Source organism: Micromonospora sp. C28SCA-DRY-2, assembly GCF_030519475.1.
Classification (GTDB): domain Bacteria; phylum Actinomycetota; class Actinomycetes; order Mycobacteriales; family Micromonosporaceae; genus Micromonospora.
Genome location: NZ_JAUMKD010000004.1, coordinates 259285 through 370167, shown reverse-complemented (window position 1 = coordinate 370167; position 110883 = coordinate 259285). Strand labels below are relative to the sequence as shown.

Annotated in this window: 113 protein-coding genes, 1 tRNA gene and 1 pseudogene (2 of these 115 cut by a window edge); 40 read left to right on the top strand and 75 right to left on the bottom strand. The window is 74.5% G+C overall.

Going from position 1 to position 110883, the window contains the following annotated elements; genetic code table 11:
• The 3 genes from Q3W71_RS19340 to Q3W71_RS19330 all read right to left on the bottom strand — a co-directional run.
• On the bottom strand, positions 1-473 hold the 5' portion of the coding sequence (locus Q3W71_RS19340; RefSeq protein ID WP_302920750.1) for a choice-of-anchor D domain-containing protein. 1948 nt of this gene lie to the left of the window's left edge; only the first 473 of its 2421 coding nucleotides appear in the window; it begins with the start codon at positions 471-473; the stop codon falls past the left edge of the window.
• Positions 474-626: 153 nt separating this feature from the next.
• Positions 627-1526 (bottom strand): ABC transporter permease, encoded by a 900-nt coding sequence (locus tag Q3W71_RS19335; RefSeq protein ID WP_302920749.1) that lies wholly within the window; start codon positions 1524-1526, stop codon positions 627-629.
• Positions 1526-4396 carry an alpha/beta fold hydrolase gene (locus Q3W71_RS19330; protein ID WP_302920748.1) on the bottom strand — a complete coding sequence of 957 codons (2871 nt, stop codon included), beginning with the start codon at positions 4394-4396 and terminating at the stop codon, positions 1526-1528. The genes Q3W71_RS19335 and Q3W71_RS19330 overlap by 1 nt, the downstream gene beginning before the upstream one ends.
• 381 nt (positions 4397-4777) lie before the next feature.
• On the opposite strand from Q3W71_RS19330, the gene Q3W71_RS19325 reads away from it, so the two are divergent.
• The 8 genes from Q3W71_RS19325 to Q3W71_RS19290 all read left to right on the top strand — a co-directional run bounded on the left by Q3W71_RS19325 (position 4778) and on the right by Q3W71_RS19290 (position 15079).
• A complete protein-coding gene (locus tag Q3W71_RS19325; protein WP_302920747.1) occupies positions 4778-5968 on the top strand; it encodes a hypothetical protein in 1191 nt (396 codons plus the stop codon).
• Positions 5955-8834, top strand: a complete 2880-nt coding sequence (locus Q3W71_RS19320) for a nitrate- and nitrite sensing domain-containing protein (RefSeq protein ID WP_302920746.1) — start codon at positions 5955-5957, stop codon at positions 8832-8834. Before Q3W71_RS19325 ends, Q3W71_RS19320 begins: the two co-directional genes overlap by 14 nt.
• Entirely contained in the window at positions 8831-9307 is a 477-nt protein-coding gene (locus Q3W71_RS19315; RefSeq protein WP_302920745.1) for a roadblock/LC7 domain-containing protein, read from the top strand. Before Q3W71_RS19320 ends, Q3W71_RS19315 begins: the two co-directional genes overlap by 4 nt.
• Positions 9304-9786, top strand: coding sequence for a DUF742 domain-containing protein (locus tag Q3W71_RS19310; RefSeq protein ID WP_302920744.1), 483 nt, complete (start codon positions 9304-9306; stop codon positions 9784-9786). The genes Q3W71_RS19315 and Q3W71_RS19310 overlap by 4 nt, the downstream gene beginning before the upstream one ends.
• The gene (locus Q3W71_RS19305) at positions 9764-10513 is read left to right on the top strand and encodes an ATP/GTP-binding protein (protein WP_302920743.1); all 750 of its coding nucleotides are present in this window, start codon (positions 9764-9766) and stop codon (positions 10511-10513) included. The genes Q3W71_RS19310 and Q3W71_RS19305 overlap by 23 nt, the downstream gene beginning before the upstream one ends.
• A gap of 43 nt (positions 10514-10556) precedes the next feature.
• A complete protein-coding gene (locus Q3W71_RS19300; protein WP_302920742.1) occupies positions 10557-11153 on the top strand; it encodes a hypothetical protein in 597 nt (198 codons plus the stop codon).
• Between the two features lie 38 nt (positions 11154-11191).
• Positions 11192-13546 carry an AAA family ATPase gene (locus tag Q3W71_RS19295; RefSeq protein ID WP_302920741.1) on the top strand — a complete coding sequence of 785 codons (2355 nt, stop codon included), beginning with the start codon at positions 11192-11194 and terminating at the stop codon, positions 13544-13546.
• A gap of 141 nt (positions 13547-13687) precedes the next feature.
• Positions 13688-15079 carry an N-acetylmuramoyl-L-alanine amidase gene (locus Q3W71_RS19290; RefSeq protein WP_302920740.1) on the top strand — a complete coding sequence of 464 codons (1392 nt, stop codon included), beginning with the start codon at positions 13688-13690 and terminating at the stop codon, positions 15077-15079.
• Between the two features lie 74 nt (positions 15080-15153).
• On the opposite strand, the gene Q3W71_RS19285 is transcribed toward Q3W71_RS19290, so the two are convergent.
• Positions 15154-15345 carry a DUF397 domain-containing protein gene (locus tag Q3W71_RS19285; protein WP_302920739.1) on the bottom strand — a complete coding sequence of 64 codons (192 nt, stop codon included), beginning with the start codon at positions 15343-15345 and terminating at the stop codon, positions 15154-15156.
• Entirely contained in the window at positions 15336-16103 is a 768-nt protein-coding gene (locus Q3W71_RS19280) for a DUF5753 domain-containing protein (RefSeq protein WP_302920738.1), read from the bottom strand. The genes Q3W71_RS19285 and Q3W71_RS19280 overlap by 10 nt, the downstream gene beginning before the upstream one ends.
• A gap of 198 nt (positions 16104-16301) precedes the next feature.
• Between Q3W71_RS19280 and Q3W71_RS19275 the strand changes: the two genes are divergently transcribed.
• Genes Q3W71_RS19275 through Q3W71_RS19265 form a run of 3 tightly spaced genes read left to right on the top strand, consistent with a single transcriptional unit; the run spans position 16302 to position 16950 of the window.
• Positions 16302-16478 (top strand): hypothetical protein, encoded by a 177-nt coding sequence (locus Q3W71_RS19275; RefSeq protein ID WP_302920737.1) that lies wholly within the window; start codon positions 16302-16304, stop codon positions 16476-16478.
• Positions 16475-16708: a hypothetical protein gene (locus Q3W71_RS19270; RefSeq protein WP_302920736.1), complete on the top strand. Its 234-nt coding sequence runs from the start codon at positions 16475-16477 to the stop codon at positions 16706-16708. Before Q3W71_RS19275 ends, Q3W71_RS19270 begins: the two co-directional genes overlap by 4 nt.
• Entirely contained in the window at positions 16705-16950 is a 246-nt protein-coding gene (locus Q3W71_RS19265; RefSeq protein ID WP_302920735.1) for a flavin reductase, read from the top strand. Before Q3W71_RS19270 ends, Q3W71_RS19265 begins: the two co-directional genes overlap by 4 nt.
• A gap of 34 nt (positions 16951-16984) precedes the next feature.
• On the opposite strand, the gene Q3W71_RS19260 is transcribed toward Q3W71_RS19265, so the two are convergent.
• From Q3W71_RS19260 to Q3W71_RS19210, 11 genes and pseudogenes are all read right to left on the bottom strand, one after another.
• Positions 16985-17383 (bottom strand): gas vesicle protein K, encoded by a 399-nt coding sequence (locus Q3W71_RS19260; protein ID WP_302920733.1) that lies wholly within the window; start codon positions 17381-17383, stop codon positions 16985-16987.
• A complete protein-coding gene (locus tag Q3W71_RS19255; protein WP_302920731.1) occupies positions 17380-17637 on the bottom strand; it encodes a gas vesicle protein in 258 nt (85 codons plus the stop codon). Before Q3W71_RS19255 ends, Q3W71_RS19260 begins: the two co-directional genes overlap by 4 nt.
• Before the next feature lie 40 nt (positions 17638-17677).
• A complete protein-coding gene (locus tag Q3W71_RS19250) occupies positions 17678-18517 on the bottom strand; it encodes a GvpL/GvpF family gas vesicle protein (protein ID WP_302920730.1) in 840 nt (279 codons plus the stop codon).
• Positions 18501-18881: a gas vesicle protein GvpJ gene (gvpJ, locus tag Q3W71_RS19245; RefSeq protein ID WP_302920729.1), complete on the bottom strand. Its 381-nt coding sequence runs from the start codon at positions 18879-18881 to the stop codon at positions 18501-18503. The genes Q3W71_RS19250 and gvpJ (Q3W71_RS19245) overlap by 17 nt, the downstream gene beginning before the upstream one ends.
• A gap of 1 nt (position 18882) precedes the next feature.
• Positions 18883-19251: a gas vesicle protein gene (locus tag Q3W71_RS19240; protein ID WP_302920728.1), complete on the bottom strand. Its 369-nt coding sequence runs from the start codon at positions 19249-19251 to the stop codon at positions 18883-18885.
• Positions 19214-19654 (bottom strand): gas vesicle protein GvpG, encoded by a 441-nt coding sequence (locus Q3W71_RS19235; protein WP_302920727.1) that lies wholly within the window; start codon positions 19652-19654, stop codon positions 19214-19216. The genes Q3W71_RS19240 and Q3W71_RS19235 overlap by 38 nt, the downstream gene beginning before the upstream one ends.
• 3 nt (positions 19655-19657) lie before the next feature.
• Positions 19658-20413, bottom strand: a complete 756-nt coding sequence (locus tag Q3W71_RS19230) for a GvpL/GvpF family gas vesicle protein (protein WP_302920726.1) — start codon at positions 20411-20413, stop codon at positions 19658-19660.
• 208 nt (positions 20414-20621) lie between these two features.
• Positions 20622-20792 (bottom strand): annotated as a pseudogene (gene gvpJ, locus Q3W71_RS31015) (gas vesicle protein GvpJ); the annotation flags it as partial.
• Positions 20793-20830: 38 nt separating this feature from the next.
• Positions 20831-22108, bottom strand: coding sequence for an SRPBCC family protein (locus tag Q3W71_RS19220; RefSeq protein ID WP_302920724.1), 1278 nt, complete (start codon positions 22106-22108; stop codon positions 20831-20833).
• Between the two features lie 2 nt (positions 22109-22110).
• Positions 22111-22572 (bottom strand): hypothetical protein, encoded by a 462-nt coding sequence (locus Q3W71_RS19215; protein ID WP_302920723.1) that lies wholly within the window; start codon positions 22570-22572, stop codon positions 22111-22113.
• A gap of 262 nt (positions 22573-22834) precedes the next feature.
• Positions 22835-23344: a GNAT family N-acetyltransferase gene (locus tag Q3W71_RS19210; protein WP_302920722.1), complete on the bottom strand. Its 510-nt coding sequence runs from the start codon at positions 23342-23344 to the stop codon at positions 22835-22837.
• Positions 23345-23547: 203 nt separating this feature from the next.
• On the opposite strand from Q3W71_RS19210, the gene Q3W71_RS19205 reads away from it, so the two are divergent.
• The 3 genes from Q3W71_RS19205 (at position 23548) to Q3W71_RS19195 (ending at position 26135) form a co-directional block, all read left to right on the top strand.
• Positions 23548-24531 (top strand): methionine ABC transporter ATP-binding protein, encoded by a 984-nt coding sequence (locus tag Q3W71_RS19205; protein WP_302920721.1) that lies wholly within the window; start codon positions 23548-23550, stop codon positions 24529-24531.
• Between the two features lie 53 nt (positions 24532-24584).
• Positions 24585-25184, top strand: a complete 600-nt coding sequence (locus tag Q3W71_RS19200) for a methionine ABC transporter permease (protein ID WP_197700385.1) — start codon at positions 24585-24587, stop codon at positions 25182-25184.
• A gap of 135 nt (positions 25185-25319) precedes the next feature.
• The gene (locus tag Q3W71_RS19195; RefSeq protein ID WP_302920720.1) at positions 25320-26135 is read left to right on the top strand and encodes a MetQ/NlpA family ABC transporter substrate-binding protein; all 816 of its coding nucleotides are present in this window, start codon (positions 25320-25322) and stop codon (positions 26133-26135) included.
• Positions 26136-26199: 64 nt separating this feature from the next.
• Here the strand turns inward: Q3W71_RS19195 and Q3W71_RS19190 are convergent, their stop codons facing one another.
• The 8 genes from Q3W71_RS19190 to Q3W71_RS19155 form a co-directional block, all read right to left on the bottom strand.
• A complete protein-coding gene (locus Q3W71_RS19190) occupies positions 26200-27036 on the bottom strand; it encodes a hypothetical protein (RefSeq protein ID WP_302920719.1) in 837 nt (278 codons plus the stop codon).
• A gap of 31 nt (positions 27037-27067) precedes the next feature.
• Positions 27068-27823 (bottom strand): DUF3618 domain-containing protein, encoded by a 756-nt coding sequence (locus Q3W71_RS19185; protein ID WP_302920718.1) that lies wholly within the window; start codon positions 27821-27823, stop codon positions 27068-27070.
• A 22-nt stretch (positions 27824-27845) separates the two neighbouring features.
• Positions 27846-28241 carry a phage holin family protein gene (locus Q3W71_RS19180; protein WP_302920717.1) on the bottom strand — a complete coding sequence of 132 codons (396 nt, stop codon included), beginning with the start codon at positions 28239-28241 and terminating at the stop codon, positions 27846-27848.
• Positions 28238-28993, bottom strand: coding sequence for a hypothetical protein (locus Q3W71_RS19175; RefSeq protein ID WP_302920716.1), 756 nt, complete (start codon positions 28991-28993; stop codon positions 28238-28240). The genes Q3W71_RS19180 and Q3W71_RS19175 overlap by 4 nt, the downstream gene beginning before the upstream one ends.
• A 298-nt stretch (positions 28994-29291) precedes the next feature.
• Positions 29292-29861 carry a DUF3263 domain-containing protein gene (locus tag Q3W71_RS19170; protein ID WP_302920715.1) on the bottom strand — a complete coding sequence of 190 codons (570 nt, stop codon included), beginning with the start codon at positions 29859-29861 and terminating at the stop codon, positions 29292-29294.
• A gap of 92 nt (positions 29862-29953) precedes the next feature.
• A complete protein-coding gene (locus Q3W71_RS19165) occupies positions 29954-30970 on the bottom strand; it encodes an ABC transporter permease subunit (RefSeq protein ID WP_302920714.1) in 1017 nt (338 codons plus the stop codon).
• Positions 30967-31977 carry an ATP-binding cassette domain-containing protein gene (locus Q3W71_RS19160; RefSeq protein WP_302920713.1) on the bottom strand — a complete coding sequence of 337 codons (1011 nt, stop codon included), beginning with the start codon at positions 31975-31977 and terminating at the stop codon, positions 30967-30969. The genes Q3W71_RS19165 and Q3W71_RS19160 overlap by 4 nt, the downstream gene beginning before the upstream one ends.
• Positions 31978-32099: 122 nt before the next feature.
• Complete coding sequence (locus Q3W71_RS19155; RefSeq protein ID WP_302920712.1) at positions 32100-32885, bottom strand: DeoR/GlpR family DNA-binding transcription regulator; 786 nt, start codon at positions 32883-32885, stop codon at positions 32100-32102.
• Positions 32886-33081: 196 nt separating this feature from the next.
• On the opposite strand from Q3W71_RS19155, the gene Q3W71_RS19150 reads away from it, so the two are divergent.
• The 3 genes from Q3W71_RS19150 to nagA are packed head-to-tail and all read left to right on the top strand — an operon-like array spanning position 33082 to position 36037.
• Complete coding sequence (locus tag Q3W71_RS19150; RefSeq protein ID WP_302920711.1) at positions 33082-34011, top strand: SIS domain-containing protein; 930 nt, start codon at positions 33082-33084, stop codon at positions 34009-34011.
• Complete coding sequence (locus Q3W71_RS19145) at positions 34008-34931, top strand: ROK family protein (RefSeq protein ID WP_302920710.1); 924 nt, start codon at positions 34008-34010, stop codon at positions 34929-34931. The genes Q3W71_RS19150 and Q3W71_RS19145 overlap by 4 nt, the downstream gene beginning before the upstream one ends.
• Entirely contained in the window at positions 34928-36037 is a 1110-nt protein-coding gene (nagA, locus tag Q3W71_RS19140; protein ID WP_302920709.1) for an N-acetylglucosamine-6-phosphate deacetylase, read from the top strand. Before Q3W71_RS19145 ends, nagA begins: the two co-directional genes overlap by 4 nt.
• A gap of 638 nt (positions 36038-36675) precedes the next feature.
• Here the strand turns inward: nagA and Q3W71_RS19135 are convergent.
• Positions 36676-37884: a DUF4032 domain-containing protein gene (locus Q3W71_RS19135; protein ID WP_302920708.1), complete on the bottom strand. Its 1209-nt coding sequence runs from the start codon at positions 37882-37884 to the stop codon at positions 36676-36678.
• Between the two features lie 121 nt (positions 37885-38005).
• Here Q3W71_RS19135 and Q3W71_RS19130 point away from each other — a divergent pair, with 121 nt between their 5' ends.
• Together Q3W71_RS19130 and Q3W71_RS19125 are read left to right on the top strand one after the other, a co-directional pair.
• Positions 38006-38743, top strand: a complete 738-nt coding sequence (locus tag Q3W71_RS19130; protein WP_302921017.1) for a phosphatase PAP2 family protein — start codon at positions 38006-38008, stop codon at positions 38741-38743.
• A 10-nt stretch (positions 38744-38753) separates the two neighbouring features.
• Positions 38754-39983, top strand: a complete 1230-nt coding sequence (locus Q3W71_RS19125) for an APC family permease (RefSeq protein ID WP_302920707.1) — start codon at positions 38754-38756, stop codon at positions 39981-39983.
• Between the two features lie 38 nt (positions 39984-40021).
• Here Q3W71_RS19125 and Q3W71_RS19120 read toward each other — a convergent pair whose 3' ends face one another.
• Positions 40022-42010 (bottom strand): TrkA family potassium uptake protein, encoded by a 1989-nt coding sequence (locus Q3W71_RS19120; protein WP_302920706.1) that lies wholly within the window; start codon positions 42008-42010, stop codon positions 40022-40024.
• Positions 42011-42101: 91 nt separating this feature from the next.
• Here Q3W71_RS19120 and Q3W71_RS19115 point away from each other — a divergent pair, with 91 nt between their 5' ends.
• The 3 genes from Q3W71_RS19115 to Q3W71_RS19105 all read left to right on the top strand — a co-directional run bounded on the left by Q3W71_RS19115 (position 42102) and on the right by Q3W71_RS19105 (position 44919).
• Positions 42102-42593, top strand: a complete 492-nt coding sequence (locus tag Q3W71_RS19115) for an MSMEG_6728 family protein (RefSeq protein ID WP_302920705.1) — start codon at positions 42102-42104, stop codon at positions 42591-42593.
• A gap of 39 nt (positions 42594-42632) precedes the next feature.
• Positions 42633-44162, top strand: coding sequence for an FAD-dependent oxidoreductase (locus Q3W71_RS19110; protein ID WP_302920704.1), 1530 nt, complete (start codon positions 42633-42635; stop codon positions 44160-44162).
• Positions 44163-44475: 313 nt separating this feature from the next.
• Entirely contained in the window at positions 44476-44919 is a 444-nt protein-coding gene (locus Q3W71_RS19105) for an HNH endonuclease (protein ID WP_302920703.1), read from the top strand.
• 89 nt (positions 44920-45008) lie between these two features.
• Here the strand turns inward: Q3W71_RS19105 and Q3W71_RS19100 are convergent, their stop codons facing one another.
• From Q3W71_RS19100 to Q3W71_RS19090, 3 genes are all read right to left on the bottom strand, one after another.
• Complete coding sequence (locus Q3W71_RS19100) at positions 45009-46562, bottom strand: serine/threonine-protein kinase (RefSeq protein WP_302920702.1); 1554 nt, start codon at positions 46560-46562, stop codon at positions 45009-45011.
• 145 nt (positions 46563-46707) lie between these two features.
• A complete protein-coding gene (locus tag Q3W71_RS19095) occupies positions 46708-47475 on the bottom strand; it encodes an enoyl-CoA hydratase/isomerase family protein (protein ID WP_302920701.1) in 768 nt (255 codons plus the stop codon).
• 115 nt (positions 47476-47590) lie between these two features.
• Positions 47591-49987, bottom strand: a complete 2397-nt coding sequence (locus Q3W71_RS19090) for a M4 family metallopeptidase (protein WP_302920700.1) — start codon at positions 49985-49987, stop codon at positions 47591-47593.
• A 174-nt stretch (positions 49988-50161) separates the two neighbouring features.
• On the opposite strand from Q3W71_RS19090, the gene Q3W71_RS19085 reads away from it, so the two are divergent.
• The gene (locus Q3W71_RS19085) at positions 50162-50707 is read left to right on the top strand and encodes a protealysin inhibitor emfourin (RefSeq protein ID WP_302920699.1); all 546 of its coding nucleotides are present in this window, start codon (positions 50162-50164) and stop codon (positions 50705-50707) included.
• 60 nt (positions 50708-50767) lie between these two features.
• On the opposite strand, the gene Q3W71_RS19080 is transcribed toward Q3W71_RS19085, so the two are convergent.
• The 6 genes from Q3W71_RS19080 to Q3W71_RS19055 all read right to left on the bottom strand — a co-directional run bounded on the left by Q3W71_RS19080 (position 50768) and on the right by Q3W71_RS19055 (position 53599).
• Positions 50768-51397 carry a histidine phosphatase family protein gene (locus Q3W71_RS19080; protein ID WP_302920698.1) on the bottom strand — a complete coding sequence of 210 codons (630 nt, stop codon included), beginning with the start codon at positions 51395-51397 and terminating at the stop codon, positions 50768-50770.
• Between the two features lie 66 nt (positions 51398-51463).
• The gene (locus tag Q3W71_RS19075; RefSeq protein WP_302920697.1) at positions 51464-52129 is read right to left on the bottom strand and encodes a DUF998 domain-containing protein; all 666 of its coding nucleotides are present in this window, start codon (positions 52127-52129) and stop codon (positions 51464-51466) included.
• A 3-nt stretch (positions 52130-52132) separates the two neighbouring features.
• Complete coding sequence (locus Q3W71_RS19070) at positions 52133-52552, bottom strand: VOC family protein (protein ID WP_302920696.1); 420 nt, start codon at positions 52550-52552, stop codon at positions 52133-52135.
• A 35-nt stretch (positions 52553-52587) separates the two neighbouring features.
• Positions 52588-52989, bottom strand: a complete 402-nt coding sequence (locus Q3W71_RS19065; protein ID WP_302920695.1) for a helix-turn-helix domain-containing protein — start codon at positions 52987-52989, stop codon at positions 52588-52590.
• 107 nt (positions 52990-53096) lie between these two features.
• Entirely contained in the window at positions 53097-53318 is a 222-nt protein-coding gene (locus tag Q3W71_RS19060) for a GNAT family N-acetyltransferase (protein ID WP_302920694.1), read from the bottom strand.
• Positions 53319-53522: 204 nt separating this feature from the next.
• A tRNA-Thr gene (locus Q3W71_RS19055) sits at positions 53523-53599 on the bottom strand.
• A 344-nt stretch (positions 53600-53943) separates the two neighbouring features.
• Between Q3W71_RS19055 and Q3W71_RS19050 the strand changes: the two genes are divergently transcribed.
• A complete protein-coding gene (locus Q3W71_RS19050; protein ID WP_302920693.1) occupies positions 53944-55035 on the top strand; it encodes an ABC transporter ATP-binding protein in 1092 nt (363 codons plus the stop codon).
• Between the two features lie 61 nt (positions 55036-55096).
• Here the strand turns inward: Q3W71_RS19050 and rlmB are convergent, their stop codons facing one another.
• Both rlmB and cysS read right to left on the bottom strand, forming a co-directional pair.
• A complete protein-coding gene (rlmB, locus tag Q3W71_RS19045) occupies positions 55097-56215 on the bottom strand; it encodes a 23S rRNA (guanosine(2251)-2'-O)-methyltransferase RlmB (RefSeq protein WP_302920692.1) in 1119 nt (372 codons plus the stop codon).
• A complete protein-coding gene (gene cysS / locus Q3W71_RS19040) occupies positions 56215-57630 on the bottom strand; it encodes a cysteine--tRNA ligase (protein WP_302920691.1) in 1416 nt (471 codons plus the stop codon). Before cysS ends, rlmB begins: the two co-directional genes overlap by 1 nt.
• A 178-nt stretch (positions 57631-57808) precedes the next feature.
• Here cysS and Q3W71_RS19035 point away from each other — a divergent pair, with 178 nt between their 5' ends.
• On the top strand, positions 57809-58462 hold the full coding sequence (locus Q3W71_RS19035) for an IclR family transcriptional regulator (protein ID WP_302921016.1): 654 nt from the start codon (positions 57809-57811) through the stop codon (positions 58460-58462).
• Between the two features lie 679 nt (positions 58463-59141).
• Here the strand turns inward: Q3W71_RS19035 and Q3W71_RS19030 are convergent.
• Together Q3W71_RS19030 and Q3W71_RS19025 are read right to left on the bottom strand one after the other, a co-directional pair.
• Complete coding sequence (locus Q3W71_RS19030) at positions 59142-59861, bottom strand: HAD family hydrolase (protein ID WP_302920690.1); 720 nt, start codon at positions 59859-59861, stop codon at positions 59142-59144.
• A 70-nt stretch (positions 59862-59931) separates the two neighbouring features.
• Positions 59932-60906 carry a DMT family transporter gene (locus Q3W71_RS19025; protein ID WP_302920689.1) on the bottom strand — a complete coding sequence of 325 codons (975 nt, stop codon included), beginning with the start codon at positions 60904-60906 and terminating at the stop codon, positions 59932-59934.
• Positions 60907-60991: 85 nt separating this feature from the next.
• On the opposite strand from Q3W71_RS19025, the gene Q3W71_RS19020 reads away from it, so the two are divergent.
• A complete protein-coding gene (locus Q3W71_RS19020) occupies positions 60992-61540 on the top strand; it encodes a CGNR zinc finger domain-containing protein (protein ID WP_302920688.1) in 549 nt (182 codons plus the stop codon).
• A gap of 40 nt (positions 61541-61580) precedes the next feature.
• On the opposite strand, the gene Q3W71_RS19015 is transcribed toward Q3W71_RS19020, so the two are convergent.
• The 6 genes from Q3W71_RS19015 to Q3W71_RS18990 form a co-directional block, all read right to left on the bottom strand.
• On the bottom strand, positions 61581-62990 hold the full coding sequence (locus Q3W71_RS19015; RefSeq protein WP_302921015.1) for a class II fumarate hydratase: 1410 nt from the start codon (positions 62988-62990) through the stop codon (positions 61581-61583).
• 8 nt (positions 62991-62998) lie between these two features.
• Positions 62999-63670, bottom strand: coding sequence for an Abi family protein (locus tag Q3W71_RS19010; protein WP_302920687.1), 672 nt, complete (start codon positions 63668-63670; stop codon positions 62999-63001).
• 98 nt (positions 63671-63768) lie between these two features.
• Complete coding sequence (locus tag Q3W71_RS19005; RefSeq protein ID WP_302920686.1) at positions 63769-64176, bottom strand: hypothetical protein; 408 nt, start codon at positions 64174-64176, stop codon at positions 63769-63771.
• A gap of 98 nt (positions 64177-64274) precedes the next feature.
• Positions 64275-65945, bottom strand: a complete 1671-nt coding sequence (locus tag Q3W71_RS19000) for a fumarate hydratase (RefSeq protein WP_302920685.1) — start codon at positions 65943-65945, stop codon at positions 64275-64277.
• A gap of 67 nt (positions 65946-66012) precedes the next feature.
• Positions 66013-67452, bottom strand: a complete 1440-nt coding sequence (locus tag Q3W71_RS18995; protein WP_302920684.1) for a PQQ-binding-like beta-propeller repeat protein — start codon at positions 67450-67452, stop codon at positions 66013-66015.
• Between the two features lie 77 nt (positions 67453-67529).
• Positions 67530-68018 (bottom strand): Lrp/AsnC family transcriptional regulator, encoded by a 489-nt coding sequence (locus Q3W71_RS18990; protein WP_302920683.1) that lies wholly within the window; start codon positions 68016-68018, stop codon positions 67530-67532.
• A 143-nt stretch (positions 68019-68161) separates the two neighbouring features.
• Between Q3W71_RS18990 and hppD the strand changes: the two genes are divergently transcribed.
• The 4 genes from hppD (at position 68162) to hisC (ending at position 72277) form a co-directional block, all read left to right on the top strand.
• The gene (gene hppD / locus Q3W71_RS18985; RefSeq protein WP_302920682.1) at positions 68162-69367 is read left to right on the top strand and encodes a 4-hydroxyphenylpyruvate dioxygenase; all 1206 of its coding nucleotides are present in this window, start codon (positions 68162-68164) and stop codon (positions 69365-69367) included.
• An 11-nt stretch (positions 69368-69378) separates the two neighbouring features.
• Positions 69379-70086: an RDD family protein gene (locus Q3W71_RS18980; RefSeq protein ID WP_302920681.1), complete on the top strand. Its 708-nt coding sequence runs from the start codon at positions 69379-69381 to the stop codon at positions 70084-70086.
• Between the two features lie 173 nt (positions 70087-70259).
• Positions 70260-71177, top strand: a complete 918-nt coding sequence (locus tag Q3W71_RS18975; protein WP_302920680.1) for an RDD family protein — start codon at positions 70260-70262, stop codon at positions 71175-71177.
• Positions 71174-72277, top strand: a complete 1104-nt coding sequence (gene hisC / locus Q3W71_RS18970) for a histidinol-phosphate transaminase (RefSeq protein ID WP_302920679.1) — start codon at positions 71174-71176, stop codon at positions 72275-72277. The genes Q3W71_RS18975 and hisC overlap by 4 nt, the downstream gene beginning before the upstream one ends.
• A 50-nt stretch (positions 72278-72327) precedes the next feature.
• On the opposite strand, the gene Q3W71_RS18965 is transcribed toward hisC, so the two are convergent.
• The 8 genes from Q3W71_RS18965 to Q3W71_RS18930 all read right to left on the bottom strand — a co-directional run bounded on the left by Q3W71_RS18965 (position 72328) and on the right by Q3W71_RS18930 (position 79134).
• Positions 72328-73371, bottom strand: coding sequence for a hypothetical protein (locus tag Q3W71_RS18965; RefSeq protein ID WP_302920678.1), 1044 nt, complete (start codon positions 73369-73371; stop codon positions 72328-72330).
• A gap of 25 nt (positions 73372-73396) precedes the next feature.
• Entirely contained in the window at positions 73397-73939 is a 543-nt protein-coding gene (locus Q3W71_RS18960; RefSeq protein ID WP_302920677.1) for a hypothetical protein, read from the bottom strand.
• 58 nt (positions 73940-73997) lie between these two features.
• Complete coding sequence (locus tag Q3W71_RS18955; RefSeq protein ID WP_302920676.1) at positions 73998-74534, bottom strand: hypothetical protein; 537 nt, start codon at positions 74532-74534, stop codon at positions 73998-74000.
• A gap of 58 nt (positions 74535-74592) precedes the next feature.
• Entirely contained in the window at positions 74593-75846 is a 1254-nt protein-coding gene (locus tag Q3W71_RS18950) for a PQQ-binding-like beta-propeller repeat protein (RefSeq protein WP_302920675.1), read from the bottom strand.
• Positions 75847-75943: 97 nt separating this feature from the next.
• Positions 75944-76429, bottom strand: a complete 486-nt coding sequence (locus tag Q3W71_RS18945) for an SRPBCC family protein (protein ID WP_302920674.1) — start codon at positions 76427-76429, stop codon at positions 75944-75946.
• Positions 76430-76647: 218 nt separating this feature from the next.
• Positions 76648-76857 carry a DUF397 domain-containing protein gene (locus Q3W71_RS18940; RefSeq protein ID WP_109903188.1) on the bottom strand — a complete coding sequence of 70 codons (210 nt, stop codon included), beginning with the start codon at positions 76855-76857 and terminating at the stop codon, positions 76648-76650.
• 178 nt (positions 76858-77035) lie between these two features.
• Positions 77036-78235: a fumarylacetoacetase gene (gene fahA / locus Q3W71_RS18935; RefSeq protein ID WP_302920673.1), complete on the bottom strand. Its 1200-nt coding sequence runs from the start codon at positions 78233-78235 to the stop codon at positions 77036-77038.
• Positions 78232-79134: a hypothetical protein gene (locus Q3W71_RS18930; protein ID WP_302920672.1), complete on the bottom strand. Its 903-nt coding sequence runs from the start codon at positions 79132-79134 to the stop codon at positions 78232-78234. Before Q3W71_RS18930 ends, fahA begins: the two co-directional genes overlap by 4 nt.
• A gap of 95 nt (positions 79135-79229) precedes the next feature.
• Between Q3W71_RS18930 and Q3W71_RS18925 the strand changes: the two genes are divergently transcribed.
• Positions 79230-80396 (top strand): homogentisate 1,2-dioxygenase, encoded by a 1167-nt coding sequence (locus tag Q3W71_RS18925; protein WP_302920671.1) that lies wholly within the window; start codon positions 79230-79232, stop codon positions 80394-80396.
• Between the two features lie 124 nt (positions 80397-80520).
• Here the strand turns inward: Q3W71_RS18925 and Q3W71_RS18920 are convergent, their stop codons facing one another.
• Positions 80521-80748 (bottom strand): hypothetical protein, encoded by a 228-nt coding sequence (locus Q3W71_RS18920; RefSeq protein ID WP_302920670.1) that lies wholly within the window; start codon positions 80746-80748, stop codon positions 80521-80523.
• A 90-nt stretch (positions 80749-80838) separates the two neighbouring features.
• A complete protein-coding gene (locus Q3W71_RS18915) occupies positions 80839-81753 on the bottom strand; it encodes a sigma-70 family RNA polymerase sigma factor (RefSeq protein ID WP_302920669.1) in 915 nt (304 codons plus the stop codon).
• A 118-nt stretch (positions 81754-81871) separates the two neighbouring features.
• On the opposite strand from Q3W71_RS18915, the gene Q3W71_RS18910 reads away from it, so the two are divergent.
• On the top strand, positions 81872-82516 hold the full coding sequence (locus Q3W71_RS18910) for a TetR/AcrR family transcriptional regulator (protein WP_302920668.1): 645 nt from the start codon (positions 81872-81874) through the stop codon (positions 82514-82516).
• 7 nt (positions 82517-82523) lie between these two features.
• On the opposite strand, the gene Q3W71_RS18905 is transcribed toward Q3W71_RS18910, so the two are convergent.
• From Q3W71_RS18905 to Q3W71_RS18890, 4 genes are read right to left on the bottom strand one after another with little or no spacing between them, the layout of a single operon-like run.
• On the bottom strand, positions 82524-83549 hold the full coding sequence (locus Q3W71_RS18905) for a tetratricopeptide repeat protein (RefSeq protein ID WP_302920667.1): 1026 nt from the start codon (positions 83547-83549) through the stop codon (positions 82524-82526).
• Positions 83550-83559: 10 nt separating this feature from the next.
• Positions 83560-84042, bottom strand: coding sequence for a 2-C-methyl-D-erythritol 2,4-cyclodiphosphate synthase (ispF, locus tag Q3W71_RS18900; RefSeq protein ID WP_302920666.1), 483 nt, complete (start codon positions 84040-84042; stop codon positions 83560-83562).
• 16 nt (positions 84043-84058) lie between these two features.
• Positions 84059-84754: a 2-C-methyl-D-erythritol 4-phosphate cytidylyltransferase gene (gene ispD / locus Q3W71_RS18895; RefSeq protein ID WP_302920665.1), complete on the bottom strand. Its 696-nt coding sequence runs from the start codon at positions 84752-84754 to the stop codon at positions 84059-84061.
• Positions 84755-84810: 56 nt separating this feature from the next.
• A complete protein-coding gene (locus Q3W71_RS18890) occupies positions 84811-85296 on the bottom strand; it encodes a CarD family transcriptional regulator (protein ID WP_007073334.1) in 486 nt (161 codons plus the stop codon).
• A gap of 326 nt (positions 85297-85622) precedes the next feature.
• On the opposite strand from Q3W71_RS18890, the gene Q3W71_RS18885 reads away from it, so the two are divergent.
• Positions 85623-86291, top strand: coding sequence for a hypothetical protein (locus Q3W71_RS18885; protein ID WP_302920663.1), 669 nt, complete (start codon positions 85623-85625; stop codon positions 86289-86291).
• 66 nt (positions 86292-86357) lie between these two features.
• Here the strand turns inward: Q3W71_RS18885 and Q3W71_RS18880 are convergent, their stop codons facing one another.
• The 4 genes from Q3W71_RS18880 to Q3W71_RS18865 form a co-directional block, all read right to left on the bottom strand.
• The gene (locus tag Q3W71_RS18880) at positions 86358-86981 is read right to left on the bottom strand and encodes a hypothetical protein (RefSeq protein ID WP_302920661.1); all 624 of its coding nucleotides are present in this window, start codon (positions 86979-86981) and stop codon (positions 86358-86360) included.
• Positions 86982-87019: 38 nt separating this feature from the next.
• Complete coding sequence (locus Q3W71_RS18875) at positions 87020-88072, bottom strand: type III polyketide synthase (protein WP_302920660.1); 1053 nt, start codon at positions 88070-88072, stop codon at positions 87020-87022.
• An 85-nt stretch (positions 88073-88157) separates the two neighbouring features.
• The gene (locus Q3W71_RS18870) at positions 88158-89324 is read right to left on the bottom strand and encodes an acyl-CoA dehydrogenase family protein (protein ID WP_302920659.1); all 1167 of its coding nucleotides are present in this window, start codon (positions 89322-89324) and stop codon (positions 88158-88160) included.
• Positions 89325-89369: 45 nt separating this feature from the next.
• Positions 89370-90119, bottom strand: coding sequence for a methyltransferase domain-containing protein (locus Q3W71_RS18865; RefSeq protein WP_302920658.1), 750 nt, complete (start codon positions 90117-90119; stop codon positions 89370-89372).
• A gap of 46 nt (positions 90120-90165) precedes the next feature.
• Between Q3W71_RS18865 and Q3W71_RS18860 the strand changes: the two genes are divergently transcribed.
• The 4 genes from Q3W71_RS18860 (at position 90166) to disA (ending at position 94755) form a co-directional block, all read left to right on the top strand.
• Positions 90166-91005, top strand: a complete 840-nt coding sequence (locus Q3W71_RS18860; protein WP_302920657.1) for a UbiA family prenyltransferase — start codon at positions 90166-90168, stop codon at positions 91003-91005.
• Between the two features lie 138 nt (positions 91006-91143).
• On the top strand, positions 91144-91890 hold the full coding sequence (locus Q3W71_RS18855; RefSeq protein WP_302920656.1) for a hypothetical protein: 747 nt from the start codon (positions 91144-91146) through the stop codon (positions 91888-91890).
• 89 nt (positions 91891-91979) lie between these two features.
• On the top strand, positions 91980-93431 hold the full coding sequence (gene radA / locus Q3W71_RS18850) for a DNA repair protein RadA (protein WP_302920655.1): 1452 nt from the start codon (positions 91980-91982) through the stop codon (positions 93429-93431).
• A gap of 142 nt (positions 93432-93573) precedes the next feature.
• Positions 93574-94755: a DNA integrity scanning diadenylate cyclase DisA gene (gene disA, locus Q3W71_RS18845; protein ID WP_088997993.1), complete on the top strand. Its 1182-nt coding sequence runs from the start codon at positions 93574-93576 to the stop codon at positions 94753-94755.
• A 46-nt stretch (positions 94756-94801) separates the two neighbouring features.
• Here the strand turns inward: disA and Q3W71_RS18840 are convergent, their stop codons facing one another.
• The 3 genes from Q3W71_RS18840 to Q3W71_RS18830 all read right to left on the bottom strand — a co-directional run bounded on the left by Q3W71_RS18840 (position 94802) and on the right by Q3W71_RS18830 (position 96766).
• A complete protein-coding gene (locus Q3W71_RS18840; RefSeq protein WP_302920654.1) occupies positions 94802-95509 on the bottom strand; it encodes a hypothetical protein in 708 nt (235 codons plus the stop codon).
• Between the two features lie 163 nt (positions 95510-95672).
• The gene (locus Q3W71_RS18835; protein WP_302920653.1) at positions 95673-96257 is read right to left on the bottom strand and encodes a peptide deformylase; all 585 of its coding nucleotides are present in this window, start codon (positions 96255-96257) and stop codon (positions 95673-95675) included.
• Complete coding sequence (locus tag Q3W71_RS18830; protein ID WP_302920652.1) at positions 96254-96766, bottom strand: glycine cleavage system protein R; 513 nt, start codon at positions 96764-96766, stop codon at positions 96254-96256. Before Q3W71_RS18830 ends, Q3W71_RS18835 begins: the two co-directional genes overlap by 4 nt.
• A gap of 96 nt (positions 96767-96862) precedes the next feature.
• On the opposite strand from Q3W71_RS18830, the gene Q3W71_RS18825 reads away from it, so the two are divergent.
• Complete coding sequence (locus tag Q3W71_RS18825; RefSeq protein WP_302920651.1) at positions 96863-97759, top strand: A/G-specific adenine glycosylase; 897 nt, start codon at positions 96863-96865, stop codon at positions 97757-97759.
• 451 nt (positions 97760-98210) lie between these two features.
• Here Q3W71_RS18825 and Q3W71_RS18820 read toward each other — a convergent pair whose 3' ends face one another.
• From Q3W71_RS18820 to lysS, 3 genes are all read right to left on the bottom strand, one after another.
• A complete protein-coding gene (locus tag Q3W71_RS18820) occupies positions 98211-100742 on the bottom strand; it encodes an ATP-dependent Clp protease ATP-binding subunit (RefSeq protein WP_088996392.1) in 2532 nt (843 codons plus the stop codon).
• Between the two features lie 524 nt (positions 100743-101266).
• Positions 101267-101611, bottom strand: a complete 345-nt coding sequence (locus tag Q3W71_RS18815; protein WP_197700191.1) for an Lsr2 family protein — start codon at positions 101609-101611, stop codon at positions 101267-101269.
• Positions 101612-101723: 112 nt separating this feature from the next.
• The gene (lysS, locus tag Q3W71_RS18810) at positions 101724-103178 is read right to left on the bottom strand and encodes a lysine--tRNA ligase (RefSeq protein WP_302921014.1); all 1455 of its coding nucleotides are present in this window, start codon (positions 103176-103178) and stop codon (positions 101724-101726) included.
• 148 nt (positions 103179-103326) lie between these two features.
• Here lysS and Q3W71_RS18805 point away from each other — a divergent pair, with 148 nt between their 5' ends.
• A complete protein-coding gene (locus tag Q3W71_RS18805; protein WP_302920650.1) occupies positions 103327-104067 on the top strand; it encodes a class I SAM-dependent methyltransferase in 741 nt (246 codons plus the stop codon).
• Positions 104068-104074: 7 nt separating this feature from the next.
• Here the strand turns inward: Q3W71_RS18805 and Q3W71_RS18800 are convergent, their stop codons facing one another.
• Positions 104075-104833: a type III pantothenate kinase gene (locus Q3W71_RS18800; protein WP_302920649.1), complete on the bottom strand. Its 759-nt coding sequence runs from the start codon at positions 104831-104833 to the stop codon at positions 104075-104077.
• Between the two features lie 118 nt (positions 104834-104951).
• On the opposite strand from Q3W71_RS18800, the gene Q3W71_RS18795 reads away from it, so the two are divergent.
• Positions 104952-106043: a hypothetical protein gene (locus Q3W71_RS18795; RefSeq protein ID WP_302920648.1), complete on the top strand. Its 1092-nt coding sequence runs from the start codon at positions 104952-104954 to the stop codon at positions 106041-106043.
• 85 nt (positions 106044-106128) lie between these two features.
• Here Q3W71_RS18795 and nadC read toward each other — a convergent pair whose 3' ends face one another.
• From nadC to panC, 5 genes are all read right to left on the bottom strand, one after another.
• The gene (gene nadC / locus Q3W71_RS18790; RefSeq protein ID WP_302920647.1) at positions 106129-107025 is read right to left on the bottom strand and encodes a carboxylating nicotinate-nucleotide diphosphorylase; all 897 of its coding nucleotides are present in this window, start codon (positions 107023-107025) and stop codon (positions 106129-106131) included.
• Entirely contained in the window at positions 107022-108716 is a 1695-nt protein-coding gene (locus tag Q3W71_RS18785) for an L-aspartate oxidase (protein WP_302920646.1), read from the bottom strand. The genes nadC and Q3W71_RS18785 overlap by 4 nt, the downstream gene beginning before the upstream one ends.
• 74 nt (positions 108717-108790) lie before the next feature.
• Positions 108791-109687 (bottom strand): septum formation family protein, encoded by an 897-nt coding sequence (locus Q3W71_RS18780; protein WP_302920645.1) that lies wholly within the window; start codon positions 109685-109687, stop codon positions 108791-108793.
• 143 nt (positions 109688-109830) lie between these two features.
• Positions 109831-110253, bottom strand: coding sequence for an aspartate 1-decarboxylase (panD, locus tag Q3W71_RS18775; RefSeq protein ID WP_302921013.1), 423 nt, complete (start codon positions 110251-110253; stop codon positions 109831-109833).
• 31 nt (positions 110254-110284) lie between these two features.
• Positions 110285-110883, bottom strand: the 3' portion of a protein-coding gene (gene panC, locus Q3W71_RS18770; protein WP_302920644.1) for a pantoate--beta-alanine ligase. It continues 250 nt past the right edge of the window; 599 of the gene's 849 nt are visible here — the last part of the coding sequence; its start codon lies off the right edge, out of view — the gene reads right to left on this strand; its stop codon occupies positions 110285-110287.

The following is a 110883-nucleotide window of genomic DNA, read 5'->3' as shown; positions in this document are numbered from 1 at the left end:
AACAGGTCGTGGCGGCTGGAGCCGCACGAGATCACGTAGTAGGCGGCGAACGAGGTGAGCCGGTCGGTCCCGGCGTCCCGGGTGGCCTCGCTGACGGAGAGGTAGCCCGGCGTCTCGGTGCAGGTGGCACCGTTGTGCGCGACGTCGATGAAGGCGAAGTCCTCGGCGCCCTCGACGCCGGTCAGCTCGTAGGTGGTTCCGGCGGTCCAGGTCTCACCGCTCGGCGGGGCCATCCGGAACGTCCAGGCGTCGCCGGCCTGGTCCGCGCGGAGGTTCAGCGCGTCGCCGGCGCCGGGCGTGACGGTGAAGGCGGCGCCGCCGGCCTGGTCGAAGACCCGCGACCCCTGGTGCCACCAGGAGAACGGGTTGCCGTCGACGGTCAGTGCGGTGTACGGCGCGGCCGGCGCCGCGGCGGCGCCGGCGGGAGTGGCCACCGCCGTCACCGCGACCATCGCGGTGATGGTGCCGATCACGGCACCCCGAAAGGTACGCAAGAAGACCCCGTCTCGTTGTGCAGAGCGAAATGCCAGCGGACCGTAGATCATCGATCCGTCGGCGGGCAAGACGGGTCGGGCAGGTCTGCCCGAAGGGGCCGGGAGATCATCCGGTCGGCGCGGCGGCGACCGCTACGACACCACGTCCTTGCGGGTGAACCGCCAGAAGGCCAGCCCCCAGAAGAGCGTCGCGTAGCTGATCGCCGAGATCGATCCGCGCACCACGTCGTCGGTCTGCACCGGCGTGGAGAGCAGCCCCAGCCAGGCGGTGCTGTAGTGGGTGGGCAGGAAGGCGCGCAGCGCGCCGAGCGCGGTGATCTGGTCCAGGATGCTGGAGAGGATCCAGAGCAGCACCGCACCACCGACCGCGCCGAGCGCGGCGTCCGTGGTGACCGAGAGCAGGAACGCCAGCCCGGCCACCACCAGCAGGACGACCGCCAGGTAGCCGAGTACCGCCAGCAGCCGCAGCAGCCCCTCCCCCGGCTCCAGTTGCGCGGCGACCGTGCTGCGCAGCGGCTCCCAGCCGTAGCGCAGGGTGCCGATCAGCAGCGCGGTGCCGGCGAGCAGCAGCAGCGCCAGCGCCGAGTACGCGAGCGCCACCAGCAGCTTCACCGCCAGCAGCCGGGCCCGGGGCACCGGGATCGCCAGCAGGTAGCGCAGGCTGCCCCAGCTCGCCTCGCTGGCCACCGTGTCACCGCAGAACAGCGCCACCACCACGACCAGCAGGAACGACGCGGAGACGAAGATGGTGAAGAGGGTGAAGTTCAGCCCGCCGGTGGTGGCGAACTCGATCAGGCTGCCGAACTCGCCGCGCCCGTTGTCGTCGTCGTTGCCGGAGTCGAACTGGAACGCGATCAGGATGATCAGTGGCAGCAGCACCATGAACCCCAGCGCGAGCTGGGTGCGCCGCCGCGACGCCTGGCGGCGGAACTCCGCGGCGAACGGCAGGGTGGCCGAGGGCCGGTAGCCCGGCGCCGCGCCGATCGAGCCGGTCCCGCGCGCGCCGTCCGACGTGACCTGAGAGCCCGCCATCACCGGTCCCCGCTTCCCCGTGAGTTCTCGCCCACCAGGGCGAGGAACGCGTCCTCCAGGCGGCGCCGCGGCACCACCCGGTCCACTCCGATCCCGGCCCGGACCAGCTCGGCCACCACCTCGCTGCGGGCGGTGCCGTTGGTGTCCACGACCAGCTGCCCCTCGCCGTCGGGCAGCACGCGCACCCCCTCCAGCCGGTCCAGCACGGTACGGGCGGCGTCCGGGTCGGTCACCTCGAACAGCACGCTCGGCGACTCGCCGACGATCTCCTCGACCGGGCCGGCGGCGACGATCCGGCCCTTGTTCACCACCACGGCGTGCGTGCAGGTCTGCTCCACCTCGGCGAGCAGGTGGCTGGAGACCAGCACCGCCCGGCCGTCGGTGGCGTAGCGCTGGAGCACCCGGCGCATCTCGGCGATCTGCGGCGGGTCGAGCCCGTCGGTCGGCTCGTCGAGCACCAGCAGCTCGGGCAGGCCGAGCATGGCCTGGGCGATGGCCAGCCGCTGCTTCATGCCGTGGCTGTACGTCTTGATCTTCCGGTGCACCGAGGCGCCCAGCCCGGCGATCTCCAGCGCCTCGTCGAAGTGCGCGTCCGCCACCGGCCGGCCGGTCGCCCGCCAGTACGCCTTGAGGTTCGCAAGGCCCGACAGGTGCGGCAGGAAGCCGGGCCCCTCCACCAGCGCGCCGATCCGGGAGAGCACCGGGGAGCCGGGCACCAGCCGGTGCCCGAAGACGTAGATCTCGCCGGCCGTCGGCTGGGTCAGCCCCATCAGCACCCGCAGGGTGGTGGTCTTGCCGGCGCCGTTCGGGCCGAGCAGGCCGACCACCTGGCCGGGGTGCACCTCGAAGTCCACGTTGGAGACGGCGACGAAGCCGTCCGCGTACTCCTTGCGGAGTTGGCGCACGGCCAGCGGGGTGTCCGCGTAGCCGGGATGGACGGAGCTGTCCTGGCGGCGGTGCCGGCGGCGGACCACGGCGACGACCACGACGAGCCCGACCGCGATCGCGGCGAGCAGGCCGGCCAGCACCCAGCGCCAGATCGTCGCGGTGGTGGGGATCGGCTCGCCGGTCACCGTGGGCAGGGTCACCGGCCCGTCGCCGGGGGCCACCGTGTAGACGGTCGGCTCGACCGGCGTGGCGTACGCCTGGTCGGAGGTGGCCACCACCACCCGGAGCCGGTGCCCGGCCTCGATCCGCCGGACGATCGCCGGCAGGGTCACCGTGACCGGCCGCGCCTCCTCGATCCGGCTCGGCAGGCCGGTGAGCCGGATCGGGGCGACCAGCCCGTTCGGCAGGGTGGCCGCGGCGCCCGGCTCGACGTCGTAGAGCTTGACGAAGAGCACCGCCTCGCCGGTCGGCGAGGCGACCCGGACCGACACGGTGGGCGCGCCGACCACGTCCACCGCCTCGTCCAGCGGCGCCGACTCGAACCGGGCGTGCTGGCCGGGCACGTCCCCGGCCACCCCGCCGAGCAGCGAGGAGAGTTCCCCGGCGAAGGGCACCGAGGAGATGGCGGCCGGGTTGCCGGCCGGCGGGTTGGCGATCGGCTGCGCCGGGCCGGCCACCGTGATCTCCCGGCGCGCGTCGCCGGCGGTGCCCGGGTAGTCGGCGGTGCGGTAGCCGGTGGCCACCAGGCCCCGGTCGAGGGCGTCGAAACCGGCGATCCGGGACCAGGTGAAGTCGTCGCCCGGGGCGTCGCCCTCGCCCCTGACGTAGTGGTCCAGCCACTGGATGGTCAGGTACCGCACCCGGTCGGTGTCGGTCTTCGGTCCCTCGCCGCCGTCGTGGCCGCCGGTGAACCAGGCGACCCGGACGGGGGTGCCGGCCGCGGCGATGCCGCGGGCGTTGGCGTCCGCCTCGCTGAGCGGGAAGAGGGTGTCCGCCTCGCCCTGCACCAGCAGCGTCGGCGCGGTGATCCGGTCCAGCACGCCGGCCGGGCTGGAGCGGCGCAGCAGGTCCACGGCGGCCTGGTCGGCCCGGCCGGTGGTGGCGATCCGCAGGTACGCGGCGCAGACGTCGGCGGCGAACCGGCCGCAGGACGGGTCGGCGGCCCCGGCCGGGGCACCGCCCGGGCCGGTACCCGGCCCGGCGCCCGGCCCCGGAGCGGGCGGGCCGGCGGACGCCGGGGCACCCTCCGGCTGGGCGGCGGCCGTCCCGGAGAGCCCGGCCGGCCCGGTGCCGACGCTGCCGCCCCCGCCGAAGAAGAGTCCGGCCCAGCCCTTCTTGAACACCCCGTCGACGGGCTCCCGGCCGGTGCTCTCCGGCAAAAACGCCCGGGACAGGTCGTTCCACGTGATCATCGGGACGATCGCGTCGACCCGCCGGTCCCGCGCGGCGAGCAGCAGCGCCAGGCCGCCGCCGTACGAGCCGCCGACCACGCCGACCCGGGGGTCCCCGGCGCCGTCGGTGCGGATCTCCGGCCGGGCGGCCAGCCAGTCCAGCAGGCGCTCGGCGTCGCGGACCTCGTAGTCGGGGTGGTCCAGGTGGATCTGCCCGCCGCTGCGACCGAAGCCGCGGGCGGTCCAGGTCAGCACCGCGTAGCCGCGCCCGGCGAACTCCTCGGCGTCGGCGCGCACTGAGTCCTTGGTGCCGCCGAAGCCGTGCGCCAGCAGCACCGCCGGCACCTTCCGGGTGGCCGAGGCGTCCTCGGGCAGGTAGAGCGTGGTGTCCAGGTCCACCGGCTGGTCGCCGGCCGGTCCGGAGCGGACGGTGAGCATCGCGGCCTCGGTGCGTACCGCCGCCTCCCGCGGCCACACCGCCCAGGTGACGGCGGCGGCGAGCAGCACGACTGCCGTCGAGGCGGCGACCACCCGACGGCGGCGGGTGGGCAGGGCACGCCGGATCCGCGCGGCCGACAACGGCGATCTCATGCGGCACACGGTACGGGCCGGAGGCTGAGCGTTGGCTGAGATCCTCCGTACGTCCGTCCGGTTGCCCCGATCGGCGTCCGGTGCGGTGCGTCCGCGCAACGTCCAGTCCCGTCCCAGCGCGGCGAATTCGGATCACGTGAATTCGGATCTTCGGCGGAAACCGCACCGATCCATCCATGTCACTTCACGAATCGCACGGAGCGTGCTCGTCGGCTGCGCGTGACGTGACATGGCGCGAAGTGACGCGAAGCCGACTGATTGACGGGGGGCAACTGTGCCGGAAGGTTCGGTTACGTTTCCGGTCCGGCGGACGGGACTCCACCCACGACACTCCCGCACCGGCCGTTTCCCCTTCCCGCGCACCGCCGGAGGAAACCGACCATGACCGTCCCCGCCCCGCGGGCCCGTCGCCGACCCTCCCCAGCGGCCCGCCTGCTGCCGCCGCTGCTCGTGGTGGCCCTGCTGGCGCCGGTGGCGCTGCTGTTCGGTCTGACCTGGCGGCACACCGACGACGACCGGGCGCTGGCCGCCCGGGAGCGGCTCGGGGTGACCTACCTGTCGGCCCTCGCCCCGGTCACCGACGCGCTGGTCGACGCGCAGTCCGCGGCGGTCGCCGGCCGGCCCGTGCCCGGGGAGCCGCTGACCCGCGCGGTCGAGGCCGCCGCCTCGGTCGACGCCCGGATCGGGCGGGAGTTGCGCAGCCAGGAACGCTGGGCCGGGCTGCGGGCGAAGCTGGAGGCGCTGCGCGACCGTCCGCCGGCGGAGCCGGAGGCCGCGTTCGCGGCGTACGGCGAGGTCACCGACCTGTTGCTGGACCTCTACCGGAAGGTACGGGAGAGTTCCGGCCTGGTCCGCGACCCGGCGGCCGACTCCTTCTTCCTCCAGGACGGGGCCGGCCAGGAACTGCCCGAGGCGGTGGTGGCCACCGGCCGGCTGGCCGACCTGGCCACGCTCGCCGCCCGCCGGCCGGACACCGACCGGCTGCGCACCGCCACCGAACTCGCCGCCCTCCGGGCGGGCGCGTTGACCCCGGCCGGCGACCTGGTCGCCGACCTGCGCGCGGCGGTCGACAGCACGGAGAGCACCGACCTGGGCGCCAACGTGCTCACCCCGCTCGACACCTACCAGCGCGCGGTCGAGGCGCTGGCCGCCGCCTCCACCCCGGCCGAGCGCACCGGGGTGGTCGACCCGGCGCAGATCGCCGCGGCCCGGCTGAACGCGCAGGCCGCCGCCACCGAGCTCCAGCCGGTCATCCTCGCCGAACTCGACGCCCTGCTCGCCGGGCGGGTCGACGCGCTGGACCGGGACCGCCGGTTCGCGCTCGGGGCCGTCGGGCTCGCCGTCCTGCTGCTGGCCGCGCTCGGCGGGGTGCTGCTCGCCGCGGCCCGCCGGGCCCGACGGCGCGCGGCCGAGGCGCGGCAGGCCCGCGCACAGGCCGACGCGGCGCCGGAGAGCGACGCCTGGCGACCGCGGTCCGGATCGCGCCCCGACGAGCCGCACCCGCTCCAGCCGGCCGGCCCGGCCGGCGACCCCGCTCTCGCGTCGTGGGGGTCGGTCGATGCTGCTCGGTAGGCTCCGGATCCGCGGCAAGCTCGCGCTGCTCGTGGTCATCCCGCTGATCAGCACCCTCGGTCTCGCCGTACCGGTGGTGGTCGACCGGGTGGCGGCCGCCCAGCGGGCCGGCGACATCGCCGAGCGGGTCCGGCTGGCCAGCCGGATCGGCACCCTCGTGCAGGACCTGCAACAGGAACGCATCCTCTCGGTCGGCCTGCTGCTCGGCCGGGTCAGCCGCAGCGAACTGGTGCGCAAGAGCGCCACCGTGGACGACCGGGTGGCCGACCTGCGGGCCGAGCGGGGCGAGGCGCTGCCGGCACCGGTCGCCGACGCGCTGGACGGGGTACGGGCGCTGACCGACCTGCGCCGCGCGGTGCTCGCCGGCACCGCCACCCCGAGCCAGATCATGGACGCGTACGGGCCGGTCGACATGGCGCTGATCGAGTCGCTGCGGCTGCCGTTCAGCGTGGACACCGAGACGGCGGCCGGACGGCAGGTGCTCGCGCTGGACGCGCTGCTGCGCGCCGACGAGGGGTTGGGCGCCTGCGCCACGCTGATCGTGCTGGTGAAGGCGAGCAACGACCCGACGACCAACGCCGCCTTCGTCGCCTGCATGTCCGCGCTCACCGTGGACAACCGCCGGTTCCGCCGCCTGATCACCGCCGAGCAGCTCAAGCTGGCCGTGCTGAACGACGCGGCGGTGGCCGCCCGGACCAGCGCCGACTTCCTGACCACCAGCGTGGTCAACCCGTCCGGCGCGGTCCGGAACGTGACCCTGGACGCGCTCTTCCCGTCGGCCCGCTCGATGATCACGCTGGGCCAGTTCATCGAGAAGAAGGTCGTGGCGGACGTGCTCGCCGAGGTGACCGGCGAGCAGCGCCGGGCGCTGACCGCGGCGTACCTGGTGGGCGGGTCGGCCGCGCTGATCCTGGCGGTGGTGCTGCTGCTCAGCGTCGCGGTGGCCCGGACGGTGGCCCGGCCGCTGACCCGGCTCACCCGCTCCGCCGACCGGGTGGCCCGGCTCGCCGAGGCCGAACTGGTCCGGGTGGTCGACGACGAGACCGAGAACGTCCCGCCGGTCCGGCTCGACCCGGTCGACGTACGGGCCCGGGACGAGATCGGCGACCTGGCCCGGGCGTTCGACCGGGTGCAGGCCACCGCGGCCCGGCTGGTGGAGCGGCAGGTGGCCGGCCGGCGCAACGTGGCGCAGATGTTCGGCCACGTCGGCCGGCGCACCCAGAACCTGGTCGGCCGGCAGATCGCGCTGATCGACCGGCTGGAACGGCAGGAGACCGACCCGTCCCGGCTGGAGCACCTGTACCGGCTCGACCACATCTCCAGCCGGCTGCGCCGCAACGCCGGCAGCCTGGTGGTGCTCTCCGGGTCGACCGGTGCCGACGCGCACGTGGCGCCGGTGCCGCTCGGCGACGTGGTGCGGCTGGCGCTCGGCGAGATCGAGGACTACACCCGGGTGGACGTACGCGTGCCGCCCGGCGTCTCGGCGGCTCCCGGCACCGTCGGCGACCTGGTGCTGGCGCTGGCCGAGCTGATGGAGAACGCCACCGCCTTCTCCCCGCCGCACACCCGGGTGGTGGTGACCGGCGAGCTGACCGGCGCCGGCGCCCGGCTGGCCGTGGTGGACCAGGGGATCGGCATGACCGCGGAGCGGCTGGCCGAGGAGAACGCCCGGCTCACCCGCCGGGAGCGGCTCGACCTCGCCCCCACCGAGGTGCTCGGCCTCTTCGTGGTGGGCCGGCTGGCCCGGCGGCACGGGTGGACGGTACGGCTGACCGCCACCGTCGGCGGCGGGGTGACGGCCCTGCTGGACGTCCCGCTGGCCGCGCTGGTGGTGCCGCGCGGCGAGCGGTCCGGAGCCACGGTGGCCCGGGCCACCGTGCCGGCCCGGGAGCGGCGGCTGCCGCCCCGGATGGTCGACGCGGCGGGCGGCCGGGCGCTGGCCGCGGCGGTCGCCGGACGACCGGCGGCCGCACCGCCCCCGGCTGCGGACCCGCCGACCGGCTTCGACCCGGCGCTGCTCGGCCGGGCCACCCGGACCATGGAGTCCGGCGAGTCCTGGGACGCCTTCGGCGCCGGCGGCCCGCCCGGTGGGTCCGGGCAGGTCGGTGCCGCCGAGGTGACCCGGGCATCCGATCCGCCCGGCACCGGGGCCCCGGCCGCCGCGCCAACGGGGGCCACCGCGTTCCTGGAGATCAGCGCGCCGGAGGGCCTCGCGATCCCCGGTGGCCCGCCCACCGGCCCGGCCCCAACCGAGCCGCCCGCCGGCCCCGGCCGCACCGAGCCGCCCGCCGGCCTCGGCCGCACCGGGCCGCCGACCGGTCCGGCCTCCACCGGGCCGGTCGCGCCGGCCGAGCCCGGGACGACGGCGGCCGGCCTGCCCCGCCGGTCGCGCCGGAACCCGCCGCCGGTCGGCGCCGTCCCGCCCGACGGGCCGGCCCTGCCCGGGGTCGGCATCCGGCAGCGGGTGCCCGGTGCCAGCCTGCCCCCGGCCGGCGCGCCGGCCCGGCCGGCGGACCCGGCCGGCGCCGACCCGGCCGGCGCCCGGGCGCTGCTGGAGTCGTTCGAGTCCGGGGTACGCCGGGCCGAGCTGACCCTGCCCGCCGGACTACCGGCGCCGGTCGAACCCGCCGGCCCGACCAGCCCCGCCGGCCCGGTCGACCCCGCCGGTACGCCCGCCCCGCCCGCGCTGCACCGGCGGGTGCCCGGGGCGAACCTGACCACCGCCCCGGCCCCGCAGCCGCTCAGCCAGCACCCCGGCGACCCGGCCGAGGTCCGCGACCTCATCACCGCGTTCGAGGCGGGCGTCGCCCGCGCTCTGCGTGACGTCCGCCCAGACCACCCCGAGGAAGAGGGATCATCACGGTGACCAGCACCTTCCCGCACGACAGCGTCGAGCACCAGAACCACCCCGACTCCGGCGGGGAGCTCAGCCCGGAGGCCCGCACCTTCAACTGGCTGCTGGACTCCTTCACCTCCGGCACGGCCGGGGTGCTGGAGGCGATAGCTGTCTCCTCGGACGGGCTGCTGATGGCGATGTCCGCGATCAAGGACCGGTCCAACGCGGAGCGGCTCGCCGCCGTGGTCTCCGGCATGACCAGCCTGGCCGGCGGCGCCGCCAGCTGGTACGCCCTCGGCGGGTTGAACCGGGTGGTCGTGGACATGGCCGAGGGCTACCTGCTGATCACCGCGATCAGCAGCGGGTCGGTGCTCGGCGTGGTCGCCGACCGGACCGCCAACCTGGGCACCGTCGCGTACGAGATGACGCTCTTCGCCGGCCGGGCCGGCGGCGCGCTCACCCCGCGCCTGATCGCCGAGTTGAAGAACGCCGCCCAGCAATGACTCCGGACGCCGCCGGCGAGCCCGATCCGGAACCGCTGGTCCGGATCCGGCCCTACCTGCGGGCGTCCGCCGACGACGCGGGCGTACCGGCGGTGGCGGACGAGCCGGAGCCCGAGCCGGACGGGCCGACCGGGCCGGCCGGGCCGCGCCCGTTCGTGCTCACCGCCGGCCGGGTGACCGGGGCCGACCCGGCGATCGGCCTGGAGACCCAGGTGACCGCCCGGCCGGACAGCACGCCGTGGACGGTCCCGTCGGCCCGGCTCGCCCCGGAACTGGCGGCGATCGTCGCGCTCTGCGCCGAACCGATCTCGGTCGCGGAGATCTCCGCCCGGACCCGGCTGCACTTCGGCGTGACCCGGGTGCTGGTCGGCGACCTGCGCGCCGCCGGCCACCTGGACGTACACGTCAGCGACGCCGACGACGCCCACGACCCCGACCTCATCCTGCGAGTGATTGATGGACTTCGTGCGATCTCCTGACTGGCCGGGCGCCCCGCAGGGCGCGGTCGCGACCAACAGCGCCGCCGCCCGGTACGGCACCCCGACCGGCACCCCGCCACCGGTCGGGCGCGCCACGCCGCCGCAGTCGCCGGCCCCGCCCGCCGGACGCGTCCCGGCACCCCGCCCGGCCCCGGGCGGACGCGCCGCGCCGCCGATCCCGGTGAAGATCCTGATCGCCGGTGGCTTCGGGGTCGGCAAGACCACCACGGTGGGCGCCATCTCGGAGATCGCGCCGCTGACCACCGAGGCGGAGATGACCAGTGCCGGGATCGGCGTGGACGACCCGGGCGTACGCACCGCGAAGACCACCACCACGGTGGCGATGGACTTCGGCTGCGTCACCATCGACCGCAGCCTGAAGCTGTACCTGTTCGGCACGCCGGGGCAGACCCGGTTCGGCTTCATGTGGGACGACCTGGCCCGCGGCGCGCTGGGCGCGCTGGTGGTGGTGGACAGCAGCCGGCTGGACGACTGCTATCCGGCCATCGACTTCTTCGAGCGCGCCGAGCTGCCCTTCGCGGTCGGGGTGAACGCCTTCGACGGGCGGCTGGCGCACGACCTCGGCGCGATCCGGTGGGCGCTGGCCATCGGCGACCACGTTCCGCTGGTGCAGTTCGACGCCCGGGACCGGCTCTCGGTGCGGGACGCCCTGCTGGTCGTCCTGGACCGGGCGCTGGACCGGGCCACCCGGGAGCGGGGGGACTGAACTCCCGGGCGCTCGGAGCCGTTTCATCGAAGGGGTGGTCGTGATGAGAGGTGGTCTGGACGAGACACTGGCCCGGCTGGCGCGGCGCGAGGAGGCGCTGCGGCGGCGGGCCGCCGAGCCGGCCGGCGCACCGGATCCGGCCGAGCGGCCGGAGCCCGGCCCGGGCCGGCCCGAGTCCGGCCGCAACGCCGGGCCGGGCTGGGCGGACACCCGGGACCCGCGCCGGACGGACGGCCGGGACCCCGGCACCGGGGTCGGCGGCCGGGAACGCGGCGGGGCGGGCAGCCACCGCGCCGCCGAGGACGCCGCCGGGCGGGACCCGGTCGAGGAGGTGGCCGAGGCGGTACGCCGGGTGGTCGCCGGCCATCCGGGGCTGGCGGTCAGCGTCCGGGTCGAGCACGACGGGCAGGCGTACCCGCTGCGGGTGGCCTGGTCCGGGCCGGAGGTGACGGTCCGGGCCGAGCTGGCCCCGCCACCGGCCCCGCCACCGGCCCCGCCGCCGGCCTGGCCGCTGTCGGCCAACACGGTGCCCGACCTGCCCTCCGGCCGGGACGGGGTGCGCCCCGACCCGGCGGCCCGGCTGGCCGAACTGATCCGGCGGGACCCCACCCTGCTGACCGACGGTGACCAGGCCGGCTGACCGGGCGCCGGGGTGACTCCGGCGGCTAGGGTCGGGCGGTGGATCGACCCGACCTGACCCTGACCGCGAGCCTGCGGCCCGCGGCGTTGGACGCCCGGCGGGGCGTCGTCCGGCTGCACCCGGAGGTGCTCACCGCGCTCGCGCTGCGTCCGGGCGACCCGGTGCGGCTGGCCGGCCGGCGGGTGACCGCCGGCATCGTGGCGGCCGCCGAGCCGACCGCGAGCACCGCCCTGCTCTACGCCGACGACCTGACCCTGGGCAACCTCGGGGTCCGCGACGGCGGCCAGGTCACGGTCAGCCCCGTCCCGGTCGTCCCGGCCCGGCGGGTGCTCCTCGCCGGGCCGGCCGAGATCGCCGCCGCGGTTTCGCCGGAGATGCTCCGGCTCGCCCTGCTCGGCAAGGTGGTGACCACCGGCGACGACGTGTCGCTGCTGCCCCAGGACGTGCTGCCGGACGCCGCGACCCGCGGCCTGGTCGAGGCGGCCCGGCGCAGCCTGTCCAACCGGGTCGGCTACGCCTGGACCAGCACCCTGCTCGGGGTGGTCACGGCCGAGCCGGAGGGCGCGCTGGTCACCATGGACACCCTGGTCGGCTGGGAACACGGGCCGGTCACCCACGGCTCCGCCGGCCCCTCGACGGCGGCCCCGAACGCTGGAGCGGGCGCCTCCGCGGACGCGACGGCCGGCCGGGGCGGGCCGGCCGCAGCGGGGGCGCACGGTGGCGGGACGCGCGCGGCGACCCGGCCCGGTCCGGCCGGCGGTGCCGCGTGGCCGCCGGCCGAGGCAACGGCACCCGGCGGCGACGCGGCGGGCGACGCAAAGGCGGAGAGCGCCCCGTCGGTGGACGAACTGCCCGGGCTGCGGGCCCAGGCCGAGGAGCTGACCGAACTGCTCGACCTCGGCTTCCACCATCGGGAGGTGCTCGGCCGGCTGGGCACCACTGTCTCGCTCGGGGTGCTGCTCAGCGGGCCGGCCGGCTCGGGCAAGTCGGCGCTGGTCCGCGCGGTGGCGGCCCGGGTCGGCGCGCGGGTCTGCCCGCTCTGGGCGCCGGAGGTGGCCGCGCTGACCAACCAGGCCGCCGCCGAGCGGCTGCGCGCCGCCGCCGCCGAGGTACGCGCGGCCGGCCCGGCGGTGCTGCTGGTCACCGACGTGGAGGCGCTCGCCCCGGCGGACGAGCCGGGCCCGGTGGCCACCGTGTTCCGCCAGGTGCTCGCCGAGACCGTCCGGGCCGGGGCGGCGGTGGTCTGCACCACCGGCCGGCCGGAGGCGGTCGACCCGGCGCTGCGCGCGCCGGACCTGCTCTCGCTGCGGATCACCGTCCCGCTGCCGGATCCGGCGCTGCGCCGCGAGCAGTTGACGGTGCTGACCCGGCAGGTGCCGCTGGCCGAGGACGTCCGGCTGGACGAGGTCGCCGGTCGTACCCCCGGGTTCGTCGCCGCCGACCTGGCCGCGCTGGTGCGCGAGGCCGGGATCCGGGCGGCGCTGCGGCAGAAGTCGGCGGAGACGCCGACGGTGGCGATGGCCGACTTCACCGCCGCGCTGGAGGTGGTCCGGCCGACCACGATGGCGGCGTCCACCCTGGAGCTGGCCACGGTGACCCTGGACGACGTGGGCGACCTCGTCGAGGTGAAGGAGCGGCTCACCGAGTCGGTGCTCTGGCCGCTGACCTACCCGGACACCTTCGCCCGACTGGGCGTGCAGCCGCCGCGCGGCGTGCTGCTCTACGGCCCGCCGGGCTGCGGCAAGACCTACCTGGTGACCGCGCTGGCCGGGTCGGGGCGGGCGAATGTGCTCTCGGTGAAGGGCGCGGAGCTGCTGTCCAAGTGGGTCGGCGAGAGCGAGCGGGCGGTCCGCGAGCTGTTCCGCCGGGCTCGGGAGGCGGCCCCCACGCTGGTCTTCCTGGACGAGGTGGACGCGCTCGCCCCGGTACGCGGCCAGGCCACCGACGGGGGCACCACCGACCGGGTGGTGGCCGCCCTGCTCACCGAGCTGGACGGGGTGGAGGCGCTGCGCAACGTGGTGGTGGTCGGCGCGACCAACCGGCCGGACCTGGTCGACCCGGCGCTGCTGCGTCCCGGGCGGCTGGAGCGGCTGGTCTACGTGCCGCCGCCGGACGGGGCGGCCCGGGCCGAGATCCTGCGGGCGGCCGCCCGGAACGTGCCGCTGGCCCGGGAGGTGGACCTGGCCGGGCTGGGCGAGGAGCTGGACGGTTTCTCGGCGGCGGACTGCGCGGCGCTGGTGCGGGAGGCGGCGCTGGCCGCCATGCGGGAGTCGCTGACCGCCTCCACGGTCACCGCCGCGCACGTCGCGGCGGCCCGCGCCCGGGTCCGCCCGTCGCTGGACCCGGCCCAGGTCGCCTGGCTCGCCGCGTACGCCGAGCAGCGGGCCGGCTGACCGCTCGCCGGGGCCGGCCGCTCCCGGGACCGAAGGAAAACTTCGCAGAGACAGCACGAGCTGTAGACAACTTTTGGAACGCTGCCTATCGTCACTCTCCATCGATAGAAATATCTCTATGGGTCGATCTAAGGAGTGGCAGTGAGCGTTCGATCTCGCGTACCACGACCTCGGCGCCTGCTCGGCGCTGTGCTGGTCGCCGCCCTCGGCCTGGCCGGCGCGGTCGGCTCGGCCGCCACGCCGGCCGCGGCCCGGGCGGTGCCGGCGCCCGGCTCCCTGGCCGCCGCCTTCGCCGCCGCGGCCGCGCGCTACGACGTCCCCCGCGACCTGCTGGCCGCCCTCGGCCAGGCCGAGACCCGCCTGGACGGGCACGCCGGCGAGCCCAGCGCCTCCGGCGGCTACGGCGTGATGCACCTGGTGAGCAATCCCCGGGTGCACACCCTGGCGGAGGCGGCCCGGCTGACCGGGCTCGACCTCCCGGCGTTGCGCACCGACCCGGCCGCGAACATCACCGGCGCGGCGGCGGTGCTGCGGTCCTACGCCGACCAGGCCGGCCTCGGCCGGGCCGAGCGCGCCGACGTCGACCGCTGGTACGAGCTGGTCGCCCGCTACGGCGGCGCGAGCGACCCGGCGGTCGCGCGGCTCTACGCGGACGCCGTCTACGACCTGCTGCGTACCGGCTTCACCGCCACCGCGGAGGCGGCGGTGACGGTGCCCGGCCGCCCGGTCGCGCCGCACCGGGGCGCCCTCGGCCAGGCGTCGCCGACCGGCGGCGTCGGCACCCTGAGCACCGACTACGGGCCGGCCGCCTGGGCGCCGGCCAGCACCAGCAACTACACAGTGGCCAGCCGGCCCACCAGCCACCCGATCCGGTACGTCGTCATCCACGTGACCCAGGGCTCCTACGCCGGTTCGATCAGCTGGTTCCAGAACCCGGCGGCAAAGGTCAGCGCGCACTACACGTTCCGGTCCTCGGACGGGGCGGTCACCCAGTCCGTCCGGGAGAAGGACATCGCCTGGCACGCCGGCAACTGGACCTACAACACCCAGTCCGTCGGCATCGAGCACGAGGGGTACGTGGACAACGCGAGCTGGTTCACCGACGCGATGTACCGGGCCTCGGCGGCGCTCACCCGCAACCTCACCACCAAGTACGGCATCCCGCGGGACCGGGCGCACATCATCGGCCACCGCGAGGTGCCCGGCGCCACGCACACCGACCCCGGCCCCAACTGGAACTGGACCTACTACATGCAGCTGGTCAACGGGGTCACCGGCATCGGCTCCGGCACCGTGGAGACCGGCGGGTCGGGCCTCAACGTGCGCTCCGGCCCCGGCACCGGCTACGCCGTCGTCGGCTCGGTCGCCGACGGGGCCGGCGTCAGCGTCTACTGCCAGGCCACCGGCACCACTGTCACCGGCCCGTACGGCACCAGCAACGTCTGGGACCGGATCGGCACCAACCGCTACATCTCCGACGCCTACGTGCTGACCGGCCACGACGGCTTCATCCCCGGCGTGCCACGCTGCTGACGCCGGCCGCCGAGGGCGTACCCGCGAGCGCCCGTCCCGGCTCGGGACGGGCGCTCAGGGTGCCGCGTTGTGGGTCAGGCGCGCTCGGCCACCCGGGCGACGAAGGCCCGCCACGCCGCCGGGGCGAAGGTCAGCGCGGGCCCGTCGGGGTCCTTGGAATCACGGACCGCCACCACGCCGGGAAGGTTGCCGGCGACCTCGACGCAGGCCCCACCGTTGTTCCCGCTCTTCGTGCTCTTGCGCCACTGAGCGCCGGTCACGTCCATGACTCTGCCGCTTTCCGAATGAGGTCCAGGGATTGCGCTCGCGGTAGGGCCTCCCCGCTGATCCGTGCCCACCGCCGGTCAAGGGTAGCAATTTCCGCGTTCTGTTCGATGATCTGCGCCTGCGCCTGACCGTCGACATGCGCCACCCGCGAACCTTCGGGCAACTCCGCGAGGATGAACGCCCCGCCCAGGCCCGGATACATGCCGACGCCCGCCGGCACGACGTGGACCTGCACAGACGGCAGGGTTGCGCACCGCGCCAGGTGGTCACACTGCTCACGCATCATCGCGCGATCGTCGCCGATCGTGCGGTGCAGCACTCCTTCGTCAAGGATCGCGATGAGCAACGGCGGGCGTTCCCGCTTCAGAACGCTCTGCCGCCCGAGGCGAGCTGAGACGAGCTGGTCCACCTCGCCGGCGGTCAACGCCTCCCCGGCGAGAGTCGCCCGCGCGTACGCCTCGGTCTGAAGGAGGCCTGGCACCCAGGCCAGTTCGAACCAGCGCAGCGCGACCGCCTCGCGCTCGATGTCCGCCCACGGCCGGAACCATGCCGGCTCTCGTCGCTTCAGGACATCCGGCCATAATTCCGCTACATCCCGGCCCAAAATCTCCGCAACCCGAGCACGATGCCGCGTCTGCGGGATCCGTCCCGGGTTTGCCCAGCGCGCGGCCGTCTTCGGGTCCACACCGGTCTGAGCTGCGAGGCTGTCCGCCGTCTCACCCTTTTCTGCCATCGCCTCGACTACGGCATGGTTCATGTCCCGTCCTCTCCGGAACGTCCTGAACGTATCGAAGCCATACTGCAACGCAGTGTGATCGGACCACAACGGTTGCGAGTGTTGGCGTACGACGGCGCGGCCGGTGGAGGCGACCCGAGGCCCGGTGGTCGCGCCAGTCGCGGGCCGCCCCGGCCGACGCCCGGGGCGGCCCCTCCACACCCGTGAAGGAGGTTCCCGGTGCGAATCCGGTTCTGGCGCCGCAAGCCCACCCAGCGACTCCCCCGCCAGGTGCCGCCGAACGAGCGGCCGACCTGGGCGACCCAGCCGACGCAGGTCTTCCCGACCACCGACCCGGGCCGGGCCGGGAACCTCACCCGGGGCCAGCGGTGGCGCGCGAACGGAGGGCGCTGGTGAGCCTGATCGTCGGCCACGTCATCCGGGTGCCCGAGGACGCGTACCGGTTCGGCAGCGGTCCGCTGACCTTGCACATCTCCGAGGTCATCAGCCGCGGCCCCGTCGAGGGCGCGGAGTGGGCCGAGCTGAAGGGCCGCGAGGTCCGCCCGGACGGCTCGATCGCCGTCCGCGAGCGGTACGCGTTCGTCCGGGTGGACCGGGTGACGGAGGTCGAGGTGACGGCGGGGTGAGCCGCCGCGCCGAACACCTGCCGTCCCGCCCCACCTGGCGCTGCGCCGCCTGCGGCATCGCCTGGCCCTGCTCACCGGCGAAGCTGCGCCTGCTCGGCGAATACCGGCACGACCGGGCCGCCCTGCTGGTCTACCTGGCCACGCTCCAGGCCGAGGCCGCCGGCCAACTCGCCGCGCTCGACCGGTACGCGCGGCCGGTCGACCTGTCGGAGCGCTTCACCGGCTGGGCGCGCGCCCGGTAGCCCGCCATCCGGGCGTACCGGGTGGCGGGGCCGGTCAGTCGGTGGGCAGCAGCGGGCCGAGCGGGCCGAGGTCGAGGTTGAGGTCCTCCGGGGCCAGCCCGAAGTACTCGCGCAGCTCGGCCATCTGCTCCTCCAGCGCCATCAACGTCACGCCCATCCGCTCGACCTGCTCCTCGGTGAGGTCGCCGAGGTCGACCCGGCGCAGCGCCTGGCGTTCCACCAGCTGCCGGAGCAGCTCGATCACGGTGAGCACCAGGCTGGCCAGTCCCCGCTCGACGGAGTCCCGGTCCACCGCGAGCCGGCGGTCCAGTGGTTTGACCCGGGGTTGCTGCCACTGCGGCTCGCCGAGCGCCGCGGCCAGCTCGGCCGCCTCGTCCCGGCTGCCGGCGGCCCGGCGGGCCAGGCCGCGACCGGCGTCCTCGCCGCCGGTCATGGCGCCTCCGCGGCCGGTCCGGTGCCCTCGCTCGCCACCGCGTCGCGCAGCTCGGGCGGGGCGAGCGCGCCGACCGAGGCGACCAGCGCGCGCAGCGAGACCCGGACCAGGTCCACGTCGGCGATCGCGATGGTGATGTCGCCGCTGATCACCACGCCGGTGGCGAGCACCCGGTCGAGCAGGTCGACCAGGGCCACCGGCCGGTAGGCCAGCGGGTCGTCGGCGCTGTTCGGCGCGAGCGCGGTGGTCACCATGCCCGCCCCCGGGCCGCGTCGGACCGGGTGCCCGGTCCGGTCAGCATGCCGGCTCCCGGACGGTCAGCGCCGGGCCGGCCGGGCGCTCCTCCGCGAAGGAGTACGGCGGCCACGGGCCGGTCAGCTCCAGCCGCAGCTCCGGGTGCCGCTCACCGAGCGCGGCGACCAGGGCGGTGAAGCCCGGCAGCCGCGCGCTCTCCACCAGGTACGCGCCGTTGAGCACCATCGGGGTGGGCGCGCCGGAGAGCCGGCGGTCCTGCGGGGCGTGCCGGCGGGCGGCGACCGCGTACCCGGCCAGCGTGTCGTGCACCGCCGCCGCGGCCTCGGCGGCGATCCGTTGCCCCTGCTCGCGGGCGGTCAGCTGGGCCCGCCGCCGGCGCAGGTACGCCGCCCCGGCGCCGCCCGCGCCGGCGTCCTCGCTCGCCCGGGGCAGCGCGCCCGGCACCTGGTACCCCTTGACGCCCCACTCGCCGCGACCGGTGAGCCGGTCCAGCAGGCCGGTCAGCTCGGCCTGCCGGCCGGTCAGCTGGCCGGCCACCCGGGCGTCGTCGTGGTGCACGGTGGCCAGCCGCGCGGGCACCACCGGCCCCCGGCGGGCCAGCGCGTCGACCACCGCGTGGTGCGCCCGCGCGGCCCGTTCCAGCCAGGCCAGGTCCTCCAGGTTGCGGCGCAGCGCCTGCTCGCCGTACTCGGCCAGCGGGGCGGCGCTGACCACGGCCACCAGCCCGGCCGCGCGCACCGCGCGGACCGGCGCGCCGGTCATCCCCGGGATGGCGGCGAGCACCGCCGGCTCGACGTCCCGGACCACGCCGTGCAGCCAGACGCCGGTGCCCGCCTCGGGCCGGTCCGCGCCGGCCACCCGGTCAAGCGTCGAACTCATCCCACTCCTCCCTCCGCGCGGCGCGCCGCTCGGCCCGCGCGGCGACCCGGGGCCGGCGTTCCGCCTCGACCTGCTCCGGATCCCGGGGGCCCGGCTCCACCGGCGGTCGGGCCCGCGAACTGAGCCAGGGATCGTGCTCCCACCAGTCGATGCCGATCTGCCGGGCGGTGTCGACCGAGGCGATCACCAGCCGCAGCTTGAGGGTGAGCAGCTCGATGTCGAGCAGGCTGACCCGGATGTCGCCGGCGATCACGATGCCCCGGTCCAGCACCCGTTCCAGGATGTCGCCCAGGTTGGCCGGCTCGTGGCCGGCGGGCAGCACCTGCCCCGAGTTCTGCACCACGGACGGGGGTTGCATGCTCATCTCAGCCCACCTCGCCCTTTCCGCGCTGGTAGCGCCGCACCCGCCGGTAGCCGAGCAGGCCGCCCTCCAGGTCGAGTTCCACCTCGTACAGGCCGAGCAGGTCGGTGGAGGCGGGGATCCGGTGGTCCTCGACCACCTCCACCCCGACCAGCCAGCCGTCCCGGACGGACTTCAGCGAGGTGGTCCCCACCGCGTCCCGGCCGGTCAACTCGACGACCTGCCGGAGTCCCTCCCGGGCCGCCTCGGCCGCCGAGATCGGCTCGACGTACTCCTCCTCGTCGTCGTACTCGTCGTACTCGTCCTCGTCGTACGGCTGCTCGGCCGGCTCGTTCCTACCGGCCCGGCCGCCGCCGCGGCTCAACTCCGCCACCGCGCTCACCTCCCTCGCCGCCATCGCGCGGCGCGCCCGGTCCGGCGCGCCGCGCCCGTTCCACCACCGGCCGGGCCCGCCCGTTGCCGCGCCGCACCGGCTGCCGGCCGCGCCGGGCGGCGGGGCGGCCGCGGGCGCCGCCGGTCTCCGCCTCGCCGCCCGGGGCCGGCCGCCGCCCGGCGGTGCCGGTCAGCCGGTCCAGCACCTCCTGCTGGCCCCGGTCCCGCTCCTCCGGCGTGATGTCGCCGGCCGCGGCCGCCTCGTCCAGCTCCTCCAGCTCGCGCCGGATGCTGGTCGGGCTGTACCGCTGCGCCTCCGCCTCCCGGGCGATCACCTTGACCACCGCGGTCAGCCCGCGCACCGGCGCGTACGGCAGGGTCAGCAACGCCCAGAGGATGTCCACCGGTCACTCCACCAGCTGGTGCGCGCTGACGAAGTCGTACGGTGCCAGCGGGCCCAGCAGCCGGGTCCGGATCAGCTCGCGGCGCTGCTCGGCGTACGCCTCGACCGCGTCCACGAACTCGTCCTCGCGGTCCCGGTCGACCAGGAACGCGGCGCTGCCCGCGTCCAGTTCGTTGCTCGGCACCCGGGGTGCGGTGGCCACCGCGAGCCCGCCGAGCTCCTCGATGAGCTGCCGGTTCTCCGCCTCCCGGCGCAGCTCCACCGCCTGGCTGATCATCTCGCCGAGCCGGATGCGCTGCGGCCGGGTGGCCTCGGCCGGCTGCCCGCGCACCTGGTCGGCCAGCTCGGCGGCGGCCGGGTTCTCGGCCAGCACGTCGCCGATCAGCGCCGGTTCCTCGTAACGGCCGTGCACGATGTACTGGATCCGGCCCTCGAACTCGTCGAGGGCGGCGGCGAACCTGTCCTGGTGCGCCTCCAGCAGGTCGGCCACCGCGTCCGCCCCGGTCACCACCGTGCCGAACCGCACCGGCAGCACCGGCGCCACCGCCGCGGTCCCGTCCAGCAGCTCCTGGTACGCGGTCAGGTCCGCCGGACGGCCCAACGGACCCTCCAGCGGCACCTCGCTGACCAGCGCGGCCAGCTCCCCGTGCCGGACCGCTGTCACCTCCCCCGGTGGCTCGCCCACCCCGATCGCGTCCGCGGTGGGTTCCACGTCGGCGGGCACGATGCCGTAGATGAACAGTCCGGTCTCCTCGGCCATCTCAGCGCTCCTTGTCCCGGCGCCGGCGGGGGCGCTCCCGGTCCCGGTCGGTGTCCCGGTCGCCCAGCGAGTCGACGACCGCCCCGCTGATCTCCTTGGCCGCCTTGCCGAGGCCGGACATGGCCTTGCCCTTGCCGACCGCGCCCGAGGCGCCCTCGACCAGGTCGGGCAGGCCCTTCTGGTTCTTCGGGGTGATGTCGAACCGGTCCACCGCCTCGGCGAAACGCAGGTACGTCTCGACGCTGGCGATGACGATCCGGGCGTTGATCTCCAGCAGCTGGATGCCGACCACGGCGACCGACACCTGCGCGTCGATCACCACGCCCTTGTCCAGCACGGTTTCCACCACGTCGGCGAGGCTGCCGCCACCGCGCTCCAGCGCGCCGCCGGCCTGGTCTCCTCCTGTTGTCGCGACGGTCACTCGTCCCGCTCCTCCCGACGACGGCGCACCACCGGCCGGCGCGGTGCCTCCGGGGCCCGGCGCGCGGCCGGACGACGGCGGGGCGTCTCCTCCCGCGGCTCCTCCCGGCGGGGCCGCTCGGGCGCGCGGCGGCGCGGCGCGGGCTGCTCCTCCGGCGCCTCGTCCAGCTCGCCCTCCCGGTAGGACTCGTACTCGTCGTCGTACTCGTCCTCGTACTCGTCGTACTCCTCCTCGGCGGGCGGACGACGGCGCGCGGGCGGGCGGCGGCGGGCGCGCGGCGAGGGCCGCTCCCCGCCCGGCTCCTCCTCGGCCTCCTCCGGCTCCTCCTCGGCCGCCTCGGGTTCCGCCTCGGGGCGGCCGCGCCGCCCGCGCGGCTCCCGGTCGGGCCGCTCCCGCTCCTCGCGCCGCCCCTGCTCCTCGCGCCGCTCCCGCTCCTCGCGCCGCTCCCGCTCCTCGCGGAGGGCGGTCTCGTGGTCCTTGACCACCTGCGAGTCCTGGATCTCGCCGCGCCAGCCCTGCACCGCGTCCGGGTCGAGGACGGTCTGCGTCATCACGTGCCGGACGAAGTGCTTCAGCTCCAGCCGGGCCCGGCGGCCCTGGGCCCGCCACAGGTTCCCGGTGTGCTCGAAGAGGCCCTGCGGGTGGTACTCCAGCACGACCAGGATGCGGGTCAGGTCCGGGGTCAGCTCGTGGAAGCTGACCGTGCCGTCCACCGATCCCTTCTCGCCCTTGGAGCGCCAGTGGATCAGCTTGTCCGGGATCTGCCGGACGATGGTGGACTCCCAGGTCCGGTGCGACCAGAAGACCTGCGCCTTCCAGGTGAGCTTCTCGTCCGATTCGGTGTCGACGTTCTCGACCTTCTTCATGAAGCTCGGGAAGTCGCCGAACTGGGTCCACTGGTTGTAGGCGACCCGGACCGGCACACCGACCTCGATCGTCTCCACGATGTTGGTGACCTTCTGCTTGCGGCCACCCTTGCCCCCTCGGCCGATGGCCGACATCAGCTTCTCCTTACCGCCGGCCAGCCCGGCATGGAACATCGCCTTCGCCGGTGAGCTGCCCTCGGCCAGCTTCTGCGCACCGGTGGCGGCGGCGATCAGGCCCGGCCCGCCGCCCTGCTTCGCGTACTCGCCGAGCCGGCCCGTCGCGCCGGTCACCCGCTCGGTGACCGCGGCGACCGCGCGCTCGCCGATGGCGCTCGCCAGGTCCCTGACGTCGTCCACGAGCTGGCCGCGCACCTTGCCGGCGAGGCCGCCCGGATTCGTCTCGACCATGTTCACCGCCCCCGTCGACCGGACCGGGCGGTCTCCCGCTGCGGCTGGTCCTCGTCGGTGTCGGGCTGGCCGGCGTCGGCCTGGCCGGTGTCGGGCTGGTCGGTGTCGGGCTGGTCGGTGTCGTCGGGCCGGCCGCCGCCGTCGGACTGGCCGGCGGCCCGGCGGCGCAGCGCGTCGGCCGAGCCGCGCAGCTTGCCGCTGACCGCGTCGATGCCGCTGCTGGCGGCGGCGGTCGCCGCCGCCTTGCCCGCCGAGGCGAGCGGCTTGCCGAGGTGGCTGAGGTTGCTCAGGTGGGGGGACGACTGCAACAGGCCGCCGGCTCGGCCCAGCAGCCCGCCCGGATCCCGGCTGGCGCGGCCGATCGCCACCGCGGCGGCCAGGGTCAGCGCGGTACGCAACTTACGGCGGCGACCCAGCAGGTAGCCGAAGCCGACCGCCATCCCGATTCGTGCTCCGCTGTTCATCAACTCTCCTTCGCTCCCCGGCGCGGAGACACCTGACCGACAGCGGCCGAATTGGCCACCGGGGAAACAGCACGAGCCGGGCCGCAAATCAGGTGCCCCATTTAGCGGACCCGGCGGGCAGTACCCGGTGACCAATCCGCAAAACATTCACGACCCGTGCGCCGGGCCTGCGGACGACCTATTCACCAAACCGGCAATCCGGACAGAGATGCCCGTACGAGCAGCGCAGACCTCAGAGCGGCAGCAACTGAAAAAAGCGGAATCAGAATGTCGGCGGCGTCGAATCGAGGCATATCTCGGCGTGCACCCGATCGCCGTCCTCGCGCAATTTCGCGCCGCATTTTTCGAGCACCGCGATCGCCCCGGAATTGTCCCGGGTGGTCTCCGCGACGACGAGTCGCATACCGGCGGCCGCCGCCTCGTTCAGCAGTTCCCGCAGCGCCGCCGCACCCACCCCCTGGCCGCGCGCGGACCGGCCCAGCCACATCCCGGTCTCGACGGTGCCCGGCTCGTCGCGGCGGGCCATCCGGATCATGCCGACCACCTCGCCGCCGGCCAGGATCGCGTACATCTGGGTGCGGGTGGGGCCGGCCAGCCCGCCGAAGCTGGCCCGGTGGAACTCGCGGAACGCCTCCCGGCGGGCGTGCGACCACCCCGCCGGCGCCTCCACCGGCGGCATGACGTCCCCGGGCTCCGCCTCGGCCGCCGCTACGGAGAGCAACGGCTCAAGGTTTCGCTCGTCCACCGGCTCCAGCCGGACCGTTCCCGCCACGTGCCGCAGTCTGCCGCCCCTACCGGCCCAAGTCCACCCCGTTCGGCACCGACTGCCGGGTTGGCGGAGGGTATCGGCCGGTCGGGCCGGATGGTGTTCCACCTCACGCTCCGCTGTCAAAAGCCGTTCTGCGGATTAACCTACTCGGCTGGTAGACAATCCGGGAGCGACGCTCCCGCCGCGAGGCGACGAGGGGATCAGCTGTGATCGAGCTCGACGGGCTGCGCCGCACCTACCGCGGTCGGGGGCGGTCCGTGGTCGCCGTCGACGGGGTCAGCCTCTCGGTACGCCCCGGCGAGGTGTTCGGCGTGGTGGGGCGCAGCGGTGCCGGCAAGAGCACCCTGCTGCGCTGCGTCAACCTGCTGGAGCGCCCGGACGAGGGCACCGTCACGGTCGACGGGGTGGAGCTGACCGCGCTCGGCGGCGACCGGCTGCGCGCCGCCCGGCAGCGGATCGGCATGGTCCACCAGCACTTCGCCCTGCTCGGCTCCCGCACCGCCGCCGGCAACGTGGCCTTCGCCCTGGAGGTGATGGGCGTGCCCCGCCGGGAGCGGGCACGGCGGGTCGCGGAACTGCTCGACCTGGTGGGGCTCACCGACCGGGCCGACGCCTACCCGGCCCAGCTCTCCGGCGGGCAGAAGCAGCGGGTCGGGATCGCCCGGGCGTTGGCCGGGCGGCCGAAGGTGCTGCTCTGCGACGAGGCCACCTCGGCGCTCGACCCGGAGACCACCCGCTCGATCCTCGGCCTGCTCCGCGACCTCAACCAGCGGCTCGGGCTGACCATCCTGCTGATCACCCACGAGATGGACGTGGTGAAGCGGCTCTGCGACTCGGCGGCGGTGATGCGCGACGGCCGGCTCACCGAGTCCGGCCGGGTCACCGAGCTGATCGCCCGGCCCGGCTCGGAACTCGCCGCCGAGGTCTTCCCGCTCGGGACGCCCCCGACGCTGCCCGGCAGCACCGTCGTCGACGTCACGGTGGCCGGCCCGGACGCGGACACCGCCTTCGTCGCCGAGCTGACCCGCCGCTTCGACCTCGACGCCCGGATCCTCGGCGGCACCGTCGAGCAGCTCGCCGGCGGGCGCGCCGGCCGGCTGCGGCTGGCCCTGCCGGGCGACGCCGAGCGGACCGCCCCGGCGGTGGCCCACCTGCGCGCCGCCGGTCTCGCCGTGGAGGTGGCCGCGTGATCGCCGACGACCTCGTGCCGCTGCTCACCCAGGGGCTGCGCGAGACCGCGTACATGGTCGCCGTGGCGGCGCTGCTCTCGGCGCTGGGCGGGCTGCTGGTCGGCGTCCTGCTGGTGCTCACCGGACGCGACGGCCTGCTGCCCGCCCGGCCGGTGAACGCGCTGCTCGGGCTGGTCGTCAACGTCGGCCGCTCGCTGCCGTTCATCATCCTGCTGGTGGCGATCATCCCGGTCACCCGGGCGGTGGTCGGCACCACCATCGGCACCACCGCCGCCATCGTGCCGCTGACGGTGAGCGCCATCCCGTTCTACGCCCGGATCGTGGAGACAGCGCTGCGGGAGGTGGACCGGGACGTCATCGCGGCGGCCCGGGCGATGGGCGCGAACCGCCGGCAGATCGTCGGCAAGGTGCTGCTCCGCGAGGCCCGACCCGGCCTGGTCGCCGGCTTCACCCTCACCGTGGTGGCGCTGATCGGCTACTCGGCGATGGCCGGCGTGATCGGCGGCGGCGGCCTGGGCGACCTGGCCCTGCGCTACGGCTACCAGCGGTTCGAGAACGACGTCATGATCGCCACCGTGGTGCTGCTGGTCGCCTTCGTCCAGCTGGTCCAGGTGGTCGGCGACGTGATCACCCGAAGACTCTCCCACCGGTGACCCCGGACGAGTGAACCCGGCGCAGGCCCACCCGGCCGGCCGGACCCGGCCCGCGCCCACCGGCGCGGCCGACCCGACCACCCGGCGCCGCCCCCGAAACCGGCGGGCCGGTCAGATCCGACGAAAGGCAAAACCGTGCGACGCATCACCGCAACCCTCGCCGCGGCCGCGCTCGCCCTGGGCCTCGCCGCGTGCGGGGCCGACGGCGGCGACGCGAGCGACCCGAACGCACCGCTGAAGGTCGGCGTCAGCCCCGTCCCGCACGGGGAGATCCTCACCTACATCAAGGACAACCTCGCCGAGCAGGCCGGGCTGAAGCTGGAGATCGTCGAGTTCACCGACTACGTCCAGCCGAACCGCGCGCTGCAGGAGAAGCAGCTCGACGCCAACTACTTCCAGACGGTGCCCTACCTGGAGACCGAGAAGAAGTCCAAGGGGTACGCGTTCACCGCGCTGAAGCCGGTGCACATCGAGCCCCTGGGCCTCTACTCGAAGAAGGTGAAGAGCCTCGCCGACCTGCCGGCCGGGGCGGTCGTGGCGATCCCCAACGACCCGACCAACTCGGGCCGGGCGCTCAACCTGCTCGCCCAGCACGGCGTGATCAGCCTGAAGGACGGTGCCGGCGTCGCCGCGACCGAGCGGGACATCGCCGACAACCCGAAGCGGCTCCAGTTCAAGGAGCTGGAGGCGGCGCAGCTGCCGCGCAGCCTGGACGACACCGACGCCTCGGTGATCAACGGCAACTACGCGATCGAGAGCGGCCTGAAGCCGGCCACCGACGCGCTCGCGCTGGAGAAGGCCGAGAACAACCCGAACGCGAACCTGGTGGTGGTCCGCGACGGCGACGAGGACGACCCGCGGGTGGTCAAGCTGGAGCAGTTGCTGCACTCCGCCGAGGTGAAGGCGTTCATCGCGGAGAAGTACCAGGGCTCGGTGCTGGCCGCGTACTGAGCCGGACGTCCGTCGAGCCCGGTCCCCGTCGTGGGGGCCGGGCTCGCGCCGTACCGGGCGGCGGTCAGGGACCGTCGGTGTCGAACTCGCAGAGCACCACCGAGGCGTCGTCGGCCGGCTTGTGCCGGCGCAGCCGGTCCGGGTGGTCGCGCTCGGCCGTCCGCACCCGGTCGACCAGCGCGCCCGGGCCCTCGGCGGTCACCAAATCCAGCAGCCCCGCCCAGTCCAGCAGCCCGAACTGCTCCACCACCGCCGACGCGCCGTCGCTGAGCAGCACCGCCCGGCGTACCGCCCCGGGGCCGCGCAGCGGCAGCGTGCCGGCCACCGCGTGGAACGCGGCGTCCGGGTCGGCGGCGGCCACCCAGTAGCCGTGGGTGCGGTTCATCCGCTCCCGCTGCACCGCGACGGCCTGCCGGAACCGGGTGATCCGGTCGGCCGAGCCGGCCGGCACCGCGGCCACTGTCTCGCGCAGCTCGGCCATCGCGGCGTCCAGCCGCTCGTCGGAGACGACGCTCACCCGGCCGCCCGCGTCCAGCACCAGCGGGCTGTCGCAGAGCACCAGGTAGTCGACGTGGTCGCCACCGTCGCGCAGCAGGCAGACGGTGCTGGACGGGGTGCCCGGATGGTCCAGGTCGCACTCGTCGCCGTGGTCGGACCGGACGGCCAGGATCGCCGCCGCGAGGTTGCTCATCAGGGTCGCGGTGGGCCGGGCCGCCTCGGCCAGCCCGAGCCGGGCGGCCAGGTGCCGGACGTACCAGGACGGGCCGTGCACGCAGCCGGTGTCGAAGCCCTCCGGCACGGTCGCGCCGTCCAGCACCCCGACCAGCGGCCCGAACCGGAAGACCAGGTCCTCGTTGAGCGGCCGGCCGGGGGGCGGCGCGGACGCGGAACGTACCCGCATCGTCCGCGCCGCCCCGACGACCCGGGTGGCCTCAGCGGCCGCGAACGTCGCCGGCGGCCTCATGCGCCTGCCCCTGCACCTGGTGGGCGGCCGACCGGCCCTGCTGCCCGACGGCGGACGCGCCGTGCATCGCCGTGGAGCCCACCGACGCCGCCGCGTGCTTCACCGGCTCGCGCATGTTCTGCCGCATGTTGTCGCGAACCTGGTGGCCCACCTGGCTGGCCTGCTGGCGCAGCATGTCCGAGTGCTCGCTGACCTTGCCCCGGGCCTGCCCGGCCCACTGCCGCTCGGTGCGGCTCGGCGGGATCAGCGACGAGACCAGCAGCCCGGCGCCAAAGGCGATCAGGCCGGCGGCCAGTGGATTGCCCTGCGCCTGTTCGCGGCCCTGCTGGCCGAGATGCCGGGCCGAGTCGGCCGCGTGCGACATCTGCTCGCGGCCCTGCTGCCCGAGCTGCCGGGCCGAGTCCGCCGCGTGCGACATCTGCTCCCGGCCCTGCTGCCCGAGCTGCCGGGCCGAGCCCGCCGCGTGCGACATCTGCTCCCGGCCCTGCTGCCCGAACTGGCGGGCCGAGCCCGCCGCCTGGGACATCCGCTGGCTGGCGCCGTGTCCGTCCGACTGTGCACCCATCACCTTCTCCTTCACCCGGCCCAGCGCGCCGCGGGCCTGCCCGACACGCTCACCGGCCATTCGTCGCGGGTTGACCCGATCGGCCAACGCGTCGATGTCACTGCTCAACTCGTTCCGGGTGTTCTCGATCTCCCACCGGATCCGGTCCGGATCGGACATCGTCTGCTCCCTTCCGGTCGACTCACCGGCCGCGCAGCGCGTTCGGTACCTGGCGGGCGGTCTGTTGGGTGCGGGGCAGCACCGCTCGCGTCTGGCGCAGCCTGGTCCGCCCGTTGGCGAGCAGGATGCCCGCCACCACGGCCCAGGCGATCGCCACGAGCAGCGCGGCCCAGCCCTGGTCCATCACGTTGGACAGACCCCACCACACCGCGTACGAGACGAACAGCACGGCCAGGAAGCCGGCCAGCCCCGCGCCGCCGAGCAGGCCGCCGGCCTTGCCGGCCTGGGTGGCCTCCTCGCGCAGCTCGGCCTTGGCCAGCTGGACCTCCTGGCGCATCAGCGTGGAGAGGTCCCGGGTCACGTCGCCGAGCAGCTCGCCGACGGACGCCTGGGTCCGCTCCTTCTCCGGGGCGCTCACGGCGCCACCCCGCCGCGGATGTCGGCCTGCGGCTGACCGGGGGGTGTCGCGTTGCGCACCCGGGCCGCCCCGACGTACGGCTCCTCGACCTCGTACGGCGCGGCGACCGTCCGCTCGTACGGCGCGGCTTCCGCCCGCTCGTACGGCGCGGCTTCCGTCCGGTCGTACGGCTGCGGTCCGGCCGGCGTCTCACCGGGCTGGACACCCGCCGCGCCCGGTCGTGGCGCCTCGGTCGGCGCGCCCCGGCCGCCGTCGCCGCCGCCGGTCAGGCTCCGGGTGAGCCGCCCGAACAGCAGGCCGGCCACTGCCGCGCCGGCCAGGAACGTGCCCGGATGCCGGCGGGCGTACGCCCGCACGTCGTCCATCATCGCCGCCGGCTCGTTGTGCTCGATCCAGCCGGCCGCCTGCTCGGCGACGCGGGCCGCCCGACGGACCGCCTGGGCGGCCATCCCGGAGTCCTGGCTGCATTCGGCCATCGAGTTGAGCTCGCGGCCGAACCCGCGCAGGCCCTCCACGGCCCGCTGCTTCTGCGCATGGGCCTGGCCGCGCAACTGGGTGTTGGTCTCTCCGGTCAGGTTTCGCATCTGCTGCCGGGCCTCGTGGGCGACGTGGCCGCCCTGTTCGGCCGCGGCGTGGGCCATCTGCCCGCCGGCCTGGGCCGCCTGGTGCCCGACCCGCGACGCCTGCTGCCGGGCGTGCTGCCCGGCGCCGGTGGCACCGTCCGGTGGCCGGCTCGGGTTGTTCCCCGTCATTAGCCGCTCCCTCCGTCGGCCCCGGGGCGGCGACAGCGCCCCGGAACGTGGACCGGCCGCGACACTCGCGGCCCGGAACGCCATCCGCCTACCCGCGCGGCTCGCCGGCATTCCGCCGGCTGCCCGGCGGGTCGGCCGGGATCCGGACCGGCACGCCGATACCGGACGGCAGGCGCGTACCCGGTGTCCCGGGCGTACCGGTCCACGTCACGTGGGTTATCCACTCCGTTTCCCGGATATCGGGGTGTCCCGGCGTCGTCGACACCGCGACATCCCGGAAACCGCGTGGATCGACGGCTCAGCGGCGGCGGTTGCGGGCCCGGGAGGAACGCAGCCGGCGTAACCGCCCGATCAGGACGGGCTCGGCGGCCAGCGCGGCCGGGTGGTCGAGCAGCGCGTTGAGCAGTTGGTAGTAGCGGGTGGCGGAGAGGCCGAAGGTGTCCCGGATGGCCTGTTCCTTGGCCCCGGCGTACCGCCACCACTGCTGCTCGAAGGCGATGATGGCGCGCTCCCGCTCGGTGAGCGCGGCGGGGCCGACGGACGGCGCCGGTTCCGCGTCCGCGACATCCGGTGCGTCGGTGGCCTCCCCGGGCGCGGTCTGCGGCCCGGGGGTGGCGCCCGCCTCCCGACCAGCGGTCGCCGGCTCCACCCGGGGCGCCGCGGCACCCGGCGCGCTCTCCGCCTCCGGGGCGGTGCGCGGCGGCGGGACCGGCGCGGCCTCCGGGACCGGCGCGGCCTCCGGGACCGGCGCGGCCTCCGGGTCCGGTGCCGGGCGCGGCGTCGGTACGCCGGATCGGGAGCTGCCCGTCCGCCCACTCTGGCCGGCCGCGGCGGTCTCGCTGGCCGGGGCGGCGTCGGCGGGCTGCATGGCGCTCCTCGCTGGCGACGGGCGGCCGGCGCGACGGGGCCGACCGGGGGGACCTCAGCCTAACCAGGGCCGACCCGCGCCGCCGCCGTACCTCAGGAGATGTCCCGCCGGCGCATCGCCCAGAGCGCCGCGCCGAGGATGACCACCAGCCCGACGCCCAGCAGCACCGAGGACTGCTGCCAGGTGACGTCGAAGGTCGCCGGCCGGCACTCGCCGGTGAAGGTGGCGTTGCACGCCTCCCAGTCCTCCAGGGTCACCTTCTTCTGCATCCACGCCACCGCGTACGTGGGCAGCAGCCACGCCTCGGCGAACCGCACCCCGGCCATGTCCAGCAGGATGGCCAGGCCGAACTGGCCGACCACCATGACCGCGATCGCCCCGCCGAGGGCCATCGCGGTGTGCCGGCCCAGCGAGGCCAGCGCGAACCCGACGGTCGCCATGAGCAGCGCCAGCACGATGCCGCGCAGCCCGGTCAGCGCGAACGACTGCCAGACCCCCGAGGTCACCTTCTCGGTGCTGCCGCGATACACGGCCACCAGCCAGAACCCGCCGAACCACAGCACCGCGGCGGGCAGCGCCACCGCCAGGACGCCGGTCAGCAACGCCGACAGCTTGGCCAGCAGCACCGTCAACCGCTTCGGTCGCCACAGCAGCAGGTTCATCATGCCGCCGGTGCTCCACTCCGCCCCGACGAACGAGGCGCCCACCACGAACCCCACCAGCGCCAGGATCGCCGCGAAGGGCAGCAGGGTGAAGCCGAAGTTCTCCCGGAAGTCGAACGTGGACGGCAGGAACCACCGCGACTCGATCGCCTCGCGCGGCGGCGGGGTGATCACGGAGCAGTCCGCGGGGAAGCGGTTGGGGTCCACCGTGCCGTCGGTCTTCGCCCGCTCGCAGGCCAGACGTTCCTGCTCGCTCCAGCGCACCTGCTCCTGGTACTGCTGCTCGGCCTGGCGCTCGGCCTTGGCCAGCGCGGACGCGTCGATCTTCTGGTTGCTGAAGAAGACGCCGATCATCACGGTGGCCAGCACCAGCAGGCCGAGCACCGTCATCCAGCGGCTGAAGCGCCGCTTGGCGAGCCGGCGCAACTCCGTACGGTAGAGACTCACGCGCCCCAACCTCCTCCGGTGGCGCCGGGCTGCCCCGCCCCACCGACCGTCGCTGACTGGTCGACCTGCCGGTGCTGGCCGGGTACCGGCGCGGTGGCGGTCAGTTCGAGGAAGACGCTCTCCAGGTCGACGGCGACCGGGGCCAGCTCGCTGACGTACAGGCCCCGTTCGGCGAGCAGCCGGGTCACCGTGGCCGGCTTGTCGACGCCGGTGAGCATCAGGTGGTCGGGATGGCCGGTCACCCGGATCTCGGCGCCGGTCAGCGCCTCGGTGGCGACCGGCAGGTCGGTGACCGCCTCCAGCCGTACCCGCACCGCGCCGGAGGAGTGCTGCGCCAGCACCTGCTCGACCGGGCCGAACGCCACCCGCCGCCCCAGCGAGATGATGGTGACCGAGTCGCAGATCAGCTGGATCTCGCCGAGGATGTGGCTGGAGAGCACCACTGTCATGCCCGACTCGGCGAGGTTGCGCATCAGCGTGCGCATCTCCCGGATGCCGCCGGGGTCCAGACCGTTCGCCGGCTCGTCGAGGATCAGCAGCTTCGGGTTCTTCAGCAGCGCGGAGGCGACCGCGAGCCGCTGCTTCATGCCGAGCGAGTAGGTCTTGACCCGCTCGCCGGCCCGGTCGCGCAGGCCGACCAGTTCCAGCACCTCGTCGATCCGGGTGGCCGGCACGTCGCCCGCGCCGGCCAGCAGGGAGAGCGTGTCCCGGGCGGAGAAGTGCGGGAAGAACTGCGGGCTCTCCACGATGGCGCCGACCTGGCCGGCGACCGTGGGCAGCGCCGCGGGCACCTCGTGCCCGAGGAGGGCCATCCGCCCGCCGTTCGGCCGGATCAGGCCGAGCAGCGTACGCAGGGTGGTGGTCTTGCCGGAACCGTTGGGGCCGAGGAAGCCGTGCACCTGCCCCGCCTCGACGCGCATGTCGAAGCCGTCGAGGGCGTTGCGGGTGCCCCGCCGCCGACTCTTGTACGTCTTGCGTAGACCTTCTATCTCCAGGACAGCTGGCAAGCTGCACCTCCCCCGATACGGGCGCTATGACAGCGGACACCATACTCGGTATGCAGCGCACCGCAATACCCGGTATGCATCGGCGTGCCGGATGACTACCGACGGTGAGGAAAACGAGTGGATCAGGCGCAGATGACGCTGACCCCGGCGGCCCGGAACGCCTCGACCACCTCGGGGTTGGCGCCGGAGTCGGTGACCAGGGTCTCCACCCGGTCCACCGGGCAGATCCGGGCGAACGCGTGCCCGCCCAGCTTGGACGAGTCGGCGATGATGACCACGCGCTTGGCCCGGGCGACCATGAGGTTGTTCATCGCCGCCTCCCCCTCGTGGTGGGCGGCCGCGCCGAGCTGCGGGTCGATGGCGTCCACGCCGAGCAGCGCGACGTCCAGGGTGACCTCGCGCAGCAGCGCCCCGCCGAGCGGCCCGACCAGCTCGAACGACTTCGGGCGCACCACGCCGCCGGCCACCACCACCTTCATCCGGGAGCGGACCAGCAGCTCGTTGGCGATGTTCAGCGCGTTGGTGACCACTGTCAACTGGGCGCCCTCGGCGCTGGTGTTCAGGTCCGGGCGCACCGCCAGGGCGCGGGCCACCTCGGTGCTGGTGGTGCCACCGTTCAGGCCGACCACGGTGCCCGGCGAGACCAGCGCCGCCGCGGCCGCGCCGATCCGCTGCTTCTCGGCCGAGTGCTTGGCCGTCTTGTAGCGCAGCGGCAGGTCGTAGGAGACGCCGTTGGCGACCGCGCCGCCCCGGGTCCGGGTGATCATCTGCTGCTGGGCCAGCTGGTCGAAGTCGCGCCGGATGGTGGCCTGCGAGACGTCCAGTCGCTCGGCGGCCTCCTCGACGCTGACCCGTCCGCTGTCGGTCAGCATTTCGAGCAGGGCGTTCCATCTCGCGTAGCGGTCCACCCCGGGGCCTCCAGTTACTGCGCGGTCGGTGATTGATTGCGTGCACACTAGTGCGCGAAACTACGAGGGCGCAAAACCCTGGCCTGCTCGATCGCGCCATCGGTTGCCACGGCCTACCGGGTTCACGCAGAATGACGCGCGAAAGACGGGTCAAACGAGCCGTATTGCGCACCGTTCTCCCCTGCGAGGAGTTCTCATGGCGTACGTGGACGCGGAGATCGCCAGCCAGCCCGAGTGCTGGCGGGAGGCGGCGCGACTGGTGGGCACGGTGGGCGGGCACCTTCCCCGCCCGGGCGAGCGGGTCGCCGTCGTCGGCTGCGGCACGTCGTGGTTCATGGCGATGGCGTACGCGGCCCGCCGCGAGGCCGCCGGCCAGGGCGAGACTGACGCCTTCCAGGCGTCCGAGTTCCCCGCCGGCCGCCGCTACGACCGGCTCGTCGCGATCACCCGCTCCGGCACGACCACCGAGGTGCTCGAATTGCTCACCGCGCTGCGCGGCCAGGTGCCCAGCACGGTGCTGGTCGGCGATCCCGAGTCCCCGGCCGTCGGGCTGGCCGACGCCGCGGTGCCCATGCCCTTCGCCGACGAGCGCTCGGTGGTGCAGACCCGCTTCGCGACCACCGCGCTGGCGCTGCTCCGCGCCCACCTGGGCGACAACATCGCCACGCTCTCCGCCGACGCCGAGGTGGCGGTCCGCGCCCCGCTGCCGATCGACCCGACCCGGATCGAGCAGGTCACCTTCCTCGGTCGCGGCTGGACGGTCGGGCTGGCCCAGGAGGCCGCGCTGAAGTGCCGGGAGGCGGCCACCTTCTGGGCCGAGGCGTACCCGGCGATGGACTACCGGCACGGCCCCATCTCGATCGCCGCGCCCAACCGGCTGGTCTGGGCGTTCGGCGACCTGCCCGAGGGGCTGGCGGAGGACGTGGCGGCCACCGGCGCCACCTTCGTGCACAGCCGCACCCACGGCTGCCGCACCGTGCTGAGCAGCTGGGCGGCCGGCCGCACGCCGGTCGACCCGATGGCCGACCTGATCCTGGCCCAGCGGTTCGCCGTCACGCTGGCCACCAGCCGGGGCCTCGACCCGGACGCCCCGCGCCACCTGACCCGCTCCGTGGTGCTCGCGTGACCCCAGCTCAGGCCGTCGTCGCGCTGGACGTCGGCGGCACCGGGATGAAGTGCGCCCTGGTGGACCCGGACGGCACCGTGCTGCACACCGAACGGCACCCGACCGGCGCCGAGCGGGGCCCGGCGGCCGTGGTCGACACCATCCTGGAGGTCGCCGAGGGGCTGGCCGGCAAGGCCCGCGCCGACGGGCGCACCCCGGTGGCCGTCGGCATGGCCGTGCCCGGAGTGGTCGACGAGGCGCGCGGGGTCGCTGTCTGGTCGGCGAACGTGGGCTTCCGGGACGTACCGCTGCGGGAGCTGGCGGAGGCGCGGCTCGGGCTGCCCGCCGCGCTCGGCCACGACGTACGCGCCGGCGGGCTCGCCGAGGCCCGGCTCGGCGCCGGCCGGGGCGCCGGCCACGTGCTCTTCGTGGCGATCGGCACCGGCATCGCCGCGGCCCACGTGGTGCACGGCGCGGCCGCGGTCGGCGCGCACGGGGCGGCCGGCGAGATCGGGCACATCCTGGTCCGCCCGGGCGGGCCCCGCTGCGGCTGCGGCCGCCCCGGCTGCCTGGAGGCGGTGGCCTCGGCCTCCGCGGTCGGCCGCCGGTACGCGGAACTGGCCGGCGAACCGGCGACCGCGGCCGAGGTGGCGGCCCGGGCGGCGGCCGGTGAGTCGCTGGCCGGGCAGGTCTGGCGGGAGACCGTCGAGGCGCTCGCCGACGGCCTCGCCAGCGGCCAGGCGCTCTTCGACGTGGCGACCATCGTGCTCGGCGGCGGACTGGCCCAGGCCGGCGCCCAACTGCTCGACCCGCTGCGTGCGGCGCTGCACGAACGGATGACCTTCCACCGGGAGCCGCGCCTGGTCGCGGCCGCCCTCGGCGACGAGGCCGGCTGCCTCGGCGCCGCCCTGCTCGCCCTCGACGACCTGGAGAAGCGATGACCGTGCGGGTCAACGGCAAGGTGGTGACCCCGACCGGCGTGATCCGGCAGGGCTGCGTGGAGATCAACGGCGACCGGATCACCGCCGTGGCCGAGTACCCGTCGGTGCGCGACGGGCACTGGATCCTGCCCGGCTTCGTCGACATGCACACCCACGGCGGCGGCGGGCACACCTTCACCACCGGCGACGGCGAGCAGGCCCGGCAGGCCGCCGCGTTCCACCTCCGGCACGGGACCACCACCCTGCTGGCCAGCCTGGTCAGCTCGCCGTTCGAGCTGATGCGCGCGGCCACCGCCGCGTACCGGCCGCTCGTGACCGAGGGCGTGCTGGCCGGCATCCACTTCGAGGGGCCGTACCTCTCCACGGCCCGCTGCGGCGCGCAGAACCCGGAGTTCCTCCGCGACCCGTCCACCGAGGAACTGGCCGAGCTGATCGAGCTGGGCGGCGACGCGATCCGGATGGTGACGCTGGCCCCGGAGCGTGACGGCGCGCTGGAGGCGGTCAAGCTGCTCACCGCCCACCGGGTGGTCGCCGCGGTCGGGCACACCGACGCGACGTACGACGAGACCCGCGCCGCGGTGGCGGCCGGCGCGAGTGTCGGTACCCACCTGTTCAACGGGATGCGGCCGGTGCACCACCGCGAACCCGGCCCGGTGGTGGCCCTGCTGGACGCCCCCAACGTGGTCTGCGAACTGGTCGCCGACGGCGTGCACCTGCACGAGGGGATGCTCACCTTCGCCACCTCGGTCGCCGGCCCGGAACGGTCCGCGCTGATCACCGACGCGATGGCCGCCGCCGGCATGCCCGACGGCGAGTACGAGCTGGGCGGTCAGGCGGTCACCGTGGCCGACGGGGTCGCCCGGCTGTCCCGCGACGGGGCGATCGCCGGCAGCACGCTCACCATGGACGCCGCGCTGCGGCACGCGGTGGCCGCCGGCATCCCGATGGCCGACGCGGCCCGGATGGTCGCCACCACCCCGGCCCGGGCGATCGGCCTCGGCGACCGGCTGGGCGCCCTCCAGGTCGGGCTCCGCGCCGACCTGGTGGTGCTCGACGACGACCTGAACGTGGTGCGGGTGATGCGCGGCGGCGCCTGGCAGGAGTGACGCCGGGACCGTCGGCGCGCGGACAGCCCGGCCACCGGAGGCGTGGAGCGCCTGTCCCGGGACGCCGCTCGCCCCGGCGGACCTGGCCGCCTCTCCCACGACGCCGCTCGCCTGCCGGAACTGGCCGAAGTTCTCCCTCTGGCCGACGGTCGCTCACCCCGCGCCGCTCGCCAGGACAGCCACTCGTCGAACGCTGTCGAGCTGCCCCATCGGTGAGGCCACCACCCGGCTCATCGGATCCCCGGCATGCTGCCCGCAGCTGCCGCCCGCCGCACGCCAGCCGCCCCCGGTTGCCGCCCACCCCCTGCCAGCTGGTCCGCAGCTGCCGCCCATCGCCCGCCAACTGGCCCCGGTTGCCGCCCGCCCGCACGCCAGCTGGCCCCGGTTGCCGCCCGGCCGCACGCCAGCTGGCCCCAGTTGCCGCCGACCGCCCGCCGGCTGCCCTGGCCGGCCGAAGCGTGCCGGCCCTCGGCGCCGCGGTACGTCCTCGCGGATCATGCTGCCGACTGCCGTGACTGCCCCATCTGTAGGGGCAGCTCGAAAGGGCACCAGGGGCATCGTGCACGCAGCGAAGAGGCAGGGCGCCGCACCCCGTCCGGCAGTCACCGTCGTGCCTGGCGGCGGCTGTCCGTCGGTGGTCAGCCGGTGGGCACCTCGACGCCGAGCACGGCCTGCTCGTCGGGGCGGTGCACCAGCACCTCCGACAGGAACGACTGCACGGCCGGGGCCATCCCGACGTCCCGGCCAGCCCGCTCGGAGAGCAGCCACTTGTGCTCGATGATCTGGGCGAACAGCTCCTGCGGCTCCAGCTTGCGGCGCAGGTGGGCGGGGACCGCCCGGACCACCGGCTCGAAGACCTCGGTCAGCCAGCGGTGGGCGGCCTGCTGCTCGTCTGTCAGGTCGCTCTCCGCCCGGTACGCGTCCAGGTCGTTGAGCAGCCGGCGGGCCTGGTTCTCCTCGGCGTCCAGGCCGGTGAGCCGGAGCAGCCGGCGGCTGTGGTAGCCGGCGTCGACCACCTTGGGCCGGATCAGGTAGCGGCCGTTGTCGATGGTGGACATGGCCACCTCGGCCACGTCGAAGCCCAGCTCGTTGAGGCGCCGGATGCGCCCCTCGATGTCGTGCCGGGCGTCCCGCTCGACCTGCTGCTCGTAGGTGATCTCGTGCCAGAGCCGCTCGTAGCGCTGCACGACCTCCTCGCAGACCACCTCGGGGTCGATCGACTCGTGCAACAGCCCGGCGGCCTGGAGGTCCAGCGCCTCGCCGAAGATGTTGACCCGGGCGATCTCCAGGTCCTCGCCGCGCTGGCCGTTGGAGAGCGACTGGTGCAGCGCCCCGGTCTCGGCGTCCACCAGGTAGGCGGCGAACGCGCCGGCGTCACGCCGGAACAGCGTGTTGGACAGCGAGCAGTCGCCCCAGAAGAAGCCGGTCAGGTGCATCCGGACCAGCAGCGCGGCGAGCGCGTCGAGCAGCCGGCCCATCGTCTCCGGCCGGAGCGTGTGCGAGAAGAGGGCCCGGTAGGGCAGCGAGAACTGCAGGTGCCGGGTGATCAGCACGGGGTCGAGCGGCTCGCCGTCGTCGCTCTGCCGGTCGGCGACGATCGCCACCGCCTCCACCGACGGGAAGTCGATCCGCTCCAGCGCGCGGAGCAGGTCGTACTCGCGCTCGGCCACCCGCTCGCCGGTCTCCTTCACCGCGTAGACGTAGTCGCCGAGGCGGACGAAGCGGACGATGTGCCGCGAGATGCCCTGCGGCAGCGCGACCAGGTGCTGGGCAGGCCACTCTTCCAGCGGGGTCGACCAGGGAAGGTCGAGCAGCGCCGGGTCGACGAGAGCCGAGGTGATCCGCACGGGCACAAGTTTGACTCGTCGCCCCGCCCGAGCGCTCCCCCACGTGGCTCGGCACACAGCCGCCGCCGGGCGGGGCCGGTAGCGTGGTCGCGTGCGGGAGACCACGGCGGTACGGCGGACGGTGCGGCTCCGGCCGGTCCGCCCGGCCGGCTGGTGGTTCGACGCCGCGCTGCTGGTCGCGCTCGTCGGGCTGACCGTGGCGCTCGCCACCGACCGGCTCTTCGGGATCGACCGGGCGGTCGCCGACTGGTCGGAAGCGCACCGGCCCGCGGCCGCGCACTGGACCGCGGTGGTGCTCAACTACCTCGGTCAGGGCACGCCGTTGACGCTGATCGCGCTGGGGCTCGGGGTGCTGCTGGCGGTCCGGCTCCGGTCGGTGCGGCCGGTGCTGCCACCGGTGCTCGCGTTCGCGCTCACCTACCTGACCATCGGCCCGCTCAAGGTGTGGACCGCCCGGCCGGCGCCGAGCGCCAGCGTCAAGGAGCCGTTCCTGCCACCGGAGCAGACCCTGCCGCTCTTCCAGGAGGACCTGCCGCTCCGGTTCGCCCAGTCCTACCCGTCCGGGCACGTGGCCAACGCCATCGTCTGGTACGGCGTGATCGCCCTGCTGCTCGCGCCGCTGCTGCGCGGCTACGGGCGCGCCATGCCGCCCCGGCTGGTCACCGTGGTCCGGGTGGTGCCGCCGCTGGTCGTGCTCTGCACCACCACCTACCTGGGCTGGCACTGGCTGACCGACTCGGTGGCCGGGCTGCTGCTGGGCCTGCTGCTGGACCGGCTGCTGCACCGGGTGCCCTGGGACGACCTGCCGTTGCCCGGCGCGCCGCGCACCTGGGACCGTCCGTTCACCTCCGTCACCTAGCCTGCCCGGCGTGAACCAACTGGCGCGCCGGCTGGGCGTACCCGATGCTGTGGTCATCGGGCTGGGGTCGATGCTCGGCGCGGGCGTCTTCGTGGTCTTCGCACCCGCCGCGGCGGCGGCCGGCGGGGCAGGGCTGCTGGCGGCGCTGGCGCTGGCCGGCCTCATCGCCTTCTGCAACGCGACCAGTTCAGCCCGGCTGGCCGCCCGCTACCCCGAGTCCGGCGGCACGTACGTCTACGGCCGGGAGCGGCTCGGCCCGTTCGCCGGCTTCCTGGCCGGCTGGGGATTCGTGGTCGGCAAGACGGCGAGCTGCGCGGCGATGGCGCTGACCATCGGGGCGTACCTCTGGCCGGGGCAGGCCCGGCTGGTGGCGGTCGCGGCGGTGCTGACGGTGACCATGGTCAACCTGCGCGGCATCGGCAAGACCGTGACCGCCACCAAGGTCCTGGTCGGGCTGGTGCTGGCGGTGCTGGCCCTGGTCGCGGTGACCGGGGCGCCCGACGTTTCGCTGGACCGGCTGGGCGCGGCCGGCGGCTCGGGCCGCGGCGTGCTCACCGCCGCCGGGCTGCTCTTCTTCGCCTTCGCCGGGTACGCCCGGATCGCCACGCTCGGCGAGGAGGTCCGCGAGCCGGAGCGCACCATCCCCCGGGCCGTGCCACTGGCCCTCGGCCTGGTGCTGGTGGTCTACCTGGCGCTGGCCGTGGTCGCGATCGGCGTGCTCGGCGCCGACCGGCTGGCCGCCTCCGCCGCGCCGCTGGCCGACGTGGTGACCGCCGCCGGGTTGCCCGGCCTGGCCTGGCTGGTCCGGGCCGGGGCGACGGTGGCGGTGACCGGGGTGCTGCTCTCCCTGCTCGCCGGGGTGGGCCGCACCGCGCTGGCGATGGCCCGCCGCCGGGACCTGCCCGGCGCGCTGGCCGCCGTGCACCCGGTACGCCAGGTGCCGCACCGGGCCGAGCTGGCGGTGGCCGCGGTGGTGATCCTGGTGGTCGCGCTCGGCGACGTCCGCCACGCGATCGGCTTCTCCAGCTGCACGGTGCTGGTCTACTACGCGATCACCAACGCCGCCGCGCTGACCCTGGGCCGTGACCCGGCGCGCCGGCTGCCGGTCCAGGCACTGGCGGCGCTGGGGCTGGTCGGCTGCCTGCTGCTCGCGGTCAGCCTGCCGCTGTCCAGCGTGCTGGCCGGCTTCGCCGTGCTGGCCGTCGGCGCCGTCTGGTACGCCCTCCGCCGCCGCCGCTGAGCCCGGCCCGGCGGGCCCGCCGGCGGCCACCGGGAACGTCAGCTCGGCTGGGCGGTGCCCTCCGGCTGCCGGGCCGGCCCGCCGTCGTCCGGCACCGAACCGGCCGGCGGGCCACCGTTGCCGGCCGGCGGGGCCGGGACCGGCCCGGGCCGCTCGGCGGGCTGCCCCGGCGGGACGCCGCCGCCCGGCGGAACGCCCGGCATGGCGGGCGGGGGCGGGCTGGCGGCCCGGGGCAGGGCACCCGTCCGGGACGCCGGCACCGGCCGGGCCGGCGGGGCCGGGGGCGCGCACTGCCGGGTCAGCCAGTCCAGGCCGGCGCGCCGGGCCACCACGGTGAGCCGGTCGCCGGCGAAGATCACCTGGCGGGGGTCGAGGTCGCGCCAGATCGTCCGGCCGCCACCGGCCGGGGTACGCGCGATCAACCGCACCTGACCGTCCCGCGAGGCGGCGCTGAGCGGCCGGCCGTCCAACTCGGAGCCGGCGGCGACCGGCACCTCGGCCACCGGCAGCGCGTGCCGGCCGACCGGGATGGTGGCGATCACCGCGCGTTCGGTCAGCGCGCCGGTGAACGCGGGCGCGGCCAGGTAGGAGACCGAGCGGGAGACGCCGATGCCGAACGCCTCCTCGACCCGCTCGGCGAAGTCGCCGTCGAAGAGCCGCAGCACCACGCGCAGGTCCTCGCGGACGTCCCGGGCGGCCAGCGCCGCCTCCAGGTTGGCCACGTCGTCGGTGGAGACCACCACCAGCGCCTGGCAGTCGCGGATCGCGGCGGCCTCCAGCGTCTCGGGCAGGGCGGCGTCGCCGACGATCAGCGGCACCTCGAGTTGGCGGGCCAGGGTGGCACCGCGCGGCTCCGGGTTCTTGTCGATCGCCACCACCTCGACGTCGTACTCGCGGAGCTGGGCCATCACCCGGGTGCCCACGTTGCCGAGGCCGACCACCACCACGTGCCCGGAGCGGTCGGTCTGCAACCGGCCGGTGTGCAGGGCGAGCCGGGCGTTGACGATCCCGTCCACCACCACGGCCGTGATCAGCGGGATCAGCGCCAGCCCGGCGAGGTTGAGCACCACCTGCATGATCTGGGCGTCCGGCGGCTTGGTGGTGTCCGGGTCGGCGCCGCTGAGCGTGGTGACCAGGGTGAGGTAGATCGCCTCCAACTGCGACACGTCCTCGGCCCGGGAGATCAGCGCGCCGAGCACGGCGATCAGCCCGAGCACCAGCATCACCGCGATGCCGATCTTGCGGGTGGCGAAGCCCCGGATCGCCCGGACCAAGACCGCGACCGGCCGCCGCCGCCGGCGCGCCCGGACCAGCCGCCGGGCGGCCACCTCGGTGCCGGGCGGTTGCCCGGTGGCCTCGGCGAGCACCAGGTCGGCGGTGGACTGGTCGGGGGGGAACAGCCGGACCCGCTGCGGGTCGCTCAGGTCGGCCAGCCCGCAGACCACGTCCTGCTCGCGTACGTCGGCGCGGCGGGCCACCCGCAGCGTGCGGTCGCGGTGCTGGAAGTGGGTCGGGTCGACCTCGCCGAGCGCGGCGGCGACGAACGCCGGGGCGGCCATCTCGGCGTCGGAGAGCACCTCGACCCGCGCCTTGAGCAGGGTGCGGACCCCGTCGGCCAGGGTGTTGTTGAACATCCGCAGCACCTGGCGGACCTCGTCGTCGACCGCCTGGGCGCAGAGCGCGGCGTGCAGGTTGCCGACGTCGTCCTGGTGCAGCAGGGCCAGCCCGCTCGCCCCGGCCAGGCCGGCGGCCTGGAACGTCGGCACGTCGAGCCGGTCGGAGCGGACCACCCGCACCCCGCGCAGGCCGGCCACGTCGGGCCCGGCCACCCGGTAGCGCTCCGGCACCACCACCGTGACCCGCGCGCCACCGGCCGGCAGTTCCGTCTCCAGCAACGCCTTGGCGACGTAGTAGGCGAGCGCGTCCCGCCCGCAGATCACGTAGTGCGGCCGGGGATCACCGGCGGGCCGGAGCCGCCAGTTCCATTCGACCGCCCGTCGCGCCCGGTCCCGCCACGGCTCCCCCATGCCCGGATCGTAGTCAGCACGACAACACTGGGCGACCCCGTCCGGTTCGTACGCAGGCATGCCGAACCGGCCGGCGGGTAGAGCAGGCGACATGCAGACCTTCCTCCCGTACCCGGACTTCCTGGCGAGCGCCCGCACGCTGGACCAGAAGCGGCTGGGCAAGCAGCGGGTGGAGACGATCCAGGTGCTGCGCGGGCTGACCTGGCCGACGTACGGCTGGCGCAACCACCCGGCGGTGAAGATGTGGGCCGGGTACGAGGAGGCGCTGACCCGGTACGGGCTGGACATGTGCGCGGTCTGGTCGGAACCGGGGCGGGCGGACACCTGCGCCGCCACCATGACCCGCGACCTCGCCGCCGCCTGCGGCATCGAGACCGTCCGTCCCCAACCGGAGCTGGCCGCCGCCGGCGAGCTGCCGCCCTGGCTGGGCCGGGAGGACCTGCACCTGAGCCACCGCTCGTCACTGCTCCGCAAGGACCCGGAGCACTACCGGTCGATCTTCGGCGACGTCCCGCCCGACCTGGAGTACGTCTGGCCCGCCTCGGACCGTCAGCGGCGCTGTCTGCTGCCAACCGAGGGCTGACCGGGCAGACTGGACACACCCACCGGCCGGGAGGTGTCCGTGTCGTTGTCACAGCTGCTCGGCCGGTTCGTCGGCGTACGCCGGCACGTGGTGGACCCGGGCGGCGGTGGCGCCCCCCGCGTGCCGCACCCGGTGGAGACCGTGGTGGTGGGCGGCGGCATCGCCGGCATGTCGGCGGCCGTGGTGCTCGCCGAGCGCGGCGTCGCGGTGACCGTGCTGGAGGCCGCGCCGACCCTCGGCGGGCGGCTCGGCGCCTGGCCGGAGGCGCTCGCCGACGGCGTCCAGCGGGTGGAGCACGGCTTCCACGCGTTCTTCCGGCAGTACTACAACTGGCGGGCCGTGCTGCGCCGGGTCGACCCCGCCCTGGGCCTGCTCAAGCCGATCCCGGGCTACCCGATCCTGAGCCGGCGGTGGCCCACCGAGGAGTTCGGCGACCTGCCGCCCGCGCCGCCGCTGAACCTGCTGGCGCTGCTGCTGCGCAGCCCCAGCCTGCGCCTGCCCGACCTGCGCGGGATGGACCGGGACGCGGCGCTGCCGCTGCTCAGCTACGACCCGGTGGGCACCTACGCCGAGTTGGACCGGATGACCGCCGACGAGCTGCTCACCTCGCTGCGGCTGCCGGACCGGGCCCGGGCCATGCTCTTCGAGGTCTTCTCGCACTCGTTCTTCAACCACGAGGCGGAGATGTCCGCCGCCGAACTGGTCGCCCAGTTCCACTTCTACCTGCTCGGCAACCCGGAGGGGCTGGCCTTCGACTGCCCGGACGAGGACTACGCCACGGCGATCTGGGACCCGCTGGCCCGGCACGTCGAGCGGCACGGCGGGCGGGTGCGCACCGGCCTGGCGGCGACCGGGCTGCACCGGGAGGGCGGCGGCTGGCGGGTGGCGACCGGCGACGGCGGGTCCCACCGGGCCGGGCACGTGGTGCTCGCGGTCGACCCGCCGGCGCTCGCCGCGCTGGTCGAGGACTCCCCCGACCTGGCCCGGGTCGCGCCGGAGCTGGTGGCCCGGATGCCCGCCCACGGTCGGCCCGGCCCGCCGTACGCGGTGGCCCGCTACTGGTGCGAGGGGGACGTCGACGCCGGCCGGGCGGTGTTCAGCGGGGTGTCCCGGCAACCCACGCTGGACTCGGTGACCCTCTACCACCGGCTGGAGAACGAGTCCCGGCGCTGGGCCGCGCGCACCGGCGGCTCGGTGCTGGAACTGCACGCGTACGCCTGCGAGCCGGACGTGCCGGCCGAGGTGCTGGCCGACCGGATGCGCGTCGAACTGGCCGAACTCTGGCCGGAGGCGGCCCGGTTGCGGGTCCGTGAACTGCGGGCCCGGGTGGAGGCCCGGGCGCCGGCGTTCACCCCGGGCAGCAACGCCGGCCGGCCCGGCGTCCGCACCGACGCCGCCGGGCTCTACCTGGCCGGCGACGGGATCGCCACGGAGTTCCCCAGCGCGCTGATGGAACGCGCCGCCGCGACCGGCATCGTCGCCGCTAACCACATCCTGCGGGCGGAGGGCGGTGCGGCCGAGCCGGTGTACTCGGTCCGCCCGCGCGGCCTGCTGGCCAAGCGCCGCTGACCCGGCAGCGGCTCGCCGGCCGCCCCGCGCTCGCGCTCCCTAGATCGAAATGCGTTGCCGCCCGTCACCGGGCGCGCCTACCGTGATCCCCGCAAGGTCAACCACCGCCACGGGAGCCCGCCATGTCGATATCGCACGTCACGCGCGTGCGGTCGGTGCTGCCCGGCGGCGGTTGCCGAGCCGAAGACCACCGGGGCGGCCGGCCCGACTGACGCGTGCCCGACGTCGAGCCGCCCGTTCCGCAGCAACCGGACCGGGCGGCTCTGTCGTCGTCCGGACCACTCGTCCGTCACCGCCTCGGAGGGAGATCCCGGTGGACGCCGTCCTCGTCATCAACGCCGACCTCGGCCCGTTGCACCGGGTCACCGTCCAGCACGCGATCCGGATGCTCTGCCGCCGGGTCGCCGAGATCCACGAGGCCGAGCCGGACCGGGTGATCGGGGTCTTCCCGGTCCCCCGGGTGGTGCGGCTCGTCCGGTACGTGGTGACCCGCTGGCGGTTCAGCGCCGGGCCCGCCTGGTCCCGGGCCGGTGTGTTACGGCGGGACGGCCGGTGCTGCGCGTACTGCGGCGGGCCGGCGAGCACCATCGACCACATCCTGCCGCGCTCGCGGGGCGGCCGGAACACCTGGAAGAACACGACCGCCGCCTGCTACCCGTGCAACCAGCGCAAGGGCGACCGGACGCCGGCCGAGGCCGGCATGCCGCTGCGGCGGGAGCCGGTGACGCCGAGTTGGGCGGCGCTGGCCGCCCGCTGAGGAACCGGCCGGCGGGAACGGGGGGCCGCGTCGGGGAGCCTTTCCCGGCGTGGCGCCCGCCGGCCCCGCCACCGGCGGTGCGTGTCCGGTCAGCGACCGCGCCGGCTCCGCTCGGCGAGCGGGCCGGCCCCGCGGGACCGGTCGGCCGGTGCGGCGACGGGGCGGGCCGCCTCGCGGGTCCGTTCCTTCACCCGGGGCACCGGCCGGCCGTTGGCGCAGCGGACGGTCACCACGCTCCGGTTGTCGGCGGAGACGAACTCGACCCGGACCTCCCGCGCCGGACCCGGCTCGTACGCCTCGACCTGGTAGCCGGCGGCCGGTGCCACGTCGAGCACCTCGACGAGCTGGCGGTCGCAGGCGACCCGGACCACGCCACCGCGCGCCGACACCGGCACCCCGGGCCGACCGGTCGGTGACGGCCGGCCGGTGGTCGGCGTCGGCGTGCCGGGGGTACGGGCGGGCGGGGTCGGCACCGCGGAGCTGGCCGGGGCGGGGCTCGCCCGGCCGCCCGGCGCACCGCCGCCCGGGGCGGGTTCGTCCTCGACGTCGGCGGTGACCGGCAACCCGACGGCGGCCGTACCGCTGGTGGTCGCGCCGCTGCGCGGTCCGCCGCCCGGCGTCGACCGCACGGACGGGTCGCCGAGGGTGCCGGCGAGGCCCACCGCCGCCACCACCGCGGTGCCCACGGCCAGCACGAGCCGCCCGCCGAGCCGGGTGGCGCGCCGGCCGGGCCGGCCGGCGCCGGCCGCCGGAGCACCGGGCGGTCGCAGCGCGGGCCGGTCCGCCCCATCCGGTGCCGGCCGGCCGGGCGCGGCCGGATCCGGCTCGGCCATCTTGACGACCGCCGCGGCGAGCACCCGGGCCACCTCGGCGGCCGCCGGCCGGTCGAGCGGGTCCTTGGCCACGCACCGCCGGTACAGCCGCCCCACCTCGGCGGGCAGCCCGGCCACCTCGGGCAGGGGGCCCGGCTCGGCGTACGCGTGCGCGCGCAGCGCCCCGGTCTGTGACGCCAACTGCCAGGGCAGCCGGCCGACGAGCACCCGGTGCAGGAGCAGCCCGAGCGCGTAGACGTCGGAGGCGGGCAGCACCTCGCCGGCGTCGAGCCGCTCGGGGGCGAGGTAGGCCGGGGTGCCGAGCAGCCGGCCCTCGAAGTCGATCTCCGGCGCGCCGGCGACCGCGGCGATGCCGAAGTCGAGGACCTTCGCCCCGGTGGCGGTGAGCATCACGTTGCCCGGCTTGACGTCCCGGTGCACCAGGCCGAGGGCGTGCGCGGCCGCGAGCGCGGCGGCCACCTCGGCGCAGACCCGCAGCGCGGCCCGGGGCGGCAGCGGCCCGTCGGCGAGCCGCTGTTCGAGCGTACGACCGGTGAGCAGTTCCATGACCACGAACGGGACCCGCTCGCCGGCCAGCGGCGACTCGCCGTAGTCGTAGACGTTCGTGACGTTCGGGTGGGACATCCGGGCCGCCGCCTTCGCCTCCGCCCGGATCCGGCGTCTGGCCACCGCGTCGGAGCCGACCAGCACCTTGACCGCCACGTCGCGCTCCAGCACCTCGTCGTGCGCGCGGTGGACCACCGACATGCCGCCCTGGCCGAGACGCTCGCCGAGCCGGTAACGGCCGGCGAGCAACTGATCACGCTGCACGACCGACAGCCTGCCGTACCCGGCCGCCGGACACCAGCGGCCCATCGAACGTGTCCGATCGCCAGTGGTCACACGGCAGTTGGCGGTCCACGATGGACGGCGTCGATGGCGGACGGGACCGCCGGCGGGCGCCGTCGCCGGGGGGTCAGCCCCGCACCGGCGGCGTCCAGGCGAAGCGCGGCGCACGGCGCTCGGCGAAGGCCGCCACACCCTCGCGGGCCTCGCCGCTGTCCAGCACCTGCCGGTGCCACCAGGCGATCCGGTCCCGGTCCGCCCGGCCGTCGACGATCTCCTTGGCGGCGGTGACGGTGAGCCGGGAGCGGGCGGCGATCGCGGCGGTGAGCTCGTCCACCCGGTCGGCCAGCCGGTCGACCGGCAGCACCTCGTCGGCCAGGCCGATCCGCAGCGCCCGCTCGGCGTCCACCAGCTCGGCGGTGAAGAGCAGGTGCTTGGCCGCGGACGGGCCGACCAGCCCGGCCAGCCGGCGGGTGGTGGGTGTCGGGTAGACCAGGCCCAGTCGGGCCGGCGGTACGCCGAACCGGGCGTCGGCGGCGGCGATCCGCAGGTCGCAGGCGACGGCGAGCTGGCAGCCGCCGCCCACGCAGGCGCCCCGCACCGCCGCCACTGTCGGCTTGCCGAACGCGGCCAGCCGCTCCTCGGCGAGCACGGCGATGCTGCGGTCCCCCGCGGCCAGCAGTTCGTCCAGGTCGCCCAGGTCGGCGCCGGCGCAGAAGGTGTCGCCGGCCCCGGTGAGCACCAGCGCCCGGACCGCGGGGTCGGCCTCCAGGGCGTCGAGCAGCACCGGCAGGTGCCGCCACATCGCCGGGGTCATCGCGTTGCGCCGGCCCGGGTTGTGGATCACCACGGTCGCCACCGGCCCGGCCACCTCGACCACGAGTTCCGCGTCCGCCACCGTCCTGCCTCCCTCGTCCCGGTCCGGCTGACCATAACGGCGCGGGCCCGACCGCCACCCGCGTGGGGTGGCCGTCGGGCCCGCCGTGGTCGGCCGAGCCGATGTCGCGGTCAGGTCAGCTGACGTCGACAGCGGTGTCGTCGAGCACGAAGGAGGTCTGCAACGAGGCGTCCTCGGTGCCGGTGAACTTCAGGGTGACCGTCTGGCCGGCGTACGGGGCCAGCGAGAAGGTCTTCCGGTCGTACCCGGTGGCCCGGTCCAGGTTCGAGTACGTGGCCAGCGTCGCCAGCACCGTCCCGGTGGAGCCGACCACCTGCACCCGCAGCGTGTCGTACGGGGTGCCGATGTTGGTCTCCGCCGAGTCGACGTGCAGCCAGAAGCTGAGGTCGTACGACGTGCAGCCGGCCGGCAGGCTCACCGTCTGGGTGAGGCTGTCGGTGTGCGCGCTGCCGTAGCCACCCAGCCAGGCGCTCCAACTGCCGGTGCGGGCGGGCTGCCGGGTGCCGTGCTGGCCGATCACGCCGGTGGTCTGGGCCCACCCGGTGACACCGGACTCGAAGCCCGGGTTGCCGAGCTGCTGCCCGGGACTGGTGCAGCTGCCACCGGAACCGCGCACGGTCAGCGTGTAGCTGGTGCTCCGGGTGACCGAGCCGACGCCGTTCACCCGCACCGGGTAGACGCCGGGCGGGGTGGCGGCCGTGGTGGTGATGGTGAGGGTGGACGAGCCGCCGGAGGTCACCGAGGCCGGGCTGAACGAGGCGGTCGCCCCGCTCGGCAGGCCGGTCGCCGTCAGCGTCACGGTCTGCGCCGAGCCGCTGGTGGTCGTGGTGGCGACGGTGGTGGCGACGGAGCCGCCCGGGTCGACCGCGCCGGCGGTCGGCGACAGCGTGACGCCGAAGTCGCTGCCGGTGGAGCAGGTGGCGTCGTTGCCGGCCACGTTCACCGCGGTCCAGGCCGCCTGGACGGCCCGGTACTCGGTGGAGCAGCTGCCGTACAGGTCGGTCGCCGCCCGCAGGGTGTACGCCCGGGCGGTGTTCGCCGGGTTGGCGGTGTTCACGTACGACGTGTTGGAGGTGAAGTACACGTCAAGCGCGCGGAACCAGATCTTCGCCGCCTTGTCCCGGCCGATGCCGGTCATCCCGGGCGCGCTGCCGCAGATTGGCGAGTGGCCGTACGCGGTGGTGCCGGTGCGCTCGGCCAGGTTGAAGAAGAAGTGGTTGGCCACCCCGGACGAGAAGTGCACGTCCTTGTTCTTGGTGGCGGTCGACCAGCAGCGGTCGGACACTCCGTCCAGCGCCGGGTCGTACATGTACCGCAGCGGCGTGCCGTCGAGGTTGATGTTGATCTTCTCGCCGATCAGGTAGTCACCCGGGTCGGCCGAGGTGTTGGCGTAGAACTCCACCATCGTGCCGAAGATGTCGCTGGTGGCCTCGTTGAGGCCGCCGGACTCCCCGGCGTAGGTCAGGCCGCCGGGGACCACGTTGTCGGTCACGCCATGGGTCATCTCGTGCCCGGCGATGTCCAGCGAGACCAGCGGCGAGACGTTGGCGTAGCCGTCGCCGTACGTCATCCGGGCGCCGTCCCAGAAGGCGTTGTCGTAGTTCTGGCCGTAGTGCACCCGGCTGGGCACCCCGCGCCCGTCACCGAAGATGCCGTTGCGGCCGTGCACGTTCTTGAAGTAGTCGAACGTCGTCGCGGCGCCGAAGTGGGCGTCGATGGCGGCCGACTGCCGGTTGGCGTTGGCGCCACTGCCCCAGGCGTTGTCCGCGTCGATGAACGCGGTGCAGGTCGACGTGCCGTTGTTCATGTCGCAGGTGGAGCCGTTGCCGTGCGACGGGTCGATGAGCTGGTACACGCTGCCGGTCTGGGTGGTCTCCACGCTCACCGAGCCGGAGTAGAGGCTGCGGCCGGTGCCGGAGACCGACTCGATCTCGTCGTACGTGCCGATCAGCTTGCCGGTGGTGGCGTCGGTGACGACGTGCAGCCGGGACGGGGTCTGCCCGTCCGGGGCCCAGCCGCTGACCACGGTCTCCCAGGCCAGCCGGCCGGTGCCGGAGCTGGCGTCCACGAAGAGTTCCGGGGCGCCGACCGTGGTGACCTTCCCGGCGAACTGGGCCCGCGCGGCCTTCTTGGCGGTGGCCGAGGAGACCTTGGCGGTGGTGCCGAGGGTCAGCGGGGCAGTCAGGCCGACCGAGGAGCCGGCGTAGCCGCCACCCGGGGCGGTGTGGATGACGAAGTCACCGCCGTGCACCCGGAGCCCCCGGTAGGTCCGGGTGTAGCGGACGTGCGCGCTGCCGTCGGCGTCCACCTTGGTGCGGTACACCTGGTAGGACTCGGCGCTGCCGCCCTGGACGGCGCCCGGGTTGGCGCGCAGCGCGGCCGCCGCGCGGGCGACCGGGTTCGGCACGGGCGCGGGCGCGGGCGTGGGCGCTGCGGTCGCCGGGGTGGCGACAACGGTCAGCAGACCGCCGGCGAGCAGGGCCGCGCCGACGGCGGCAAGGGGTCTTCTCACGTGCCCTCCTGGGCGGGGGTGGTGTGACGAGCGTGGTCACGGATGCGGATGCGCGACGAGTAGATCAGACAGGGAGAGGCCGCGCCGCCCCGGACGCCGGCCGTTCAAGGGAAACTCGGGTGACGGGAACCGCGCCGCGCCGCCACCCGTCCGACTGGCATGAGACCAGCCTCGATGACCGGTGTCAAGATCGCGTTGGTCACGCTGCTGCTCACCGGCTGCTCGGCGGCCGAACCGTCCCGCCCCGACCAGGGCCGCGGCACCACCCCGCCGGCCGCACCCACCACAGCCGGACCGGCCGCTCCGACCGGGTCGCCTCCGCCGGCTCCGAGCCGGACGGTGACGCCGGCTCCGAGCGGGACTGTCGTCGCGCCGTCCGGTGGCCGGATCGTGCTCACCCGCACCGGCGGATTCGCCGGGCGCGGCGACACGGTCGCGGTGGAGCCCGACGGCCGGTGGACGGCCGTCGACCGGGCCGGGTCGCGGCGTACCGGGCGGCTGGAACCGGCCGACCTCGACCGGCTACGCCGGCTGGTCGCCGATCCCCGGCTGCCCACCGAGGCCGGCCTGGCCAACATCGACACCGCGTGCCGGGACGCGTTCAGCTACCGGCTGACCGTCGGCGATGTCGAGACCGGCTACGTCGACTGCCCCGCCGACGGCACCATCCCCGAGGTCACCAGCGCGGTGGTGGCGTTGCTGGAGCGGGCCACCGGTTGACCGGCGCCGGCCCCCGGCGCCCCGCACGTCCCGGCGCCCACGGTGTGGCTGCCCGACGGCTCAGATCCGGTAGTCGGCCGGCAGGCCGGTGGCGCGCAGCTCCGGCGGCAGGTGGGCGACGTCGTTGACGGCGATCAGGCTCGGCGGTACGCCGTCCCGGTAGCGGATCACCGTCAACCCGCAGTTGTGCGCGTTGAAGCCCAGCCAGCGCCGGGCCGGCGCGTCCAGCGCGTGCCGGACCAACCAGGCGATCAGGAACGTGTGGGTGACGACCAGTTCGCGCCGGTCGCCGTCGTCCGGCGCGGTGGCGAACCGGCGCACCGCCGCCGCGGTCAGTCGCGGCCCGTCGGCCCGCTCGGCGGCGTCGAAGCCGGCCAGGAACCGGGCGTACGCCTCGGGCAGCCCGGCCGGGTCGGTGTCGTCCGGCAGGTGGTCGCCGACCTCTTCCGACGCGGACACCGGGATCCCGGGCAGGGCGGCGGCGACCAGCTCGGCGGTCTGCGCGGCCCGGGGCAGCGGGCCGTGGTGCACGGCGTCGAACGGTACGCCGCGCAGCCGCTCGCCGAGCAGCGTCGCCTGCCGGCGGCCCCGCGCGGAGAGCCCGGCCTCCGGCGGGTCGACGCCCGGTGGGGTCCGCGGCGGACGGTCCTGCTCGCCGTGCCGGGCCAGGTAGAGCAGGCGGGTCGCCATCGCGGTCACCTCACACGGGTCGGGAGGCGCGACGGGTGTCGCGCCTCCCGATCATGACAACCCCGGTCAGGCCGTCCGCAGGGCCCGCAGCAGGGTCGCCGAGAGCCAGGCCCAGCCGACCACCGCGGCCACCCCGAACCCGACCATCGCGACCGGGTTGCCGGCCGAGACCATCAGCGCCACCCAGGCCACCGCGAAGTAGCCGCCACTGGCGACGCTGTACGCCGCCCAGCCCCGCTCGCCCCGCCGGGCGAACCGGCGCCCGGCGACCAGGCACGCCCCGATCAGCGCGGTGAAGGCCAGCACCCCGGCACCGAGGTGTGCCAGGCCGTGCCAGCTCACCTCACCCGGGCCGGCGGGCGTACCGGCCGGGAAACCGTCCAGCGGGTCGGCGACGAAGACGCCGGCGAGCACCATGCCCAGGCCGTACTGCCCGACGAGCCAGGGCGCGGTACGCGGCCCGAGGCCCGGATGCGGCACCCGGCGCAGCGCGGCCGCCGCCCCCAGGCAGAGCAGGCCGGCCACCACGAAGCTGCTGATCTGGATCCAACCCAGGTCGCCGGTGCTCAGCACGCTCACCGGGTGCCGCCGGAAGTCGAAGCCGTCCCGGGTCAGCCCCTGGGCCAGAGCGGCGGCCACCCAGAGCGGGCCGGCCAGCGCGCCGCCGGCCAGCAGCACCCGGTCCCCGGCCACCCGGTCCACCGGCCGGGCGCCGACGGTCACCTCGCTCATCCGTCAGCCCTGCCCGTGCATCTGGCCGATGCGGATGTGGTTGCCGAACGGGTCGCGGATGCCGAAGTCGATCCCGTACGGGCGGTCGGTGGGCTCGTCGGTGATGTCCACGCCCTTGGCGACCAGGTCCGCGTACGTCTTGTGCGCGTCGTCGGTGGTGAGGAAGAGGGAGCCGCCCATCGCGCCCTTGGTGAGCAGTTCCCGGACCTGCTCGGCGGTCTTCGGGTCCAGCCGCGGCGGGCCGGGGGTCTCCAGCAGGATCTCCCGCTGCCGGTCCCCGGGCACGTTGACCGTCAGCCAGCGCATGAAGCCGAGGTCCGCGTCGGTGTGCACCTCCATGCCGAGCTTGCCGACGTAGAAGTCGAGGGCCTCGTTCTGGTCGAGGACGTAGATCTGCGAGCGGGTCAGTGCGTTCATCGTCATGCCAACGACCCTAGGAGACCGCCCTGACCTGCTGCTTATCCAAAACTGCTGGGTCTGGTCCAGGCCTTGGTGAAGCAGGTCGGCACCGCCGCGGCGGGCGCCGCCCGCTTGCGGTAGTCGGTGGGCGACTCGCCGACGATCTGCCGGAACGTGCGGCTGAACGTGCCCAGGCTGCCGAAGCCCACCGCGTAGCAGATGTCGGTGACGTCCCGGTCGGTCTGCAGCAGCAGGTACATCGCCCGCTCCACCCGCCGCCGCTGGAGGTAGCGGTGCGGGGTCTCGCCGAAGGTGGCCCGGAAGGTCCGGATGAAGTGTGCCTCCGACACGTGCGCGATCCGGGCCAGCGCGGGGATGTCCAGCGGCTGGTCGTACGACCGGTCCATGGCGTCCCGGGCGCGCAGCATCGCCCGGTTCGACTCCTCCACCGCGCGACTCACCCGACTCCCTCCGGCCGGAGCCAGGATATGCCGCCACCCAGCCGGTTTCCCGCGGCGCGTGCCGGGGGTGGCCGCAGCCGGAGCCGCAGGTCAGCTCGGGGCGGCCGTCACTCCGGCTGCCAGCGGAGCCAGCGCTGGTCGTGCTGGAAGCCGACCCGCTGGTAGAAGGGGATGGCCCGCTCGGTCGAGTGGACGGTGACCTGCTCCAACTCCAGCTTCGCCGCCTCGGCCAGCACGGCCTCCAGCAGGATCGCGCCGATCCCGGCGTCCCGCAGCTCCGGCACCACGTACACGGACTGGACGTCACCGCTGCGCCGGTGCCACCGCACGGGGGTCGGCACCCTACCGGGCACCGGTCCGGGGACGATTCACGTCCGGTCCGGTCGCGGACCGCCGGATCCGTCCCGCTCGCGGCCGTCGGACGGCGTTGTCGAGGCCCGGAAGAAAGGAAGCTCACCGCCGTGATGTGGGGCGGCCGTTCCGGAACTACTGCCGATCGGCGCGGGCGCGGACAACACCCGCCCCGGTGGAGATGGAGCCCCCGGCCGGGATCGAACCGGCGACATCTCGCTTACAAGGCGAGTGCTCTGGCCAGCTGAGCTACAGGGGCGCGTCGCGTCGTGGTCAGCATAGCGACTGACGTCCGAATATCCCGCTCGGCAGGCCTTGCGAGCACGGGAAACGTCAACATCCCGACCGTCTCCGGCCACCCTCGCGGCGATTGATGTCCGGACGTGCCCGAGTGACCGGAATGCCGTATGCCGTCGATCCCATCCACCGTCGCGCGCCTTGGCAGCGCCGCCAAGACCGTTTACCGTGCAGTGACACGGACGACACCCCGACCACCCCCGGTGACCGGCACGTCGCCCGTTGGCCGGCACGGCACCGTGCCGGTCGCTCCTCTTCACTCGGATCGTCCGGCACGTTCCTGCCGGTGAAAGGAAGCGCTCCACCATGGCTACGGTCACCTATTCGAAGGCGTCCCGGATCTACCCGGGCACCGAGCGCCCCGCCGTCAACGCCCTGGACCTGGAGATCGGCGACGGCGAGTTCCTCGTCCTGGTCGGCCCCTCCGGTTGCGGTAAGTCCACCAGCCTGCGGATGCTCGCCGGCCTCGAGGACGTCGACGAGGGCTCGATCTACATCGACGACCGCGACGTCACCCACCTGCCGCCGAAGGCCCGCGACATCGCGATGGTCTTCCAGAACTACGCCCTCTACCCGCACATGACGGTGTACGAGAACATGGCGTTCGCCCTGAAGCTCCGCAAGACCTCGAAGTCGGAGATCGACCGGCGGGTCAAGGAGGCGGCCGCGCTGCTCCAGCTGGAGGAGTTCCTGGGCCGCAAGCCGAAGGCGCTCTCCGGTGGTCAGCGCCAGCGGGTCGCGATGGGCCGGGCGATCGTCCGCGAGCCGCAGGTCTTCCTCATGGACGAGCCGCTGTCGAACCTCGACGCCAAGCTGCGCGTGCAGACCCGTACCCAGATCGCCTCGCTGCAGGCCAAGCTCGGCGTCACCACCGTCTACGTGACGCACGACCAGGTCGAGGCGATGACCATGGGCCACCGGGTCGCGGTGCTGCTCGACGGCGTGCTCCAGCAGGTGGACACCCCGCGGGCGCTCTACGACACCCCGGCCAACGTCTTCGTCGCCGGCTTCATGGGCTCCCCGGCCATGAACATCAAGACCGTGCCGCTGAACGAGTCGGGCGCCGCGTTCGCCGAGATGAACATCCCGCTCACCCGGGAGCAGGTCGAGGCGGCCCGCGCCGAGGGCGGCGACGGCAAGGTGACCGTCGGCTTCCGGCCGGAGGACTGCGACCTGGTCAGCCCGACCGAGGGCGGCATGCCGGTCGTGGTCGAGCTGGTCGAGGACCTGGGCTCGGACGCGAACGTCTACGGCCACGCCGCGCTGGGCGGCGCTTCCGAGCGCTTCGTCGTCCGGACCGACCGTCGGACCATGCCGAACATGGGCGACACCGTGTTCGTCAAGCCGCGCGAGGGCCGTACCCACGTGTTCAACGCGGCCACCGGCAAGCGGATCTGACGTACGACCGAAAAGGGGCGGCCCGCCGATCGGCGGGCCGCCCCTTTTCGTCTTCGGTGGTTCAGCTGGCGGCGCGGCGGCGCGCCACCTCGGCGAGGGTGACGGCCGCGGCCACGCTGGCGTTGAGCGACTCGACCGCGGAGACCATCGGGATGCTCACGGTCAGGTCGCAGGTCTCCCCGACCAGCCGGGACAGCCCACGGCCCTCCGAGCCGACCACCACGACCAGCGGACCGACCGCGGCCTCCAGGTCGTAGAGGTCGGTGTCGCCGTCGGCGTCCAGCCCGACCACCACGAACCCGGCGTCCTGGCAGGCCTTCAGCGACCGGGTCAGGTTGGTCACCTGGGCGACCGGCACCCGTGCCGCCGCGCCGGCGCTGGTCCGCCAGGCCGTCGCGGTGATCCCGGCGGCCCGCCGCTCCGGTACGAACACGCCCTGCGCGCCGAAGGCGGCGGCGGACCGGATCACCGCGCCGAGGTTGCGCGGGTCGGTCACCCCGTCCAGCGCCACCAGCAGCGGGGCGGTCTGCTCCAGGGCCGCCGCGACCAAATCGTCGAACGGTTCGTACGCGAACGGCGGGACCTGGAGCCCGACGCCCTGGTGCAGCACGCCGCCGGTCATCCGGTCCAGCTCGGCGCGGCTGACCTCCAGGATCGCGATGCCCCGGTCGGCGGCGGTCCGGACGATCTCGTTGATCCGGTCGTCGATGTCGATGCCCTGGGCGGTGTAGAGGGCGGTCGCCGGCACCTGGGCGCGCAGCGACTCCAGCACCGGGTTCCGGCCGACCAGCAGCTCCGGGCTGTCCTTGGCCGGGTTGAACTTGCGCCCGGGGGCGACCCGCGGGCCGCCCCGGCCGCCGGGCTTGCCCTGGCCCTTGCCGCCCCTCAGCGGGACGCCGGCCCGGCTGCCCTTGCCCCAGGTGGTGTCCTTCGTGCCCGGCTGACCGATCTTCGGGGCGCGCCCCTCCTCGGCGGCGGCCCGGCGCTCCTTCTCCTGCTTCCAGGCGGTGCGCTGGGGCAGCTTCTCGGTGCCCGAGTACGCCTTGTGCCAGGGCCGCTCGTCGGCGGGCAGGGTGCGACCCCGCCCGGCGAGGGCCTCCCGGTTCTTGCCGCCGGAGCCCTTCGGGGCGCCCGCCTTCGGTGTCAGTCGCCGGCCACGGCGCTGCGAGTTGCCGGCCATCAGTCCTGCTCTCCAATAGTCCAACGGGGGCCCTGCGGGGTGTCCTCGACCACCACGCCGGCCTGCTTGAGCTGGTCGCGTACCGCGTCGGCGGCGGCCCAGTCCTTGCGGCCGCGGGCCTGCGCGCGCTGCTCCAGGGCGAGTGCGACCAGGGAATCCACCACGCCCCGCAGGTCGTCGGCCCGGCCACCACCGGTCCACGCCGGGTCGAGGGGGTCGACGCCGAGGATATCCAGCATGGCGCGGACGGCGGCGAGCGTCATGCGGACGGTCACATCGTCGCCGGCGGTCAGCGCGGTGTTGCCGTCGCGGAGCACGGCCTGGAGCACGGCCAGCGCCGCCGAGGTGTTCAGGTCGTCGTCCATGGCCGCCACGAACCCGGCCGGCAGCTCGCCCAGCCGGCCGGCGCCGACCCGCTCGGCGGCCCGCTGCACGAAGCCCTCGATCCGCCGGTACGCGGTGGCCGCCTCGCGCAGCGCGTCCTCGGAGTAGTCGATGAGCGAGCGGTAGTGCGCGGCGGCGTAGTAGTAGCGCAGCTCGATGGGGCGCACCCCGAGCGAGTCCACGTACGCCAGGTCGAGGGCGTTGCCCAGCGACTTGCCCATCTTGGCCCCGCCGATGCTGAGCAGCCCGTGGTGCACCCAGTAGCGGGCGAACGGCAGCCCGGCCGCCTGGGACTGGGCCAGCTCGTTCTCGTGGTGCGGGAAGGTCAGGTCGAGCCCGCCGCCGTGGATGTCGAACTCCGCCCCGAGGTAGCGCCAGCACATCGCCGAGCACTCGATGTGCCAGCCCGGCCGGCCCCGCCCCCACGGCGACGGCCAGTAGGCGTCGGCCGGCTCGTCGGGCTTGACGCCCTTCCAGAGCGCGAAGTCCCGCGGGTCGCGCTTGCCCCGGTCGGGGGCGTCGCCGGCGGACTGCATGGCGTCCGGCGACTGCCCGGACAGCGACCCGTAGCTCGGCCACGAGCTGACGTCGAAGTAGACGTCGCCGGAGCCGTCGAGCGCCGGGTAGGCGTGCCCGTCGGCGATCAGCTTGGCGATCAGCTCGTGCATCTCCGGGATGTGCCCGGTGGCGCGCGGCTCGTACGTCGGCGGCAGCACGTTCAGCTCCCGGTACGCCGCGGCCAGGATCAGCTCGTTGACGTACGCGATCGACCAGAACGGCCGCCCCTGCTCCACCGCCTTGACCAGGATCTTGTCGTCGATGTCGGTCAGGTTGCGGATGAAGGTGACCTCGTAGCCGGAGGCCAGCAGCCAGCGGCGCAGCACGTCGTAGCTGACCCCGGAGCGGAGGTGGCCGATGTGCGGCGGCGCCTGAAGGGTGAGACCACACAGGTAGACCCCCACCTTGCCGGCTTCCCGCGGGACGAAGTCCCGCACCGATCGGGTGGCGGTGTCATACAGGCGTAGCGTCACCGTACAAGGGTAGCCGTCCGGGCGGTCCCCGGGTTGGCGGGAGCCGGGCCGTACGCTGCGTGCTGTGGACACGGCGGCGCGACCCGGCGAGCCCGGCGACCTGACCACCCGGCCGGACGGCCGGGCGGGTGCGGGCTCGCCGTCCGGCTCCGGTCAGCCGGGCGACCGTCCCGCCGGGGTGCCCGCCGACCGGGCGACCGGCGGCGGGGAGACCGCGCAGACCCTGGACCGAGGGCTGCGGCTGCTGCACCTGGTCGCCGACGCGCCGGGCGGCCTGACCGTCACCGAGGCGGCGAACCGGCTGGGCATCGGCCGGGCCGCGGTCTACCGGCTGGTCGGCGCGCTGACCGGGCACGGCATGCTGCGCCGCGACGGCGAGGGCCGGCTGCGCCTCGGCGCCGGGGTGCTGCACCTGGCCCGGCGGGCCCAGCCGCTGCTCGCCGAGGGAGCGCTGCCCGCGCTGCGCCGGCTCGCCGAGCAGGCCGGCGCCACCGCCCACCTGACCGTCGTCGAGGGCGGCGAGGGGGTCGCCATCGCGGTGGTCGAGCCGAGTTGGACGTCGTTCCACGTCGCGTACCGGACCGGGGCCCGGCATCCGCTGGAGCGCGGGGCGGCCGGGCGGGCCATCCTCGCCGGCCGGTCGGGCGCCGCCGGCCCGGTGAGCAGCGCCGGCGAACTCCAGTCCGGGGCGTACGGGGTGGCCGCGCCGGTGCTCGGGGTGCCCGGCCTGGAGGCGAGCGTCGGCGTGGTGGCGCTGGCCCCGCTGGACGCGGAGGCGGTCGGCGCCCAGGTCCTCGCCGCCGCCGAGGCCATCGCCACCGCCCTCGCCTGACCCGGCCGGCCCGGACTCGACTCCATAACCCCGGCATCGGGTCATCCCGCCGGCTCGGACACCGCCACGTCGGCGAACCGGAGTCGATCTCCCATACCACGGTCGGGACCGCCCGACGCGGTTGTCCACAGGGGTGCCTCGGCCGGCACCCGCCCGTTGTCCACAGGGACGGCGTCGGGCGGGTCGTGCCCGCCAGGCTCGGGACATGCCCCCTCGCCCCCACCGGCCGGATGCCCTCGCCTGGCAGGTCTTCCGCGGGTCCGACGCCATCCGGCGCGGCCTGCTGACCCGACACCGGCTCCGCGGCGCCTCCTGGATCCGGCTGTGCCTCCGGCGAGGTCGGCGGTGGGCGGGAGCGGTCCGACGGAGTGCACCAGGTCTGGGCAGGTCGGCACCCGGCAGGGGTTCGAGCCGATCGCTGACCGCCCGCCGGTGAGCGCCGGCGTGCTGCGGCGGTCCGATCCAGCGGCGGCAGCCTGGGAGACGGCCTCGTCGGTGCCGGTTGGCTGGTGCTGCACGTGACGAGTCGCCGGCTGCACCGCGACTTTCCGGGGTTGCTGCGGGAGGTCCGGTCCGCCCTGGCCGCATGCGGCTGGCGCCGCTGACCACCGGCCGCAGGCCGCGCGGGCAGGGCCGGGCGGGTTATCGACTCCGCATCGCCGATGTGGCGGTATCTCCGTCAGCGGGAAGCCCCCAGATCGCCGATCCGGAGTCGATCATCCTGTCCGAGCCGCACCAGGGTGTGCGGCAGGTCGGCCAAGGTGGTCAGTTCGGCGTCCGGGCGGACGTCGGGCGGTCGGGGCAGGCCGAGCCGGTTGAGCCAGATCGCCCGCAGGCCGGCCCGCTGCGGCCCGACCACGTCGTGCGCCAGCGAGTCGCCCACGTACACCACCTGCGCGGCCGGCACTCCGGCCGCCTCGACCACCGCCGCGTAGAACTCCGGCGCGGGCTTCTTCGGCAGGCCGTTCTCGTGCGCGTACAGCTCGAAGGAGAACTCCCCCGCGAGCCCGCAGCGTTCGGCGCGGCTGTTGCCGTTGGTGGCGAAGCCGAGCGTCCAGCGTCCGCGCAGCGCGGCGAGTGACGGCCGCACGTCCGGGAACGGCCGGGTGAGCTCGAACCGCCGGGCGAAGAAGAGCGCCGCGAGCTCGTCCAGGTGGTCGCCGAGCCCGGCACGGGCCAGCGACCGGGCCAGCGCCGCGCGCCGGATCTCGTGCACCGGCTCCGCGCTGTGCGCGCCGAAGACCGCGTCCCAGTCCGACTCCAGGTCGGCGAGGGACACCCCGGCCGCCGCCGGGGTCAGCCGCCGCATCTCCTCGAGTACGGCGACCAGCCCGCCGGTCACCGCCGGGCGCAGGTCCAGCAGGGTCTCTTCCGCGTCGAACACCACGGCGGTCAGCACCCGACCACTGTGGCAGCCGCCGGGCGCGACGGCCATCCCGCCCGGCGGCACCACGACCAGCCTTCGCAGGTCAGCGCTCGGCGGCGAGGACGGGCCGGGCCGGGTCGGTGTCCGCCGCCGGGACCGGTTCCGTTCCCCGCAGCTCGTCGAGGCGGACCAGGGCGACCCCGGCGACGATCAGCGCCCCGCCGAAGAGCTGCACCACGGTCGGCAGCTCGCCCAGCACCAACCACGCGATGAGCACCGCGAACATCACCTCGGTCAGCCCGACGAAGGACGACAGGCGCGGGCCGAGGATCCGTGCGCCGGCGATCCCGGTCAGGTACGCGACCACGGCGGCCACCAGGGAGAGGCCGCCGATCGGCACCAACCAGCTGGTGACCTGCCCGGCGAAGGTGACGTCGCCGAAGGTGGCGTGCAGCGGCAGCGCGCCGGTGAGCCCGAGGGCGAGCAGGGCGGCGGCGCCGACGGCCATACCGCCGCTGGCCATGACCACCGAGGGCAGGTCGGCGTCGACCCGGCCGGCCAGGACGAAGTAACCGGCCAGACCGATCGCCGCGCCGAGACCCCAGAGCACACCCACCGGGTCGAGCCGGCCGGCGCCGGTGAGGTCGAGGACGAAGACCAGGCCGGCCAGGGCGGCCACCGAACCGGCCACGGTCAACCGGCGGGGGCGCTGCCCGTGGACCAGCCAGGTCCAGCCGACGACCAGGATGATGCCGAGGTACTCCAGCAGCAGCGCGACGCCGACCGGCAAATAGCGGACCGCGTTGAAGAAGCAGACCTGGGCGAGCGCCACCCCGAGCAGCCCGAAGACGCCGAGCACACCGAGGTTGCGGCGCAGCACGTGCCACTTGCCGCGCAGCGAGATCACCGCCGGCACGGCCACCACCAGCGCGGCGATGCCCACCCGGGCGATCACGGCGGAGGGCGCCGACCAACCGGCCTCGATCAGCGAGCGGGCGAAGGTGCCCGAGGTGGCGAAGGTGACCGCGGAGAGCAGGGCCAGGCCGAGGCCGACCCCGGCGGCGGGTGGTTGACGCATGGGCTCTCCTTGGCACGAGCGGGCCGTCATGGGCAAACTATGGTTATGCCGATGACGCTAGGCCGGCACCCCGACAGGAGTCAAGTTGCTTTTCGCCCATGACACCGAATGTTCGCTGATCGCCGCCGCGGCACTCGTCAACACCGACGGCGCCGACGGGGAGGGCCTGCCCGACGTCGCCGCGCTGGACGCCTTCTTCGTGGCCCACTCCTACAGCGGGCGGCACGAGCACACCGAGGCCGAGCTGGAGTCGGTACGCGAGCTGCGCCCCCGGCTACGCCGGATCTGGCACGCCGACACCGACGAGATCGTCCGGATCGTCAACGGGCTGCTCCGGGAGCACAGCGCGCTGCCGCAGCTCATCACGCACGACGACGAGCCGTACCACATCCACGCCGTGCCCCGGGACGCGCCGCTGGCGACCCGGATGGCGGTCGAGGCGGCGATGGCGATCGCCGACCTGGTCCGCAGCGGCGAGCTGAGCCGGCTGCGGACCTGCGAGCGTCCCGGCTGCGACGACGTGCTGGTCGACCTGTCGAAGAACCGGTCCCGCCGGTTCTGCGACACCAGCTGCGGCAACCGCGCCGCGGTCAGCGCCTACCGGGCCCGCAAGGCCGCCGCCGCCCAGCGCTGACCCGCTCGACACAGCTGCGAGCCGGGAACCCGGGCGCGGCTCAGGGGTGGGTCATCCGGAGCAGGTCGAGCGCCTCCTCCAGCTGGGTCTCGCTGAGCTTGCCGGAGTCCACGTGCCCGCGGGCGATCACCACCTCGCGGATGGAGACCTGCTTGGCCAGCGCCTCCTTGGCGATCGAGGCGGCCTCGTCGTAGCCCACGTAGCGGTTCAGCGGGGTGACGATCGACGGCGAGCCCTCCGCGTACGCCAGGCAGACCTCGGCGTCCGCGACCAGGCCGACCACGCAGCGGTCGGCGAGCAGGCGGCTCGACGCGGCCAGCAGCCGGATCGACTCCAGGATGTTGCGGGCCATCACCGGCAGCATCACGTTCAGCTCGAAGTCGCCCTGCGAGCCGGCGAACCCGACCGTCGCGTCGTTGCCGATCACCTGCGCGCAGACCTGCCGGACCGCCTCGCAGACCACCGGGTTGACCTTGCCGGGCATGATCGACGAGCCCGGCTGGAGGTCGGGGATGCGCAGCTCGCGCAGGCCGGCCCGGGGGCCGGAGCCCATCCAGCGGATGTCGTTGGCCATCTTGTAGAGCCCCACCGCGACGGTACGCAGCTGACCGGAGGTCTCCACCAGGGCGTCCCGGGCGCCCTGCGCCTCGAAGTGGTTCCGTGCCTCGGTGAGCGGCAGCCCGGTCGACTCGCGCAGCTTGGCGATCACGGCCGCGGCGAAGCCGAGCGGGGTGTTGATGCCGGTGCCCACCGCGGTGCCGCCGAGCGGCAGTTCGGCCAGCCGGGGCAGCGCCGCCTCCAGCCGCTCGATGCCGTAGCGGACCTGGGCGGCGTACCCGCCGAACTCCTGCCCCAGGGTCACCGGCGTGGCGTCCATCAGGTGGGTACGCCCCGCCTTGACCACCGTCTCGAACTCCTCCGCCTTGGCCTCCAGCGCCTCGGCCAGGTGCGCCAGCGCGGGCAGCAGATCGCGCGCCACGGCCTCGGTCGCGGCCAGGTGGATCGAGGACGGGAAGACGTCGTTGCTGGACTGCGAGGCGTTCACGTCGTCGTTCGGGTGCACGTCGCGACCCAGCTCCCGGCTGGCCAGGGTGGCGATCACCTCGTTGGTGTTCATGTTGGACGAGGTGCCCGACCCGGTCTGGAAGACGTCGACCGGGAACTGGTCGTCGTAGCCGCCGTCGGCCACGTGCGCGGCCGCCGCGGCGATCGCCGACGCCACGTTCGCGTCGATCACCCCCAGCTCGCCGTTGACCTCGGCCGCCGCGCCCTTGATCTGGGCCAGCGCCCGGATCTGGGCCGGCTCGATGCCCCGGCCCGAGATCGGGAAGTTCTGCACCGCGCGCTGCGTCTGCGCCCGCCACAGCGCCTCAGCGGGCACCTCCACCTCGCCCATCGAGTCGCGTTCGATCCGGTATCCCGTCGCCTCTGGAGTCGTCACGCGTACCATCCTGCCGCTCATGGCTGGTCGTCGCAGCGAGGAGAGCCAGAAAGCGGATGCTCAGCCAGAAGCGCGGGAACCCGACTGCGCTCGGCTACCCACGACGTGAACCCCGGCGAGATCCAGGTTGTCAACTCGATGATGGTGTCGTGGTCGGCAGCCAGGTGTCGGCGATAGATGGGCTCGTGGTGCGCGATCCGGTTGCGCAGCAGTCGCAGCGTGTTCAGCCGGGGATACAGAGCCGATCGGGTTCCGCGGTAGCCCGGGAAGGCGCGGCGAAGGCCGGGCCGCCACAGCGTCATCTCGTAGTTGCAGCGGCCTCCGGCGCTCAGCAGCCCGACCCAGAACCCGAACGGCAGAGCGGCGACGACGTGACCTGTGCTCCCGTCGGTGCCGCGGCGGGTCATCTCAGCGCAGGCCTTATCGATCATGTCCGTAGCGGCAGGGGTGAAGGTGAGCCCCGGTGCGGACCACCACGCTTCTCGATCAGCCAACACCGTCAGCCGTTCATGGAGCGCGTTGCGCAGGGTCACCTCGAAATGGGCGAGCACCTCGAAGAACGCCGCCGAGATGGCGATGTTCCACTCGTAGAGTCGCACCCCCTCCGCGAGCCCCGCACCGGCGGCCTTGACGTACGGTTCAAGCCGGCTCAGCGAGAGCGCCCGCTCCACGGCCATCAGGTTGGCCACGACCTTCGCCCTTCTCGTTCCGGTGCGCTAATATGGCCCACGTAAGCCCCGGTGTTGCCTCTGCCCAGCAAGCAACCCGGGGCATTGCTATTTCCGAATCACTGCACTGATCGGTGGCGAAGGCTCTGCAACGGGGCGCCGGTGGCGGCCACGAAGAAGAAGCCCCAGCCGTTGCGGTGCGGACTCACGTTCGGGTTGTGATGGTGGACAATCTCCCGCGCCGCCTGGCTGGGAGTCCGGAACGACCGCCCGGCGAGCGCGCCGGACGTAATCTCGATTCGGCCTGGTCCCGGCACGAACAGAGCGTAGGTACGGTGGCCGGCGTAGTCCGCGTAGACCCGCACGGAGGCGGGTTCGGCGTTGCCGTCCTCAGCCGGCTGCGGCTCGACGGCCGCTTGAGCCCGGGCCACCAGCCGAGCGACCACCTCCCCCTTGGTCAGCCCGGCGACGCCAGCGGCGAAGGCCAGATATCTATCGGTGGCGTCGTCCACCTCGATCAATGGCATGCGGCGCCCTCCCATCGAGAGTGACAGTAGATCCCTGAAGACTTCAGGGCAATCTGAAATCCCTAAGATGGGCGACGAACTCAAAATTCTTTAGATTCTCAGCGGCGGTTGCCGATGGTGAGGACCGGCTTGGTGACCTCGGCGAAGAAGTCCTCGCCCTTGTCGTCGACCACGATGAACGCCGGGAAGTCCTCCACCTCGATCTTCCAGACCGCCTCCATGCCGAGCTCGGGGTATTCGAGCACCTCGACGTGCTTGATGCAGTCCTGGGCCAGCCGGGCCGCCGGGCCGCCGATCGAGCCGAGGTAGAAGCCGCCGTGCTGCTGGCAGGAGCGGGTCACCTGGGCGGACCGGTTGCCCTTGGCCAGCATCACCAGCGAGCCGCCGGCGGCCTGGAACTTCTCCACGTACGCGTCCATCCGCCCGGCCGTGGTCGGGCCGAACGAGCCGGAGGCGTAGCCCTCCGGGGTCTTGGCCGGGCCGGCGTAGTAGACCGCGTGGTCGCGCAGGTACTGCGGCATCGGCTCACCGGCGTCGAGCCGCTCGGCGATCTTGGCGTGCGCGATGTCCCGGGCCACCACCAGCGGGCCGGTCAGCGAGAGCCGGGTCTTCACCGGGTACTTGGACAGCTCGGCGCGGATCTCGTCCATCGGCCGGTTGAGGTCCACCCGGACCACCTCGGAGCTGTCCAGCTGCGCCTCGGTGACGTCCGGCAGGTAGCGGGCCGGGTCGGTCTCCAGCCGCTCCAGCCACACCCCGGACGGGGTGATCTTCGCGACCGCCTGCCGGTCGGCGGAGCAGGAGACGGCGATGGCCACCGGGCAGGAGGCGCCGTGCCGGGGCAGCCGCACCACCCGGACGTCGTGGCAGAAGTAGCGGCCGCCGAACTGCGCGCCGATGCCGAAGTTGCGGGTCAGCTCCAGCACCTCGGCCTCCAGCTCCAGGTCACGGAAGCCGTGCGCGGTCATCGAGCCGGAGGTGGGCAGCGCGTCGAGGTACTTGGCGCTGGCGTACTTGGCGGTCTTCAGGGCGTACTCGGCGCTGGTGCCGCCGATGACGATCGCCAGGTGGTACGGCGGGCAGGCGGAGGTGCCGATCAGCCGCAGCTTCTCCTCCAGGAACTGCATCATCCGCGTGGGGTTCAACAGCGCCTTGGTCTCCTGGTAGAGGTACGACTTGTTGGCCGAACCGCCGCCCTTGGCCATGAAGAGGAACTTGTACGCGTCCGGGTGGCCGTCCGGATCCTCGGCGTAGAGCTCCACCTGCGCCGGCAGGTTGCTGCCGGTGTTGCGCTCCTCCCACATGGTCAGCGGGGCGAGCTGCGAGTAGCGCAGGTTCAGCCGGGTGTACGCCTGCCACACGCCCCGGGAGATCGCCTCGGCGTCGCTGCCGTCGGTGAGCACGTGCCGGCCACGCTTGCCCATCACGATCGCGGTGCCGGTGTCCTGGCACATCGGCAGCACGCCGCCGGCCGCGATGTTGGCGTTGCGCAGCAGGTCCAGCGCGACGAACCGGTCGTTCGGCGAGGCCGCCGGGTCGTCGATGATCGAGCGCAGCTGGGCCAGGTGCGCGGGACGCAGGAAGTGCGCGATGTCGTGCATCGCCTCGGCGGTCAGCGCGGTGAGCGCGGCCGGCTCCACGGTGAGGAACCGGCGACCCCCGGGGCCGTTGACGACGTCGACGCCCTCGTCGGTGACCAGGCGGTACTCCGTCTGGTCCGGACCGGTCGGCAGCAGGGGGGCGTACGAGAAGGCGGCGGCACTGCTCATGACCGGCAAGCCTAGGGCAGAGCGGTCGATCGGTCCCACCCGCCGGGTGCGTCCTGGGACGCCGCTCTCACCCGTCCTTGCCGCGGTCGGGGTCCGGGCAGAGTTCCCGCTTCGGGCCGCAGCTGTCGGCCGGCTCCGGGACCACCTGGCCGGTGCCGCCCGGGGCGGGGACGCCGCCGCTGGGCGGGGGCGCCCCGGCCGCGCCGGAGAAGCGCACGTAGGCGATCTCCCGCCCCTCCCCGATGATCATGCCGCTGGGGCCGACCGCCAGCGCGTTCGCGGCGGTCCGCAGCACGGCCAGTTCCCGCCCGGTCCGGGGGTCGAGCGCGACCAGTCGGGACGGCTTCTCGTCGGCGATCAGCGCCGCGTACGGGGTGAGCGCGGCACCGGCCTTGGCGCCGGAGGGTCGCCGCCACCGCACCTGGCCGCCGGCCAGCTCGCGGGCCACCACGGCGCCCTTGTCGGCCGTCCGGGCCAGCGCGTAGCGGTCGTCGACGGCGAGCAGCTTCTCGCCCTCGGCGCCGACCCAGAGCAGCCGCCCGTCGTAGCCGTCGAGGACCGCCTCCCGGCCGTCCGGGGCCACCCCGATCAACACGCTCCGCGCCCCCTGCGGATCCTCCCGCTGGGCGCAGCCCGCGCTGTCGGCGGTACGCAGGTTGATCCCGGAGCGCTGCCAGGTCTCCTGACCGGTCGCCGGGTCCCGGGCGGAGATGGCGAAGTAGCAGCTGCCGTCCTGGGACCGGGCGGTGATTCGCAGCATCCGGCCGCCGACCACGGAGAGCCGCTCGTCCCGGCCCGGTTCGACGTTCTGCAGCACCCGGCCGGTGGCGGTGTCCACCACGTGCACCCGGCCGTCCACCGGAAACCCGAGCAGCGGCGGCACCGGTTCCGGCCCGGCCACCTCCTCGTCGATCCGCATGGCGTCGAGCCGGCGGGTGCCGAGCAGGCCGGGGTTGTCGCCGAGCAGCCCGCTGCGCACCCCCGGCATGAACGCCGTCCAGAGCGGGGTGCTGCCGCGCGGGTCCCAGGCGCTCAGCGTGCAGTCGGTGGCGTCGACGCAGTGCGCGTCCAGCAGGAGGTTGCGGTACGTCCACACGGCCACCGCGTCGTCGTCGCGGCGGCGGGTCGCCCCGGTGGTCGGGTCGAGCACCTCGTACCCCTTGACCAGCAGCTTGCCCACGACGACGACGGCGTCCCGGTCGCCGCCGGCCACCGCCGACCAGTCCGCCTTGCGCTCCCACAGCTGGGTGCCGGTGCCCAGCGCGCGGGCCTCCACCCGGGTACGCTGCTCGACCACGACGGTGTCGCCGGCGATGGTGACGCTGCGCGGGGTGCCGCCGATGCGCTGCTGCCAGACCACGTCGGGCTCGGCGATCGGCTCGCTCCGGTCGACCCAGTCCCACATGGTCGGGAACGGGTTCCACACCCCGGTCGCGGCGAGGACGACGACCACGATCAGCGCGAGCAGCAACCCGCCACGTACGCCGAGGCCGCTCCCCTTCGCCACACCGGACACGGTAGTCACGATCACCGGACTCCCGTGTCCCCGCGCCGCGTGTCGCCGCGCTTTCTCGGACCGGCCGGTCAGCGGCCGGCGGCGGAACGGACCAGCGGCAGGGTGCGGTACGGGATCTGCTCGGCCAGGGCGATGATCGTCGAGGCGCGGGTGATGCCCTCGTAGGAGACGATCTGGTCGATCACCCGTTGCAGGTCGGTGTTCGAGCGGGCCACGATCCGGCAGAGCAGGTCGCTGGAGCCGGTGATGGTGTGCGCCTCCAGCACCTCGGGGATCGCTGTCAGGTGCGCGGCGACCGGGTCGTGCCCGTGCCGCTGGCTGATCTCCAGGGTGACGAAGCTGGTCACCGCGAACCCGATGGCCGCCGGTGAGATGTCCGGCCCGAACCCGGCGATCACCCCGCGCTCGACCAGCTTGTCCAGCCGGGCCTGGACGGTGCCCCGGGCCACGCCGAGCCGCCGGGAGCACTCCAGCACCCCGATCCGGGGCTCCTCGGCGAACAACTCGATCAACCGGGCGTCGAGGTCGTCCAGCTGTACACCCTGACCACCATTCATGGGTCAACACCCTACTGAATGCGCAACCTGACCAGCGTTCACGCTGACAGTTGCCCAGTGACGCCGGTCACCGCGATGCTCGGCGGAGGAACATCCGCACGGCGACGGCCCATGAGGCCGGCCGGTACGCAAGGGAGGCCACCATGACCCAGGCGATCGACCGACCCGCCCCGACCGAGGAGGTCGACGTCGACGCGCTCGTCGGCGCGGTCGACCACGACATCAGCCGTGACCCGTTCCCGGTCAAGGGACTCGACCACGTGCACTTCCTGGTGGGCAACGCCAAGCAGGCGGCGCACTACTACTCCACCGCGTTCGGCATGACCTGCGTCGCCTACCGGGGCCCGGAGCAGGGCTACCGCGACCACGCCCAGTACGTGCTGACCAGCGGGTCGGCCCGGTTCGTGCTGACCGGCGCGGTCCGCCCGGACGCCGAGGGCGCCGAGCACGTCGCGAAGCACAGCGACGGGGTCAGCGACATCGCGCTGGAGGTGCCGGACGTCGACGCCGCGTACGCGCACGCCACCGCGCAGGGCGCCACCGGCCTGGTCGAGCCGCACGACGTCAACGACGAGCACGGCACGGTCCGGATGGCCGCCATCGCCACCTACGGCGACACCCGGCACACCCTGGTCGACCGGTCCCGCTACACCGGCCCGTTCCTGCCCGGCTTCGTGGCCCGCGGGCCGATCGTGGACCGGCAGCCGATGATCGACGCCGGCGTCCAGCCGAAGCGCTTCTTCCAGGCCGTCGACCACATCGTCGGCAACGTCGAACTCGGCCGGATGGACGAGTGGGTGGAGTTCTACAAGCGCGTCATGGGCTTCTCGAACATGGCGGAGTTCATCGGCGACGACATCGCCACCGACTACTCGGCGCTGATGAGCAAGGTGGTCGCCAACGGCACCCGCAAGGTGAAGTTCCCGCTCAACGAGCCGGCGATCGCCCGCAAGAAGTCGCAGATCGACGAGTACCTGGAGTTCTACCAGGGCCCGGGCGCCCAGCACATCGCCGTCGCCACCAACGACATCCTGGCCAGCGTCGACGCGATGCGCGCCGCCGGCGTGGAGTTCCTGGACACCCCGGACTCCTACTACGACGACCCGGAGCTGCGCGCCCGGATCGGCCAGGTGCGGGTGCCGATCGAGGAGCTGAAGGCCCGCAAGATCCTGGTGGACCGGGACGAGGACGGCTACCTGCTCCAGATCTTCACCAAGCCGGTGCAGGACCGCCCGACCGTCTTCTTCGAGCTGATCGAGCGGCACGGCTCGCTCGGCTTCGGCAAGGGCAACTTCAAGGCGCTCTTCGAGGCCATCGAGCGGGAGCAGGAGAAGCGCGGCAACCTGTAACACTGTCGAGCGTGACGCAGCCTCCGACGTACCCGACGCCGCCGGCGGGTGGGCCCTCGCCCACCGCCGGCGGCTTCGCGCCGCCTTCCGGTCCCGCCACCCAGGGGTACCCGGTGCCGCCGCAGTTCACCCCGGCCGGCCACCCGCCGCCCGGGTGGGTCCCGCCGCCGGGTCACCTCGGGCCGCCCCGCCCGGCGCCGACGCTCACCCCCGCCGGGCAGCCGCTGGCCAGCTTCACCGACCGGCTGCTGGCCGCGCTGATCGACGCCGCGGTCTTCTACGGCGTCGGGGTCGTGCTCGCGGTGCCGGCACTGATCATCTTCTTCGCGGTCGTCCTGCCCGACCTCGTCCGGATCGCCCCGGACGGCACGGTCGCGCAGCCGGACCTGTGGCGCGACTTCGTCGTGCCGTTCCTCTGGATGGAACTCGCGATCGTCGCGATCTCGTTCGTCGTCGCCTACGTCTACTACGTCGAGATGATGTTCCGCAGCGGCCAGACCTACGGCAAGAAGGTCATGAAGCTGCGGGTCGTGCCGCTGGACCCGGCGCGGTCGCTGGACCGCCGGGCCGCCGTGCGGCGGTTCCTGGTGCAGCACGTCGGCGGCCTGGTCCCCGGCCTCGGCTACCTCGACGGGCTGTGGCAGCTGTGGGACAAGCCGTGGCAGCAGTGCCTGCACGACCGCTTCGCCCGCACGGTCGTCGTTAAGGTTGCTCCGTGAGCGCGAGGAGTGAGCCGGGCCTGCGAGCCCCGCAGTCGCGAACCGAGGCGGCACAGTGAGCGCGAGGAGTGAGCCGGGCCTGCGAGCCCCGCAGTCGCGAACCGAGGCGGCACAGTGAGCGCGAGGAGTGAGCCGGGCCTGCGAGCCCCGCAGTCGCGAACCGAGGCGGCACAGTGAGCGTGGCACCCGGCTGGTACGTCGACCCCGCCGACCCGGAGACCCGGCGGTACTGGGACGGCGAGGGGTGGATCGGCGCGCCGATCCCCGTCGACGCCGCCGTGCCCGAGGGGCCACCGCCGGCCGAACCGCCCCCGGCCCCCGCTCCGCCGCCGGTCCCGGCGACCCCGGTCACCGTGTCCGGCCCGCCGGTCGCCACACCGGGCGGGCCTCCCGGCGCGCCGCCCCCCGGACCGCTCTATCCGGGACAGACCTACCCCCATCCCGGCATGCCACCGGCCTGGCCGCCGGGGCAGTGGCCCGGCCGGCCGCCGGAGCCGCGCCCGCACGGGCTGCCGCTGGCCGGCTTCGGCTCCCGGCTGATCGCCCGGCTGATCGACTTCGGCGTCGTCTTCGCGCTGAACGCCGTGGTGAACGGCTGGTTCGTCTGGCGGCTGATCGAGGAGGTCACCCCGTACTGGCGGGAGGTGTGGCGGCGGGCGCTGGCCGGCGACACCTCGACCGAGGGGCTGCCGCAGCCGAGCGAGCAGGCCGGCGGGTTGCAGATCGTCATCCTGCTGATCGCCACCGCGCTCTGGCTCGCGTACGAGGTGCCGACGATGGCCTCCACCGGGCAGACCTTCGGCAAGCGGGTGATGGGCGTCAAGGTGCTGCCGCTGGCCGGCAACGAGCCGCTCGGCTTCGGCCGGGCGCTGCGCCGGTGGAACACCCTCGGCCTGCCCACCCTGCTCTGGTACTGCTGCGGCCTCGGCCTGCTGCTCCAGCTCCTCGACGCGCTCTCCCCGCTCTTCGACCACCCCCTGCGGCAGGCGCTGCACGACAAGCGGGCGCAGACCGTGGTGGTCCAGCTGCCCCGCACCCCCGCCCGCCCCACCCCGAACGACCGCACCAACCCCCCGGGAGACACCCCATGACCGAGACCGGACGCCAGCAGCCGGCGCTGCGGCTGACCCGCGCCGACCTGGACGCGCTGCCCAACTATGTTCCCGGCCGCAGCCCGGCCGACCTGGCCCGCGAGCTGGGGCTGCCCGAGGCGATCAAGCTGGCCAGCAACGAGGTGCCGTACGGGCCGCTGCCCGGCGTGGTGGAGGCGGTGACCGAGGCCGCCGCCGGGGTGCACCGCTACCCGGACATGGGCGTCGTCGCGCTCCGCGAGGCGCTGGCCGAGCGGTACGGCGTGGCCGCCGACCGGATCGCCACCGGCTGCGGGTCGGTGGCGCTGGCCGAGCACCTGGTCCGGGCCACCTGCCTGCCCGGCGACGAGCTGCTCTACGCGTGGCGTTCGTTCGAGGCGTACCCGATCATCGCGGCGACCAGCGGTGCGACCAGCGTGCGGGTGCCCAACGACGCCGGGCACGGGCACGACCTCGCGGCGATGGCCGCGGCGGTGACCGACCGGACCCGGATGATCCTGGTCTGCAACCCGAACAACCCCACCGGCACCGCCGTGCGCCGCGCGGAGCTGGACCGGTTCCTCGACGCGGTGCCGGACGACGTGCTGGTGGTCATCGACGAGGCGTACCGGGAGTTCGTCACCGACCCCGAGGTGCCCGACGGGCTGAGCTACCTCGACCGGCCGAACGTCGCGGTGCTGCGCACGCTGTCGAAGGCGTGGGGGCTGGCCGGCCTGCGGATCGGCTGGCTGGTGGCGCAGCCCGAGGTGGCGGCGGCCGTCCGCAAGGTCGTCACCCCCTTCTCCACCAGCATGGCCGCACAGGCCGGGGCGCTCGCCGCGCTGGCCCAGGCCGCCGAGGTGGAACGGCGCTGCGCCCTGGTGATCGCCGAGCGGGAGCGGGTCACCGAGGCGCTGCGCAAGCTGGTCCCGGACGTGCCGACCAGCCAGGCGAACTTCGTCTGGCTGCCGCTGGGCGACCGGGCGGTGGACTTCGGCAAGGCGTGCGAGGCGCGCGGGGTCATCGTCCGCCCGTTCCCGGGCGACGGGGTCCGGGTCACCATCGGCACCCCGGCCGAGAACGACGCCTTCCTGGCCGCCGCCGAGTCGGCGCTGGCCTGAGCCTGGGGCCGGTCCGGTCCGCCATCCCCCCGCGGACCGGACCGGACGTCTCAGGCGGCCGCCACCGGCTGCCGGAACCGGGCCCGCCGTCGGTACGCGTAGACCGCGAAGAGCGCCAGCACCAGCGCGGAGGTGACCAGCCCGCCGGTGAGCACCGGGTCGGACCGGTCCGCGGCGCTCGCCGCCGCGGGCGTCGCGCCGAAGGTCACCGTGCCGGTCGCGGTGCGCTTGGTCCAGCCGCTGGCCAGGGCGAGCTTCGCCGACCAGGGGCCGTCGGGCAGCCGCCGGTCCAGGGCGACCCGGACGGTGGTCCGGCCGCCCAGCGGGAGTGTCTTCGCCTCGGCCTTCACCGGCCCGGCCGACAGCCCACCCGGCCCCTCGGAGAGCCACAGCTCGCCGGCCAGGTCGAGCGCCCGCCGCCCGGTATTGCGCACCTCCGCGGTGACGAACGGGGTGCCGTCGGCCTCCCGGCCACCGGTGAGCGGGCCGACCTCGAAGCCGGACGGCGGCTCGCCGCCGGGGCCGACCGAGAGGTAGACCCGGATGCCGGCCCGGCCGACGTTGCGCACGTCCCGCCCGTCGACCCCGGGGACCTCGGCCCAGACCACCGCGTACCGCTCGCCGGCCTCGGCGTCGCGCGGCACGGCGATGGTGACCACCGCCTCGACCTCCTCGTCCGGGGCCAGTGCCTCCTCCGTCGGCGCGATGCCGATCCAACTGCTGAGCTCGTTCGCGGTGCGGTCCGGCGCGAACGCGAACCCCGCCCCGGTCACCTCGGCGGCAGCCGCGTAGAGGGCGACCCGCCGGTGCAGCTCCGAGGAGTTCTCCACGACGACCCGGCGCTTGATGGTGGTGCCGGGCTTGACGTGGTCCACGATGTACCGGTGCGCCCGGGTGTCGTCGCGCCGGTTGACCGGGGCGTCGAGCAGCCGGATGCCGACCGACGCGGCCGGGCCGGGCGGCGCCGACGGCGACCCGTCGCCCCGGGTCGGCTCGGCCCCGGGTGGGGCGGCGAGCGCCGGCGCGCGCCCCGCGGCGGTCGCCCCGGACGGTACGGCCCACGCCGGTGCCCCGGCCGTCACCAGGACGGTCACGGCCAGGGCGAGGGCGCTGCACCGGTCATGCCACCGAATGGGTGATCACCCCCGAGTAGGTGCCGCCCACCGCGGTGTCCGGGACGCTGATCCGCAGGTCCGGTGCCCAGCTCACGGAGTTGTTGCCGCTGCCCGAGGTCTTGGCGAAGGCGGTGCGGGGCTGGCTCAGGCTGACCGCGTCGGCCTGGGTGGGCTGGCCGGGTGCCAGGGTGCCGGTCCCGACGACGTTGGTCGCGGTGCCCGACCAGTACTCCACCAGGGCCGGCGAAATGGTCTCCTCGGGGGTGCCGCCGCCGGTGGTGAAGGAACTGGCCGACACCGTGACGGTCCAGGTGGCGCTGAGCGCGGCCCGGCTGTCGGTGACCGTGACCGTGCCGAGTTCCCCGGTGAGGACACCGCCGGAGAAGACGGAGCCGAGGTTCACCGACGCGGGCACGCTGATGTTCAGGTCGGCGGTGGCGACGGTGAAGGTGACGATGGTGTCACCGGTCGGTGCGGCGGCGGCCGGGGTCGCCAGGGCCACCACGGCGGCCGCGGCGGCGGTCAAGGCAAGAAGTGGCTTCTTCATGCGGCTGACGCTATTCCCCCAGATGTCGCTTTCCGTCGAATAAGGGGCGAATCACCCATCAGGCGACAGAGTGGGTGATCGTGCCGCGGTATGAGCCGGCCACGACGTCGGTCGGGATGGCGATCCGGACCGTCGGCGTCCAGGCCACCGTGTTGTTGCCGTTCCCGGCCGTCTTGCGGAACGCCTCCCGCGGCACGCCCAGGGTCACCGCCTGCGCGGCCGTCGACTGCCCCGGCACCAGCGTGCCGCCACCGGTGCTGCGGACCGCCGGGCCGGACCAGTACGAGATCCGCCCGTTGGAGATGGTCCGCTGGGCTCCCCCGGCGCCGGTGACGAAGACCGTGGCGGAGACCGTGGCGACCCAGACGTTCGGGTTCACCGGCCCGCGCGAGTCGCGTACCTCGACCGGGCCGAGCTGACGGGTCAGCGTACCGCCGGTGACACCGCCACCCAGGCTGACCGCGGCCGGCACGGTGATGTCGACCCCGACGGTCCGGGAGAGCTGGATCGTTCGCGGCGCCGGCGGCGCGGCGTCGGCCGGGGCGGGGGTGACCAGGATCAGGAACGCGCCGAACAGGGCTGCCAGGAGTCGCACAGTGGGACTATAAATAACTTATGTCCGTTTTGTCGAGCTGTCCGACCGGCGTGGCGGGTCAGGTCGCGGCGAGGATCACCGGCTCCGAGGTGAGGAAGTAGCGCTGGTCGTCCCCCTCCGGGTCGACCGGCTTCCGGAGCCGCTCGACGGCCACCCAGCGGCCCTCCGCGTACACCGAGCCGGGTGCCCAGCCGGTGCCGTCGGAGCCGGCGTTGAGCGGGAAGCGGGACAGCTGCGCGCCGGTCGCCGGATCGAGCGTCACCAGGTCGTTCGCCTCGGTCAGCAGGTGCACCCGTCCGGACTGCACAGCGATCAGCCGGCCCGGTCCGAGCTCGGGCCGGCGCCACAGCTCGGCGCCGGTGCGCGCCGACCGGCCGGTCAGCGCCCCGTCGGCCAGGGTGACCGCCTGCCCGCCGACCAGTACGGCGTCCGCCGGGTCGAGCGCGGGCGCGGCGACCGGCTCGCCGGGACCGAGCAGCCAGCCCCGACCGGCGCCGTCCCCCGGGCCGGCGGTCCGCAGCGCGGTGCACCCGGACCGACCGGTCCGGCAGCCCAGCGGCGTCACCACCAGGTCGGCGCCGGCCCCGGCCGGACGCCAGCGGCTGGCCACCGCGCCGGTGCCGGCGTCGGAGAACTCGACGGCGGCCGGCCCGGCACAGGCGTCCACGGTGACCAGGTGACCCGCCGCGGTGGCGCCCACGGTGTCCCGGCAGGTCGGGTCGACCTCGGCCGACCACAGTTCCCGACCGTCGGCCAGGCCGATGCCACGTACCGTGCCGTCACCCGAGCTGACCACCACCTCGCGGCCTTCGGCCGTGCGGGTCACCACCAGTCCCCGCGGTTCCCAGACCACGGCCGCCCCGGTCCGCCGCACCGTCCGGTCGCCCACCGGCTCGGGTCCGTCGGCCCGCCAGGCCACCCGGCCGGTCCGCGCGTCCAGCGCCACCAGCCGCCCGTCCGACCAGCGGCTGACCACGGTGGTCCCGCTCGCCACCACCCCGTCCAGCTCGGCCGGCCAGCGGCGGTACGACCAGAACGGGGTGGTCCGGTGCCGGCCGTCGGCCGGCCGGTCGGCGTAGACCTGCCGGTGGCCCGCGTACACCCGGAGCCGGCCGTCGACGATCAGCGGCGCGACGGGCAGCCGGCCGACCACCCCCACCGCCGGTGCGGGAGCCGGCGGGTAGTCAGCGCGGGCGACCGTACTGACCTCGGCGGGGGCGAGCACCCGGTAGACCGTCACGGCGACCGCGGCGAGCACGAGCAGCGCCGCGACAGCGATCACGATCCGCCGCCGGCCCTTCGCCAACCCCATGCCCGCACCTCCGCCCGGCACCCTACCCAGCGGAGCTGGTGGCGGCGTGGTCAGGTTGCCGGCCGGTGGCGGCCGGCGGCCGGCCTCCGGGCAGGGGTCAGGCGGCCTCGGCCGAGCCGGCGGTGGCCGTCGCGGCGGCGGCGAGATCGGCGAGATCCTGCCGCAGCGCCCCCTCCACCGCCCGGGCGGCCAGCCCGCCGAGGAGCAGCGCGACCACCCGGCCGTACGGCCTGGTCGGCGCCGACTCCTGCGCGACGGTGACCTCGGTGCAACCGCGCCCGCGCCGCTCGACCTCGCGGAGCGTCCAGGTGATCCGGTAGTCGACGCCGGCACCGGGCGAGTGGAGCACCAGCCGCCGGGGCGGTTCCGCCTCGACCACCACGAACTCCTCGACCAGCGCGCTGCCGCCGGGCTCGCGCCGCGTCTCGCGCCAGGCGGTGCCCGGCCCGAAGCCGCCGTCGGTGAGCAGCTCGATCGTGCCGGCGGCGCCGGTGCGGGCGGTGCGCAACCGCGGATCGGCCAGGAGGCGCCAGACGTCGACGGCGTGCGCCTCGATGAACTCGGTAACCGACACCGTCGACATGCCACCTCCCGTGGCCTCGACGGTACGCCGGGTGAGCGCGGAACGGGGGTTCCGGCGTGAAACTTTCACCACCCGAACCCGGCGGCCCCGGCGGCCCGGACCACGTCCGGGCCCGCGTCCGTGGTCGGTCACCGGTGCGGCCGGCCGGTGCGGCCCGGTCACCGGTGACCCCGCCGGCGGCCCGGCCGGCGTGGTCTCCCGATCCGCCGGCGGCGGGGTCAGGGCCGGAACTGACCGGCCCGGATCGCCGCCACGAACGCGGTCCATCCCGGCGGGCTCACCGCGAGTGTGGGCCCGGCCTGGTCCTTCGAGTCGCGCACCCCGACCACGCCGAGGACGCCGACCAGGTTGTCGGCCACCTCCACGCAGAGCCCCTGGTCGTTGGAGCGGCTGCTGGTGCGCCAGACCGCGCCCGCGAACTCGTTCATCGTCGTCATCTCCCTCGCGTCGATGGCACGCCGTGCCGCGCCGGACCGGGGCCGGAAGGGGGGCGCCGGCCCGGCCCGGCGCGGCACGGCGACGGAATCCGGGACGATCAACGCGACAGTGACGGGCCCCGGTCGCACACTCGGTGCGACCGGGGCCCGGGAAGATCGAAAGGGTCGGTCAGCGGGCCGGGAGGATGGTCCCGGTCACCTCGCCGAGCGCCACCGTGGTGCCGTCCGGGCCGGGCGCGGTGGCGCTGATCGTCACCGTGTCGCCGTCCTCCAGGAAGGTCCGGGTCTCGCCGCCGGCGAACTTCACCGGCTCCGCGCCGCCCCAGGTGAGTTCCAGGAACGAGCCGACCTGGTGCCGCTCCGGCCCGGAGACGGTGCCGGAGGCGTAGAGGTCGCCGGTACGCAGCGACGCGCCGTTGACGGTCAGGTGGGCCAGCTGCTGGGCCGGCGTCCAGTACATGGTGGCGAAGGGGGGCTCGCTGACCTGCTCGGAGTTCCAGCGCACGGCCAGCCGGAGGTCGAGCCCGAGGTGCGGCACGTTCCGCAGGTAGTCGGCGACCGGCGGGTCCTGGTCCGGCGCCGGCACGAACGCGTCGCCGAGCGCGTCCAGCGGGGTGACCCAGGCGGCGACGGAGGTGGCGAAGGACTTGCCCAGGAACGGGCCGAGCGGCTGGTACTCCCAGGCCTGGATGTCCCGGGCGGACCAGTCGTTGACCAGCACCACGCCGAAGACGTGGTCGGCGAAGTCGTCGACGCTCACCCGGCTGCCGAGCGGGCTCGGCACGCCCACCACGAAGCCGACCTCGGCCTCGATGTCCAGCCGCACCGACGGGCCGGCGACCGGCCCCTGCGGGGTGGCCCGCTGGCCGGTGGGGCGCACCACCGGGGTCCCGGAGACCACCACGGTGCCGGCCCGGCCGTGGTAGCCGATCGGCAGGTGCTTCCAGTTGGGCAGCAGCGGCGGCTGGCCGGGGCGGAAGATCTGCCCGACGTTGGCCGCGTGGTGCTCGGAGGAGTAGAAGTCGACGTAGTCGGCCACCTCGAACGGCAACCGCATCCGCACCTCGTCCAGCGGGACCAGCAGCGGCGCCACGTCCGGCCGGTGCGCGGCGTCGGTGAGCAGCTCGGTCACCCGCTGCCGGACCGCCGTCCACTGCGGACGGCCGAGCGCCATGAAGTCGTTGAGGGTGGGCCGGCCGAGCGCCCCGGCGGCCAGCACCAGACCGGCGGCCTCCGCACCGGCCAGGTCGAGCACGAAGTCCCCGATCCGTACGCCGATCCGCGGCTCGCGCTCGCCGTGGCGGAACACCCCGTACGGCAGGTTGTGCACCCCGTACGGCGACCCGTCGGCGCCCGTCACCCAGCTCATGCCTCGATCCCCCCGTTCACCAGCCCCAGCCGGATCAGATCGGTCAATGGTTCCAGGATGCTGCACGAGCCGAAGCCGATCCACAGCGGCCGCGTGGTGTCCAGCCGCGGCTCGGCCCACTGCACCAGCGGGCGCGGGTCGGCGGCGACGAGCAGCTCGGCGACCGCCTCCGTTCCGGCGCCGCCGGCGGCGGCCAGGGTGGCGGCCAGCACGTTGCCGAATCCGTGGTGGGTGAAGCCGGTCTCCGGTTCCAGGTGCCGGACCGCCTGGTGCAGCCCGGCGGTCAGCTTGAACGGCAACTGCCGGTCGCGGCAGGCGCAGATCACCGCGGCCAGCTCGGCCGGGGTGGGGAACAGCTCAGCGGCCAGCCCGCCGGTGCGGAACTTCGCGGCGATCGGCACCCCGTCGGCGCGGGCCGCGGCCAGCACGTCCAGCGCCCCCATCAGCCCGAAGGTCAACGGCAGCTCGGCGTAGACGTCGAAGTGGTCGGTGAGTCGACCCGCCGCCTCGCCGCCGGGCGTGGCGTCGTCGGCGGCCCGGCGGGCCAGCGCGACCAGCTCGGCCAGGCCGGGCAGCGGGTCCTCGCCGCGCTTGGCGACGGCCGCCTCGATCTGCCGGACCCGCAACCGCGGGTCGGCCTCGGCCCGCACCTTGTCGAGCTGGCCGATCGGCAGGTCGCCGATCACGCCGACGTCGAGCCGCTCGTCCGGCCCGAGCAGGCCGGCCAGCGCCGGCAGCTTCGTGGCCGGGACCAGGAGCGGGCCGACCAGGTCGGCGTACCAGGAGGCGCGGTGCCGCCGGTGCGCGGCGACGGCGTCGGGCAGCGACGCGCTGCCGGGCGGGAAGACGGCGGCATCGTCGACCAGGCCGTCGAGGAGCACGGGCACCTGCGTTGACACGAGACAAGAATGTACGGGACGCTACAAGGAACGGACAACAGCGTCCGATTATCGGACGCTCACCGGTGGTGAACGGGACGAATCCGGGAGGCGAGATGCCGTACTACCGCAGCGTCGGCGAGGTGCCGCGCAAGCGCCACACCCAGTTCCGGCAGCCCGACGGCAGCCTCTACGCCGAGGAGCTGATGGGTCAGGAGGGCTTCTCCTCCGACTCGTCCCTGCTCTACCACCGGCACGCGCCCACCGCGATCGTGGCCGCCGAGGAGTTCACCCCGCCGGCGTTCACCCGCACGCCCAACCTGCCGCTCAAGCCCCGGCACCTGCGCACCCACAAGCTCGACGGCGCCGGCGCCGACCCGGTGCTCGGCCGGCAGTACCTGCTGGCCAACGACGACGTCCGGATCGCGTACGTGCTGGCCGACCGGCCGTCCCCGCTGTTCCGGGACGCCACCGGCGACCACTGCCTCTACCTGGAGTCCGGCGCCCTGCGGGTGGAGTCCACGTTCGGCGTGCTCGACGCGGTGGCCGGCGACTACGTCATCATCCCCACCTCGACAGTGCACCGGCTGGTGCCGGCCGGCGACGAGCCGACCCGGCTGCTCGCCATCGAGGCGGCCGGCCACATCGGCCCGCCCAAGCGCTACCTCTCCGTGCGCGGCCAGTTCCTGGAGCACTCGCCCTACTGCGAGCGGGACGTCCGCGGGCCGGACGCGCCGCTGCTGGTCGACGGCGAGGAGGTGGAGGTGCTGGTCCGGCACCGTCGCGGGTGGACCCGCCACGTCTACGCCCACCACCCGTTCGACGTGGTCGGCTGGGACGGCCACATGTACCCGTGGGCGTTCTCCATCCACGACTTCGAGCCGATCACCGGCCGGATCCACCAGCCGCCGCCGGTGCACCAGACCTTCCAGGGCCCGAACTTCGTGATCTGCTCGTTCGTGCCCCGCAAGGTCGACTACCACCCGGACGCGATCCCGGTGCCGTACAACCACCACAACGTCGACTCCGACGAGATGCTCTTCTACACCGGCGGCAACTACGAGGCCCGGCGCGGCTCCGGCATCGAGCAGGGCTCGATCTCGCTGCACCCGTCCGGCTTCACCCACGGCCCGCAGCCGGGCGCCGCGGAGCGCTCGATCGGCGTCGACTACTTCGACGAGCTCGCGGTCATGGTCGACACCTTCCGCCCGCTCGACCTCTGCGACGCCGGCCAGTCCTGCGAGGACGACGGCTACGCCTGGACCTGGGCGCGCCGCGGCTGAGTCACTCCCGACCGGGCGCCCGCCGGCGTGATCGCGGCCGGACCACCGGGCCGCGACCACGCCGGCTGTGCTCACCGGCGGGCCGGGTGACGGACAGCGCCCGGCCCGCCGTCCGGCCCGGCGCTCAGCGCCGGCCCCGGTGGACCACGGCGCCGCGCCGGGGCTGGCCGTGCTGCCGTACCGCCCAGGGCCGGGGCTGGGCAGCGGGCAGCCGGCGGCGGTGCTCCGGGCGACGGTCCGGCTGTTCCGAGCCCGGCTTGCCGGTGCGGCCGGCGTCGGGGCCGGTCCGGACGGTCGCCGGTGCGGCGTCGAGCTGGGCTGCCGCGTACGCCTCGATGGTCAGCGGTGTCATGGGGCCTCCTCGGGTGCGGCTCGGGCGGGCGGATCGGATGGTCGGGTCAGGGGTCAAGCCCTGCTCCCTTCTGCTCGGGCGGCCAGGAGGTCAGGCGGCCAGGAGGTCGGCCAGCACCCGGGTCCGGGTGGGGTGGCGGAGCTTGGTCATCGCCTTGGCCTCGATCTGCCGGATGCGTTCCCGGGTCAGGCCGAGTGCCCGGCCGATCTGGTCCAGGGTGCGCGGTTCCGCGTCGGCGAGGCCGTACCGCTGGGCGACGACCGTCGCCTCCCGCTCGGTCAGCGCCGACAGCACGGTGTCCAGGTGGGAGCGCAGGGCGGCGGCGGCGACCTGGGCGGCGGGATCCGGCGCCTCGTCGGTGAGGAAGTCGCCGAGTTGTGCGCCGTCCTCGCCGATCGGGGTGTGCAGGGAGATCGGCTCCCGGTCGTACCGCAGCGCCTGCTCGACCTTCTCCGGCTTCAGGTCGAGCTCGGCCGCGATCCGCGCCGGGGTCGGCTCCTCCCCCAGGTCCCGGAGCAGGGCGCGACGGACGCGGTGCACCCGGTTGATCAGCTCGGCCATGTGCGCGGGCACCCGGATCGTCCGGCTCTGGTCGGCCAGCGCGCGGCCGAGCGCCTGCTTGATCCACCAGGTGGCGTAGGTGGAGAACTTCAGCCCACGCCGGTGGTCGAACTTCTCCACCGCGCGCATCATCCCGATGACCCCCTCCTGGACCAGGTCCGGCAGCGGCAGCCCGCCGTCGCGGACGTAGCGCCGGGCGATCGAGACGACCAGGCGGAGGTTGGCCTCGATCATGTGGTGCCGGGCGAGGCGGCCGTCGGCGGCCAGGCGCTCCCAGGCGGCCCGCTGGTCCGCGGCGAGCCCGTCCGGGGCGGCGTCCAGGCGGCGCTGGGCGAGTGCTCCGGCCTCGATCCGCGCGCCCAGCTCCACCTCCTGCTCGGCGGTGAGCAGCGGGGTCCGGCCGATCTCCTTGAGGTAGGCACCCACCGAATCGGTCACGGTCATGAGCGAACTCCCTTCGACGGCCGGGCGGCGCACCAGCGCCTGGATGCGGCCTAAACTTATGACCGACCTAGAAAGATGTCAACAACAAATTTAGGATGGATACATGTAAGCTGTCGTGATGACCGCACAGACGACCGGCCTGCGGGCCCTGAAGAAGCGCCAGACCAGGGAGAACATCTCCCATCAGGCGACCAGGCTGTTCCTGGAGCGCGGCTTCGACAACGTCACGATCGCCGAGATCGCGGCCGCCGCGCAGGTGGCCAAGATGACGGTGACCAACTACTTCCCCCGCAAGGAGGACCTCGCGCTCGACCTGCGCGACGCGTTCGTCGAAGGGCCGGTCACCACCGTCCGGGAACGCCGCCCGGGCGAGTCCGCACTGGCCGCGCTGCGCCGGGAGTACCTCGCCGCGGTGGCCGGGCACGACCCGGTCATCGGCTTCACCGGTCCGCAGTTCGCCCGCATGGTCACCGGCAGTCCCGCGCTGGTCGCCCGGCTGCGGGAGTTCCACGACGACCGGGAGCGGGCGCTGGCGCGCGTGCTCGCCGAGGAGACCGGCGCGCCCGCCGACGACCTGCGGCCGCGCGTCGCGGCCGTCCAACTGGGTGGCGTCCTACGGCTGCTGCTCGAGGAGACGCTACGGCTGACGCTGGCGGGTCACGGCAACGACGAGATCGCCCGGATCGTCACCGGGCACGTCCGCACCGCCTTCGCCGCCTTGGAGCCCGCCCTCGGCGACTACGCCGTCCGGCCCGCCGACTGACGGGTGCTCAGTACTGGGCGCGGCTGAAGACGGTCAACTCGGCAGCGGCGGCGATGGCGATGGCCAGGACCAGCGGCCACGGGGTGCCGACCAGGGCGTAGAGCAGGATCAGCAGGGGCGCCCCGGCGGCCGCGTACACGGCGAGCGCGAGCATCCGGTCGGAGCGCAGCAGGCTCGGCAGGATCGTCCGGGTCAGGCCGGGCAGCTTGGCGGCGAACCGCCACACCACCAGCGCGCCGCCGAGTGCCGCGAACGTCGCGGCCACCCGGGACAGTCCCTCGCCGCCCGGCGCCATGCAGGCGATCACCACGGCGGCGATCATCGTCCAGCCCGCGCCGTAGAGCACGAGCTGGCGTACCCCGGCGGAGATGGTCCGGCCGGAGTCCACCCGGCCCGGGCTCATCGCGGCGGCCTCGGCCAGGTGCTCCAGGGCGTCGCTCCAGCGCCGCTGCTCCAACCGGAGCACGCCGATGTCGTGGCGCGCCTCGGCCAGCTGCGGATCCAGCCGCAGCGCCTCCCGGTAGGCCCGCTCGGCCAGGTCGAACAGCTCCATGTTGGCGGCGACCAGGCCGAGCACCAGGTGCGCCTGCGGCTCCTCGGGGGCCAGCTCCACCCCGCGCCAGGCCGCGTTCAGCGCCAGCTGCCCGTTGCGCGAGCCGGCCAGGATCGCCGCCGCGTTCCGCTGGGCGTACGCGTCGTCGGGGCCGAGCGCCAGGATCTGGTCGGCGGTACGCGCCGACTCGGCGTACCGCTCCAGGTCGGCCAGGGCCATCCCGCGGGCGACCAGCGGCGGGACCGCGTTCGGGGCGGCGGCCACCGCGGCGTCGGCGGCGGTGAGCGCCTCGGCCGGCCGCTCGGCGGCCAGGTGCACCCGGGCGAGCATGGTGAGCGCCTCGGGGTTCTCCGGTTCCAGGGCGACCGCGTACGCGACCTCCGCGGCGGCCTCGTCGTAGCGGCCGAGTTCGGCGAGGAGCCGGGCGCGCTGGAGGTAGCCGTCGGCGGCGGACCGGTCGGAGGTGGCGTCGCTGGACATCGCGGCGAGCCTAGGCGTCCGGCGCCGGGTACACCAGGGCCACCGCGATCCCGGTGAGCCCCTCGCCCCGGCCCGGGAAGCCGAGCCCGTCGGTGGTGGCCGCGGAGACGCTGACCGGCGCGCCGACCGCCGCCGAGAGCACCTGCTCGGCCTCCGCCCGGCGCGGGCCGATCTTCGGCCGGTTGCCGACCACCTGCACCGACACGTTGCCGATGGCGAACCCGGCGGCGCGCACCCGGCGGGCGCTCTCGGTGAGCAGGGCGACGCCGGAGGCGCCGGCCCACTCCGGCTCGGCCACCCCGAAGTTCGAACCCAGGTCGCCGAGGCCGGCGGCGGAGAGCAGCGCGTTGCAGGCCGCGTGCGCGGCCACGTCGGCGTCCGAGTGGCCGGCCAGGCCGTCCTGGTCGGGCCAGAGCAGGCCGGCCACCCAGCACGGCCGGCCGGGCGCGAAGGCGTGCACGTCGGTGCCGACGGCCACCCGGGGAACGATCATGGACAGAGGGTACGCGTCAGCCGCCGGTGGCCAGCAGGTGCTCGGCCAGCGCCAGGTCGAACGGCCGGGTGATCTTCAGCGCGTACTCGGAGCCGGGGACGCAGCGCACCGGCACGCCCTGCTTCTCGACCAGGCCGGCGTCGTCGGTGAGCGGGTCGCCGGCGGCGGCGTGCGCGGCGGTCAGCACCGCCCGGCGGAAGCCCTGCGGAGTCTGCACCGCCCGCAGCGCGGAACGGTCGACGGTGCCGAGGACTACCTCGTCGGCGCCGACCTCCTTGACCGTGTCGACCACCGGGAGCACCGGGATCACCGCGTCGTGGCCGGCCCGGACCGCCGCCGCGACGGATTCCACCAGCTCGGGCGGGGTGAGCGCGCGTGCCGCGTCGTGCACCAGGACGATCTCGGGGCCGGCGGGCACCGCGGCCAGCGCGGCGGCCACCGACGCCTGCCGTTCCGCCCCGCCGGGTACCACGGTCACCGGGGCGATCGGGTCGAGCAGCGCGCGGACGGCGGCCACCTCGGCGGCCGGGGCGGCCACCACGATGGTGTGCACCGACGGCGCGGCGGCGAGCCGGCGGACCGCGTGCACCAGCAGCGGCTCCCCGGCGAGCGGACGCAGCGCCTTGGGCCGGCCGGGGCCGAGCCGTACGCCGGCACCGGCCGCAGGCACGAGGACCGCGACGTCACCGCGCGGATTGAGCTGCGCGGTCACGTCGCGGTCCTCGGTGGTTTCTTCGCTACGAATCGGGTACGACGATGCTGTGGGGACTAGGCCTCGGTGAGCACCTTGTCGAGCAGCGTCTCCGCCTCGTCCTTGGTGCTCTTCTCGGCCAGCGCGACCTCGCCGACGAGAATGTCGCGGGCCTTGGCGAGCATGCGCTTCTCACCCGCGGAAAGACCCCGCTCCCGCTCCCGGCGCCACAGGTCGCGGACGACCTCGGCGACCTTCAGCGGGTTGCCGGAGGCCAGCTTCTCCAGATTCGCCTTGTAACGCCGCGACCAGTTGGTCGGCTCCTCGGTGTGCGGAGCCCGGAGAACGTCGAAGACCTTGCCCAGGCCCTCTTCGCCGACCACCTCGCGCACACCCACGATCTCGGCGTTCTCAGCGGGTACCCGGACCGTCAGGTCACCCTGCGCGACCCTCAGGACGAGGTACTGCTTGGGCTCGCCCTTGATGACCCGAGTCTCGATTGCCTCGATGAGTGCGGCCCCGTGGTGGGGGTAAACAACGGTCTCGCCGACACTGAAAACCATAGGTTCGAAACCCCTTTCGCTGTGTCTAGGGTAACACGCTCAGGCACCGATGTCTCACCGCTGTCCTGACCGTTGGCGCAGCTCAGGGGCCCTGTGAGAGGTATTTCTTCAGCTTGACAGGCCGCCAAACCGATGGTTTGAACACGCTCCGTGACGTGTGGATGACGTCCCGGTACGAGTGACGCGAACGTCGAGATCAAGGGCTATGCGCTCGACTCATGGTATCCCGGTACGAGCCGGTGCGCCCAGGTGTAGCGGCAGGAGGCGGCGTGCGGGACGCTGGAGGGTGAGCCGCTGTCCGCTCCCGAGCCGTTCCAGGGGGTCCGATGGGCAAGCCTGACGCCGACGGCCCCGGACTGCCGGACCTGCCCCCCGAGTGGGGCCGGGTGGTCGTCCCGGACGACGCCTCCGCGCTGGCCGACGAGGCCGCCCGGATCCGCCGCGAGCTACGCCGGTCCGGCAGCGCCCGCCCGGCGCTCGCCTTCCCGCTGCTCGTCCTGCTGGTCGCGGTGCTCACCACGGTGGCCGGGCTGTTCGCGGTGACCTGGCCCCGGTCGTCCCGCACCGACGAGCCGACCGTCGTACCCCGACCGACGCCCGCCGAGCTGGCCGGCCGGCCGCTGCCGGCGCTGGACCTGGTCGACGCCGGGCAGTCGCCGGTGCCGCTGCGCGGCCTGCTGCCCGCGGTGATCGTCCTGGTGGACGGCTGCGTCTGCGCGGACCGGGTGGTCGAGGCCGCGGCCGCCGCGCCGGCCGGGGTCACCGTGGTCACCGTCACCGGGGGCCGCGCGGTGACCGCCACCCCGCCGCCCGGCCCGGGCGTCCGCCCGCTCGCCGACCCGGCCGGCGGGTTGCGCGCGTTCCTGCACCTGCCGGCCCGTCCCGGCGCCGCCACGGTGCTCCTGGTGGACCGCTCCGGCGTACTGGTGCGGGTGGTGCCGGAGGTCCGCTCGGTGGAGGACTACCGGGCCGACCTGGCCAGCCTCGCCCGCTGACCCGATCCGCCGCACCGACCGGCCCCGCCGGTCAGGGGCTCGCGGCCAGATCGCGCCTCGGCCCGGTCAGGGCACGGCGATCAGTCGCGCCTCGACCCGGACCGGCTCGGCCCCGGCGGCCGACAGGGTGACCCGCAGCGGCCCGCCCCGGCTGATCGCCTGGGTGGTGACCAGCGAGCCGTCGCAGCCGCTGGTCAACGGATCGCCGGCCCGCGCGCCGAGCACCGAGACCAGCAGCTCGCCCGGCCCGGTGCAGCGGAACTGGAGCACGTGGCGGGCGCCGTACTCGGTGGCGGTCTGCCGGGTGACCGGGCGCTGCGGGGTGACGGTGGCCCGCTCCCGCCAGATGAGGTCGTCCGGGCGGTCGAGCCAGCCGTCGTCGTCGTACCGCCAGAAGGGCTCGACGGCCCCGGGCTCGGGCTGCCGGTCCAGCCGCAGGGCGGCGCCGGTGACCGGGTCGACGCGGAAGGTCACGCTCCGGTCGCTGTCGCCGACCACCACCTCGGAACGGGGCGCCGGCGACGCGGCCGGCGCTGCCGGCACGGTGGACAGCGGCCCGGTGGCCGGCGCGTTCGCCCGCCACCACGCGCCACCGGCGACCAGCGCGGCGACCGCCAGGCCGGCCAGCACGCCGGTCCGCAACCGGTCACCGACCCCGGCCGGCGGGCGGTCGTCCGCGTCGGCGTCCATGCGGCGAGGGTAACCGTCGCCCGCCTGGTCCGTCGCGCTCAGTCCCGCCGTTCGAGCAGGGCGGCGTAGAGGGTCAGACCCGGCCCGAACGCCAGCATCAGCACCCGCTGTGGGGGTGCCGCCGCCCGGCGCAACCGGTCCAGGATCAGCAGGACGGTCGGGGACGAGCAGTTGCCGTGCTCGTCCAGGGTGGCCCGGGACGCGGCCAGCCCGGCCGGCGGCAGCGCCAGCTCCCGCTCCACCACGTTGAGGATGCGCGGACCACCGGGGTGCACCGCCCAGCCGTCCACCCCGGACAACGTCGCGCCGTGCCGGCCCAGCAGGTCGTCGACCAGGCCCCGGACGTGGGTGGAGAGCACCTGCGGCACCTTCGGGGAGAGCCCCATCCGGAAACCCGTGTCGGTGACGTCCCAGGTCATGTGGTCGGCGGTGGAGGTGTCGGTGACCGAGGTGACCTCGCGCACCGCGTACCCCCGGCCACCGGGCACGACCACCGCGGCGACCGCGGCGTCCGAGAAGAGCGCGTGCGAGACGATCTGCTGGGTGTCCACCCGGGCGCTGGAGGGTTGGATGTGCAGGCTGGTCAGCTCGGCGCAGAGCAGCAGCGCCGGCCGGCCGCGGGCGGTGACGAAGTCGCTCGCCGCGCCCAGCCCGGGCAGCGCGGCGTAGCAGCCCATGTGGCCGACGAACATCCGCTGGGTCTCCGGCGCCATGCCCAGGTCGCGGGCGAGCAGGATGTCCAGGCCCGGGGTGGCGTAGCCGGTACACGAGCAGACGATGAAGAGCCCGACGTCGCCGGCGGCGAGCCCGGCCGCGGTGAGCGCCCGCCCCACCGCCTCCTTGCCCAGCGGCAGCGCCTCCACCTGGTAGCGGCGCATCCGGCGCTCGGTGGGCCAGTCGGAGACGTCCTCCAGCAGCGGGTTGACCGCCGCCTGGCGGCGGGTCACCCCGGAGTGGGCGAAGATCCGCTCCGCCAGCGCCCGGGTGGTGCCGGAGAAGTGCCGGGAGAAGAACCCGGCCCACAGCTCGTCCTGCGCGGCGGACGGCGGGTGCGCCGTACCGAGACCCGCGATCACTGGTACGGCCACCATGCTCCACCTCTCGTCGTGATCCCCTGCACGTCCACCATGGCGCCCCCGGTCCAGGGTGCGCGCCGCCGCGGTGAACTCCTCGTGTTCACCAACGAGGCGCCGAGCCGTCCCGGTCCGGGTCGCCGCCCAACGCCGCGATACCGAGCCAGTCGGCGCACACGTCGGAGGTGGCCGGGTGCAGTGACCCGCAGCGCGCGTCCCGGTAGAGCCGCTCCAGCGGGTGGCCCCGCCGGGTGGCCGAGGTGCCGGCCGCCTCCAGCATGGACGCCGCGACGTCGGCGGCGGTCGTGCCGGCCAGCAGCTTGGCCCGCCACACCCAGCGGTTGGTCTCCGCGTCGCCCGGCGCCTCGTCCACCCGGCGGGCCGCCTCCTCGACCACCAGTTGGGCCGCCGCCACCGCCGCGTCGGCCCGGCCGAGCCGGGCGCGGACCGCGGGCAGGCCGGCCAGGTTGCGCGCGTTGAGGTGCTCGGCGGCCGCGTCGACCGCCGCCCGGGCCACCCCGACGTAGACTGCGGCGTAGCTGGCCACCAGCCAGTGCGGCATCAGCTGGGCGACCACCAGGGCCAGCCCCTCCACCCCGCCGAGCAGCCGGTCGGCCGGCACGGTGACGTCCAGGTGCAGGTCGTGCGAGGCGGTCGCGCGCATGCCGAGCGAGTCCCAGCTCGGCTCGACGGTCAGGCCGTCGCCGGCCGGCACCAGGAACTGGGAGACCACCGACTGGTCGGCGACGCTGCGCGCGGCCACCAGGTAGCCGTCGGCGTGCCCCGCGCCGGAGCAGAAGGTCTTGCTGCCCTTGATCCGGTAGCCGCCGTCGACCGGCTCGTAGACCGTGGCGAGCTGGGAGAGGCGGGCACCGGCGCCCCGCTCGCTCATCGCCACCGCGTACCAGGAACCCTCGGCGGCGGCGGCGAGCAGCCGGTCACGGGCCGCCAGCGCCTCGTCCGGCACGCCGAGCGCCGTGGCCAGCTCCTCGGTGACCGCGCCGAGCGCGCCGGTGACCGAGGCGTGCATGTTGAACACCAGGGCGGTGGCACCGTTGCCCCGGGCCAGCTCGGTGGCGACCGCGGCGTACTCGGCGAAGGTGGCCCCCAGCCCGCCCAGCTCGCGGGGGACCATCAGGCCGAGCAGCCCGGCCTCCCGCAGGTCGTGGAAGTCGGCGACCGGGAACGAGCCGTCCCGGTCGTGCTCCCCCGCCCGAGCGGCGAACCGCGGCGCCAACCGCCCCGCCGCCTCCAGCGCGTGCAGCGTCATACCCGCCCCCTCCTCGGTCCAGTCCTTACCCCCGCGCGGCCCGGGCTACCCGCTTCGTGTGCCACGCCCCTGATAGAGCACGGCCGTCGACCAGGTCGGCACGATCCGGGGCGACGGACCGGCGTCCGTCGCGTCCGGACGGTCGCCCTCACGCATCCGCCGCAGCAGCCAACCCAGCAGGCCGCCGATCGCCGGCCGGACGCCGCGCAGCCGCAGCCCTACGCCGTGCCGGGCGCACTCCGCCACCAGCGCCCGGGCGTCCACGAACAACCGCGGATCGTGGATCCCGCGCGGCACGGTGGGCAGCCGCTCGGCGATCCGGACGGCGAGCAGCCGGCTCAGCGCGGTGTCGTTGAGGGTGTCCAGCACCAGCAGGCCGCCCGGCCGGAGCAGCCGGCAGGCCTCGGCCACCGCGCGCCGCCAGTCGGGCACGTGCTCCAGCAGCTCGCCGGCGGCCACCACGTCCGCGCAGCCGTCGGCGAGCGGCACCGCCGTGGCGTCCCCCTGGACCACCGTCACGCCGTGCTCGGCGGCCTGGTCCAGGGCCGACCGGGTGAGGTCCACGCCGACGTGCCGGTAGCCCTTGCCGGCCAGGTGCGGGGCGAGCAGCCCGGCGCCGCAGCCCAGGTCGACCAGGAGCGCGCCGGGCCGGGACGCCGGCGGCACCAGCGCCGCCCGGGCCTCGGCCAGCCAGTGCAGCATGGCGAACGCGCCGTCCGGCCGCCACCACTCGCCGGCCAGGTCGTCGTACTGGCGCGGATCGTTGCGCGGCAGGGTCCGGCCCGCGTCTCGCATGGCTCCGAGCGTGGCACGACTCACCGGTAACGACCAGACTTCCGTTATGTCGTCGACGGTGTTAGGGCTGGTCAGGGCGAGCCATCCGGAACCGGCCGCGGCGGTCACCACAGTGGCCGGTCTGCTCGCCGCGGGAGTGGGCCACCGGCCGTCCGGAGTGGTCGCCGTGGTGCTCACGGTGCTGGCCAGCCAGCTCGCCGTCGGCTGGGCCAACGACGCGCTCGACGCCGACCGGGACGCCACGGTGGGGCGTACCGACAAGCCGGTCGCCGCGGGCGCGGTCGGCCGGCGCACGGTGGCCCTGGCCGCGACGGCGGCCGCGCTCGCCACCCCGACGCTCGCCCTGGCCACCAACCCGCTGGCGGCGCTCTGCGCCACCGCCGGCCTGGTCTCCGCCCTGCTCTACGACTGGCCGCTGAAGTCCAGCCCGGTCTCGGTGCTGCCGTACGCGGTCTCCTTCGGGTCGCTGCCCGCCTTCGTGGTGCTGGCGCTGCCCGGCGCGCCCGCGCCACCGGTCTGGCTGGTCGCCGCCGCGGCCTGTCTGGGCGCCGGCGCGCACTTCGCCAACGTCCTGCCCGATTTCGCCGACGACGCCCGGACCGGGGTGCGCGGGCTGCCGCACCGGCTCGGGCCGGCCGGCAGCCGGGTGGCCGCCGCCGGGCTGCTGCTCGCGGCGACGGCCACCCTGGTGGTCGGGCCGCCCGGCCCGCCGTCGGGGGTCGGCCTGGCCGCGGTCGCGGCCGCCGTCGTGGTGCCGCCGCTGAGCTGGTACGGCGGGCGGGCCACCGCCCGGGCCGGCGGCCGCCCGGTGGCCGCCTTCCGGGCGGTGATGCTGGTGGCCCTGATCGACGTGGTGCTGCTGGTGAGCAGCGGGCGGGTGGTGTGAGGTACCCCCGCCAGGTGGCATCCCCGGGTCGGCGTGCGGCCCTCGATCAGCCCCAACTACCCTGGAGCGCGGTCTGCGCGGGCATGGCCACCGTGCGCCCGGGTAGGCCCGGGTGGGATCGTGACGAGGAGGACCGACGTGACGCGCTCGATCAGGGGTTCCCGGCGGGCGGCCCTGCTGCTGTCCGGGATGGCTGCGGCGACCGGGCTGCTGCTGTCCGGGTGCGGCGCCGGCCAGGTCTCCGAGACCGCCAACAAGGAGCCGTCGGTCCAGGGGGTCAACCTGTCGGCCCGTAACGGCGAGTTCGCGGTGCGCGGCCTGCTGGTCGAGTTCCCCGGCCTGGAGGGCTACCAGGCCGGCGCGAACGCGTTGCTCAACGCCGTGATCTACAACGACTCGCGGAACCCGGTCACGGTCACCGTCACCAGCCAGGACGCCCGCGAGGTGGTGATCACCGGCGACGGCGCGTCGGCCAGCCCGTCCGCCACCCCGTCCGAGGCGGCCTCCCCGACGGCCACCCCCGCGGAGACCGGGTCGGCCACCCCGACGGGCACGGCCAGCCCGTCCGGCACGGCCAGCCCGTCGGAGTCCCCGTCCGAGTCGCCGTCGGCGACCCCGTCCGCCCCGGCCGGTGAGCCGGCCCGGATCGAGATCCCGCCGCTGAGCTACGTGCAGCTCAACGCCGAGTCGAACCAGATCCTCCAGCTCGTCGGGCTGAACGAGGCGGTGCGCTCGGGGCAGAACATCTTCGTGACCTTCGACTTCGGCAACGGCGTCAGCCTCACCGGCCCGGCGCCGGTCGCGGTGCCGCTCACCCCGCCGGCCCGCCCGTCGCCGATCATCGAGCGCGAGGGCGGCTACGAGGGCCACGAAGCCGGGCACTGACCGCCCGCACGAGCATCCGGTGACACCGCCGGCGTGGTGACCGCCACGCCGGCGGTGTTTTCGTCGTACGCGGGGACTAACGTCCCGGTGTGACCACCTCCCGATCGACCTCACCCCGCGCCGGGGCGGCCGGGCGCGGCCGCGCGGCCGCCCGTGAGCCCCGCCCGGCCTACGAGTGCGACGCCTGCGGCCACCAGCCCCCGAAATGGGTCGGGCGGTGCCCGGAGTGCGGCGAGTGGGGCTCGGTGGTCGAGTGCACGGTGACCGGCCCGACCGTCTCCGGGCGGGTGGTCAGCTCCCGGATGCCGGCCGAGCCGGCCCGGCCGATCGCCACCATCAGCGCCGCGCCCGCCCGGGCCCGGCCGACCGGGGTGGGCGAGCTCGACCGGGTGCTCGGCGGTGGCCTGGTCCCCGGCGCGGTGGTGCTGCTCGCCGGCGAGCCGGGGGTCGGCAAGTCCACCCTGCTGCTCGACGTGGCCCAGCAGTGGGCCGCCGGCGCGGGCAGCCCCTCGCTGGTGGTCAGCGGTGAGGAGTCGGTCAGCCAGGTGCGGTTGCGGGCCGAGCGGATGGGCACCCTGCACGACCAGCTCTACCTGGCCGCCGAGAGTGACCTGGCCGCGGTGCTCGGGCACCTCGACGCGGTCAAGCCGGGCCTGCTGGTGCTCGACTCGGTGCAGACCATCTCGACCACCGGCACCGAGGGCGTGCCCGGCGGGGTGACCCAGGTCCGGGCGGTGACCGCCGCCCTGGTCGCGGTCGCCAAGGAGCGCGGCATCGCCACCGTGCTGGTCGGCCACGTCACCAAGGACGGCCAGGTGGCCGGGCCCCGGGTGCTGGAGCACCTGGTCGACGTGGTGCTGCACTTCGAGGGCGACAAGCACTCCTCGCTGCGGATGGTGCGCGGCGTCAAGAACCGGTTCGGCGCCGCCGACGAGGTGGGCTGCTTCGAGATGCACGAGGGTGGCATCAGCAGCCTGGCCGACCCGTCCGGGCTCTTCCTGACCCGCTACTCCGAGCCGGTGCCGGGCACCTGCGTCACGGTGGCGATGGAGGGGCGGCGGGCCCTGGTCACCGAGGTGCAGGCGCTGATCGGCGCCACGGTCGCCGGCTCGCCCCGGCGGACGGTCTCCGGGCTGGATTCGGCCCGGCTGGCGATGGTGCTGGCGGTCCTCCAGCGGCGTACCGAGCGGCTGACCCTGCACGACCGGGAGGTCTTCGCCGCCACGGTGGGCGGCATCCGGGTGGTGGAGCCGGCCGCCGACCTGGCCGTCGCGCTCGCGGTCGCCTCCGGCGGGCTCAACCTGGCCATCGCCCCGCACCTGGTGGCGATCGGCGAGGTCGGCCTGACCGGCGAGGTCCGGCGGGTCGGTGCGGTGCCCCGCCGGCTGGCCGAGGCGGCCCGGCTGGGCTTCCGCTACGCGCTGGTGCCACCCGGCTGCGGCCCGGAGAGCACCGGCGTCGCCTCGGAGCAGCTATTCGTGACGGAGGTCACCGACGTCCGGGCCGCGCTCCAGGCGGCGGCCCGCGTCTCCGCGGAGTGACCGACAGCGGGCCGCCGGGCGGGCAGCCGGGGCGATACCGGGCATCACGCAAGGGTCGGTGCGCACCACCCGCACCGGACATCGCGACACATCACAGTAACCACGACAGCACCCACCGCAGGGCAGTCCGTAGACTGTGCCCGTGCCGATCGACCGCGATACCACCAAGCCTGCCGGCGCGACGCCCCACGCCCGCACCGGCGCCGTGGGCTCGCCCGCCCGTCCGATCAGCGTCAACGTGACCGGGGGCGGCAGTTCCGCCGGCGATCCGCTCCGGGCCAACCTGGCCCTCATGGCGCCCGGCACCGCCCTGCGCGACGGGCTGGAGCGGATCCTGCGCGGCCGTACGGGCGCGCTGATCGTCCTCGGCTACGACAAGGTCGTCGAGGGTCTCTGCACCGGCGGGTTCCCGCTGGACGTCGAGTTCTCCGCCACCCGGGTCCGCGAGCTGTGCAAGATGGACGGGGCCGTGGTGCTCTCCAGCGACGGCACCCGGATCGTCCGGGCCGCTGTGCACCTGATGCCCGACCCGACCATCCCCACCGAGGAGTCCGGCACCCGGCACCGCACCGCCGAGCGGGTCGCCCGGCAGACCGGCTATCCGGTGATCTCGGTAAGCCAGTCGATGCGGATCATCAGCCTCTACGTCAACGGCCAGCGGCACGTGCTCGACGACTCGGCGGCGATCCTGTCCCGGGCCAACCAGGCGCTGGCCACGCTGGAGCGCTACAAGCTGCGGCTGGACGAGGTCTCCGGCACCCTCTCCGCGTTGGAGATCGAGGATCTGGTCACCGTACGCGACGCGGTGGCGGTGGTGCAGCGGCTGGAGATGGTCCGCCGGATCGCCGACGAGATCGCCGGCTACGTGGTGGAGCTGGGCACCGACGGCCGGCTGCTGGCCCTCCAGCTCGACGAGCTGATGGCCGGCGTGGACGCCGACCGCACCCTGGTCATCCGCGACTACCTCCCGGCCGGCCGCAAGTCGCGCACCCTCGACGAGGCGCTGGTCGAGCTGGACCTGCTCGGTGCCACCGAGCTGATCGACCTGGTCTCGGTGGCCAAGGCGATCGGCTACCCGGCCGCCTCGGACGCGCTGGACGCCGCGGTGAGCCCGCGCGGCTTCCGGCTGCTGGCCAAGGTGCCCCGGCTGCCGGTCGCCGTGGTGGACCGGCTGGTGCTGCACTTCGGCAGCCTCCAGCGGCTGCTCGGCGCGACCGTGGAGGACCTCCAGGCCGTCGAGGGGGTGGGCGACGCCCGCGCCCGCGGCGTACGGGAGGGGCTGTCCCGGCTCGCCGAGGCGTCCATCCTGGAACGCTACGTCTGACCGGCCGCTACGGGCTGACCGCCGGCCCGGCCGGCCCCGTGGGCGGTCAGCCGGTGAGGGTGAGCTTGACCGGCTCGCTGAGCTTGCTGCCGACCCGGGCGAAGACCTGGTACGTCCCGGCCGGCGGGACCTCGCCCGCGGCCACCCCGTTCGCGCAGCGGCTGGACGACTTGCCGTTCCAGCCGACCTGGTAGGACCGCTCGAAGCCGGGCGTGAACGACTGCACGTCGCGGCCCTTGCCGGTGCCGCAGGTGTCGGACGACCAGATCTTCTCGGCCCCGGACTTGATGAACAACTCCTGCGCGTCGGCGCCGACGTCGCGGCTGCAGGTCCGCTCGGACCGGTTCTTGATCTTCAGTTGCAGGTCCACCACCGCACCGCGGACCACCGACGCGGGCCGCGCCACCGGGGTCACGGTGATCTCGACGTCGGTGCAGGTGCCGTCGTCGACCACCGGCGCACCGGCGACCGGACCGTTGGTGACGGTCGGCTCCCCCGACGGTTCGGCGGAGCCCGCGTCGCCCGACGGCGGTGCGCCGGTCTGCGGGGTGAGCACCGAGCCGGTGGGTTCCGGCGTGGCGGCGGACGACGTGGCGCTGGCGCTCGGCTGCGCGCCGCCGGTCGTCTTCCGATCCGGATCCGAGCCGGTGCAGGAGTAGAGCAGGACAATCAGGAAAAGAAGCCCCGCTCCGAGTACGACGGCGCGACGCCGCCAGTAAACGGCGGGTGGCAGGGGGCCGACCGTCAGACGCATGATGCCCCCCACCGTAGCGGCGACCGCCTCCCAGCCCGCCGCGACGCGCCGGGGTGTCGACTGCTCACCGGATCAACCCTCCACTCACGACGGTCGCGGTCCCGCGCGGCGACCGCCCGCGACCCCTCGCACCGCACCTGCGGCCGGCCGCCGGCCCTCGCCGTCAGAGATAGACCTTGCGCTGGTAGACGGCGTGCGCGCCGGCGACCCGGTCGAGGAAGAGCAGCCCGGCGCAGTGGTCGATCTCGTGTTGCAGGGCCCGCGCCTCGAACCCGTCGGTGACCAGCCGCACCGGCGCACCGCTGCCGGGCAGCACGCCCTCCACCACCAGCCGGCTGGCCCGCTTCACGTCACCGGTCAGGTCGGGCACCGACATGCAGCCCTCGCGCCCCGGCTTCCACCGGGTCGCCTCGACCACCCGGGCGTTGCAGAGCACGAAGGTGCCGTGCACGGTGACCGCCTTCGGGTGGCCGGTGACGTCCACCGCGAAGACCTGCGCCCCCACCCCGACCTGCGGGGCGGCCAGGCCGACACAGCCCGGCGACACCCGCATGGTGGCGATCAGGTCGGCGGCCAGCCGCACGGTCTCCGCCGAGGTCGGGTCCACCTCGCCGCCGGGCCGGCTCAGCACCGGGTGCGGGGCGGCCACCACCCGACGCACCTCCCCCGGCACGGCCAGCGTGTCCGGGGTCCAGTCGCCGAGGCCGGCGTACCCGTCGGCGTCCGGTGCGTTCGCGTCGCCGGTCACAGCAGATCCGGGTCGGCCGGCCGGAGGCTCACCCCGACGCCCAGCTCGGCTGCCGTCTCGGCCAGCCGGCCGGCGAGCGCGTCGGCGGTGCCGGGCGGGAGGTCCACCTCGGCGACCACCACGTAGAGCGTCCCGGTGAGGCGGGTGCTCAGGTCGGTGACGTTGCCGCCCGCGTCGGCGAGCACCCGGGTCATCGCGGCCACGATGCCGAGCCGGTCGGCGCCGTGCACCGCCATCACGTACGGCTCGCCGCCCGGGGCCAGCTCACCGTCCGGGGTGACCGCGCGTACGGTCGCCAGCAGTTGACCGTCGGCGGCGAGCGGGGCCAGCGCGGCCTCCACCTCGGCGGCGGCCGGGCCGACGCAGATCAGCGTCATCGCGAAGTGCCCGCGCAGCCGGGTCATCGTGCTGTCGGTGAGGTTCGCGCCGAGCCGGGCGAGCACCTCGGCGACGTCGGCCACGATGCCCGGCCGGTCCCGGCCGATGACGGTGATCGCGAGCTCGTTCATCCGGGCATTCTGCCCGATCCGTCCGCCGTCGCCGCGACGGCCCGCCCGGGCCGCCCAACCTGCGGGACCGGGCCGCGTGACATCATCGGCTCCGCGATGAGTGCACCCACTTTCACCACCCTGGTCAGCCGGTGGTACCAGGAGAACGCCCGTGATCTGCCATGGCGCGCACCGGACGTGAGCCCGTGGGCGATCCTGGTCAGCGAGGTCATGCTCCAGCAGACCCCGGTGGTCCGGGTGGTCCCCGCCTGGCAGGCGTGGCTGGCGCGCTGGCCGGAGCCCGCCGCGCTGGCGGCGGACACCCCGGCCGAGGCGATCCGGATGTGGGGACGGCTCGGCTACCCCCGACGCGCGGTCCGGCTGCGCGAGTGCGCGGTGGCGATCGTGCAGCGGCACGGCGGCCGGGTGCCGGACCGGCTGGACCACCTGCTGGCCCTGCCGGGCATCGGCACGTACACGGCTCGGGCGGTGGCCGCGTTCGCGTACGGGCAGCGGCACCCGGTGGTGGACACCAACGTGCGGCGGGTGGTCGCCCGGGCGGTGGCCGGTGAGCCGGACGCCGGGCCGGTGACCCGGCCCGCCGACCTGGTCGCCACCGAGGAACTGCTGCCCGCCGAGCCGGCCGCCGCGGCGCTGGCCAGCGCGGCGTTCATGGAGCTGGGCGCGGTCGTCTGCACCGCCCGGGCGCCCCGCTGTGCCGGGTGCCCGGCCGAGTCGGTCTGTGCCTGGCGCGCCTCCGGCCAGCCCGCGCCGGCCGGCCCGACCCGGCGTCCCCAGCGGTACGCCGGCACCGACCGGCAGGTCCGCGGGCTGCTGCTCGGGGTGCTGCGGGAGGCCACCGGCCCGGTGCCGCGCCAGCGACTCGACCAGGTGTGGGCGGACGACGTACAGCGGTCCCGGGCCCTGGCCGCGCTGGTCCAGGACGGCCTGGTCGAGCCGGCCGACGACTCCTCCTTCCGGCTGACCGGCGACACGCCCACGCCCGCCACCTGACACCACGCCGCCGAGCCCGCCGCTGCGCGGCGCCGCGCCGGGCCGGGCCGGGCGGGCCGAGCCGGGCGGGCCGAGCCGGGCGGGCCGAGCCGGGCGGGCCGAGCCGAGCCAGGCCCCCGGCGAGCCGAGCGGGCCGAGCCGAGCCCGGCGAGCCGAGCGGGCCGAGCCGAGCCCGGCGAGCCGAGCGGGCCGAGCCGAGCCCGGCGAGCCGAGCGGGCCGAGCCGAGCCCGGCGAGCCGAGCGGGCCGAGCCGAGCCCGGCGAGTCGGGCGGAGCCGAGTCGGGCGGAGCCGAGCCGGGCCGCCCGTGGTCGGCTGACGATGCGCAGGTGTTTCAACGGGCGTACGCCCTGGCCCGAGGCGCGCGGTCGGGGGCGAGGGTGGGCGGGGCGCAGAAAGGGCGACGGCCCGGTGGCGGGTGCCACCGGGCCGTCGCCCTCGTGCTGTTCGGCCTTACTCGTCCGCGCCCGCGGCGGCGGTGCCGCCGAGGTCGGCCGGGACCGCGTCCGGCACGTCGACCGGCTTGTCGGCGCCCCGGAAGACGAGCTTGGACTTGTCGATGTTGCTCGGGTCGCCCTCGCAGTCCACCACCACGATCTGACCCGGGGTCAGCTCGTTGAAGAGGATCCGCTCGGAGAGGTTGTCCTCGATGTCGCGCTGGATCGTGCGACGCAGCGGACGCGCACCGAGCACCGGGTCGAAGCCCTTCTTCGCCAGGTACTTCTTGGCGTTGTCGGTCAGCTCCAGACCCATGTCTTTGTTCCGCAGCTGGGTCTCGATCCGCGCGATCATGATGTCCACGATCGAGAGGATCTCGTTCTCCCGCAGCTGGTGGAAGACGATGGTGTCGTCGATCCGGTTCAGGAACTCGGGCCGGAAGTGCTGCTTGAGCTCGTCGTTGACCTTCTGCTTCATCCGGTCGTAGTTGGACTCGGAGTCCTCCGACGCCTGGAAGCCGAGCGACACCGCCTTGGCCACGTCGCGCGTGCCCAGGTTGGTGGTCAGGATGATGACCGTGTTCTTGAAGTCCACGATCCGGCCCTGACCGTCGGTGAGCCGACCGTCCTCCAGGATCTGGAGCAGCGTGTTGAACACGTCCGGGTGGGCCTTCTCGATCTCGTCGAAGAGGACCACCGAGAACGGCCGACGCCGCACCTTCTCGGTCAGCTGCCCGCCCTCGTCGTAGCCGACGTAGCCGGGAGGAGCACCCACCAGCCGGGAGACCGTGTAGCGGTCGTGGAACTCGGACATGTCCAGCTGGATGAGGGCGTCCTCGCTGCCGAACAGGAACTCGGCGAGCGCCTTGGAGAGCTCGGTCTTACCGACGCCGGACGGGCCGGCGAAGATGAACGAGCCCGAGGGACGCTTCGGGTCCTTCAGGCCGGCGCGGGTACGCCGGATCGCCTTCGAGACCGCCTTGACCGCGTCCTCCTGGCCGATGACGCGCTTGTGCAGCTCGTCCTCCATGCGCAGCAGGCGCGAGGTCTCCTCCTCGGTCAGCTTGTAGACCGGGATGCCGGTCCAGTTGCCGAGCACCTCGGCGATCTGCTCGTCGTCGACCTCGCTGACGACGTCCAGGTCACCGGCCTTCCACTCCTTCTCCCGCTGGGCCTTCTGGCCGAGGAGCTGCTTCTCCTTGTCGCGCAGCTGCGCGGCGCGCTCGAAGTCCTGCGCGTCGATCGCCGACTCCTTGTCGCGACGCACCTGGGCGATGCGCTCGTCGAAGTCGCGCAGGTCTGGCGGCGCGGTCATCCGGCGGATCCGCATCCGGGCGCCGGCCTCGTCGATCAGGTCGATCGCCTTGTCCGGCAGGAAGCGGTCGGAGATGTAGCGGTCGGCCAGCGTCGCCGCCGCGACCAGGGCCGCGTCGGTGATGCTCACCCGGTGGTGCGCCTCGTAGCGGTCGCGCAGCCCCTTGAGGATCTCGATGGTGTGGGCCAGCGACGGCTCACCCACCTGGATCGGCTGGAACCGGCGCTCGAGAGCGGCGTCCTTCTCCAGGTGCTTGCGGTACTCGTCCAGCGTGGTGGCGCCGATGGTCTGCAGCTCGCCACGGGCCAGCATCGGCTTGAGGATGCTCGCCGCGTCGATCGCGCCCTCGGCGGCACCCGCACCCACCAGGGTGTGGATCTCGTCGATGAACAGGATGATGTCGCCCCGGGTGCGGATCTCCTTGAGCACCTTCTTGAGGCGCTCCTCGAAGTCACCGCGGTAGCGGGAACCGGCGACCAGCGCACCGAGGTCGAGCGTGTAGAGCTGCTTGTCCTTCAGCGTCTCGGGCACCTCGCCCTTGATGATCTTCTGGGACAGCCCCTCCACCACGGCGGTCTTGCCGACGCCGGGCTCACCGATCAGGACCGGGTTGTTCTTGGTACGGCGGGAGAGCACCTGCATGACCCGCTCGATTTCCTTCTCGCGCCCGATGACCGGGTCGAGCTTGCCCTCGCGGGCGGCCTGGGTCAGGTTGCGGCCGAACTGGTCCAGCACGAGGCTGGTGGACGGCGCGGCCTCGCCCGGCGCGGCGCCCGCCGCGGCCGGCTCCTTGCCCTGGTAGCCGGAGAGCAGCTGGATCACCTGCTGGCGGACCCGGTTGAGGTCCGCACCGAGCTTGACCAGCACCTGGGCGGCGACGCCCTCACCCTCGCGGATCAGACCGAGCAGGATGTGCTCCGTGCCGATGTAGTTGTGGCCGAGCTGCAGCGCCTCGCGCAGCGACAGCTCCAGCACCTTCTTGGCCCGCGGCGTGAACGGGATGTGCCCGCTCGGCGCCTGCTGGCCCTGGCCGATGATCTCCTCGACCTGCTGGCGGACGCCCTCGAGGGAGATGCCGAGGCTCTCCAGGGCCTTTGCCGCGACACCCTCACCCTCGTGGATCAGGCCCAGCAGGATGTGCTCCGTACCGATGTAGTTGTGGTTGAGCATCCGGGCCTCTTCCTGGGCCAGGACGACAACCCGTCGCGCTCGGTCGGTGAACCGCTCGAACATGCCCTCGTGCTCCTCACGTGCCGTGCGCCTTGATGGTCAAAGATCTTGGCGGGGCCGGTGCGCGAACGCCCGGGACGGGCGTCCTTGCCTCATTACTCTATCGCCGCGGACCGACTCAGCTGAGGTCGTGTGTCTCCGGCAGGAGCCGTGTACGCGTCGTTTTGCACAACCGTCCGCGCTCAGCGGGTGTTCCGGTACCCCGAGCGCTACGCGTAGAGCGAAATTCCGCCCGCCGGCGGGACACTCCTGGGACGGCCCGTGCGGGCCCCGAGAGCGCCCGCACGGTCGGAACGACGTCGGCGCGGCCGGCGCAGGGGGCCGTCCGACGGTCATCCACAAGCTGTGGAAAACTCCTCCACCGGCTGTGGACAACGCCCGCCCCGCCGGGATTCTTCCCGCCGTCCCCCCGGATCGCCCGGCGCCCGATCCCGCGCACGGGGGTCGAAACCGGACCCGGGGGCGGAAACGGCGACGCCGGCCCGGAGAGTGCTCCGGCCCGGCGTCGGGTCGCCCGTGGCGGCGCGTCAGCGCGTGGCGTGGTACTCGTCGACGATCTCCTGGGGGATCCGGCCCCGGTCGGAGATGTCCTTGCCGGCCTTCTTGGCCCAGGCGCGGATCGCCTTGTTCTGCTCCCGGTCGGCGGTGGCGCCGCCCCGGCCGCGTGCCGCCCGGCCGCCGACGACCACACCGCCCCGACCCACCTTGGTGCCCGCGCCGACGTACGGCGCGAATACCTCACGCAATTTCTCGGCGTTGGAACTCGACAGGTCGATCTCGTACTGAACGCCGTCGAGGGCGAACTTGACGGTCTCGTCAGCGTCCCCGCCGTCCAGGTCATCGACCAGCTTGTGAATGATCTGCTTGGCCACGTCCCACATTCCTTTCGAGCAGGGTGTACCTGCAAACTGCGAGAACAATAACCCGTGCGACGCGCGCCGCGTCAATAGGATGCGGTATCGATCCGGTAGAGGGATGTCGCGACTACTCCGGGCGCACCAACGGGAACAGGATCGTTTCCCGAATTCCCAGGCCGGTGAGCGCCATCAAGAGCCGGTCGATTCCCATTCCCATACCCCCGGCCGGCGGCATTCCGTACTCCATCGCGCGGAGGAAGTCCTCGTCCAGCCGCATGGCCTCGTCGTCGCCGCGGGCGGCGAGCTGCGCCTGGGCCAGCAGCCGCTCCCGCTGCACCACCGGGTCGACCAGCTCCGAGTACGCGGTGCCCAGCTCGAAACCGAGCACGTAGAGGTCCCACTTCTCGGCCAGGCCCGGCTCGCTGCGGTGCGCGCGGGTGAGCGGGCTGGTCTCCACCGGGTAGTCCCGGACGAAGGTGGGCGCCTCCAGACCGGGGACCACCAGTTCCTCGAAGAGCTCCTCGGCCAGCTTGCCGGGCCCCCACTTCGGGTCGACGGCGAGGCCGACCTTGTCGGCGTACTCCACCAGGCGGGCCCGTTCGGTGTGCACTGTCACCTCTTCGCCGAGCGCCTCGGAAAGCACCCCGAAGAGGGTGACCGAACGCCACTCACCGCCGAGGTCGAACTCCCGGCCGTCGGCGTGGGTGACCACCGTCGAGCCACCGACCGCGATCGCCGCCCGCTGGACGAGATTGCGGGTCAGCTCGGCCATCGTGTTGTAGTCGCCGTACGCCTGGTAGGCCTCCAGCATCGCGAACTCCGGCGAGTGCGAAGAGTCGACGCCCTCATTACGGAAGTTGCGGTTGATCTCGAAGACCCGCTCGACGCCGCCGACCACGGCGCGCTTGAGAAACAGTTCCGGCGCGATTCGCAGATACAGATCGGTGGCGAGCGCATTGCTGTGGGTCACGAATGGGCGGGCCGCCGCGCCACCGTGCAGCAACTGCAGCATCGGCGTCTCGACCTCGATGAAACCCTGCTCGTGCAGGGAATCGCGCAGACTGCGTACGGTGGCCGCGCGGGTGCGGACCATCTGGCGCGCCTGCGGGCGGACGATCAAATCGACGTAGCGCTGCCGGACCCGGGCCTCCTCGCTGAGCGGCTTGTGCGCCACCGGCAGCGGGCGCAGCGCCTTGGCGGTGACCGCCCACTGCTCGACCAGCACCGACAGCTCACCCCGGCGGCTGGTGATCACCTCGCCGGTCACCCCGACGAGGTCGCCGAGGTCGACCAGGCGCTTCCAGTCCTCCAGCCGCTCCGGCCCGACCCGGTCGAGGGAGAGCATCGCCTGCAACTCGGTGCCGTCGCCGTCCCGCAGGGTGGCGAAGCAGAGCTTGCCGGTGTTGCGTACGAAGATCACCCGCCCGGTGACCGAGGCCCGGTCGCCGGTGGCGGTGTCGGTCGGCAGGTCGGCGTACTTCTGGCGGATCTCGGCCAGCGTGTGGGTGCGCGGGAATCCGACCGGGTACGGCTCGACGCCGTCGGCGAGCATCCGGTCCCGCTTCTCCCGGCGGACCTTCATCTGCTCGGGAAGGTCGTCGGCGGGATCCACTGGCACGGGCTTCTGCTCGGTCGTCACGGCACGCTTCCTCAGAGGGAGTTGTTCGGCGGGGTCAACCCCCGAGCGTACTCAAGCACCCAGTTGCCGGTTACCGGATAACCTGCCCGTCATGACCGACCCCACTCAGGCGCTCTCGTTCGGGGCGGTGGCCGCCGACTACGACCGGTTCCGGCCCCGCTATCCGCAGGAGGCGGTCCGCTGGGCGCTCGACGGTCTGGCCCCGTCCGCCCGGGTGGTGGACCTGGGCGCCGGCACCGGCATCCTCACCCGCGCGGTGCTGGCCCTCGGCCACCGGGCGGTGCCGGTCGAGCCCGACCCCGGGATGCGGGCCCAGCTCGACGCCGGGACCCCGGGCACTGTCGCGCTGGCCGGCAGCGCGGAGTCCGTGCCGCTGCCGGACGCGGCGGCCGACGCGGTGGTCGTCGGCCAGGCGTACCACTGGTTCGACCGGGAGCGGGCGCACGCCGAGATCGCCCGGGTGGTCCGGCCCGGTGGCGTCTTCGCGCCGATCTGGAACGTCCGGGACGAGGAGGTCTCCTGGGTCGCCGAGCTGAGCCGGATCGCCCACATCGGGGACAGCGCGGGGAACGTGATCGACAAGTACGCCGACTTCGGCCCCGACTTCGACCCGATCGAGCTGGGCCGGTTCGCCCACACGAGCACGCTCACCCCGGACGAGGTGATCGAGCTGCTGCACACCCGCTCGTACTGGCTCACCGCGACGGCGAAGGAACGCCGGAAGGTCGACCGGGAGCTGCGCGACCTCTTCGCCACCCACCCCGACCTGGCCGGGCGGGACACCGTCGGGCTGCCGTACCAGACGCTGGTGTTCCGGGCCCGACGGCGCTGAACCGCGCTCAGACGTTGCGCTCGTAGACCATCCGCAGGCCGATCAGCGTGATCATCGGCTCGTGGTGGGTGATGGTCCGGCACTCGTTGATCACCAGCGAGGCCAGCCCGCCGGTGGCGATGACGGCCCGCACCTCGCCCAGTTCCTCGGTCATCCGCTCGACGATCCGGTCCACCTGGCCGGCGAAGCCGAAGTAGAGGCCGGACTGGAGGCACTCCACGGTGTTCTTGCCGATCACCGACCGGGGCCGGGTGGCCTCGACCTTGCGCAGCTGGGCCGCGCGGGCGGCGAGCGCGTCGAAGGAGATCTCGATGCCGGGCGCGAAGGCGCCGCCGAGGAACTCGCCCCGGCCGCTGATCACGTCGAAGTTGGTGGTGGTGCCGAAGTCCACCACGATCGACGGCCCGCCGTAGAGGGTGTAGGCGGCCAGGGTGTTGACCACCCGGTCGGCGCCCACCTCCTTCGGGTTGTCGATGGCGAGCTGCACCCCGGTGCGCACCCCGGGCTCGACGATCACGCTCGGCAGGTCCGCGTAGTAGCGGGACAGCATGGTGCGCAGCGAGCGCAGCGCGGCCGGCACCGTGGAGCAGGCGGCCACCCCGGTGATCTCGACGGCGTCCCCGGCGAGCAGGCCCCGGAACTTCAGCCCCAGCTCGTCCGCCGTCGAGCGCGCATCGGTCTTGATCCGCCAGGAGTGCACCAGCTTGTCGCCGTCGAAGGTCGCCAGCACGGTGTTGGTGTTTCCGATGTCGATGCAGAGCAGCACGCCCGAAGCCTAGACAACGCCGGTACGGGCGGGCGCGCAGCGGCCGACGAACCGTATCCTGGACGGATCGCGACATGAACATAGGTCTATCCACGGCGGGGCCGGACGGGGAGCGGACATGTCGGGGATGTGGTGGGCCCGCGGGCGCAACACCCTGCGCCGGCGCCGCCGGCACGTGCTGGTGCTGGCCGCGCTGACCGGTGGCGCGCTCTGGATGATCGTGCAGTCCTGGCGTTCGGGGCAGACCTTCCGCGGCGACCTCTACCTCAACATCGGCGCCGCCCTGATCATGACGCTGCTGACCTACGTGGTGCTCAACCCGCTCTTCCGCGAGCTCCAGACGGTGAGCATCATCGAGCACCCCCGGCTGGACCGGGACGCGCTGATCGAGCGGGTGGCGAACTGCCGGGAGGCCGTCGCCATCCTGGAGACGTTCACCAGCATGCTGGAGGGCCCCTACACCAACCGGTTCCTCTCCGCCCTGCGGGTCGCGCTGGCCAACGGCGCGACGGTCCGGGTGCTGCTGCTGGACCCGGACTCGCCGGCGGTCCGGCTGCGGGCCGAGGAGCTGCGCCGCTCCGACGCGGCCATCGCGATCATGAACAACCTCTACCACTTCGGCCGGCTCCAGCAGCAGCTGCCGCCAGCCTCCCGGTCCCGGCTGCGGGTACGCCTCTACAGCACCGCGCCGTCGGTGCAGATGTACCGCTGGGACGACAAGGCGTACATCTCGTTCTTCCCGGTCAGCGGCAAGACCTTCGACGCCCAGCAGATCGAGGCGTTCGTCAACACCCCGCTCGGCGAGTTCGTCGACGACCGGTTCACCGAGCTGTGGGAGACCGCCCCGGTGCGCGACCTCGACTCCTGCCTGAGCCTGCAACTCTGCCTGCGCCAGGACGGGCGGGACCTGGAGACCTGCGAGGCGCGCTACGTGCGGGTCGACGGCACCTGGTACATCGCCGGCAGCGACCTGGTCCGGAACGTGGCCCGGCACGGGCTGACCGGGTTGAGCGTGGTGCTCCAGCGGCCGGAGGCCGCCGGCCAGACCTTCGCCCTGGGCGAGGCCGACGAGCTGGAGCCCGGGATCTACCACCGCGCGCTCCAGCTCTTCCGGGCCAAGTACGGCCTGGACCACCGGGACGACACCGAGAGTCAGGTGATCTTCAACCTGGTGGGGCCGGCCGCCCTCACCACCCGGGCCGCGGCCTGAGCCGGCCGGCCCGACCACCCGAGCCCTCGCCCCGGCCACCCCGCACGACTCCCGACCGGCGCCACGGCGGCCGCGCGCCGCACCGTCACTCGGTGCGCAGGTCCATGGCGATGTCGAGGATCGGCGAGGAGTGGGTGAGCGCGCCGACCGAGAGGAAGTCGACGCCGGTCGCCGCGTACCGGGCGGCCACCTCCAGGGTCAGCCCGCCGGTCGCCTCCAGCTCGGCCCGGTCGCCGACCGCGGCCACCACCTCGGTCAGCGCCTCCGGCGTCATGTTGTCGCAGAGCAGGAAGTTCGCGCCGGCCTCGACCGCCTCCACCGCCTCGGCCAGCGTGGTCACCTCCACCTGCACCGGCACGTCCGGGAACGCGTCCCGGACCCGCCGGTACGCCGGGGTGATGCCGCCGGCCGCCAACTTGTGGTTGTCCTTGATCATGGCGACGTCGTGCAGCCCCATCCGCTTGTTGGTGCCGCCACCGGCCCGGACCGCGTACTTCTCCAGGGCGCGCAGGCCCGGGGTGGTCTTGCGGGTGTCGAGCACCATCGCCTTCGTGCCGGCCAGCGCGTCCGCCCAGGCTCGGGTGTGGGTGGCCACCCCGGACATCCGGCAGAGCAGGTTGAGCGCGGTGCGCTCGGCGGTGAGCAGCAGCCGGGTCGGCCCGGTCACCGTGGCCAGCACGTCGCCGCGGGCCACCCGCTCGCCGTCCCGGGCGACCAGCGACACCTCGACCGTACGCGCGCCGCCGGTCACCTCGCCGACCAGCTCGAACACCGCCGCCGCCACGGCCAGCCCGGCCACCACGCCGTCGGCGCGGGCCACCAGGTCGGCCGTGTCCGTCTGCTCGGCCGGGATGGTGGCGACGCTGGTGACGTCGAGGTAGTCCGGGCCCAGGTCCTCGACCAGGGCGTCCTCGACCACCCGGCGTACCCGGGCCGGGTCCAGGCCGGCCGCCCGCAACGACCGCTCGGTCGACTCCGTCATCGCGTCTCCTCCCACTGCTGCGCCAACCGGCCCTGCACCCCGATCGCGCCGACCAGGTGGCCGAGCCACCGCTCGTCGGCCGTCGGGAAGTCCTCCCGCCAGTGGCAGCCCCGGGTCTCCCGGCGGGCGTACGCGGCGGCGACCAGCGTCGACGCCACGGTGACCAGGTTCGTCGCCTCCCAGTCGGCGGTGCGTGGGGTGCCCCGACCGGAGCCGACCTCGCCCAGGGTCGCCGCGGTCTGCGCCAGCGTCGCCGCCGAGCGGAGCACGCCGGCGCCCCGGGTCATCGCCCGTTGCAGCACCGGGGTCGCCGCCGCCGGCACCACCCACCCCGCACCGCCGACCCAGGCGCCGGTCGGCGCCGGCTGCGCCTGCTCGGGCAGGCCGGTGGCGATGTGCTCGGCGATCCGCCGGGAGAAGACCAGCCCCTCCAGCAGCGAGTTGCTGGCCAGCCGGTTCGCGCCGTGCACCCCGGTGCAGGCCACCTCGCCGCAGGCGTACAGGCCGGGGATCGAGGTGCGGCCGTGCAGGTCGGTGCGGACGCCGCCGGAGGCGTAGTGGGCGGCCGGGGCGACCGGGATCAGGTCGACCCCGGGGTCTACCCCGATGGCCAGGCAGGACGCCACGATGGTGGGGAACCGCCGGGCCAGCCAGTCGCCACCGAGGTGCCGGGCGTCCAGGAAGACGTGGTCGGCGCCGGTGGCCAGCAGCACCCGGTGGATACCCTTGGCCACCACGTCCCGGGGGGCCAGCTCGGCCAGCTCGTGCTGGCCGACCATGAACCGCTTGCCGTCCGCGTCGACCAGGTGGGCGCCCTCGCCGCGCAGCGCCTCGGAGACCAGCGGCTGCTGGGCGTGCCCGGCGCCGGGCACCCGGGCGTGCTCCGGCACGATCAGCGCGGTCGGGTGGAACTGGACGAACTCCACGTCGGTCACCGCCGCGCCGGCCCGCATGGCCAGCGCCACCCCGTCGCCGGTGGACACCGCGGGGTTGGTGGTGGCCGCGAAGACCTGCCCCATCCCGCCGGTGGCCAGCACCACCGCCCGGGCCAGGATGGCGCCCACGCCGTCCTCGCTGCCCTCGCCGAGCACGTGCAGGGTGATCCCGCAGGCCGCGCCGAGCCCGCCCGGGCCGTCGCCGGGCGCCCTGAGCAGGTCCAGCACCAGGGCGTGCTCGACCAGCCGGATCCACGGGTCGCGGCGCACCGCCGCGTGCAGCGCCCGCTGCACCTCGGCCCCGGTCGCGTCGCCGCCGGCGTGCACGATCCGGTTGGCCCGGTGCCCGCCCTCGCGGGTCAGCATCAGCGAGCCGTCCGGGTTGCGGTCGAACTCGGCGCCGATCCGCATCAGCTCGCGCAGCCGGGTCGGCCCCTCCTCGACCAGTACCCGCACCGCTGCCGGGTCGCAGAGGCCGACGCCGGCGACCTCGGTGTCGGAGGCGTGCGCGGCGGGGGTGTCGTGCGGGTCGAGCACCGCGGCGATGCCGCCCTGCGCCCAGCGGGTCGACCCGTCGTCGATGTTGACCTTCGTGACCACGGTGACGTGCAGCCCGGCCTCGCGCAGGTGCAGCGCGGCGGTGAGCCCGGCCACCCCGGAGCCGACCACGATCACGTCGGTGGTCTCCACCCAGCCGGGGGCGGGCGCGACCAGCAACGACGGCAGGGCCGGCAGGTCGAGCGTCGGAAGGTCCATGCCCCCAGTCAACCCGAACGCCCCTCGCGCCGGGCGGCGGGGGCGGGACGAGTGGTTTGAGCTACCCCGTCCCGCTACCGGATGCGCACCGGCAGGCCGGCCGGACCGGCGCCCTTGAGGGAGCCGGTCACCGTACGGTCGCTGAGCCAGAGGTGGCAGCGGACCCCCCGGTCGCCCACCCGCCAGCGCCCGGGGCCCGGCGGGCGGACCACCACCCCGCTGCGGAAGCGCAGGTCCGCGTCGTCCGGCACGCCGACGTACCGGGCGAGGACGGAGCGGCAGCCGGTGTAGAGCGGCACCCAGTCGGCGTCCCGGCTCGGGTACGGCACGTCCGGCGCCCGCCACACCCCGACGAACTCGGCGTCGTGCCGGGTGGCGCACTCCACCGGGAGCAACGTCTGCACGGCGCCGCCCCGGCCGCCGCGGGTCTGCTGGCAGCCCAGCCGCAGCGGGGAGACCCCGCGCAGCGCGTCGCGCAGGCTGCCGGTGCGGGTCACCACGCGGGCCGCCGCCTCGACAGTGGTCAGTTCGGTCAGGTCGCAGCGGAACCAGCGGGAGCCGGCCGCCCAGCCGGGCCCGGACGGGATCGCCACCGCCAGCCGCAGCCGACCGGCCCGCCACTCGTCGCCGACGTACTCGCTGGCCTTCCCGTCGCACTCGGCGAACGCGCCGCGCAGCTCGGTCGAGCCGCTGGCCGGCGGGGTCGTCCGGGCGGCCGGGAACGCGCCGACGTGCACGGTCTCCACCCGGTGCGGGGCGGCGCAGTCCACCGGCTGGTACGCCGACAACGGCACCACGTCGGTGAAGTCCGCCTCGTGGCAGAGCCCGGCGGCCGGGGTGAACGGCCCCGGCGCGGGCAGGGCGGCCCAGTCGTCGACCAGGTCGCCGTCGAGCCCACCGGCGCCGGCGCAGCCGGACAGCAGGACGGCCGTGACGACCGCCGCGAGCCGGGTGGTCATCGCACGGCGCATCCGCGGCCTCCCCCAACCACCGACCGTCTTCCGACGATGTGCTCAGGGTAACCAGAAATGACCTTCCGGTAACAGACCGGAGGCGGGGCCGGAAACCGCCCGGCGGCGGGACGGCGGCGGCCGGACCGCCGGGCCGGAACGGCTCAGACGGCGGCGAACGGGCTGGGCACCGGGTCGCCGACCATGCCCGGGGCCACCCCGGCCGGGTCGGCGCCCAGCTCGATCACCCGGTTGTCGGCGTCCACGTGCACCACCCGCGGCTGGTACGCGCGGGCCTCCGCGTCGTCCATCTGCCCGTACGAGATCAGGATGACCAGGTCACCGGGGTGGACCAGGTGCGCGGCGGCGCCGTTGATGCCGATCACCCCGCTGCCCCGCTCGCCGGGGATGACGTACGTCTCCAGCCGGGCGCCGTTGGTGATGTCCACGATCGCCACCTGCTCGCCGGGGAGCAGGTCCGCGGCGTCCAGCAGATCCTGGTCCACCGTCACCGAGCCGACGTAGTGCAGGTCGGCCTGGGTCACCGTGGCCCGGTGGATCTTCGACTTGAGCATGGTCCGCAGCATCGGGGTGCCTTTCACGCGTACGTGGTGGGGTTCAGGATCGCGGGGCGAGCCGGATCGCCGTGTTGTCGATGAGCCGGGTGTCGCCGACCCAGGCCGCGATGAGCAGCCGGGCCGGGCCGGCGACCGGTCCCGGCTCCAGGTCCGGGTCGGTGAGCACCAGGTAGTCCAGCCGCGCGCCGGGCGTACCGGCGCCGAACCCGGCGTGCGCGGCGGCCAGCACGGCGCCCGCGTCCAGCCCGCGGTCGGCGGCCTCCGCACCGGCCCGCAGCGCCGCCGAGAGGCTCAGCGCGGCCTGCCGCTCGCTCGGCGAGAGGTAGCGGTTGCGGCTGGACAGCGCCAGCCCGTCCGGCTCCCGGACGGTCGGCACGCCGACCACCTCGACCGGCACGTCGAGGTCCCGGGCCATCCGCCGCACCAGGGTCAGCTGCTGGTAGTCCTTCTCGCCGAAGAACGCCAGGTCGGGCCGGGTCAGCTGGAACAGCTTCAGCACCACGGTGAGCACCCCGTGGAAGAAGCCGGGCCGGCTGTGCCCCTCCAGGTCCTCGCCGAGCTGGCCCGGGTTGACCCGGACCCGGGGCTGGCCGTCCGGGTACATCTCCGCCACCGAGGGGGCGAAGACCAGGTCGGCAC

Bases quoted from the DNA above. Each gene is read 5' to 3' on its own strand.
- Q3W71_RS19260 (WP_302920733.1), bottom strand. From the start codon at position 17,383: ATGACCGGCGGCGAGGACGCCGGTCGCGGCCTGGCCCGCCGGGCCGCC.
- Q3W71_RS18785 (WP_302920646.1), bottom strand. From the start codon at position 108,716: ATGGACCTTCCGACGCTCGACCTGCCGGCCCTGCCGTCGTTGCTGGTC.
- hppD (WP_302920682.1), top strand. From the start codon at position 68,162: ATGACCCAGGCGATCGACCGACCCGCCCCGACCGAGGAGGTCGACGTC.
- Q3W71_RS18945 (WP_302920674.1), bottom strand. From the start codon at position 76,429: ATGTCGACGGTGTCGGTTACCGAGTTCATCGAGGCGCACGCCGTCGAC.
- Q3W71_RS18990 (WP_302920683.1), bottom strand. From the start codon at position 68,018: ATGAATGGTGGTCAGGGTGTACAGCTGGACGACCTCGACGCCCGGTTG.
- Q3W71_RS18860 (WP_302920657.1), top strand. From the start codon at position 90,166: ATGTCGTCGACGGTGTTAGGGCTGGTCAGGGCGAGCCATCCGGAACCG.
- hisC (WP_302920679.1), top strand. From the start codon at position 71,174: ATGACCGAGACCGGACGCCAGCAGCCGGCGCTGCGGCTGACCCGCGCC.
- Q3W71_RS18880 (WP_302920661.1), bottom strand. From the start codon at position 86,981: ATGGACGCCGACGCGGACGACCGCCCGCCGGCCGGGGTCGGTGACCGG.
- Q3W71_RS19300 (WP_302920742.1), top strand. From the start codon at position 10,557: ATGAGAGGTGGTCTGGACGAGACACTGGCCCGGCTGGCGCGGCGCGAG.
- nagA (WP_302920709.1), top strand. From the start codon at position 34,928: ATGACCGTGCGGGTCAACGGCAAGGTGGTGACCCCGACCGGCGTGATC.
- Q3W71_RS18830 (WP_302920652.1), bottom strand. From the start codon at position 96,766: ATGAACGAGCTCGCGATCACCGTCATCGGCCGGGACCGGCCGGGCATC.
- Q3W71_RS19150 (WP_302920711.1), top strand. From the start codon at position 33,082: ATGGCGTACGTGGACGCGGAGATCGCCAGCCAGCCCGAGTGCTGGCGG.
- Q3W71_RS19190 (WP_302920719.1), bottom strand. From the start codon at position 27,036: ATGCGGGTACGTTCCGCGTCCGCGCCGCCCCCCGGCCGGCCGCTCAAC.
- Q3W71_RS18915 (WP_302920669.1), bottom strand. From the start codon at position 81,753: ATGACCGTGACCGATTCGGTGGGTGCCTACCTCAAGGAGATCGGCCGG.
- Q3W71_RS19070 (WP_302920696.1), bottom strand. From the start codon at position 52,552: ATGACGATGAACGCACTGACCCGCTCGCAGATCTACGTCCTCGACCAG.
- nadC (WP_302920647.1), bottom strand. From the start codon at position 107,025: ATGACGGAGTCGACCGAGCGGTCGTTGCGGGCGGCCGGCCTGGACCCG.
- Q3W71_RS18940 (WP_109903188.1), bottom strand. From the start codon at position 76,857: ATGAACGAGTTCGCGGGCGCGGTCTGGCGCACCAGCAGCCGCTCCAAC.
- Q3W71_RS19305 (WP_302920743.1), top strand. From the start codon at position 9,764: ATGGACTTCGTGCGATCTCCTGACTGGCCGGGCGCCCCGCAGGGCGCG.
- Q3W71_RS19215 (WP_302920723.1), bottom strand. From the start codon at position 22,572: ATGAACAGCGGAGCACGAATCGGGATGGCGGTCGGCTTCGGCTACCTG.
- Q3W71_RS18920 (WP_302920670.1), bottom strand. From the start codon at position 80,748: ATGACACCGCTGACCATCGAGGCGTACGCGGCAGCCCAGCTCGACGCC.
- Q3W71_RS19280 (WP_302920738.1), bottom strand. From the start codon at position 16,103: ATGAACCATGCCGTAGTCGAGGCGATGGCAGAAAAGGGTGAGACGGCG.
- Q3W71_RS19285 (WP_302920739.1), bottom strand. From the start codon at position 15,345: ATGGACGTGACCGGCGCTCAGTGGCGCAAGAGCACGAAGAGCGGGAAC.
- Q3W71_RS19250 (WP_302920730.1), bottom strand. From the start codon at position 18,517: ATGAGTTCGACGCTTGACCGGGTGGCCGGCGCGGACCGGCCCGAGGCG.
- Q3W71_RS18870 (WP_302920659.1), bottom strand. From the start codon at position 89,324: ATGACGCTGCACGCGCTGGAGGCGGCGGGGCGGTTGGCGCCGCGGTTC.
- Q3W71_RS19320 (WP_302920746.1), top strand. From the start codon at position 5,955: ATGCTGCTCGGTAGGCTCCGGATCCGCGGCAAGCTCGCGCTGCTCGTG.
- Q3W71_RS19115 (WP_302920705.1), top strand. From the start codon at position 42,102: ATGCAGACCTTCCTCCCGTACCCGGACTTCCTGGCGAGCGCCCGCACG.
- Q3W71_RS18820 (WP_088996392.1), bottom strand. From the start codon at position 100,742: ATGTTCGAGCGGTTCACCGACCGAGCGCGACGGGTTGTCGTCCTGGCC.
- fahA (WP_302920673.1), bottom strand. From the start codon at position 78,235: ATGAGCTGGGTGACGGGCGCCGACGGGTCGCCGTACGGGGTGCACAAC.
- Q3W71_RS19120 (WP_302920706.1), bottom strand. From the start codon at position 42,010: ATGGGGGAGCCGTGGCGGGACCGGGCGCGACGGGCGGTCGAATGGAAC.
- Q3W71_RS18875 (WP_302920660.1), bottom strand. From the start codon at position 88,072: ATGGTGGCCGTACCAGTGATCGCGGGTCTCGGTACGGCGCACCCGCCG.
- Q3W71_RS19170 (WP_302920715.1), bottom strand. From the start codon at position 29,861: ATGCAGCCCGCCGACGCCGCCCCGGCCAGCGAGACCGCCGCGGCCGGC.
- Q3W71_RS19330 (WP_302920748.1), bottom strand. From the start codon at position 4,396: ATGAGATCGCCGTTGTCGGCCGCGCGGATCCGGCGTGCCCTGCCCACC.
- Q3W71_RS18840 (WP_302920654.1), bottom strand. From the start codon at position 95,509: ATGCGTCTGACGGTCGGCCCCCTGCCACCCGCCGTTTACTGGCGGCGT.
- Q3W71_RS19005 (WP_302920686.1), bottom strand. From the start codon at position 64,176: ATGCCATTGATCGAGGTGGACGACGCCACCGATAGATATCTGGCCTTC.
- ispF (WP_302920666.1), bottom strand. From the start codon at position 84,042: ATGATCGTTCCCCGGGTGGCCGTCGGCACCGACGTGCACGCCTTCGCG.
- Q3W71_RS19185 (WP_302920718.1), bottom strand. From the start codon at position 27,823: ATGTCCGATCCGGACCGGATCCGGTGGGAGATCGAGAACACCCGGAAC.
- Q3W71_RS19175 (WP_302920716.1), bottom strand. From the start codon at position 28,993: ATGACGGGGAACAACCCGAGCCGGCCACCGGACGGTGCCACCGGCGCC.
- Q3W71_RS18825 (WP_302920651.1), top strand. From the start codon at position 96,863: ATGAGTGCACCCACTTTCACCACCCTGGTCAGCCGGTGGTACCAGGAG.
- Q3W71_RS19015 (WP_302921015.1), bottom strand. From the start codon at position 62,990: ATGGTACGCGTGACGACTCCAGAGGCGACGGGATACCGGATCGAACGC.
- rlmB (WP_302920692.1), bottom strand. From the start codon at position 56,215: ATGGCCGGCAACTCGCAGCGCCGTGGCCGGCGACTGACACCGAAGGCG.
- Q3W71_RS18890 (WP_007073334.1), bottom strand. From the start codon at position 85,296: ATGGTTTTCAGTGTCGGCGAGACCGTTGTTTACCCCCACCACGGGGCC.
- Q3W71_RS18950 (WP_302920675.1), bottom strand. From the start codon at position 75,846: ATGGGGTTGGCGAAGGGCCGGCGGCGGATCGTGATCGCTGTCGCGGCG.
- Q3W71_RS19000 (WP_302920685.1), bottom strand. From the start codon at position 65,945: ATGAGCAGTGCCGCCGCCTTCTCGTACGCCCCCCTGCTGCCGACCGGT.
- Q3W71_RS19335 (WP_302920749.1), bottom strand. From the start codon at position 1,526: ATGGCGGGCTCTCAGGTCACGTCGGACGGCGCGCGCGGGACCGGCTCG.
- Q3W71_RS19075 (WP_302920697.1), bottom strand. From the start codon at position 52,129: ATGAGCGAGGTGACCGTCGGCGCCCGGCCGGTGGACCGGGTGGCCGGG.
- Q3W71_RS19200 (WP_197700385.1), top strand. From the start codon at position 24,585: ATGGTCGCCGTGGCGGCGCTGCTCTCGGCGCTGGGCGGGCTGCTGGTC.
- Q3W71_RS19080 (WP_302920698.1), bottom strand. From the start codon at position 51,397: ATGGCGACCCGCCTGCTCTACCTGGCCCGGCACGGCGAGCAGGACCGT.
- Q3W71_RS18885 (WP_302920663.1), top strand. From the start codon at position 85,623: ATGGGCAAGCCTGACGCCGACGGCCCCGGACTGCCGGACCTGCCCCCC.
- Q3W71_RS19220 (WP_302920724.1), bottom strand. From the start codon at position 22,108: ATGGTCGAGACGAATCCGGGCGGCCTCGCCGGCAAGGTGCGCGGCCAG.
- Q3W71_RS19325 (WP_302920747.1), top strand. From the start codon at position 4,778: ATGACCGTCCCCGCCCCGCGGGCCCGTCGCCGACCCTCCCCAGCGGCC.
- gvpJ (WP_302920729.1), bottom strand. From the start codon at position 18,881: ATGAGCATGCAACCCCCGTCCGTGGTGCAGAACTCGGGGCAGGTGCTG.
- Q3W71_RS19025 (WP_302920689.1), bottom strand. From the start codon at position 60,906: ATGCGTCAACCACCCGCCGCCGGGGTCGGCCTCGGCCTGGCCCTGCTC.
- Q3W71_RS18960 (WP_302920677.1), bottom strand. From the start codon at position 73,939: ATGAAGAAGCCACTTCTTGCCTTGACCGCCGCCGCGGCCGCCGTGGTG.
- Q3W71_RS19230 (WP_302920726.1), bottom strand. From the start codon at position 20,413: ATGGCCGAGGAGACCGGACTGTTCATCTACGGCATCGTGCCCGCCGAC.
- Q3W71_RS18780 (WP_302920645.1), bottom strand. From the start codon at position 109,687: ATGCGCCGTGCGATGACCACCCGGCTCGCGGCGGTCGTCACGGCCGTC.
- Q3W71_RS18865 (WP_302920658.1), bottom strand. From the start codon at position 90,119: ATGCGAGACGCGGGCCGGACCCTGCCGCGCAACGATCCGCGCCAGTAC.
- Q3W71_RS18925 (WP_302920671.1), top strand. From the start codon at position 79,230: ATGCCGTACTACCGCAGCGTCGGCGAGGTGCCGCGCAAGCGCCACACC.
- Q3W71_RS18910 (WP_302920668.1), top strand. From the start codon at position 81,872: ATGACCGCACAGACGACCGGCCTGCGGGCCCTGAAGAAGCGCCAGACC.
- Q3W71_RS18795 (WP_302920648.1), top strand. From the start codon at position 104,952: ATGTCGGGGATGTGGTGGGCCCGCGGGCGCAACACCCTGCGCCGGCGC.
- Q3W71_RS18805 (WP_302920650.1), top strand. From the start codon at position 103,327: ATGACCGACCCCACTCAGGCGCTCTCGTTCGGGGCGGTGGCCGCCGAC.
- Q3W71_RS19050 (WP_302920693.1), top strand. From the start codon at position 53,944: ATGGCTACGGTCACCTATTCGAAGGCGTCCCGGATCTACCCGGGCACC.
- Q3W71_RS18905 (WP_302920667.1), bottom strand. From the start codon at position 83,549: ATGTCCAGCGACGCCACCTCCGACCGGTCCGCCGCCGACGGCTACCTC.
- lysS (WP_302921014.1), bottom strand. From the start codon at position 103,178: ATGAAGGTCCGCCGGGAGAAGCGGGACCGGATGCTCGCCGACGGCGTC.
- panD (WP_302921013.1), bottom strand. From the start codon at position 110,253: ATGCTGCGGACCATGCTCAAGTCGAAGATCCACCGGGCCACGGTGACC.
- Q3W71_RS19085 (WP_302920699.1), top strand. From the start codon at position 50,162: ATGACCGGTGTCAAGATCGCGTTGGTCACGCTGCTGCTCACCGGCTGC.
- Q3W71_RS19255 (WP_302920731.1), bottom strand. From the start codon at position 17,637: ATGGTGACCACCGCGCTCGCGCCGAACAGCGCCGACGACCCGCTGGCC.
- Q3W71_RS19310 (WP_302920744.1), top strand. From the start codon at position 9,304: ATGACTCCGGACGCCGCCGGCGAGCCCGATCCGGAACCGCTGGTCCGG.